Raw genomic sequence first — 113533 nt, 5'->3', positions numbered from 1 at the left:
CGAGCGGCGCGACGGCCGGCGTGCGGGTGCGGCGGGGCTTGGCGGCCGCGGGGGCGGCGCCGTCGGCCCCGGCGGGCGCGGCCCGGCCGGCGCGGGCGGCGGCGGCGCTGCGGGCGGCCGGGCCCCGGGTCGCCCCGCCCCGGCCGCGGAGGTCGACGCCGGACTCCTTGACCAGGCCGTGCACGAAGCCGAAGGAGCGCCCCGTGTCCTCGGCGATCGCCCGGAGGCTCTCCCCCGCGGCGTAGCGCCGGCCCAGCTCGGCGGCCAGCTCCGTCCGCTGCGTCCCCGTGATCCGCGATCCTCGTGCCAGTGCCTGGGCCACCGTGCCTCCTGTGCCGGGTCGCGTGCGCGACGTCGGGACCATGATCGTTGGCGGATGATCATGGGGCAAGCGCCGGGACCCGCCGATGATCATGGCGGCCGGCGGGGACCGGCCTCAGGCCAGCGACACCAGCTCGGCGTACTGCGGGCTCCACAGGTCCTCGACGCCGTCGGGCAGCAGCAGCACCCGGTCCGGGTCGAGCGCGTCGACGGCGCCCTCGTCGTGGGTCACCAGGACCACGGCTCCGGCGTAGTTCCTGATCGCGGCCAGCACCTCGGCCCGCGAGGCCGGGTCCAGGTTGTTGGTGGGCTCGTCGAGCAGCAGCACGTTGGCGCTGGAGACGACGAGCGCGGCCAGCGCCAGCCGGGTCTTCTCCCCACCGGAGAGCACGGCGGCCGGCTTGTCCACGTCGTCGCCGCTGAACAGGAACGACCCGAGCACCTTGCGGACGTCGGTGTCGTTCATGTGGGGCGCCGCGGTCTTCATGTTGTCCAGCACCGAGCGCGACGTGTCCAGCGTCTCGTGCTCCTGGGCGTAGTAGCCCAGCCGCAGTCCGTGGCCGGGCTTCACCGCGCCCGTGTCGGAGGCCTCGACGCCGGCCAGGATCCGCAGCAGGGTGGTCTTCCCGGCGCCGTTGAGCCCCAGGATGACGACCTGGCTGCCCTTGTCGATGGCCAGGTCGACGCCGGTGAAGATCTCCAGCGAGCCGTAGCTCTTCGACAGCCCCTCCGCGGTCAGCGGCGTCTTGCCGCACGACGCCGGCTCGGGGAAGCGGATCTTGGCGACCTTGTCCTGGGCGCGGACGGCGTCCAGGCCGGCGATGAGCTTCTCGGCCCGCTTGGCCATGTTCTGCGCCGCGACCGCCTTGGTGGCCTTGGCCCGCATCTTGTCGGCCTGGGCCATCAGGTGGCCGGCCTGCTTCTCGGCGTTCTGGCGCTCGCGGCGACGACGCTTCTCGTCGGTCTCGCGCTGCTGCAGGTAGCGCTTCCAGTTCATCGCGTAGATGTCGAGCTCGGCGCGGTTCGCGTCGAGGTGGAAGACCTTGGTGACCGTCTGCTCCAGCAGGCCCACGTCGTGGCTGATGACCAGCAGCCCGCCGGAGTGGTTCTGCAGGAAGCTCCGCAGCCAGACGATGGAGTCGGCGTCGAGGTGGTTGGTGGGCTCGTCCAGCAGCATCGTCTCGGCGCCCGAGAAGAGGATGCGGGCCAGCTCCACCCGCCGGCGCTGGCCGCCGGACAGGGTGTGCAGCGGCTGGTTCAGCACCCGGTCGGGCAGCCCCAGGTTGCTGGCGATCCGGGCGGCCTCGGCCTCGGCGGCGTAGCCGCCGGCCGCGGCCAGCTCGGCCTCGGCGCGGGCGTAGGCGGCCATCGCCTTGTCGCGGACCTCGTCGGACTCGTCGCCCATGGCCAGGCCGGCCCGGTCGAGACGGGTGAGCACGGCGTCCAGCCCGCGCGCGGCGAGGATCCGGTTCTTGGCCAGCACGTCGAGGTCGCCGGTGCGCGGGTCCTGCGGCAGGTAGCCCACCTCGCCGCCGTGGCTCACCGAGCCGGCGGCCGGGGCCGCCTCCCCGGAGAGGATCTTGGTCAGCGTCGTCTTGCCGGCGCCGTTGCGCCCGACGAGGCCGATCTTGTCGCCCGGGGCGACCTGGAAGCTGACTCCCTGCAGCAGCAGGCGCGCTCCCGCGCGCACCTCGAGATCCTTGGCGACCAACATGTTCTGCTCTGACTTCCCTCTGCCCGGTCGTGCCGGGCGGTTCTGCGGGTGGGGCGGGTGGTGGCGACGGGCGGGACCGGCGCCGGACGCGCGTCCGGCCGCAGCCCGGGTCGACGAGGACCCGGACGGCGGCCGGTCAGGCGCGGGGCGGAGCGCTCAGACGTTGAAGCCGAGGGCGCGCAGCTGCTCGCGGCCGTCGTCGGTGATCTTCTCCAGGCCCCACGGCGGCATCCAGACCCAGTTGATGACGAAGCCGTTGACCAGGCCCTCCAGGGCCGAGCCGGTCTGGTCCTCGATGACGTCGGTCAGCGGGCAGGCCGCCGACGTCAGCGTCATGTCGATGGTCAGCGAGCCGTCGTCCTCGAGCTTCAGCCCGTAGATCAGGCCCAGGTCGACGACGTTGATCCCCAGCTCGGGGTCGACGACGTCCTTGAGGGCCTCCTCGAGGTCCTCCAGGCTGGGCCGGGAGGTCCAGCCGGCCTCGACGTCGGGCAGCGCGTCGCTGACCAGGTCGGACGGCCGCTGCTCGGCGGCGAGGTCGCCCGCGGGGGCGAGGGTCTCGGTGCGGGGGTCGGTCCCGGTCTGGGTGTCGGTCATCGTGCAGCTCCCTGCTCGTCGGTGGTGCCTGCCTGGTCGGCCTGCGCACGCAGCACGGCGTCCTTGAACGCCGACCAGCCCAGCAGCGCGCACTTCACGCGCGCCGGGAACTTCGAGACGCCGGCGAACGCGATCCCGTCCTCGAGACGGTCCTCGTCCGGCTCCAGCGTGCCCTTGCTCTGCATCAGCTCGAGGAACTCCTGGTGCAGCTCCAGCCCGTGCTCGACGGGGTGGCCGATGACGAGGTCGCTCATCACCGACGTCGAGGCCTGGGAGATGGAGCAGCCCAGCCCCTCGTAGGAGACGTCGCTGACGGTCCCCGCGTCCAGGTGGACGCGCAGGGTCACCTCGTCCCCGCAGCTGGGGTTGACGTGGTGCACCTCGGCCTCGTACGGGTCGCGCAGGCCGCTGTGCAGCTTCGCGCGGTAGTGGTCGAGGATGATCTCCTGGTACAGGTCGTCGACCTTCACCGGGCGGCCCTCCTCGAGCGCGGGGCGGACGTGTCGCGGCTGAAGAACCTCACGGTGGAGTTCAACCCCTCGACGAGCGCGTCTATTTCCGCGCGGGTCGTGTAGAGGTAGAACGACGCACGGGTCGAGGACTGCACGCCGAAGCGCTCGTGCAGCGGGCGCGCGCAGTGGTGCCCGCCGCGGACGGCGATCCCCCGGGCGTCCAGCAGCTGGCTGACGTCGTGCGGGTGCACCTCGCCGCCGTCGGGCGTGCGCAGCGTGAACGAGATCGCGCCGCCCCGGTCGACCGGCTCGGCCGGTCCCACGACGCGCAGCCCCGGCACGGTGGCCAGGCCCTGCAGCGCGTAGGCGGTGATCTCCTGCTCGTGCGCGGCGATCTGGTCCATCCCGAGGTCGCTCAGGTAGCTGGCCGCGGTGGCCAGGCCGACGGCCTGCGCGATGGGCGGCGTGCCGGCCTCGAAGCGGTGCGGCGGCGGGGCGTACGTCGAGCCGCTCATCTTGACGACCTCGATCATCTCGCCGCCGCCGAGGAACGGCGGCAGCTCGGCGAGCAGGTCGTAGCGGCCCCAGAGGACGCCGATGCCGGTCGGGCCGACCATCTTGTGGCCGGTGAAGACCAGCAGGTCCGCGCCCAGCGCCTGCACGTCGACGGCCATCTGCGGCACCGACTGCGAGGCGTCGACCACGACGACCGCGCCGACGGCGTGGGCCGCGGCCGCGATCTGGGCGACGGGGTTGACGGTGCCCAGCACGTTGGAGACGTGCACGACGGAGACGATCTTGGTCCGCTCGTTGAGCAGGCCGTCCCGCACGGCGCCGTCGAGGTCGAGACGGCCGTCCTCGGTCACGTCGTACCAGCGCAGCACGGCGCCGGTCCGCTCGGCGAGCATCTGCCACGGCACGATGTTGGAGTGGTGCTCCATCACCGAGACGACGATCTCGTCGCCGGGCCGCAGCCGGGCGCCCAGGGTGTGCGCGCAGAGGTTGAGGGCCTCGGAGGCGTTCTTGGTGAAGACGACCTCCTCCGAGCGCGCGGCGCCGATGAAGTTCGCCAGCGTCGCGCGGGCGCCCTCGAACGCCTCCGTGGCCTCGCCGCCCAGCAGGTGCATGGCCCGGGCGACGTTGGCGTTGTGGTTCAGGTAGTGGTCCTCGACCGCCTCGACGACCACCCGCGGCTTCTGCGAGGTGTTGGCGCTGTCCAGGTAGACCAGCGGCAGCCCGTCGGGCGTGGTGCGCTCGAGGATCGGGAAGTCGGCCCGGATGGCCTCCACGTCGAAGGGGATGCTCTCGTCCGCGGGCAGGTCGCCGACCGGCGCCGCGTCCAGCGGCACCGTCGGCGCGTACTCCGGCAGCCGGGTGGCGGCCTCCGCCTCGGTGGTCATCGGAGCTCCCCCCGTGGTGACGTCATGGCTCACTCGGCTCCGGCGGTCGCCGCGGCGGCCTTGACGTAGCGGTCGTAGCCCTCTACCTCGAGCCGCTCGGCCAGCTCCTGGCCGCCCTGCTCGGCGACCCGGCCGGCGACGAAGACGTGCACGTAGTCGGGCTTGATGTAGCGCAGGATCCGCGTGTAGTGGGTGATCAGCAGCACGCCGCGGTCGCCCTGGGCCGAGAAGCGGTTGACGCCCTCGGAGACGATCCGCAGCGCGTCGATGTCGAGGCCCGAGTCCGTCTCGTCGAGGATCGCGAACTTCGGGTTGAGCAGCTCCAGCTGGACGATCTCGTGGCGCTTCTTCTCACCGCCGGAGAAGCCCTCGTTGACGCTGCGGTTGGCGAACTCGCGGTCCATCTGGACCTTGTCCATGGCGGCGTTGACGTCCTTGACCCAGGTGCGCAGCTTCGGCGCCTCGCCGTCGACGGCGGTCTTGGCCGTGCGGAGGAAGTTCGACACCGAGACCCCGGGGACCTCGACCGGGTACTGCATGGCCAGGAACAGCCCGGCCCGCGCCCGCTCGTCGACGCTCATGGCCAGCAGGTCCTCACCGTCGAGGGTGACGCTGCCGGAGGTGATCGTGTACTTCGGGTGCCCGGCGATCGAGTAGGCGAGGGTGGACTTGCCGGAGCCGTTGGGCCCCATGATCGCGTGCGTCTCCCCGGACCGGATGGTCAGGTCGACCCCCTTGAGGATCTCCTTCACCCCGGACTCGGTGTCGACGGTGACGTGCAGGTCGCGGATCTCGAGCGTGGCCATGTCTGTGTCTCCTGGTGCTGTTCTGCGGTCAGTTCGTGGGGCTGGTGACGTCCACCAGCAGGTCGTCGCCCTCGACCCGGACGGGGTAGACGGCGACCTTCTCGGTGGCGGGCAGCCCGGTCGGCTTGCCGGTGCGGAGGTCGAAGCGGGAGCCGTGCAGGTAGCACTCGATCTCCCCGTCCTCGACGTCGCCCTCGCTCAGCGGGATGGCGGCGTGGCTGCACAGGTCGGCGATGGCGAAGTAGTCGTCGCCGCTGCGGACGACGGCCACGTCCTCGCCGTCGACCTCGACGGCCAGGGCGGTGCCGGCCTTGAGCTCGGCCAGGGCGCAGGCGCGGACGAAGCTCACCCGATCCTCCCGGCCTCGGTGACGGTCTCCTCGTGCACGGGGGTCGGCACCTCGTCGGCGGTGCCCGTCCCGTCGGGGCCCGGGGTGGGCAGGTCGGTGCTGCCGGTGCCCAGCGGGACGCCGACGTTGACGGCCAGCTCGGCCTCGACGGCCTCCAGCAGCTGCGCCTCGACCTCGGGGACGCCGACCTTGCGGATGATGTCGGCGAAGAAGCCGTGAACCACCAGGCGGCGGGCCTCGGCCTCGTCGATGCCACGGCTGCGCAGGTAGAACAGCTGCTCGTCGTCGAAGCGGCCGGTGGTCGACGCGTGCCCGGCGCCGGCGATCTCGCCGGTCTCGATCTCCAGGTTGGGCACGGAGTCGGCGCGGCAGCCGTCGGTGAGGACGAGGTTGCGGTTGGACTCGTAGGTCTCGATGCCCTCGGCGACCTTGCGGATCAGCACGTCGCCGATCCACACGGTGTGGGCGCCCCGGCCCTGCAGAGCGCCGCGGTAGTCCACGTCGGAGCGGGTGCGGGGGGCGTTGTGGTCGACGAACAGCCGGTGCTCGAGGTGCTGGCCGGCGTCGGCGAAGTAGAGGCCGAACATCTCCGACTGGGCACCCGGCCCGGCGTAGGACACGTTGCTGTGCAGCCGCACCAGGTCGCCGCCGAAGCTGACGACGACGTGCTTGTAGGTCGCGTCCCGGCCCACCGAGGCCTCGTGCTGGCCGGTGTGCACGGCGTCGTCGGCCCAGTCCTGGATGCTGACGACCGTGAGCTGCGCGCCGTCGCCGACGACCACCTCGAGGTTGCCCGTGTGCACCCCGGAGCCCTCGTGCCGCAGCACGACCGTCGCCTTGCTGAAGGCGCCCGCCTCGACGACGGTGTGGGCGTTCGAGCGGCGGCCGGCGCCCCGGCCGGTCAGCGTCACCGTCAGCGGGGCGCTCGCCTCGTGCTCGGCGGGGATCCGCAGGTGCAGGCCGTCCGGCGTGCCCGCCGACGCGGCGGCCGCGGGGCCGTCGGTGGGGACGAGCACGGAGCCGCGGACGCCCTCGCCGGGCGCCAGCGTGCCGGCCTCGACGCCGTCGGGCACCGAGACGGCGACGTCGAGCGCGCCGTCCTCGGTGGGCAGCGCGTCGAGCAGGCCCTGCATCCGCTTGAGCGGGGTGAAGCGCCACACCTCCTCGCGCCCGGTGGGGCGCGGGTGGTCGGCGACGTCGAAGGAGCCGACCGGGTGCAGGTGGCTGGCGATCTTGTCCGTCGTCTCGACGGCGCCGGCCACGGCGTCCGCCGAATGGGCGGCGGACTCGGCGGCCGTGCTCGGGTCGGTGTCAACAATCGTCACGGGAAGGCGTTCTCTCTCTGGGGATCCGGGGTGGCCCTCCCGCGCTGGCGCGGGAGGGCTCGGGGCGGGAGCGGGGCCGGCGTCAGCCGACCGCGCCCTCCATCTGCAGCTCGATCAGCCGGTTGAGCTCGAGGGCGTACTCCATCGGCAGCTCGCGGGCGATCGGCTCCACGAACCCGCGGACGATCATGGCCATCGCCTCGTCCTCGCCCATGCCCCGGCTCATCAGGTAGAAGAGCTGGTCGTCGGAGACCTTCGAGACGGTCGCCTCGTGGGCCATCGACACGTCGTCCTCGCGGACGTCGACGTAGGGGTAGGTGTCCGAGCGGCTGATCTGGTCGACCAGCAGCGCGTCGCACTTGACCACCGAGGCGGAGTGCGAGGCCCCCTCCTGGACCTGGACCAGGCCGCGGTAGGAGGTTCGGCCGCCGCCGCGGGCGACGGACTTGGAGATGATCGAGCTCGACGTGTACGGCGCGCAGTGCACCATCTTGGAGCCGGCGTCCTGGTGCTGGCCCTCGCCGGCGAAGGCGATGGACAGCGTCTCGCCCTTGGCGTGGGCGCCCATCAGGTAGACGGCCGGGTACTTCATGGTGACCTTGGAGCCGATGTTGCCGTCGATCCACTCCATCGTCGCGCCCTCCTCGCAGGTGGCGCGCTTGGTGACGAGGTTGTAGACGTTGTTCGACCAGTTCTGGATGGTCGTGTAGCGGCAGCGGGCGCCCTTCTTGACCACGATCTCGACGACCGCGGAGTGCAGCGAGTCGCTGGAGTAGATCGGTGCGGTGCAGCCCTCGACGTAGTGCACGTAGGCGTCCTCGTCGACGATGATCAGCGTCCGCTCGAACTGGCCCATGTTCTCGGTGTTGATCCGGAAGTAGGCCTGCAGCGGGATCTCGACGTGCACGCCCTTCGGCACGTAGATGAAGGAGCCGCCGGACCAGACGGCGGAGTTCAGCGCGGAGAACTTGTTGTCCCCGACGGGGATCACCGTGGCGAAGTACTCGCGGAACAGGTCCGGGTACTCCTTGAGCGCGGTGTCGGTGTCGAGGAAGATGACGCCCTGCTTCTCCAGCTCCTCGTTGATCTTGTGGTAGACGACCTCGGACTCGTACTGGGCCGCGACACCGGACACCAGGCGGGCCTTCTCGGCCTCCGGGATGCCCAGCTTGTCGTAGGTCGACTTGATGTCGGCCGGCAGGTCGTCCCAGGTGGTGGCCTGCTTCTCCGTCGAGCGGACGAAGTACTTGATGTTGTCGAAGTCGATGCCGTCGAGCTCGGCACCCCACGTCGGCATGGGCTTGCGCTCGAACAGCCGCAGGCCCTTCATCCGCAGGTCGAGCATCCACTGCGGCTCGCTCTTGAGGGCGGAGATGTTGGCGACGACCTCGGGGGTCAGGCCGCGCTTGGCCGTCGAGCCGGCGACGTCGGAGTCCGACCAGCCGAAGCGGTAGCGGCCGAGCGCCTCGAGGTGCTCGTCCTGGGTGTGGCCCGTGCCGACGGGTCCGGTGGTGGTGATCGGCTCGTGGATCTGCGTCATGGTGCGGGCCTCTCCTCAGGGGTGGTCATGTCGAGGTCGTGCGGTGGTGTCATTCCGGGTGGTGCGGGTGCGGCGGCGGCCGGGGCCGCGCCGCTGCTCGTGGGGACGTGGGTCGTGCAGACCCCGTCCCCGTGGGCGAGGGTGGCGAGGCGCTGGACGTGCACGCCCAGCACGCGGGAGAACATCTCGGTCTCCACCTCGCACAGCTGCGGGAAGCGCTCGGCCACGTGCGCGACCGGGCAGTGGTGCTGGCAGAGCTGCTCGCCGAGGGCCGAGGGGCGGACCGAGGCGACGTAGCCGTCCGCGGTCAGGGCCGCGGCGAGGGCCAGCGCGGGCGAGACCGACGGGTCGGCCCCGTCGACGGCCTCGCGGTAGCGGGCCTCCGCCGGGGCGGCCCGGCGCTCCGCGAAGGTCCTCACAGCAGAGGAACCCACCTCGTCGGCCAGGAATTCCAGGGCGGCGATGGCGATGTCGTCGTAGGCAGCCGGGAAGTCGGCCCGGCCGGCGTCGGTGAGCGCGAAGACCTTGGCGGGACGGCCGCGACCGCGCGATCCGTAGACGCGCTGCTCACGGGCGGTCAGCACCCCGCGCTCCAGCAGCCCGTCGAGGTGGCGGCGGACGGCAGCGGCGGTGAGGCCCAGCCGGTCGCCGAGCGCGGCCGCCGTCGAGGGGCCGTGCTCGAGGATGGACAGCGCCACCCGGTGCCGCGTCGAGGCGTCCGCCTCGGGGCCGGGACGCGGGGCGTCCTCGGGCGTGCCGGGGCCAGGAGCGCGCGTGGCGACGTCCTGGAGGTTTTTCACAACACCAGTGTGCTCTTATTCGACGAGCCCGTTCAAGCAAGGCCCGCCTTACCCCGGAGCGGGGGTGGTGAGCCTGCTCACGCCCCCGGGAGGGGGCCGTCAGCTGGGGGCGTCGCCCTGGTTGTGCGGCTCGATGCTGACCGAGGGGTCGGTGCCCCCGCCGCCGTCGGCGGCGGGCTGGACCGGGCCCTCGCCCGGCTCCGACCCGCTGCCGCTGGCCGTGCCGCGCGACGAGCGCTCCGGGTCGGTCACGTCGGTCGTGGTCGGGGCCTGCCCGATGCGGCCGGCGTCCTCGCCCGGGCCGACGTCCTCCAGGTCGCCCCCGTGCGCGCTGCCTGCGTCCATGCTCATCTGCTGCTCCCTCGTCGTGGTCGTGAGGGCTCGGGTACCCGGCTCCGGGAGCGGCTAACGGCTACTGCCGGTGGCTGCCCGCCAGGATGTCGGCCAGGTCGTAGGTGACCGGCTCCTCGAGCTGCTCGTAGGTGCACGAGCGCGGGTCGCGGTCCGGCCGCCAGCGGTTGAACTGGGCCGTGTGCCGGAAGCGGGTGCCCTCCATGTGCTCGTAGCGGACCTCGACGACGAGCTCGGGCGAGAGCGGGGTGAAGGACAGGTCCTTGCCGTTGTTCCACCGGCTGCCCTCGGAGTTGCGCGGTGTCCGCGTCCCCTCCTCCTGCTTCGCCCAGGCCCACGGGTGGTCGTCGAAGGTGGTCACGAGCGGCTGCAGCTCGGCGAAGAGCTCGCGCCGCCGCGCCGCCGGGAACGCGCCGATCACCCCGACGCTGGCGAGGGTGCCCTCGTCGTCGTAGAGGCCGAGCAGCAGCGAGCCGATGCTGTCGGGCCCGCTCTTGTGCACCCGGTAGCCCGCGACGACGCAGTCGGCCGTCCGCTGGTGCTTGATCTTGAACATCGTCCGCTTGTCCGGCTGGTAGGTGCCGGCCAGCGGCTTGGCCACCACGCCGTCGAGGCCGGCGCCCTCGAACTGGGAGAACCAGTCCTGGGCCAGCGCGGGGTCCCGGGTGGCCGGCGTCAGGTGGACCGGCGCGCCGACGTCGGCGAGCGCCTCCTCCAGCGCCGCGCGGCGGACGGCGAACGGCTCGCCGGTGTAGTCGACGTCGCCGAGGGCCAGCAGGTCGAAGGCGACGAAGCGGGCCGGGGTCTCGAGCGAGAGCTTGGTGATCCGGCTGACGGCGGGGTGGATGCGCTGCTGCAGCACCTCGAACTCGAGCCGGTCGCCGACCGCGACGACGATCTCGCCGTCCAGCACGCACCGCTCCGGCAGGTGCTCCAGCACCGCGGCCACGACCTCGGGGAAGTAGCGCGTCATCGGCTTCTCGTTGCGCGAGCCGATCTCCACCTCGTCGCCGTCGCGGAAGACGATGGAGCGGAACCCGTCCCACTTGGGCTCGTAGGAGAGCTCGCCGGTGGGGATGGTCGGCACCGACTTCGCCAGCATCGGCTTCACCGGGGGCATGACGGGCAGCTGCATGCCGCTCATCATGGCCGACCGGGCTGACAGCCGTCAGCCGACGGGCGGCGAGGGCCGAGAAGGAGGTCCTGAGCCGCCCGGGGCTCGGTCGAGCGGTTCTTCCTCCTTCTCGGCCGCCGGACGCGACAGCGCCCGCGCCCCGGAGGGCACGAGCGCTGTCGTCAGGTCTGCTGCGGGTCAGCCGCGGCGCGAGCTCCGGCTGAAGCCCGCGGCGCTGTGCGAGCCGGAGGAGAGGCCGGGGCTGGACGTCGTGTAGGTCGACGGCCCGCCGGAGCCGCTGCGAGCCCCACGGCCCTGCCCGCCCGAACGGCCCGAACCACCGGCCGAGCGACCGGAGCCGCCCGCCGAGCGACCGGCGGGCGCGCCACCGCCGCCCTGGCTGGGACCGCGACGGCCGCGGCCGCCACCGCCACCGCCCCCGCCACCACCGCTGCGCGGGGCCGAGCCCGAGGACCGGCGACCGGGGCCCTGGGGCTCCGGGGTGTGCGCCGGGACGAGGCCGCCGGGGACGAGCACGCGCTCGCCCGGGGCCAGCGTCTGGAGCAGCGGGTGGTCGACGCCGGAGACGCGGGTGGTGGTCGGCTTGATGCCGGCCGCCCGGGTCAGGGCGCGGACGTCGGAGACCTGCTCGTCGGTCATCAGCGTGATGACGGTGCCGTCCTGGCCGGCGCGGGCGGTGCGGCCCGAGCGGTGCAGGTAAGCCTTGTGCTCCACGGGCGGGTCGGCGTGCACGACCAGGGCCACGTCGTCCACGTGGATGCCGCGGGCCGCGATGTCGGTGGCCACCAGGGTGCTGGCGGTGCCGGCGTGGAACGCGTCCATGTTGCGGGTGCGGGCGTTCTGGCTGAGGTTGCCGTGCAGCTCGACCGCGGGGATGCCGCGGGCGTTCAGCTGCTTGGCCAGGGCCTTGGCGCCGTGCTTGGTGCGGGTGAAGACCACGGTGCGGCCGGGCGCGCTGGTCAGGTCGGCCAGCACGGGGATCCGCTGGTCGCGGTTCACGTGCAGGACGTGGTGCGCCATCGTCGAGACCGGCGACTGGGCCGAGTCGGCCTCGTGCGTCCGCGGGTCGTGCAGGAACTTGCGGACCAGGCCGTTGACGGCGCCGTCGAGGGTCGCGGAGAAGAGCATCCGCTGGCCGTTCGGGGCGGTCTGGCCGAGCAGCCGGGTGACGGCGGGCAGGAAGCCCAGGTCGGCCATGTGGTCGGCCTCGTCGAGGATCGTGATCTCGACCGACGCCAGCGTGCAGGCGCGCTGCTTGATCAGGTCCTCGAGGCGGCCGGGGCAGGCGAGGACGATGTCGACGCCGTTCTGCAGGCCGCGGACCTGCGGGTTCTGGCCCACCCCGCCGAAGATCGTCAGAGTGGTCAGGCCGGCCGTGGCGGCCAGCGGCTTGAGGGCGGCCTCGATCTGGCCGACCAGCTCGCGCGTGGGGGCCAGGATCAGGGCGCGGGGCGCCTTGGCTGTGCGACGGCTGCCCGACGCCGTGAGGCGGGCGACCAGCGGCAGCAGGAAGGCGTAGGTCTTGCCGGAGCCGGTGCGGCCGCGGCCCAGGACGTCGCGGCCGGCGAGCGAGTCGCGCAGCGTGGCGGCCTGGATGGGGGTGGGGGTCTCGATGCCGAGAGCGGAGAGGACCTTGACGAGCGTGGCGGGGACGCCGAGCTCGGAGAAGGCAGGGACGATCGTCGTGTCGACGGACAAGAGGGACATCACATTCTGTGGCGTCTCACCAGAGGGTTTCGTGCTCACAGGCTCGGGGCCGGAGTCACGGTGCGGCAGTGCACAGCAGCGAGTGAGGAGCAGGTTCGCTCGACGTCACCGGTGCTTCGCGGCGAGACTCAGCGAGGCACTGCGGTCCACAGTAGCGCACCGGCCTCCGGGCCGGGCCCGGACGGGGGCGCAGCACCGGCCCGTCGCCAGCCGGGCGGGGCTCCCGGCGGAGCACGACCGCCGGCCGACGTGAGCCGGCTCACCGCGCGGTCCGGACGGGCGTCGGCGACCTAGACTGCACCGGTGCCCACCGCTGACGACGCCGCTCTCGCGGTCGAGGACCTGCGGGTCGTCCTGGGCGGGCGCGAGGTGCTGGCCGGGCTCACGCTGACCGCCCGGCGCGGCGCCCTGACCGCGGTCCTCGGGCCCAACGGCGCGGGCAAGACGACCCTGGTCCGCTGCTGCACGGGCCTGGTCCGGCCCGGCGCCGGCCGCGTCTCCGTGCTCGGCTCCCCCGCGGGCGACCGCGGCACCGCCGCCCGGGTCGGGCTGATGCCGCAGAGCACCGGCGCCTGGTCGGGCATCCGGGCCGGGGAGCTGCTCCGCTACCTGGCCGGCCTGCACGCCACCCCCCAGGACGTCGACGCCCTGGTCGCCGAGCTGGGCCTGGGACCGGTGCTGCGCACCCCCTACCGCCGGCTGTCCGGCGGCCAGCAGCAGGCCGTCAACCTGGCCGCCGCGCTGGTCGGGCGCCCCGAGCTGGTCTTCCTGGACGAGCCGACGGCGGGGATGGACCCGCACGCGCGCCGGACGACCTGGCGCCTGCTGGAGCGGCTCCGGGCGGCCGGCGTGACCGTCGTGCTCACCACCCACGCCATGGAGGAGGCCGCCGCCCTGGCCGACCAGGTCTTCATCCTCGACCGGGGCCACGTCGCCGTCGCCGGCACCGTCCCCGAGCTGACCAGCGCCGGCCAGAGCCTCGAGGACGTCTTCCTCGCCCACACCACGGTGCAGGCCGGATGAGCGCGCTCGACCTCTCCCCCGCCCCCGGCGCGGCGCCGGCGCGCCAGCGGGTGGTGCGGCACGCGCTGACCGAGACCCGGCTGCTGGTCCGCAACGGCGAGCAGCTGCTGCTCGCCCTGGTCATCCCGCTGGGCATCCTCGTCGCCGGCCGCGTCGTCGGCGGTCGGCTGGGCGCGCTGGAGACGCTGGCCCCGTCGGTCCTGGGCCTGGCCGTCTGGTCGACGGCCTTCACCTCCGTCGCCATCGCCACGGGCTTCGAGCGCCGCTACGGCGTGCTCGAGCGGCTGGCCGCCACCCCGCTGGGCCGCACCGGGCTGCTGGCCGGCAAGGCGCTGTCCGTGGTGGTCGTCGTGACGGGTCAGCTGGTCGTGCTCGCCGTCGCCGCCCTGGCACTGGGCTGGCGGCCCACGCCCACCGTCGGGTCCGTCCTCGTCGCCGTGCTGCTCGTGGTCCTGGCCGCGGCCGCGTTCGTCAGCCTGGCCCTGCTGCTGGCCGGCCGGCTGCGCGCGGAGGCCACGCTGGGGCTGGCGAACCTCGTCTACGTCGTGCTGCTGGTCGGCGGCGGCCTGGTGCTGCCGCTGAGCCGGTACCCCGCCGCCGTGGCGCCCGTGCTGGAGCTGCTGCCCACCGCCGCGCTCGGCGAGGGCCTGCGGGCGGCGGCGACGGGCACGGTCCTCGGCTGGCCCCTCCTGGTCTGCCTCGTCTGGTTGCTGCTCGGCGGCCTCGCCGCCCGGAAGGTGTTTCGATGGACGGCCTGACCACCACCCCCGTGCGCGCCGGCGCCACCTCGGCGGGCGACCCCGCCCCCGGGCCCGGCCCGCTGGACGCCCTCGCCCGGCTCGTCACCAGCCCGCGGGCGCCGCGCCGCTGGGCCATCGCCTCCCTGGTGGCCAACATCGGCATCGTCGTCACCGGCGCCCTCGTCCGGCTGACCGCCTCGGGGATGGGCTGCCCCACCTGGCCGCGCTGCACCGAGGACTCCTACGTCACCCACCCCTCGCTGGGCATCCACGGCGCCATCGAGTTCGGCAACCGGCTGCTGACCTTCGTCCTCGTGGTCATCGCCGTGCTCACCTGGGTCAGCGCGATGCTGCACCGCGACGGCGGCCGGAAGCGCCGCGACCTGCGCTGGATCGCCGCCGGCCTGGCCCTCGGCATCCCCGCGCAGGCCGTGATCGGCGGCATCTCGGTGTGGACCCACCTCAACCCGTTCGTCGTGGCCTTCCACCTGATGGTCTCGATGGTGCTCATCGGGCTCAGCACCTGGCTGGTCCGGCGCAGCCGCGGCCTGCGCCAGCAGCCGGCGGGCCGCCTCGGCGTGCTGGCCGCCCGGTCGACGCTGGTGCTGATGGGCCTGACAGTCTGGCTGGGCACCGTCGTGACCGGCAGCGGCCCGCACGCCGGCGACCTGGACGCCGTCCGGACCGGCTTCGACGGCGCGTTCGTCACCCACCTGCACGCGGTCGCCGTCTACGCCACCGTGGCCACCACCGTCGTCGCCCTCGCGGCCCTGCGCAGCCGCGCGGCGCTGCTCGTCCTGGCGGTGCTCGTCCTGCAGGCCGCGATCGGCATCGCGCAGTACAACCTGGGGCTGCCCATCGGGCTGGTGCTGCTGCACCTGCTGGGCGCCTCGCTGGCCGTGGCCGCCGCCACGAACCTGTTCCTGACGGTGCGCCGCGGGACCCTCGCCGTCGTCGGCTGAGCGGTTCGGACGACCGGGGCGCGGGTAGCGCACGGGCATGAGCGACCACGACAGCCTGCCGCTGCCCGACTACGACCACCTGCCGGTGCCGGCCCTGGCCCAGCGGGTCCGGACGCTCGACGCCGCAGGGGTGCAGGCGCTGCTCGACCACGAGCAGGCGCACGGCCACCGGCTGCCGGTGACCGAGGTGCTCCGCCAGCGGCTCGAGGAGCTGGCCGGCGGGGCGGAGCCGTCCGGCGGCGACCCGGCCGGCCTGGCCCCGGAGGCGGGCGCCGCCCCCGCGACGCCGCGCGCGACCGGGATGAGCACCGACGCCCCGCCGCAGAACCCGCCGTCGCAGGGCGACCCGACGAACCCGGCCCAGCCGCGCACCTGAGCGGGGCGCGAGGCCGCTGGCACAGTGGGCACGTGGACGCGCGCCCCGAGGACCTGCCGGCGCTGGTCGACCGGGTGCCCGAGGGCTGGACGGCGGTCCGCTACCGCGGCCGTCCCTACGGCCTGCGCCGGACCAGCCGGGCGCAGGGCCGCAGCGTCGCGATCTACGCCGAGGAGCTGGGTGGCGCGGACGTCGTGAGCACCAACGTCTACCGCACCGGTTCCGGCGACGTGCTCCGGCCGTGCGAGATGCCCGCAGCCACCGTCCTCGCGTTCCTGGGCGGCTGGCAGCCGGAGACCGGGCACGACCCGGCCGCCGGTGACGCCCCGCCCACCGGCACTCAGCCCGGACGGTGCCAGCCGCGCGGGTCGACGCCGCCGGGCACGACGTCGGCCGGGGCGTAGGGCTCCCGGGTCAGCACGAACGTCGCCAGGTCGAGGTGGCTGACGGCGCCCGTGGCGTCACGGACGACCCGGAGCCGCTCCCCCGCGTAGTAGTTGTCCAGGCCGGTCCAGCCGCCGTCGGCCGCCGGCCGGAACCGCGAGCTGCGGCCGCCGCCGGCCTCCAGCGGGGTGAGCCGCAGCCGGTCGACGCCCTCGACGGCCAGCGTGAACGCCGCCGGCCCCCAGTACCAGGTGCCGGTGAGCGCGAGCAGGTCCGCCGGCACCGCCGCCGGGCGCCAGGGCCGTGGCAGGGCGGGCTCCAGGTCGGCCATGGTGGCCAGCAGGTCCTGGGTCAGCCGGGCGACCGGCACCCCGGCCGTCGCGTTGGTCAGGGCCACCGCGCCGTCGCCGGTCGCGGGCTCGACGAGCAGGCCCGCGAGGAACCCGGGCATCGAGCCGCCGTGCCCCACGAGCCGGCGGCCCCCCGCGCGGACCAGCTGCAGCCCCAGCCCCCAGGCGGTGGTCCAGCTGTCGCCGTCGTCGACCGCGGCGGGCTGCCGCATCTCCTCCAGCGTGGCCGGGTCCAGCACGTCGCCGGTGTCACCCGCGAGGAACGCGCCCCAGCGCGCGAGGTCGCCCACCGTCGACCACAGCTCCCCCGCCGGCGCCATCGCGCCGGTGGCCGCGGACGGCTCGGGCAGCAGGACGTCGGCGTGCGGGTGCACCGCCCAGCCCGCGGCGGACGGGCCGACCGGCGCCGGACCGGTCCGCTGCAGGCCCAGCGGGCGCAGCAGCCGCTCCTCGAGCACCTGCTCCCAGGGGGCGCCGCAGCGGCGCGCCACCACCTCGCCCAGCAGCGCGAAGCCGACGTTGGAGTAGTGCAGCCGCGCGCCGGCCTCGAGCCGCGGCGGCTCGTCCGCCAGGGCGCCGAGCAGCCCGTCCGCGTCCGGGCCGGGCACCCGCTCCCACCAGGCCCCGGGCAGCTCCGAGGTCAGCCCGCCGGCGTGCGCCAGCAGCTGCAGCAGGGTCGCGTGGCCGCCGACCCCGGGGACGTGGTCGGCCAGCGGGTCGGTGAGGGCCAGGGCGCCCTCGTCGCGCAGCTGCAGGACCAGGACGGCGGTGAACGTCTTGGTGATCGAGCCGATCCGGTAGGCCCGCTCGACGCCGGCCCCGTCGGCCCCGTCGGCGCTGCGGGCGGCGGACCAGGCCAGCGCGCCGTCACGCACCGTCCCGGCCACGACCGACGGCGCGCGGCCCTCGGCCTGGGCGACGGCGAGCCGGTGCAGCAGGGCCCGAGCGGTGGTGGGCAGCAGAGCAGTCACCGGGGCACCGTAACGAGCCGCCCCGCCCGTCCGGGCGGCCGGGCCGGGAGCACCGCGGCGGTGCCGGAGCCCCCTCCCCGGGCCGCTCCCTGCGTGCCACGATGGGGCGTGGCCCCCACCTGCTACCTGGTCACCCACCCCGAGGTCGCCGTCGATCCCGGCACCGACGTCACGCGCTGGTCCCTCTCGGCCGCCGGGCGGGCGCGCGCCGAGCGGTTGGCGGCGCTCCCGTGGACGGCCGGACTCAGCCGGCTGGTCAGCAGCGCCGAGCGCAAGGCCTGCGAGACCGCCGAGGTGCTGGCCACCGTCCACGGGCTGCCCTGGACCGTCGACGCCGAGCTCGGCGAGAACGACCGGAGCGCGACCGGGTTCCTGCCGCCGGAGGAGTTCGAACGGGTGGCCGACGCCTTCTTCGCCCGCCCCGACGAGAGCGTCCGGGGCTGGGAGACCGCGCGGCACGCGCAGCAGCGGGTCGTCGCGGCGGTGCGCCGGCACACGGCCGGCCGCGACGAGGCGGTCGGGTTCGTGGCGCACGGCGCCGTCGGGACGCTGCTCTGGTGCGACCTGGAGCGCGAGCCCGTCGACCGCCGGCACGACCAGCCGGGCCAGGGCAGCTGGTACCCCTTCGACCCGGTGGCCTGGACGGCCGGCCACGGCTGGCTCCGGATCAGCTGAGACCGGCCCCCGCCGCGGGGCTCAGACCCGGTGCGCCTGGGCCAGCGGGCAGGCGAACGTGTCCGCCCGGCCCTGCAGCCCGACGTCGTTGAGGTAGCCCAGCACGTGCCGGTAGGCCCCGACGAGGGTGTTCTCGGTGTAGGGGATGTCGTGCTCGGCGCAGTAGCGGCGGACGTGCACCGCGGCCCGCCGCAGGTGGGGCCGGGCCATCCCGGGGAAGAGGTGGTGCTCGACCTGGTGGGCGAGCCCGCCCATGAGGAAGTGCACGAGGGGGCCCCCGGTGATGTTGCGCGACATCAGCACCTGGCGGCGGAGGAAGTCGACCTTGACCCCGCGGTCGACGATCGGCATGGCCACGTGGTTGGGGGTGAACGCCCCGCCGAGGAGGAAGCCGAAGACGCCGACCTGCACCCCGATGAAGGCGAGGGCCATCCCGGGCGGCAGCAGCAGGAAGACGGCGACCGGGTAGCCGACCAGCCGGACGCCGACGAAGAGGATCTCCACCCACCGGTGCCGGACGGGCTGCCTGTCGAGCAGGTGCCGGACGGACGAGACGTGCAGGCTGAGGCCCTCCAGCGCGAGCAGTGGCAGGTAGAAGAAGCCCTGGCGCCGCGCCAGCCACTCCCCGACGGTCCCCCGCGAGGCGACGGCCTCGGCGCTGAACGCGACCGCGCCGCTGACGATGTCGGGGTCCTTGCCCAGCTGGTTGGGGCTGGCGTGGTGGCGGGTGTGCTTGCGCATCCACCAGCCGTAGCTGATGCCGACCAGCAGCCCGGACAGCACCCGTCCCGTCCAGTCGTTCCAGCGGGCGGAGCGGAACATCTGCCGGTGCGACGCCTCGTGGCCGAGGAAGCCGAGCTGGGCCATCAGGACGCCCAGCGCCCCGGCGAGCAGGAGCTGCAGCCAGCTGTCGCCCAGCAGGAGCATGCCGGCGACCAGGGAGCCCAGGGCGACCGCGGCCGCCCCCAGGCAGGTCCAGTAGAAGCCGTAGGCCCGGCCCATCAGACCCTCGGCCTGGACGCGGCGGGTGAGCTCGGTGAAGTCGCTGACGTAGCGCTGGCCGGCCCGGCCGCGGGGTCGCGGCTCGACGGCGGGAAGGGTGGTCATGGGTGCAGCCCCCGGTCCTCGTGCGAAAGGCTGCGCGGGGCGGCAGCTCGCGGCCAACGTACCCCCGGGAGCCGCGACCGGCGGCCTCGCGAGGACAGGACCGGGGTGGTCCCGGGGTGGGCCCTGGCGCCGGTGGCCCGGGCGGTCCATGCTGGGGACAGCACGAGGTCCGTGGTCACCTGCTCGGGGGTTCAGGTGACCACGGACCTCTCACGGACAAGACAACCACGTCCGTCTCGCTCCCGCCGGCGATACCGTGTCCACTTGAGGACATGTCCGATAGAGGACAATCGCGTCAGGGTCCTATCCACCGTGATCCGCCGGTGACAGCATCACCCCGTACGGCGTCCGACGATCGGGGGATCCTCTCGCCGCACGGCTGGCTGAGCCCGCGTCGAGCCCTGTGCTCCGCGGGCTCAGCTACCTCCCCGGGTCGGCACCAGACCCGGGCTCCGTCCACCGCGGTCGTCCGCGCGCGGGCAGCCGGCACCCGGGTGGAGACGTATCAGGGCGGGGCCCCGCGGCTCCTTACCGGTGACCGGGGGACGTCCCCGGGACCCGGACCCCAGGAGATCGCCGTGCCCCACCGCACCGCCCGCGCCGCCGCCGTCGCCGCGGCCTGCCTCACCGCCACCGTCGCGCTCGCCCCAGCCGCGCACGCCGAGACCCGCACGTTCACCGACGGCGGCGCCCACCTGACGAGCGTCCGGGTGTCGCACACCGCGACGAAGGTCGGCGTCCGCGCCTTCGTCGGCCCCTTCGACATCGGCGACCACACCACCTTCTGGCTGGACACCGACGCCGGCAACAGCGGCCCCGAGTACAAGGCGGACGTCTGGCCGAACACCGAGGGCCCCCGGCTGCTGCGCGTCGGCAGCTTCACGAGCGGGGGCACCGCGATGGACTGCGACGGGTTCCGGGCGACGTCGGACGCCTTCGGCCCCGAGGAGGTCGCCCTCAGCATCCCGCGCAGCTGCCTCGGCCGGCCGGCGGAGGTCCGGGTGGCCGTCCGGGCCTTCTACGCCGAGGACGGGGGCGACGTCGTCGACTGGGGCCCGGAGCTCCGCAGCTTCTACGGCTGGGTGGCCCGCTGAGACCGATTCCCGGCCTCTTCTCAGGCCGGGACGGCCTCGCCGGACCCGTCGTCCGTTACCGTGGACGACCCCCTCCCCCTCCGATCGGAGCACCATGGTCGAGCTCACGACGACCCTCGCCCTCGCCGTCGTCATCGCGGTCGTCGTCCTCATCGCGCTGGTCGTGCTGATCCGCAGCTACCGCACCGCCCGCCCCGACGAGGCGCTGATCATCACCGGCCGGAGCGCGACCAAGCCGTCGAAGGTGGTGGTGGGCGCCCGCTCTGTGGTCTACCCCTTCGTCAACAAGGCCTACACGCTGAGCCTCGCGTCGCGCTCGGTGCAGGTGACCGTCGAGGGCATCTCCAAGAACGGCATCAAGCTGTCGCTGCAGGGGGTGGCGCAGGTCAAGGTCGGCGGTGACGAGGAGAACGTGCGGCTGGCCGCCCAACGCTTCCTGCAGCAGCAGGACCAGATCGAGCGCTACACCCAGGACATCCTGGCCGGCTCGCTGCGCTCGGTCGTCGGTACGCTCACGGTCGAGCAGATCATCCACGAGCGGGCCGCGCTCGCGAAGTCGGTGCAGGACGTCGCCCTGGAGTCGCTCAACAACCAGGGCCTGATCGTCGACACCCTGCAGATCTCCAGCGTCGAGGACGACACCAACTACCTGCGCAACCTCGGCCGGCCCGAGAGCGCGCAGGTCGAGAAGGCGGCCGCCATCGCCGAGGCGAACGCCCGGCAGGAGGCCGCGGAGAAGCAGGCCGTCTCCGACGAGGGCATCGCCATCGCCCAGCAGCGGCTGGCGATCCGGCGCGCCGAGCTCAAGGAGCAGACCGACGCCCGGCAGGCCGCCGCCGACGCGGCCGGGCCGCTGGCCCAGGCCGAGCAGCGGCAGGCGATCATCCAGCGCGAGGAGCAGGTCGCCGTCCGGCAGGCCGAGCTCAAGGAGCGCCAGCTCGACACCGAGGTGCGCCGCCCGGCCGACGCCGCGAAGTACCAGGCCGAGCAGGAGGCCGCCTCGCTGCTGGCCCGCCGCCGGGCCGAGGCGGAGGCCCGCCGGGCCGACGGCCTCGCCGAGGCGGAGTCGCTGGAGGCCGCGGGACGCGCGGAGGCGGCCGCCGTCCAGGCGAAGGCCGAGGCGTACCAGCAGTTCAACGACGCCGCCGTCATCGACCGGCTCGTCGAGGTGCTGCCCAAGATCGCGCGCGAGCTGGCGGCGCCCTACGGCAACATCAAGGACCTGACCGTCATCTCCAACGACGGAGCCGGCCAGCTGTCCCGCAACATCGCCGGCAACGTCAACGACACCGTGACCATGCTGGAGAAGATGACGGGCGTCGACCTGCGCCAGCTGGTCAACCGCGTCGCCTCGGACCGGACGCAGCCGCCGGCCCCGGCCACCCCGGCCCCGGTCGTCGTGGACGGCCACCACGACGAGCCGCTCGACGGCCGGGTGGGCTGACCCCGCTCGCTCAGGTCAGCGGGAACCGGTCCAGCCGCGTCGTGGCCAGGTCCCGGAGGAAGGCCCCCTGCCGCGGGTCGGCCCAGGCGTCGTCGTCCTGGTCGGCGAGGGCCCAGCTGCCCTCCTCCCAGAGCAGGTGGTCGACGGTCTCGGCCCAGAGCCGCTGCTCGGCGGCGTCCAGCCGGACGTGGGCGCGGTAGGCGTCGCGGAAGGTGGCCCACTCCCCCGCGTCGAAGAGCCGGCCGGGGGCGGTGGGGCACTCGTGGTGGAACAGCAGCACCGCGAGGGCCAGGTCGAACAGGCGGGGCTCGCGGCCCCCGTTGTCCGGGTCGACCAGCACCGGGCCGCGGGTGCCCGCCCACACGAGGTTCACGGCCTTGAAGTCGCTGCTGACCCCGGCGGCGGGCAGCCCGGCCGAGCGCAGCGCCGGCAGCTGCCGCGCCCAGCGGCCGGCAAGGTCGGCCAGCAGCTCCGGCTCCGGCACCCGCCCGGCCAGCGCCGCCAGCTCGGCGGCCACGGCATCGGGGTCGACGTCGGGCCACCGGTACCCGCGCAGAGCGGACGCGTCGACGGCCAGGGCGTGCTGGCGGCCCAGCAGGTCGCCGGCCTGGCGCACCTGCTCCCGCGCGCCCCGGTAGACCTCGCCCTCCACCCACGGGTAGACCACCCACCAGTCCTCACCCACCCGCTGGGGGTTGTCCACGGCCAGCGGCACCGGGGCCACCACCGGGAACCCGGCGGCCGCCGCGGCGGTGGTCCAGCCCGCCATGGCCCGGGCGTTCTCCGCCCGGTGCGCGGTCCGCTTCACCACGACGGGGGCGCCGCCCGGCGCGGTCGCGCGGAACACCGCCGACCAGGGCGACAGCGAGCCCGGACCGACGTCGACCAGGCCGAACGCGGCGGCCAGGTCGTCCGGCCCGGGGGCGGCGGACGGTGCGTCGGTTGCGGTTCCCACCCGGGGACTCTAGGGCTGACCGGACCGGGGTCCTCGGCTAGGCTGCCGGGACGGCGTCAGCACGCCGCCGGACGAGGCCACCCAGTACCCGGACAGCGACAAGACTGGCGTGCAGGAGGTGGGGTCGTCATGGCCTGGATCGTGCTCGTGGTCGCCGGGGTCCTGGAGGCGGTGTGGGCCACGGCCCTCGGCCGCTCGGAGGGCTTCTCCCGGCTGGTGCCCACCGTCGTCTTCGGCGTCGCCCTGCTGCTGAGCATGGCCGGTCTCGGCTTCGCCCTCCGCGACCTGCCGACCGGGACGGCCTACGCGGTCTGGGTGGGCATCGGGGCCGCGGGCACCGTCACCTGGGCCATGCTGACGGGGACCGAGCCCGTCTCGCTGGTCAAGGTGCTGCTGATCCTCGGCCTCGTCGGCTGCGTCATCGGGCTGAAGCTCGTGGGCGACAGCCACTGAGCCGACGGCTCAGCGCCCGGGCCAGACCACCGCGTCCAGCTGTCGACGGAGCCGGGCCCCGCGGACGGGGTTGACCGCGCTCACCCAGCCCACCCGGCCCTCGAGGTGCGCCCGGAAATCGGGGACGGCAGCCCGGTTCGCCGCGTCGGGGCCGTTCCGGACGGCGTCGTGCAGGACGGCCCGCAGCCGGTCCTCCTCCTCCCGCGGCACGCTCGTCCGGGCGTTGACCACGACGCCGGTGACCTGCTGACGGGCCGAGGACCGCTGCACCCGCGTCTTGGCCGGGTTCACCGCGAAGCCCTCCTCGACGACGACGGCCGACACCGCGCGGACCAGCCGGGGCGCGGCGAGGTCGGCGGGTCCGGAGATGGTCAGGTCGTCGGCGTAGCGGCTGTACGTCGCGCCCAGCGCCGCGGCGTAGCCGGCGAGGCGGCGGTCGAGCCGGGCGCACGCGAGGTTGGCCAGCGCCGGAGAGCTCGCCGCGCCCTGCGGGAGGTGCGGGGCGCGCAGACGCGCGCGCAGCAGGTGCCGCGCGCTGGCGTCGCCGCCCGGGGGCATCGCCGTCAGCACGTGCACCGGGGTGCGGTGCGTTGTCAGCCCGGTGAGCAGGGCGGTGACGCCCTCGGGGTAGCCGACCAGCGTCCACAGCCCCCGCACCCGCGCCGCGGTCACCGCCGCGAAGAAGTGCCGCAGGTCCAGCGACACCACCTGCGCGGCACCGACGTGCAGCCGGGCGTGGCTCAGCGCGCTGCGACCGCGGACGAAGCCGTGCGCCGCGGGGTGGGCGGGCACCCAGACCAGCACCTCGTCGAGCAGCCGGCGCAGGACGTGCCGCAGCAGCGGCGTCGGCGCCTCGAGCAGCCGCGGGACGGCGCCCGGCCGCTCGACCCAGCGGTAGCGGTAGAGGTGCAGCGGCCCGGCGGGGGTGCGGCGCTGCCGGCCCTGGGCGTCGGCCAGCCAGTCCAACTGCTCCAGGGGCACGCCGAGCAGCCGGGCGAGGTCCGGCGCGCCCGCCACCTCCGGCACGGGCCAGCGCGGGGAAGCGGTCCGAGCCGGCACGGCCGGGACCACCCGGACCCGGACGGGGGCGCCGCGGCGGGCGGCCCGGTGCAGCGCGGCCGGAAGCTCGTCGGTGCCGGCCAGCAGCCGCGCCAGCTCGGCGGGCTGCCCCGTCGGTGCGGTCCGGTGCACCACGAGCGCGAGCCGGACCAGCGGGGTGACCCAGCGGTGCCGTCGGCCCAGGGTCGTCCAGGCCGAGCGGCGCAGCTCCGGCTCGGTCCAGGCGGGCGCGGCCAGGAAGGCCCACGCCAGCGCCCGGGCGACGTGCGCGACGGGGTCGGCGCGCCTCACCGGGCGTCCGCGGTCCGGAGGAGCGCACGGCCGCGGCCCGGGGCGTGAGGTGGTGCCGGGCGACCGGTCGTGCGGGTGCGGGTGCCGAGCTGCGCGGAGCGCAGGCGTGCACCTGCGGTCCTGCGGCAGGGTCGACGTGCTGTCACCGGAGGGTTCCTCGGGCGCCGGTCCACGGAGGGACCGTGTCTCGCCGGTAGCACCACCTCACCCGGCCCATCGTGGACCACCGCGGCCCCGGCCCGCCAGCCGTCCGGTCACGATGCGGCGTCGACCGGCGCCCCGCCCTGGCTGCGCGCCCTCCGCCGCGCCTAGCCTGCGGGCCATGAGTCCCCGGACCGCGGACGTCCTGCTCCCCCGCCGCACCCTGCTGGCCCTCGGCGGGCTCGCCGCCCTGGCCGGGGCCGGCGGCCTGGCCGGCTGCGCCGCCGCGGGCGGCGACCTGGTCGCCGCGGACGTCGCCCGTCGGCCGGGCGACCCCGCTCGGGTCCCCGCGCTGGTGGACGCGGTGGGCGCCTTCGGCGCGGACCTGCTCGACGCCGTCGGCGAGGAGGGGAACCTCGTCTGCTCGCCCTGGTCGGTGCTGGTGGCCCTGGCCATGGTCCGGTACGGCGCGACCGGCACCACGGCTGAGGAGATGGACGCCGCCCTGCACCTGCCCGACCTGGCCGCCCTGGGGCCGGGCCTGAGCGCCCTCGACCAGCTGCTGGGGACGCGGTCGGGGCGGCGGGAGAACGCCGCCGGGAAGAAGACGACGGTCGTGCTCGACACCGCGAACCGGGTCTGGGGGCAGCAGGGCTCGGCCTGGGAGAGGCCGTTCCTCGAGGACCTCGCGGCGTGGTTCGGCACCGGGGTGTCCGAGACCGACCTCGCCGGCGATCCCGAGGCGGCCCGGCGGGCGGTCAACGCCTGGGTGGCGGACCAGACCCACGACCGCATCGAGGAGCTGATGCCCGAGGGGTCGGTCCGGCCCGGCACCCGGATGGTGCTCGCGAACGCCCTGCACGTCCGCGCGCCGTGGCGGAAGGCCTTCGACCCGGGCGGGCCGCTGGAGTTCGCCGCGCCCGGGGGGCCCGTGACGGTGCCGTCGATGGCGACGGTGCTCCCCGGGGGCGGCGCCATCGGCGAGGGCTGGACGGCGGCCCGGGTGCCGCTGGCCGGGGACGAGCTGGCGCTCACCGTCATCCGGCCCGACGTGGACCTCGCCACGCTGCGCCCCGCCCTGCGCGGGGACGGCCTCGCGAACCTGCTGCGCCGGGAGCCGGACCGCGGCGTCGCCCTGCGGATGCCGCCCGTCGAGCTGCGCACCGCGCTCGAGCTGACCGACGCGCTGCGGCGCCTGGGGATGCGCCGCGCCTTCACCCCCGAGGCCGAGTTCGACGGCATGACCCGCGCCGAGCGGCTGCTGGTGGCCGCGGTGCAGCACCAGGGCTGGCTGGCACTCGACGAGGAGGGGCTGGAGGCGGCCGCGGCCACCGGGGTGACGATGGAGCCGGTCAGCGCCCCCTCGACGCCGCTGGAGCTGACCCTGGACCGGCCCTACCTGGCCTGCCTGCACGACGTGGAGACCGGGCTGCCGCTGCTGCTCGTCCAGGTCGTCGACCCGACGGCGGCGGCCTCGTGAGCCGGGCGGTCCTGGCCGGGGCCTCGGGCTTCCTCGGGCCGCTGGTCGCCGCCGACCTCGCCGCCCGCGGGCACGACGTGGTCGTCGTCGGACGGACCGGGCCGGACGCGCGCTGGGACCAGCCCGACCGGCTCGCGGCCCTCGTGGACGGGTCCGACCTGGTCGTCAACCTCGCCGGCCGGAGCGTCGGCTGCCGCTACACCGCGCGCAACCGCGCCGTCATCCACGACTCCCGGGTGGCCACCACGGCGGCCCTGCACCGGGCCGTCAGCGCCGCCGCGGACCCGCCACGGCTGTGGCTGAACGCCAGCACCGCGACCATCTACCGGCACGCGACCGACCGGCCGCAGTCCGAGGCGGACGGCGAGCTGGGCGCGGGCTTCTCCGTCGACGTGGCCCGGGCCTGGGAGCGGGAGCTCTTCGCCGGCGCGCTGCCCGGCACCCGCCGGGTGGCCCTGCGGATGGCGATCGTGCTGGGCGACGGGCCCGCGCTGACGATGCTGGCCCGGGCGGCCCGGACCGGCTTCGGCGGGCCGCAGCTGGACGGCTGGTGGTTCCCCCACCACCGCTACGACGGGATCGGCGCCGACGCCACGGGCCCCGCCGCGCCGCACGGCCGCACGCACGGCGAGCAGCGGTTCAGCTGGATCCACGTCGACGACCTGCTGGCCGCGATGGCCTTCCTGGAGGACCACGACCTGTCCGGGCCGGTCAACCTGGCCGCCCCGGTGGCCGGGACGAACCGCGGGCTGATGGCGGCGCTGCGCCGCGCGGTCGGGATGCCCGTCGGCGTGCCGGTGCCCCGCTGGCTGCTCGAGCCGGGGATGTGGCTGCTCCGCCAGGAGTCCGAGCTGCTGCTGAAGAGCCGCTGGGCCGTCCCGACCGCCCTGCTGGACGCGGGCTTCCGCTTCACCTGGACCGACCTGGACGCCGCGGTGGGCGCCCTGGTCGGTCCCGGGTCAGCGAGCGGTCAGAAGCCCATCCCGAGCCGGTAGGCGGCCTGGTTCCAGCGGATCTCGTTGCCGAAGTCGCGGCTGGTGGTGGCGCCGTCGATGACCAGCAGCTCCACCCCGACCATCCGGGCGAAGTCGGTCAGCTCCTCGGTGCCGACCGCCTGCGACAGCACCGTGTGGTGCGGGCCGCCGGCCATCAGCCAGGCCTCCGCGGAGGTGGACAGCGAGGGCTTCGGCTCCCAGACGGCGCGGGCCACGGGGAGCTTGGGCAGCGGCTCGTCGGGGTCGACGACGTCGACCTCGTTGAGCACCAGCCGGAACCGGTCGCCCAGGTCGCAGATGCCGACGACGGCGGCGGGGCCGGTGGCGGCGTCGAAGACGAGGCGGACCGGGTCCTCCCGGTCGCCGATGCCCAGCGGGTGGATCTCGACCCGGGGACGGCCGGCGGCGATCGTCGGGCAGACCTCGAGCATGTGCGCGCCGAGGATCTTCGGGGTGCCCGGGCCCAGGTGGTAGGTGTAGTCCTCCATGAACGACGTCCCCTGCGGCAGACCGGCACCCATCGCCTTGATGGTGTGCAGCATGACCGAGGTCTTCCAGTCGCCCTCACCGCCGAAGCCGTAGCCGTCGGCCATCAGCCGCTGCACGGCCAGGCCGGGCAGCTGGCGGAGCCCGCCCAGGTCCTCGAAGTTCGTGGTGAAGGCGCCGAAACCGCCGGCGGTCAGGAACGCCCGCAGCCCCGCCTCGATCCGCGCGCCGTAGCGCAGGGAGTCGTGCCGGTCGCCGCCCACGGCCAGCTCGGGAGCGAGGTCGTAGAGGTCGGCGTACTCGGCCACCAGGTCGTCGACGGCCTGCTCGGGGGCGCCGTCGACGGCCTCCACCAGGTCGTTGACGCCGTAGGTGTTGACCGAGACGCCGAAGCGCAGCTGCGCCTCGACCTTGTCGCCCTCGGTGACGGCCACGTCGCGCATGTTGTCCCCGAACCGGGCCAGCTTCAGCGAGCGGACGGCGGCGGCGCCGACGGCCGCGCGCTGCCAGGCGGCGACGCGGGCCCGGACGGCCGGGTCGGAGACGTGCCCGACGACGGTCTTGCGGGCGACCCCGAGCCGGGTCTGGATGTAGCCGAACTCCCGGTCGCCGTGGGCGGCCTGGTTGAGGTTCATGAAGTCCATGTCGATCTCGGACCACGGCAGCGACACGTTGGCCTGCGTGTGCAGGTGCAGGAACGGCGTGCGCAGCGCGTCCATCCCGGTGATCCACATCTTGGCCGGCGAGAACGTGTGCATCCAGGCGATGACGCCGACGACGTCGGGGTCGGCGTTCGCGGCCAGCACCGTCTGGTGGATCGAGGTGGAGTCGGTGAGCACGGACCGCCACTCGACGGGTAGGCCGAGGTCACGGCCCTCGTTCAGCTGGTCGACGATCTGGCGCGACTGCTGCTCGACCTGGGCGACGGTCTCGGGGCCGTAGAGGCCCTGGCTGCCGGTCAGGAACCAGACGCGGGGGGTGGAGGTCATGGTCGGCGGTGATCCTTCGGGTCGGGGTGCGGTGCGGGTGCTGGTGGTGCGAGGTGCTGGTGGTGCGCAGTGCTGGTGGCGCGTGCCCGGGGACCGGCGCTCAGCGCTGGCCGTAGGCGTTCTGGTAGCGGTCGTAGAGCCGGTCGACGTCGTCCTGCGGGATGGGCAGCGGCTCGCCCAGCTGCCGGGCGATGTGCACGGTGCGGGCCACCTCCTCGCAGAGGACGGCGGCCTTGACCGCGGCCTTCGCCGTCGCGCCGACGGTGAAGGGGCCGTGGTTCTGCATGAGCACGGCGCGCGAGCGGTACCGGCGCAGCGTCTCGACGATGCCCTGGCCGATGGAGTCGTCGCCGATCAGCGCGAACGGCCCGACGGGGATCTCCCCGCCGAACTCGTCGGCCATCATCGTCAGCACGCAGGGCACGGCCTCACCGCGCGAGGCCCAGGCGGTCGCGTAGGTGGAGTGGGTGTGCACCACCCCGCCGACCTCGGGCATCTGCGCGTAGACGTAGGCGTGGGCGGCGGTGTCGGAGGACGGCGAGCGCTCCCCCTCGACCAGCCGGCCCTGCAGGTCGCAGACGACCATCGTCTCGGGCGTCAGCTCGTCGTAGCTCACCCCGGACGGCTTGATGACCAGCAGGTCGCGACCCGGCACGCGGGCCGAGACGTTGCCGGCGGTCCACACCACCAGCTCGTTGCGCGGCAGCTCGGCGTGCAGGGCCGCCACCTCGCGCCGGACCCGGGTGATGACGTCGTCGACCTCGCTCGCGATGCTCATGCGGCGGTCCGGTCCTGGTGCGGCACGGTGGCTGTCCTCTCGTCACGGGGCCGCGCGGATCGGCAGCGGCCCGGGCCGATGTTAACGTTCACACTCATACCGGTCAACCCGGTCCACCGACGTCGACGGCCGGCCCCGACGGGGGCGGGCCCGTGCTGGCCCGGACCTGCAGGACGGGCTGGACCAGCGTCGCGGGCGGGGCCGGCTCACCAGCCATCCGGCCCACCAGGGTGCGGACCGCAGCCAGCCCCAGCTCGGCGAAGTCCTGCCGGACGGTGGTCAGCGGGGGCAGCGCGAAGCCGGCGGTCTCGATGTCGTCGAAGCCAGCGACCGAGACGTCCTCGGGCACCCGGCGGCCCTGCTCGACGAGCGCCCGGACCAGGCCCAGGGCCATCTGGTCGTTGGAGGCGAAGACCGCCGTCGCGCCCGGGTCGAGGTCGCGGGCCACCGCGTAGCCGCTGGCCGCGGTCCAGTCCCCCCGGACGGTGTCCGGCGCGTCCAGCCCGAGGGCCGCGAGCTCCTCGCGCCAGCCGCCCTCGCGCTCGATGGCGTCCAGCCAGCCGACGGGGCCGGCGACGTGGGCGATCCGGGTGTGGCCCAGGCCGGCGAGGTGCCGGACGACCAGCCGGGCGCCGTGCCGCTGGTCGACCGCGACGGCCAGGGCCCGGCTGCCCGCCTCGACCCGCGGGGCCACGATGACCACCGGCACGTCGAGGGCGACGGCGGAGGCGACCTGGACGGCCTCCTCGACGGGGGCGATGACGATGATCCCGTCGACGCCCTGGTCGAGGAAGTGGTCGAGCGCGGAACGCACCGACTCGGGGTCGTAGACGCTGAGGCTGGCCACGCTCACCCACAGGCCGGCGGCCCGGGAGGCCTGCTCGACGGCGACCAGGGTGGAGACGGGACCGCTGCGGTTGGACGTGGCCGTCAGCAGGCCGACGGTGCTGCTGCGCCGGGTGGCCAGGGCGCGGGCGGCGGAGTTGCGGCGGTAGCCCAGCTCGCGGATCGCCGTCTCGACCCGCACCCGGGTCTCGGGCCGGACGCTCGGGTGGTCGTTGAGCACCCGGGAGACGGTCTGGTGGGAGACGCCGGCGAGCCGGGCGACGTCCAGCATGCCGGGGGCCCGACCGGCGGCTCCCGCAGCGGGGTCGTCGGAGGACATGCCGGGCAGCCTAACCGGTCGTGCACGCCGGACCGGGTCACGGCGCGGCCGCTCAGCGCCCGGTGAGCTCCCAGGTCTCCCGCTGCACGCTGTCCCAGCGGCGGCAGCGCCGGCTGGACGCCGTCAGCTCGGGCAGCTCGCCGAGCGCGGCCACCACCGCCGACAGCTGCGCGACCGGGACCCGTCGGGCCAGGGTGACGTGCGGCGTCCACCGGCCGGGGCCGAAGTGCCCGTCGGGATCGGCGCCGCAGACGGCGGCCACCCTCGTCTGCAGGGCCAGCAGCGCGGCGTCGACGACGACCTGGCGGGCCAGCACCACGCTCCCCTTCCGCGGGCCGAAGGCGAGCAGGCCACCGAGCCGGAGGGGCCGGTCCAACCCGGCGAGCAGGCCGGGCAGGGCGTCGTCGGCCCCCTCGGCCAGCGCGTCGCCGGCGAACAGCGTGACGTGCGGGCGGTGGCTGGGGCTGGGGGTGGTCCGCTGCTCGGTCGGCAGGTCCGCCTCGGCGAGCCGCGCCCAGAGCACCCGGACCGCCTGCTCGGCGTCCCGGTCGAGGAGGAGCTCGACGGACTGGGTCACCGCGGCGTCCTCCGGGTGGTGCTCAGCGCAGCAGCGGGTCGACCGCGGCGGCGACGAAGACGAGCGCGAGGTAGGAGTTGCTCCAGTGGAACAGCCGCATCGGCTTCAGCGCGGCGTCGGTCAGCCCGCGCCGGGCACGGACCAGCAGCTGGACCGACTCCCAGATGAGGGCGGCGCCGGTCAGCGCGGCCACCACCGGGTACAGCCAGCCGGTGCCGGCGACGGGCCACAGGGCCAGCGAGACCGCCACGGTGACCACGGAGTAGGCCAGGATCCGTGCGGCGACGGCCGGGGCGGGCGCGACGACGGGCAGCATCGGCACCTGGGCCGCGGCGTAGTCCTCGCGGTAGCGGAAGGCCAGCGCCCAGGTGTGCGGCGGCGTCCAGAAGAAGACGATGGCGAACAGCACGAACGGGGCCAGCGCCACCTCGCCGGTGACGGCGGTCCAGCCGATCAGCGGCGGGAAGCAGCCGGCGATCCCGCCCCAGACGATGTTCTGGGAGGTCCGCCGCTTGAGCAGCATCGTGTAGACGACGACGTAGAAGGCGTTGGCGCCCAGGGCCAGCAGGGCCGAGAGCCAGTTGACGAAGAAGCCCAGCCACAGCGTCGCGGCCACGCCCAGCACGGCGCCGAAGACGGCGGCGGCCGCCGGGCCCACCGCGTGCCGGGGCAGCGGGCGGCGCCGGGTGCGGCGCATCTGCTCGTCGATGTCGCGGTCCAGGACGCAGTTGATGACGTTCGCGCTGGCGGCCGCCAGGCAGCCCCCGATCATCGTGCTCAGCACGAGCAGCAGCGGCGGGACGCCGCCGGCGGCGAGGAACATCGCGGGCACGGTGGTGACGAGCAGCAGCTCGATGATGCGTGGCTTGGTGAGGCCGACGTAGGCACCGAGGACGTCGCGCAGGCTGACCGCGTGGCCGTCCTGGCCGCCGAGGCCCGACCGGTCGGCGAGGTCGGTCGACGCGCTGCGGTCCTCGGCCGCGGCCCGGCCCACGTCGATGCTCGTCACTCGCCCTCTTCACTCGCTCGCCCGGCTCCCCGTCCGGGGCGCACCTCGGCGAGTCTATGACGGGGCTCCCCGAACTCCACCCCGGCCGCGCCCCGGGGCGGCCGCCGCCACGGCGGTCACGCGGGCGGGGTGGCGAAGGTCACGGGGCCGTCCGCGCCCCGGGAGCCCCGTACCGGGGCGGGCGCCCGCGGCGATAGTGTCGGAGGCGTTCGTGGCCGACGGAGAAGCCGTCAGCGCAGTTCGGAAGGACCACCATCCCGTGACCGACACCTCTGCCTCCACCGCCGTCGTCCCCGAGGGCTGGACCGACCTCGACACCAAGGCCGTCGACACGGTCCGCCTGCTCGCCGCCGACGCCGTGCAGAAGGTCGGCAACGGCCACCCCGGCACCGCGATGAGCCTGGCGCCCGTCGCCTACCTGCTGTTCCAGAAGGAGATGCGGCACAACCCCGCCGAGGCCCACTGGCCGGGCCGGGACCGCTTCGTCCTCTCCTGCGGCCACTCCAGCCTGACGCTGTACATCCAGCTCTACCTCGGCGGCTTCGGCCTCGAGCTCGACGACCTCAAGGCCCTGCGCACCTGGGACTCCAGGACCCCGGGCCACCCGGAGTACGGCCACACGACCGGCGTCGAGATCACCACCGGGCCGCTGGGCCAGGGCATCGCCAACGCCGTCGGGATGGCCATGGCCGCCCGCCGCGAGCGCGGCCTGCTCGACCCCGACGCCGCCCCCGGCACCTCCCCGTTCGACCACCACGTCTACGTGCTGGCCTCCGACGGCGACATCGAGGAGGGCATCAGCTCCGAGGCCTCCTCCCTCGCCGGCACCCAGCGGCTCGACAACCTGACGCTGATCTACGACAACAACCGGATCTCCATCGAGGACGACACCAACATCGCCCTCACCGAGGACGTCGCCGCGCGCTACGAGGCCTACGGCTGGCACGTCCAGACCATCGACTGGACCAACGGCGAGACGCAGTACCAGGAGAACCTCAAGGCCCTGGCCGACGCGCTGGAGACCGCCCGCGGCGTCACCGACCGGCCCAGCTTCATCAGCCTCCGGACGATCATCGGCTGGCCCGCCCCGAAGAAGCAGGGCACCGGCAAGGCGCACGGCTCGGCGCTGGGCGAGGACGAGATCAAGGCGACCAAGGCGCTGCTGGGCTTCGACCCGGAGCAGACCTTCGAGGTCGCCGACGACGTCATCGCCCACACCCGCGAGCTGCGGGACCGCGGCGCGCAGGCCCAGGCGGAGTGGGAGAAGTCCTTCCAGACGTGGGCCGAGGCCAACCCCGAGGGCAAGGCCCTCTACGAGCGCTTCGTCGCCGACGAGCTGAGCCCCGGCTGGGAGGACGCGCTGCCCAGCTGGGACGCCGACCCCAAGGGCGTCGCCACCCGCGCCGCCTCGGGCAAGGTGCTCAGCGCCCTCGCCCCGGTGATGCCCGAGCTGTGGGGCGGCTCGGCCGACCTCGCCGAGTCCAACAACACCACCCCCGAGGGCGAGCCGAGCTTCCTGCCGACCGACCGCCAGACCAAGGCCTTCTCGGGCGGGCCCTACGGCCGGGTGCTGCACTTCGGCATCCGCGAGCACGCCATGGGCGCGATCATGAACGGCATCAAGGTGCACGGCGGGACCCGTCCCTACGGCGGCACCTTCCTCACCTTCAGCGACTACATGCGCGGCGCGGTGCGGCTGTCGGCGCTGATGCGGGTGCCCGTCACCTACGTCTGGACCCACGACTCGATCGGCCTCGGCGAGGACGGCCCGACCCACCAGCCCATCGAGCACCTCGCCGCGCTGCGCGCGATCCCCGGCCTGGACGTCGTCCGGCCCGCCGACGCCAACGAGACGGCGGCCGCGTGGGCGCAGATCCTCAAGAACGGCGACCGCCCCGCCGGCCTCATCCTCAGCCGGCAGAACCTGCCGATCGTGCCGCGCGGCGCCGAGGGCTACGCCGACACCTCCGGGGTCGCCAAGGGCGCCTACGTGCTCAAGGACGCCGAGGGCGCCCCGGACGTGGTGCTCGTCGGCACCGGGTCCGAGGTCCAGTACGCCCTGGCCGCGCAGGAGCAGCTGGCGGGCGAGGGCATCAGCGCCCGCGTCGTCTCCATGCCCTGCCGCGAGTGGTTCGACGAGCAGGACCGGGAGTACCGCGACAGCGTCATCCCGCCGGCCGTCAAGGCGCGGGTCAGCGTCGAGGCCGGGGTGAGCCAGGGCTGGCGCGACATCGTCGGCGACGCCGGGCGGATCATCAGCATCAACCACTACGGCGCGAGCGCCTCGGGCGCGAAGCTCTTCGAGGAGTTCGGCTTCAGCGGCGCCACGGTGGCCGCGGCGGCGCACGAGAGCCTCGAGGCCGCGCAGGGCGACGCCGCCCCCACCCACGCCGCCGCCAGCGGCCCGAAGGCGCCGGCGGACCTCGAAGAGGACCCGGGCGTCACCACCAGCTGACCCACGACTGAGCACTGCTGTCATCCAGCACGACCCCTCTCTCCATCCCTGGAGGAACCATGAGTGACCGTCTGAAAGCCCTCGCCGACGCGGGGGTCTCCATCTGGCTCGACGACCTGTCCCGCGAGCGCCTGAAGACCGGCAACCTGGCCGAGCTGGTGGCGTCGTCGTCGGTGGTGGGTGTCACCACCAACCCGACGATCTTCGCCTCGGCCCTGGCCAAGGGCGAGCAGTACGACGACCAGATGCGCGAGCTGGCCGCCAGCGGGTCCGACGTGGGCGACGCCATCAAGGCGCTGACCACCGACGACGTCCGGCACGCCTGCGACGTCTTCGCCGACACCTACGCGGCGTCGGACGGCTACGACGGCCGGGTCTCGATCGAGGTCGAGCCGGGTCTGGCCCGCGACACCGAGGGCACCGTCAGCGAGGCCGCCGACCTCTTCAAGATCGTCGACCGGCCCAACGTGCTCATCAAGATCCCGGCGACGGTCGAGGGCCTGCCCGCGATCGCCCGCTCGATCGCCGAGGGCATCAGCGTGAACGTGACGCTGATCTTCGCCCTCGAGCGCTACCGCGGGGTCATCGACGCCTACCTGACCGGCCTGGAGCAGGCGGCGGCCAACGGCCACGACCTGTCGAAGATCCACTCCGTGGCGTCGTTCTTCGTCTCCCGGGTCGACAGCGAGGTCGACAAGCGGCTCGACACCGTCGGCACCGACGAGGCGCAGGCGCTCAAGAGCCAGGCGGCCCTGGCCAACGCGCGGCTGGCCTACGCCCTCTACGAGGAGGAGTTCAGCTCCGAGCGCTGGGCGGCCCTGGAGGCCCAGGGCGCCAACCGGCAGCGGCCGCTGTGGGCGTCGACCGGGGTCAAGGACCCCGACCTGCCGGACACGCTCTACGTCGCCGAGCTCGTCGTCGCCGGCACGGTCAACACCATGCCGGAGAAGACGCTGCAGGCCTTCGCCGACCACGGCGAGGTGCAGGGCGACAAGGTGAGCGGCACCGCCGAGGAGGCCCAGCAGGTCATCGACCGGCTGGCCGCGGTGGGCGTCGACTTCGACGACGTCGTGGAGGTCCTCGAGCGCGAGGGCCTCGAGAAGTTCGACAAGTCCTGGGACGAGCTCGTCGAGACGGTGCAGACCGCCCTCGACGACGCCGAGAAGGGCAAGAGCCCGGGCGAGTCGGCCGACCCCGACGTCACGCACGACTCGCAGTAGGCACGGCGCGGGCCGTCACCGGGTGCTCCCCGGTGACGGCCCGCACCCCTGTCCGACGCTCTCCCCCGCCCCACCCCGGAGGTCCGCATGACCCAGCCCGACGTCGACTCCGCGCCCGCCCCGGAGATCCTGCTGCACGCCGACGCGGACGCGGTGGCCGAGGCGCTCGCCGCCCGGCTGCTGGCCCGGCTCGCCGAGATCCAGGGCGAGGGCCGCGTCCCGCAGCTCTGCCTCACCGGCGGCCGGATCGCCACGAAGGCCTACGGCCGGCTGGCCGAGGAGGGCCGCTCGTCCGCCGTCGACTGGGGCCGGGTGGAGCTGTGGTGGGGCGACGAGCGCTTCGTCCCCGCCGGTGACGACGACCGCAACGCCGAGCCCGTGCTGGAGCTGCTGCGGCCGCTGGGCCTGGCCGCCGAGCGGGTGCACGTCATGCCGGCCGCCGACGCCGGCACCGACCTCGACGACGCCGCGGACGCCTACGCGCGCGAGCTGGGCGGCACCCGCTTCGACGTCTGCCTGCTGGGGCTCGGCCCCGACGGGCACGTGGCGTCGCTGTTCCCCGAGCACCCGTCCTCGCACGCGGAGGGCCGGGTCATCGCCGTCCGCAACTCCCCCAAGCCGCCGCCGGACCGGATCAGCCTGACCCTGGAGGTCGTCAACGCCTCGGCCGAGGTCTGGTTCCTGGTCAGCGGGGAGGACAAGGCCGCGGCGACGGCGCTGGCCCTGCAGGGCGCCGGTCCGGTGCAGGTGCCCGGGGCGGGCGCCCACGGCCAGCACCGCACGCTCTGGTTGCTCGACCGCGCGGCCGCCTCCGAGCTGCCGCCGGACCTGGCGCAGCACGGGCGGTTCTGACGAGCGTCACACCGCTGCCTGAGCCCGTCGAGGGCCTTCGACAAGCTCAGGCCGCGGTGGTCGGGAGCGTCCCCGCTCCCTGAGCTCGTCGAAGGGCCCCGGCGAGCTCGGGCCATGGTAAATCCAGCTCAGGCCGCGGTGGGCGAGCTCGGCGTCACCCCGGGCGGGTGCGTCGCGCTCAGGCCCAGCGGTGATCCGTCAGTAGATGACGTCGCCGCGCGCGCGGCGGTCGCGGAGGGTCTGCAGCGCCTCGCTGAGGATGTCGGCCGCCTCGGCGTCGCTGCGACGCTCCTTCACGTAGGCGAGGTGTGTCTTGTACGGCTCGATCTTCGTGGGCGGCGGCGGGTTCAGCGAGTCCCGGTTGCCCGACAGCCCGCAGCGCGGGCAGTCCCACGTCTCCGGCACGGTGGCGTCGGCGGCGAAGGCCGGCCGCGTCTCGTGCCCACGGGCGCAGAAGTAGGAGATGTACAGCCGCGGCGCGGTGTCGCCCCGCTCGGCCTCCCCCATCGGTCCCGCCCCGACCCGGCTCCCCCGGATGGCGCTGCCACCACCAGCCACGTTGACTCCCTCGCTGTCCCTGCTGTTCCTGTGGGCCGTGCCCCGGCGCGCACACCGCCGGATCGTGCGTGTCCTACCTCCAGCGCAGCCCCCCGCCGCGCCCCGGCGTCAGGCGCCGAGCTTGTAGAGCAGGCCCAGGGCCACGATGGCCGCGAGCCAGATGACCGCGACGATGATCGTCAGCCGGTCCAGGTTGCGCTCCGCCACCGACGACCCGCCCATCGAGGAGGAGATCCCGCCGCCGAAGAGGTCGGAGAGGCCACCTCCGCGACCCTTGTGCATGAGCACGAAGAGGGCGAGGACGACGCTGGTGATCACCAGCACGATCGAGAAGATCGTGATCGGCACGGTCATCAGGGGCACGAAAAACACGGACGTAGCCTAACTCACCAGACGGCGATCGGAACCGTGCGCGAGGAGCGCACGGGCGCGGCGGACGGGCCTCAGACGGCGGGCAGGTCGTAGAAGCGCGCGATGGCGGCGAACTCGTCCACCAGCAGGCTCGCGCCGCCGACCAGGCAGCCGTCGACGTCGGGCTGGGCCATGATGGCCGCGACGCTGCCCGACTTGACCGAGCCGCCGTAGAGCACGCGGACGGCGTCGGCGACCTCGGCGGTGTAGAGCTCCCCCACCAGCGTGCGGATGGCCCCGCACACCTCCTGGGCGTCCTCCGGCGTCGCGACCTCGCCGGTGCCGATGGCCCAGACGGGCTCGTAGGCGATGACGAGGCCGGCCACCTGCTCGGCCGGCACGTCGGTGAGGGCGGCGCGGACCTGGGCGAGGCAGTGCGGGACCTGCTCGCCCTCCTGCCGGACGTCGAGGCCCTCGCCGACGCAGACGATCGGCGTGACGCCGCCGCTCAGCGCGCGCAGGGTCTTGGCGTTGACGAGGGCGTCATCCTCGCGGTGGTACTCGCGGCGCTCGGAGTGGCCGACGGTGACGTAGGCGCAGTTCAGCTTGGCCAGCATCTCGACCGACACCTCACCGGTGTAGGCGCCCTTCACGTGGGCCGAGAGGTCCTGGGCGCCGTAGCCGATCTTCAGCCGGTCGCCCTCGACGAGGGTCTGCACCGTGCGCAGGTCCGTGAACGGGGGCAGCACGACGACCTCGGAGCGCTCCGGGTCCCACTTCTTGTCGCTCAGGGTCCAGGCCAGCTTCTGCACCAGACCCGTCGCCTCGACGTGGGTCAGGTTCATCTTCCAGTTGCCGGCCATCAGGGGCTTGCGGGTCATCGGGTTCACGCCTTCCCAGCGTCGGTGGTGTCGAGCACGGCGAGCCCCGGCAGGGTCTTGCCCTCCAGGTACTCCAGGCTGGCGCCGCCGCCGGTGGAGATGTGGCCGAAGTCGTCGTCGGCGAAGCCGAGGTCGCGCACGGCAGCCGCGGAGTCCCCGCCGCCGACGACCGACAGGCCGTCGACCTCGGTGAGGGCCTGGGCGACGGCGCGGGTGCCGCCGGCGAAGGCCTCCCACTCGGCGACGCCCATCGGGCCGTTCCAGAACACGGTCCGCGCCTGCGCGATGACGGCGGCGAACGCCCGCGACGACTCCGGACCGATGTCGAGGCCCAGCTGGTCGGCGGGGATGGCGTCGGCGGCGACCACGGTGGGCGGCGCGTCGGCCTTGAAGTCGGGTGCCACGACGACGTCGGAGGGCAGCACGATCTGCTTGCCCGTCGCCGCGGCCTCGTCGAGGTAGCCCTTGACCGTCTCGATCTGGTCGGCCTCGAGGAGGGACTTGCCCACCTCGTGGCCCTGCGCGGCCAGGAACGTGAAGACCATCCCGCCGCCCACCACGAGGGTGTCGGCGGTCTTGAGCAGGTTGGCGATGACCGCGAGCTTGTCGGACACCTTCGCGCCGCCGAGCACGACGACGTAGGGCCGCTGCGGCTCCTCGGTCAGCCGGCGCAGCACCTGCACCTCGGCCTCGACGAGCCCGCCGGCGGCGGCGGGCAGCCGGGAGGCCAGGTCGTAGACCGAGGCCTGCTTGCGGTGGACCACGCCGAAGCCGTCGGAGACGAAGGCGTCGCCGAGCGCGGCGTAGCGGTCGGCCAGCTCGCCGCGGACCGCCTCGTCCTTGGACTCCTCGCCCGGCTCGTAGCGCACGTTCTCCAGCATCGCGACCTCGCCGTCGGCGAGCGCGGCGACCGTGGCCTGCGCGGACTCCCCGACCACGTCGGAGGCCAGGTGGACGTCCATGCCGAGCAGCTCGCCCAGCCGGGCGGCGGCGGGCGCCAGCGAGTACTGGGGGTTCACCTGCCCCTTCGGACGGCCGAGGTGGGCCAGCACGACGACCTTGGCCCCGGCGTCGCGGAGCGCGGTCAGCGTCGGCACCGAGGCACGGATCCGGCCGTCGTCGGTGATCGTGGTCCCGTCGAGGGGGACGTTGAGGTCGCAGCGGACGAGCACGCGCTGGCCGCGCAGGTCACCGAGGTCGGCGATGGTCTTCATGCAGAGTTCCCTTCACGTGCCCTGAGCCCGTCGAGGGGCAGGACCCCTCGACAGGCTCAGGTGCGGTGGACGAGCTCGGGTGGCGCCGCCCGGGGGCGGGCGCCGGGTGGGTCAGCTCAGAGCGAGCTGCCGACCAGCTTCACCAGGTCGACGAGGCGGTTGGAGTAGCCCCACTCGTTGTCGTACCAGCCGACGACCTTCACCTGGTTGCCGATGACCTTGGTCAGGCCGGCGTCGAAGATGCAGGAGTGCGGGTCGGTGACGATGTCGGAGGAGACGATCGGGTCCTCGGTGTAGAGCAGGTAGCCCTTGAGGTAGCCCTCGGCCGCGGCCTTGATGGCGGCGTTGACCTCGTCGGCGCTGGTCTCGCGGCCGGCCTCGAAGGTCAGGTCGGTCGCCGAGCCCGTGGGCACCGGGACGCGCAGCGCGTAGCCGTCGAGCTTGCCCTTGAGCTCCGGCAGCACCAGGCCGATGGCCTTGGCCGCACCGGTGGAGGTGGGGACGATGTTGAGGGCGGCGGCGCGGGCGCGACGGAGGTCGGAGTGCGGGCCGTCCTGCAGGTTCTGGTCCTGGGTGTAGGCGTGGATGGTGGTCATCAGGCCCTTGACGATGCCGAACTCGTCGTTGAGGACCTTGGCCATCGGCGCCAGGCAGTTCGTGGTGCAGGAGGCGTTGGAGATGATGTGGTGCGAGGCCGGGTCGTAGTCCCCGTCGTTGACACCCATGACGACGGTGAAGTCGTCGTTCTTGGCCGGCGCGGAGATGATGACCTTCTTGGCGCCGCCGTCGAGGTGGGCCTTGGCCTTGGTGCCGTCGGTGAAGAAGCCGGTCGACTCGATGACGACGTCGGCGCCGATCTCGCCCCACGGCAGCGCGGACGGGTCCTTCTCGGCGTAGGACTTGATGACCTTGTCGCCCACCTGGATGCCGCCGTCGACGACGGAGACCGGCTGGCCGAGGCGGCCGAGGATCGAGTCGTACTTCAGCAGGTGCGCCTGGGTGTCGTCAGAGCCGAGGTCGTTGAAGGCGACCACCTCGACGTCGGCGCCGGAGGCCTGCACAGCGCGGAAGAAGTTGCGGCCGATGCGGCCGAAGCCGTTGATACCCACACGAACGGTCATGAATGCGTTCTCCTCGATATGAGACGAGCCCCCTGTGCAGGAGGCGTCTCCCACCCTAACGAACTCGTCACGCCCCGGACACGACCGGAGAACGACTGGTCTGATACCAGCGCAGGAGTGGTGTTACCTGGTCGTAACGGCCGTGGTCGTCACTCGACGTCCTCGAGCATGTCCGCGCTGAGGCTGGCCTCGGTCGAGGGGATGCCCAGCTCGGCCGCCCGCTTGTCCGCGGTGGCCAGCAGCCGGCGGATCCGGCCGGCCACCGCGTCCTTCGTCAGCTGCGGGGCGTGCAGCTGCCCCAGCTCCTCCAGGCTCGCCTGCTTGTTCTGCACCCGCAGCAGGCCGGCCGCCTTGAGGTGGTCGGGGACGTCGTCGCCGAGGATCTCCAGGGCGCGCTCGACGCGGGCCCCGGCGGCGACCGCGGCCCGGGCGGAGCGGCGCAGGTTGGCGTCGTCGAAGTTGGCCAGCCGGTTGGCCGAGGCGCGGACCTCGCGGCGCATCCGGCGCTCCTCCCAGGCCATCAGGGACTCGTGGGCCCCCAGCCGGGTGAGCAGCGCGCCGATGGCGTCGCCGTCACGGATGACGACGCGGTCGACCATCCGGACCTCGCGGGCCTTGGCCGCGATGCCGAGCCGGCGGGCGGCGCCGACGAGGGCCAGCGCAGCCTCGGGCCCGGGGCAGGTGACCTCGAGGGCCATCGAGCGGCCCGGCTCGGTGAGGGAGCCGTGGGCGAGGAAGGCGCCGCGCCAGGCGGCGACGCAGTCGCAGAGGCCGCCGCTGACGACCTGGGCCGGCAGCCCGCGGGCGGGTCGGCCGCGGGAGTCGACGAGGCCGGTCTGGCGGGCCAGGGCGTCGCCGTCCTTGACCACCCGGACGACGTAGCGGGTGCCGCGCCGGATGCCCGAGCCGTTGACGACGACCATCTCGCTCGGGTGGCCGAAGACCTCGCTGATGTCGGTGCGCAGCCGGCGGGCGGCGGCGCCGGTGTCCAGCTCGGCCTCGATGACGATCCGGCCGCTGACGATGTGGAGCCCCCCGGCGAATCTCAACGTCGCTGCGACCTCGGACTTGCGGCAGCAGGGCTTGGTGACCTTGATGGTCGCCAGCTCCGCCTTCACCTGCGCGGTCATAGCCATTGGGACATCTTGCCACGGCACGCGGGGACGTCCGGCACGCCGGGAACGGTGCGTGGACCGGTCCGGGGAGGGCTCAGACGCCCATGATCTCGGCGTAGGCCGAGGCCAGCCGGAGGGTGTCGTGGCGGGGGGAGCCGTCGCGCGCGGCGAGGTCGGCCACGACGAGCTCGGCGCCCAGCGAGCGCGCCCAGCGGTCCAGGTGGGGGTCGTCGCCGGCGAAGCTGGCGTCGGCGAGGACGACGTCCAGCCGCAGGTTCGGGGCGTGCTCGGCCAGCAGCTCGATGTGCTTGGCCGGGGAGAACCCCGCGGTCTCCCCCGCCGGCTCGAGGTTGAGGGCGAGCAGCCGCCGGGCGGGCGTCCGCTCGATCGCCTCCGCGAGCCGCGGGACCAGCAGGTGCGGGATCACGGAGGTGAACCACGACCCCGGACCCAGCACCGCCCAATCCGCGGCCAGCACCGACTCGACCGACTCGGGGCAGGCCGGGGGGTCGGCCGGCTCGAGGTGCACCGCCTGCACCTCGGCCGTCGTCTTCGCCACCGCGGCCTGGCCGCGGACGGTCGCCACCTCGTCGGGGTGCGCGGGGTCCAGGCCGATGACGTCGGCGACGATCTGCAGCGGGACCGCGGCCATCGGCAGCACCCGGCCCTTGGCGCCCAGCAGGCCGGCCACCATGTCGAGACCGGCCACCGGGTCGCCGAGGCGCTCCCAGAGGCCGGCGATGAGCAGGTTGCCGATCGCGTGGTCGCGGAGCGGGCCGGAGCCGGCGAACCGGTACTGCAGGACGTCGGCCCAGGTGCGGCCCGAGGGGTCGTCGCCGCAGAGCGCCGCCAGGGCCATCCGCAGGTCCCCGGGCGGCAGGCAGTCCAGCTCCTCGCGCAGCCGGCCCGAGGAGCCGCCGTCGTCGGCCACGGTGACCACGGCGGTCAGCCGGTCGGTGACCCGGCGCAGCGCGCTGAGCGAGGCGGAGAGCCCGTGCCCGCCGCCGAACGCGACGACCGCGGGCAGCGTCGAGCCGGGCGGGCCCGGCGGGCGACCCGGCGCCAGCGGGCTCATTCCCGGCCCAGGTCCCGGTGCAGGACGGTGGTGGGCCGTCCGGCGGCCCGCAGCCGGCGGGCGAACTCCTCGGCCATCGCGGTGCTGCGGTGCTTGCCGCCGGTGCAGCCGATGCCGATGGTGGCGAACCGCTTGCCCTCGCGCACGTACCCGACGGCGACGGTGTCGAGCAGCTGCTGCAGGTGGTCCAGGAAGGGCTCGGCGCCCTGCTGGGCCAGGACGTAGTCGCTGACGGGACGGCTCAGCCCGGTCTGCGGCCGCAGCTCGGGCACCCAGTGCGGGTTGGGCAGGAAGCGGACGTCGACGACCATGTCGGCGTCGACCGGCACCCCGTTCTTGAAGCCGAAGGAGAGCAGCGTCACCCGGAGCTGGTCCTGCTCGTCGCCGCCGTAGGCGCTGCGGACGCGGGAGCCCAGCTGGTGCACGTTCAGCGAGGAGGTGTCGATCACGAGGTCGGCGGCGGCCCGCAGGGTGGCCAGCAGCTCGCGCTCGCGGGTGATCCCGTCCATCAGCCGGCCGTCGCCCTGCAGCGGGTGGGGGCGGCGGACCGACTCCTGGCGGCGGACGATGACGTCGTCGGCGGCCTCGAGGAAGAGGATCTCGGGCAGCGTGCCGCCGCCGCTGAGGTCGGCGAACATCGTCGGCAGCTGCTCGAAGAAGGAACGGGTGCGGACGTCGAGGACGACGGCCAACCGGGTGATGCCGTTCTGCCGGGCCTGGCTGCAGACCTCCGGCAGCACGTTCGGCGGCAGGTTGTCGACGACGTACCAGCCGAGGTCCTCGAGGTTGTCGGCCGCCGTCGAGCGTCCCGCGCCGGACATGCCGGTGACCACGACGAGCCGGAGCGGCGCCTCGCCGCCCGGGTCCGTCGGCCCCGTCACCGGGGCCGCCTCGGTCACCGCGGGCAGGTCGGTGGTGTCGCTGGTCACGGGCCTAGTATCCCGGGTCGCCGTCGACCGGCCCGGTCCCGGCACGCCCGTCGGACGCCGCGGTGGCCGGCGCCGGCGTGGCGGGGACCGGCGTCACCGACGAAGGCCGGACCAGGGGCTCGTCGGAGATCACCTCGCCGGTCGCGGTGTTGATGGCCTCGCGCTGCGGGGTGGCCTCCAGCGCGTCCTTGATGTTCTGCGCCATCTTCGGCCCGAAGCCCGGCACCATCGCGATCTCCTCGACCGTCGCCTGGCGCAGCTTCTTCAGCGAGCCGAAGTGGGTCATCAGCGCCTTGCGGCGGACCTCGCCGAGGCCCGGCACCTGGTCGAGCAGCGACTCGACCATCGACTTGCTGCGCCGCGTCCGGTGGTGGGTGATGGCGAAGCGGTGCGCCTCGTCGCGCAGCCGCTGGAGCAGGTAGAGGCCCTCGCTGGTCCGGGGCAGGATGACCGGCTCCTCCAGGTCGGGCAGCCAGACCTCCTCCAGCCGCTTGGCCAGCCCGCACAGGGCGACGTCGGAGATGCCCAGCTCGTCCAGCGCCTGGGCCGCGGCCGCGACCTGCGGGGGCCCGCCGTCGACGACGACCAGCGACGGGGCGTAGGCGAAGCGCCGGGGCGCCCCGGTGGTGGGGTCGACCAGCAGCGGGCCCTCGTCGCCGCCCGCGGCCTGGGCGGCCGCCATGGCCCCCCGGTCGTCGAGCAGCCGGCGGAACCGCCGGGTGATGACCTCGTGCATGGACGCGACGTCGTTCTGGCCGTCGACGCCCCGGATGACGAAGCGCCGGTACTCGCTCTTGCGCGGCAGCCCGTCCTCGAACACGACCATCGAGGCGACCACCTCGGTGCCCTGCAGGTTGGAGATGTCGAAGCACTCCATCCGCAGCGGTACGCCCGGCAGCTCCAGGGCCTCCTGGATCTCCTCCAGCGCCCGGTTGCGGGTCGACAGGTCGCCCGCCCGCGTCGTCTTGTGCCGGATCAGGGCCTGGCTGGCGTTGCGGGACACCGTCTCCATCAGCTGCTTCTTGTCCCCGCGCTGCGGCACCCGGATGGAGACGTGGGAGCCGCGCCGCTCGCTGAGCAGCTCCGTCAGCGGCTCCAGCGACGGCGGCAGGGCGGGCACGAGGATCTCGCGCGGCACCGCGTCCCGGTCGGTGGTGGAGGCGTCGGACTCCGCGTACAGCTGGAGCAGGAACTGCTCGACGAGCTCGCCGGTGTCCCCCTCGTCGAAGCGGTCGGCGACCCAGCCCCGCTCGCCGCGGACCCGGCCGCCGCGGACGTGGAAGATCTGGACCGCGACCTCGAGCGGGTCCTCGGCCAGGGCGACCACGTCGGCGTCGGTGCCGTCGGCGAAGACGATGGCGTTCTGCTCCATCGCCCGCTGCAGGGCGCCGATGTCGTCGCGGATCCGGGCCGCGCGCTCGAACTCCAGCTCGGCGCTGGCCTGCTGCATGTCCTTCTCCAGCCGCTTGAGCATCGGCCCGGCCTGGCCGGCCATGAACTGGCAGAAGTCGTCGACGATCTCGCGGTGCTCCTCGGGCGTGACCCGGTCGACGCACGGCGCGGAGCACTTGCCGATGTAGCCGAGCAGGCAGGGCCGCCCCAGCTGGCGGTGGTTCTTGAACACCCCGGGGCGGCAGGAGCGCATCGGGAACACCCGCAGCACCAGGTCGACGGTCTCGCGGATGGCCCAGGCGTGGGAGTAGGGCCCGAAGTACCGGGTGCCCTTCTTCTTCGGGCCGCGGCCGACGGTGACCCGGGGGTACTCCTCGGACAGCGTGACCGCCATCCACGGGTAGGACTTGTCGTCGCGGTACTTGACGTTGAACCGCGGGTCGTACTCCTTGATCCAGGAGTACTCGAGCTGGAGCGCCTCGACCTCGGTCTGGACGACGGTCCAGTCCACCCGGTTGGCCGTCAGCACCATCGACTGGGTGCGGCTGTGCAGCGAGCCGAGGTCGGCGAAGTAGGAGTTCAGCCGTTGCCGCAGGCTCTTGGCCTTGCCGACGTAGATGACCCGGCCCTCGGCGTCGGAGAAGCGGTAGACACCCGGCTGCTCCGGGATCGAGCCCGGTGCCGGACGGTAGGCCAGGGGGTGCCGGGACGTGCGGGAGGAGACGGGTGGAGCCACGTCGACCACTCTAGGTGGGGCCGCTGACAGCCCCGGTGCGCGTGCTGCTGGACCGCGGACGCCCGGCCCCCGGAGCCCGGGCGTCCGCGGCGCCGGTCAGGCCTGGACGACGACGGTGTCGCCCTCGACCGTGGCCGACGCCTGGGCCAGCGGCTCGCTGGCGGGCGGGTTCAGCACGGAGCCGTCCTTGATCGAGAACTTGCTGCCGTGGCAGTTGCAGAGGATGGCGTCGCCCTGGATCTCGGAGACGGGGCAGCCCTGGTGGGTGCAGATGCTGCTGAACGCCTTGAACTCGCCCTTGGTGGGCTGGGTGACCACGTACTTCGCGTCCTCGAGGATGACGCCGCTGCCCACCGGCACGTCGGCGGCCGCGACGCTGGGGCCGGAGGGCGCCGCCGGCGCCGAGGAGGAGGCGGACGCCGAGGGGGACGGCGAGGCGGGGGCGGAGGAGGCGGGGGCGGCCGAGGACGGGGCCGCGCCGGTCGCGGCCGGTGCCGCCACCCCCGCGTCGGAGGAGCAGGCGGCGAGGACGCCCACGCCGCCCCCGGTCAGGGCCACCAGCCCGGCGGCGCGCAGGACGGTGCGGCGGGTCGGGCCGTGCTCGAAGGGGCTCAGGTCGGGGTCGCGCTCGGGCATGGGGGCCTCCTGGGTGCGTGGGACGGTCGGGCGGCCCCGCGGCGGTCCGGCTGGACCGGCGCGGAGGCCGTCGTCGGTGATGACGAACCGCGGACCCGGAAAGTTCGAGGAATCGCTGGAAGAGTCAACTGCTCCGGTGGGTCAGCTGGCCTTCCGGGCGGGCACGCGGGCCGCGGCCGCCTTCTTCGCCGGCGGCTTCCGCGCCGCCGCGCGGGCGGCCACCTCGGCCTTCTTGGCCGCCGCCTTCACGGCGCGCTCCTGCGCCGCGGCCTCGCGGATCGCCTTCTTGGTCACCGGCCGCACCGGGGCGGGCGGCGGCTTCGGCGGGCCGACGGGGACCGAGCGACCCTCCAGCAGCGGCCGGAGGTACTCCCCCGTGTAGGACTCCGGGCAGGCGGCGATCTGCTCCGGGGTGCCCTCGGCGATCACCGTGCCGCCGCGCGAGCCGCCCTCGGGGCCCATGTCGACCAGCCAGTCCGCGGTCTTGATGACGTCGAGGTTGTGCTCGATGACCACCACGGTGTTGCCGGCGTCGACCAGCCGGCCGAGGACGATGAGCAGCTTGCGGATGTCCTCGAAGTGCAGGCCGGTGGTGGGCTCGTCCAGCACGTAGAGGGTGCGGCCGGTCGAGCGCTTCTGCAGCTCGCTGGCCAGCTTCACCCGCTGGGCCTCACCGCCCGAGAGCGTCGTGGCCGGCTGGCCGAGCCGGACGTAGCCCAGGCCCACGTCGACGAGGGTGCGCAGGTGCCGGGCGATCGGCGGCAGCGCCGCGAAGAACTCCAGCCCCTCCTCGATGCTGAGGTCGAGCACCTCGGCGATCGACTTGCCCTTGTAGTGCACCTCGAGGGTCTCCCGGTTGTACCGCGCGCCGTGGCAGACCTCGCACGGGACGTAGACGTCCGGCAGGAAGTTCATCTCGATCTTGATCGTGCCGTCGCCGGTGCAGTTCTCGCAGCGGCCGCCCTTGACGTTGAACGAGAACCGGCCCTGCTGGTAGCCGCGGACCTTGGCCTCGGGCGTCTCGGAGAACAGCCGGCGGACGTGGTCGAAGACGCCGGTGTAGGTCGCCGGGTTGGACCGCGGCGTGCGGCCGATCGGCGACTGGTCGACGTGGATGATCTTGTCGATCTCGTCGGCGCCGGTGATCGAGCGGTGCCGGCCGGGGACGTCGCGGGCGTTGTAGATCCGCTTGGCCAGCGAGGCGTAGAGGATGTCGTTGACCAGCGTCGACTTGCCCGAGCCCGAGACGCCGGTGACGGCGATCAGCTGACCCAGCGGGAACGACACCGTGACGTTGCGCAGGTTGTGCTCGACGGCGTTGTGGACGGTGATCTCGCGGCCCTTGGTCCGCGGCCGGCGGGCCGCGGGCAGCGAGATCTCGCGCCGGCCGGACAGGTACTGCCCGGTGAGCGAGGTCGGGTGGTCGAGCAGCTCCTGCACCGAGCCGGAGTGGACGACGTGACCGCCGTGCTCGCCGGCGCCCGGGCCGATGTCGACGGCCCAGTCGGCCACCTTGATGGTGTCCTCGTCGTGCTCGACGACGATGAGGGTGTTGCCCATGTCGCGCAGCCGGATGAGGGTGTCGATGAGCCGGCGGTTGTCGCGCTGGTGCAGGCCGATGCTGGGCTCGTCGAGGACGTAGAGGACGCCCACCAGGCCGGAGCCGATCTGGGTGGCCAGCCGGATCCGCTGGGCCTCGCCGCCGGAGAGGCTGGCGGTGGGGCGGCTGAGCGAGAGGTAGTCGAGGCCGACGTCGAGCAGGAAGCGGAGCCGCTCGTTGATCTCCTTGAGCACCCGCTCGGCGATCTGCCGCTCGCGGTCGCTGAGCTCCAGGGACAGCAGGAACGCCGCCGCCTCGTCGATGGACATCGAGGAGATGTCGGCGATGTTGCGCCCGCCCAGGGTGACGGCCAGCGACGTGGGCTTGAGCCGGGCGCCCTTGCACGCGGTGCAGGGCACCTCGCGCATGTAGCCGGCGAAGCGCTCGCGCGAGGTGTCGGTCTCGGCCTCGGCGTGCCGGCGCTCGATGTAGGAGATGACGCCCTCGTAGGTGGCGTTGTAGGAGCGCTCGCGGCCGTAGCGGTTCTTGTAGCGGACGTGCACCTGGCCGGGCACGCCGTGCAGCAGCACCTTGCGGGCGGCGGCGGGCAGCCGGTGCCACGGCACGTCGGTGCGGAAGCCGGTGCTCTCGGCCAGCGACTCGATGAGCCGGATGAAGTAGTCGGCCACGTGCGCCGACGCCCAGGGGGCGATGGCCCCCTCGGCCAGCGTCTTCTCGTCGTCAGGGACGACGAGGTCCGGGTCGACCTCCATCCGGGTGCCGATGCCGGAGCACTCGGGGCAGGCGCCCCAGGGGCCGTTGAAGGAGAACTGCCGCGGCTCGAGCTCCTCGATCGCGATGTCGTGGTCGTTCGGGCACGCCATCTTCTCGGAGTAGCGGCGCTCGCGGCCCGGGTCCTTGGCGTCGAGGTCCACGAAGTCGATGGACACGACGCCCTGGGCCAGGCCCAGCGCCGTCTCGACCGAGTCGGTCAGCCGCTGCTTGGAGCTGGGCTTGACCACCAGGCGGTCGACGATGACGTCGATCGAGTGCTTCTTCTGCTTGTCGAGGACGGGCGGCTCGGTGAGCTGCACGACCTCGCCGTCCACCCGCACGCGGGCGAAGCCGTCGGTGGCGAGCTGGCGGAACACCTCGACGTACTCGCCCTTGCGGCCGCGGACGACGGGGGCGAGCACCTGGAAGCGGGTGCCCTCGGGCAGCGCCATCAGCCGGTCGACGATCTGCTGCGGCGACTGCCGGCTGATCGGCTCGCCGCAGATCGGGCAGTGCGGCCGGCCGGCGCGGGCGAACAGGAGGCGGAGGTAGTCGTAGACCTCGGTGATCGTGCCGACCGTGGAGCGCGGGTTCCGCGAGGTCGACTTCTGGTCGATCGACACCGCCGGGGACAGGCCCTCGATGAAGTCGACGTCCGGCTTGTCCATCTGGCCGAGGAACTGCCGGGCGTAGGCCGACAGCGACTCGACGTAGCGCCGCTGGCCCTCCGCGAAGATCGTGTCGAAGGCCAGGCTGGACTTCCCCGAGCCCGACAGCCCCGTGAACACGATGAGCGCGTCACGCGGCAGATCCAGGGAGATGTTGCGCAGGTTGTGCTCGCGGGCGCCCCGCACGACAAGTCGATCCATCACGATCAACCATCGTAGGTGGGCCCTCCGACAGTTCTGGCCGCGCGCCGTCGCCCGGCCGCGCGGGGGGCCCGGCGCGGGCGGCTAGCGTGAGCGCATGCCCCCCGACGCCCCGGCTCCCGACCCCGACGCGCAGCGGGACCAGCAGGACCGGCTGCACGACCTGCTGCGCGACGCCACCTCCCGGCTGCTGGGCGCGACCATCGCCGTCGCCGACGAGGACTGGCAGGCGCCGAGCCGGCTGCCCGGCTGGAGCCGCGGGCACCTCGCGACCCACCTGGCCCGGCAGGCCGACGCGCTGCGCCGGCTGGTCGACGGCGCGCTCGCGGGTCGGCGGGCGGAGATGTACCCCGCCCCCGGGCAGCGCGACGACGAGATCGAGGCCGGCGCCGGCCGCTCCGGGCTGGAGCTGCAGATCGACCTCGACACCTCCGCCGGCCTGCTCGCGGACGCCTTCGAGGCGCTGCAGGAGGCCGGCCGCTGGGACGAGGTGGTCGAGCTCCGCGGCGGCCTGCGGGCCCCCGCCCGGCTGCTGCCGCTGGCGCGGCTGCTGGAGGTCGCGGTGCACCACGTCGACCTCGGCCTCGGCCGCGAGATGGCCGACCTCGACGACGCCACCGCCGACTGGCTGCTGGAGCTGTGCGGCTTCCGGCTGCGCGAGCGCGACGAGTTCCCGCGGCTGGAGCTCGTCTCCCCCACGAGCACGCTCGTCGTCGGCAGCTCCGGCGCCACCCGGACCGTCCGCGGCCGCAGCGCCCTCCTGCTGGGGTGGCTGACCGGGCGGACCGACGGCGCCGACCTCGAGGGCGTCGACGGCCTCCGGCTGCCCGCCTTCTGACCCGGGGGGCTCCCGCCCCGCCCAGATCACCGACCGACCCCACCCCCTGAACCGGAGGACCCCGATGCCCGGACCGCACCACGTCGAGCCCGGTGGCGAGCCGCTGGTGCTGCCGCTCGCCCCGACGCTGACGCTCACGAAGGTGAGCGTCGGCCCGATGGACAACAACGCCTACCTGCTCCGCACCCCGGACGCGGCGCTGCTGGTCGACGCCGCCGCCGAGCCGGAGCGGCTGCTGGCCGTGACCGGCGCCGACCTGGCCACCGTCGTCACGACCCACCGGCACGGCGACCACTGGCAGGCGCTGGCCGCCGTGGCCGGGGCCACCGGCGCCGCGCTCGTCTGCGGGCGCCCGGACGTCGACGCCATCGCCACCGGCGCCTGGGTGGAGGGGCTGGTCGGGGTCTGGGACGGCGACGTCGTCGCCGTCGGGTCCCACCGGCTCGAGGTCATCGGGCTGGTCGGCCACACGCCCGGCTCGGTCGCCCTGGCCTGGACGGGCGAGGACGGCCCCACCCACCTCTTCACCGGCGACGGCCTCTTCCCGGGCGGACCGGGGAAGACCGCGGGACCGCCCGAGTTCGCGTCCCTGCTGGACGACCTCGAGGCCAAGGTGTTCGCGCGCTTCGGCGACGACACCGTCGTGCACCCCGGTCACGGGGACGGGACGACCCTCGGCGCCGAACGGCCGCACCTCGCGGAGTGGCGCGCCCGCGGCTGGTAGGGCTCAGGACGCGCGGCGGACCAGCTGGACCGCGCCGGTCCCCAGCACCGTGCCGTCGGGCCGGACGTGGGCCAGCCGGACCGGCTGACCGGTGGCCCGCTCGACGCTGAGGCCGACGGGCGGGCGGCCGGTCGGCCGGTGGGCGTCGCCCCAGGCGAGCATCGCGCTCAGCACCGGCAGCAGCTCCTCCCCCGCCGGGCTGAGCACGTACTCGTCGCGCTCCCGCTCGCCCGGAGCTCGGTAGCGGCGGCGCTCGAGCACGCCGTGCTCGACCAGCACGGCGAGACGGGCGGCGAGGACGTCCGGGGCCACGCCGAGCCGGGAGCGGAAGTCGGCGAACCGGGTGACGCCCAGGAACGCCTCGCGGACGACGAGCAGGGTCCACTTCTGCCCGACCACCTCGAGGGTGCGCGCGATCGAGCAGCGCGCCGCCACGTCCCGCCGGTCCTGCTCCTCCGCGTCCACGTCTCCAGCGTACCGACCTGAGTTGGAACTTCCTACCCAGGTGCTACGGTGAGCGTCACCCCGGTGCGGCGCCGCATCCCCAGGGCCCCGCACGAGGAGAGCCGATGCCCGCACTGAGCCGCACCGCCAGCTTCTGGACCGCCGCCGCCGTCGCCGGCCTCGCGCTGTGGGCGAGCGGCGCGCCGACGGTCGTCTACCCCCTCTACGCCCGGGCGTGGGACCTCGCGCCGTCCACCACGACGCTGATCTTCGCGGTCTACCCGCTGGTGCTCATCCCCGTCCTGCTGCTGTTCGGCAACCTGTCGGACGTGCTCGGCCGCCGGGTGGTCATGCTGCTGGGCCTCGGCGTCCTCGCCCTCGGCTCGCTGGCCTTCGCGCTGGCCGACAGCCTCGGCTGGGTCCTCGTCGGCCGGGGCCTGATGGGCGTCGGGGTGGGCCTCTCGCTCAGCCCCGCCACGGCGGCCGTCGCCGAGCTGGAGCCGTCGGGTCGTGCCGGCCGCGCCGGCTCGGTGACCACCACCGCCACCGCCACCGGGCTGGCGCTGGCCACCCTGGTGGGCGGGGCGCTCGTCCAGCACGCGCCGGCACCGCGGCACCTGACCTTCGTCGTGCTGGGGGGCGTCACCCTCGGCACCGCCGTCCTGGTGGCGTTCCTGCCCCGGACGGGTGGGCCGGCCGCCGAGCGCTGGCGCCCGCGCCGACCGCACGTGCCGCGCGGCGCCCGCCGGCTGTTCAGCGCGGGCACCCTGGCCATCGCCGGCGCCTACGCCCTGGGCGCGGTCTACCTCGCCCTGGGCGCCCAGATCGCCCACGACCTCGTCGGCTCCACCGACGCCCTGGTCAGCGGGGCGGTCATCTCCGTCTCGGCCGTGGTCATCGGGGCCGTGGCCCTGCTGGCTCGCGACCTGGCCCCGCGGCGCGCCCTGGTCCTGGGCCCGCCCGCCGCTCTGGCCGGGCTGGGCCTGCTGGTGCTGGCCGCCAGCACCCACTCGATGGCCGGGTTCCTCGCGTCCTCGGTGGTCGGCGGGGCCGGCTACAGCCTGCTGTTCTCCGGGGGGCTCGGGCTGGTCACCGCGAGCGCCCCCGCCCACCACCGGGCGGGCGTGCTGTCCGCGGCGTACACCGTCGGCTACCTGGTCCAGGCGCTCGCGGCCCTCGGGCTCGGCCTGGTCGCGACCGGCGCCGGGCTGCTGCGGGCGCTCGAGGTCGGCACCCCCGCGGTGGGGCTGCTGGCCCTGGTGGCGGCCGCGCTGGCGGTGGGCCGCCGACCGGCCCCGGTCGGCCGGGTCTGACCGGACCGGCTCCGTTCTCCACCAGGCGGCTCAGGGCATCCGGACGTCCTGCCAGGCCTCGCCGCCCAGGCCGTCCAGCAGGCCCCGGGCCCGGGCCTCGCGGATCGCCGAGACCCGGTCGTGGGCCTCGAGCCGAGCGTAGAGGTCGCGCAGGTGCTTGCCGACGGTGCTCTCGCTGATGCCGAGCCGGGAGGCGATGGCCCCGGCCGTCAGACCGCCCTGCATCAGGTCGAGGATCTGCTGCTGCCGCCCGGTCAGCCGCAGCGCCGGGTCGGGTCCGTGCAGGAAGCGCCCGTGGGAGGCCACGACCCCGGCCTGCAGCCCGGCGAGGGCGTCGAGCTCGGCGTCGCTCACCGCGCGGTCGGTGCGGGCGACGAAGTAGCCGCTCACCGTCTCCCCCAGGGCGGCGACGGCCAGGTAGGCCGCGTGCCGCAGCGGCTCACCGGTCGGCCCGCGCAGCGGCAGCGCGTCCCAGCCGAGGTCGGCCATCATGACGTCCAGCCGGAACGGCGGCACGACGCCGGCGGTGCGGCAGAAGGCGGTCAGCGGCCCGCTCTCCCACACCGCGCTCAGCCCGGCCTCGAAGGCGGCGCTCCAGTCCGGGGCGTCGGGCCAGCAGCGGGCGCCGGCGGCGCGGGTGCCGGCGACGGCGAAGACCACGACCGCGGCCCCGGTGACGGCGGCGACCACCGGCAGGGTCGTGGCGGTCGCCGCGCTCAGAGTGGGGGTGTCGGCGAGGGCCAGGGCCAGCCGGAGTCCCGCGTGCTCGGCACCCGTCGCCGCGACCGCTGTGATCGGAGTCACAGGGTCAGTGTAGGGCGGGAGGTGGGATGTGTACCCGCGGAGAGTCAGACATGTCAACGGGTAGTAGAGCTACCAGCGCCCGGTGTGACACCCGGGTCATCCTGGGTACGCGGCGCCGCCCGACCAGAGTGACGCTCACGGGCCGGGCTCCGGGGGGACGTCGCACCACCGTCGCCGGGCGGCGCGACGCGGCTAGATCCAGCCGCGGTCGCGCGCCCGGTGGACCGCCTCGTGCCGGTTGGCCGCGCCCAGCTTGCTGACCGCCGAGGACAGGTAGTTGCGGACGGTGCCCGGGGACAGCGACGCCCGCTGCGCGATCTCCTCGACCGGGCTGCCCTCCGCCGCCAGCCCCAGCACGTCGGCCTCGCGCGGGGTGAGCGGCGAGTCGCCGGCCCCGATCGCCTCGGCGGCCAGCTGCGGGTCGACGTAGCGGCCGCCCGCGGCCACCGTGGCGATCACCTGGACCAGCACCGGGGCCGCCACCGTCTTCGGCAGGAAGCCCCGGACCCCTGCGGCGAGCGCGCTCTTGAGGTAGCCGGGCCGCCCGTGGGAGGTGAGGATGACGCTGGCGCAGCCCGGCACCAGGTCGCGCAGCTGCTCGGCGACGGCGATCCCGTCCAGGCCGGGCATCTGCAGGTCGAGCAGCGCCACGTCGGGCTGCTCCCGGCGGGCCAGGGCCAGCGCCTCGGGGCCGGAGGAGGCCACCGCGACGACGGCGAGGGCGGGCTCCAGGCCCAGCAGCGACGCGAGGGCGTCGCGGAGCAGGGTCTCGTCGTCGGCGAGCAGCACCCGCGTCGTCACGCCGGCACCTCCGCCCGGTGGGCCCGGGCGGCCGGCACGCGGGCCTCCACCGTGAACCGGCCGGCGGCGTGGTGGCGCAGCAGCGTGCCCTCGACGCCGGCGAGCCGCTCGGCCATCCCCAGCAGGCCCGTCCCGCGGCCGTCCGGAGCGGTCGTCCCGTCCCCGGCCCCGTCGTTGGTCACCAGGAGGCGGACCGGGTCCGCGGCCTCGAGGGTGATGAAGCACTCGCCGGCGCGGCTGTGCCGGATGACGTTGGTGACGGCCTCCCGCAGCGTCCAGGCCAGGGCCGCGGCAGCGTCGGGCGCCAGCCGGTCCGCCCCCTCGGCGTGCACGACGCAGCGGATGCCGGCCGAGTCCAGCAGGGCCCGGGCGCCGGACAGCTCCTCGGCGAGGTCGACCCGGCGGAAGCCGCGCACCACCTGGCGGATCTCCCCGCCCGTCTGCTCGGCGAGGGCACGGACGGCGCCGATCTCCGCCGCCGCCTGCTCGGGCCGGTCGCGGCGCAGCAGCTCGGCGGCCAGCTCGCTCTTCAGCGCGACCGCGGCGAGCGTCCGCCCGAACAGGTCGTGCAGGTCCCGGGAGATCCGCAGCCGCTCCTCCGCGACCGCGAGCTGGGCGGCGCGGTGCCGCGCCTCGACCAGCTCGCGGACCACCCGGACCATCCAGCCGGAGGACCAGAACGTGTAGACGATGCCCAGCAGCAGGAGCACCGACACCACGACGAGGGGCAGCACGCCCGCCGGGGGCTGGCGGTCCAGCCGCACCAGGGCCAGGGTCGCCCCCACGGCGGCCACCAGCACGGCGGCCAGCAGCACCCGGTGGCCCAGCGCGCAGGCGATGCTGCCCAGGCTCGCGCCCAGGACGACCAGCGCCAGCGGGAAGGGCAGGTCCCCCATCCGCGTGCCGGCGGTGGCCGCGGCCAGTCCGAGCGAGAGCGCCGCCCAGGCGACCAGCCCGGCCGTGGCCCGCCGGCCCGGGCGCAGCACGGGCGGCCGGCGCCCGTTCGTCGACCAGCGGCAGACGACGACGTTCGCGCCGGTGTGCACCAGGGAGAGGACGGCCAGGGCCGGGCGGTCGACGAAGGACGGCGTCAGCACCAGGGGCTCGGCCAGCAGCAGGACGTAGAGCGAGCTCTGGATGTAGAGCTCGAGCCGGCGGGTGTCGGTGCCCAGGCTGGCGGCGCTGCTGCTCACACCCCGATCCTGCCAGCCCGGGTCCCCTGGCCGGGGCCGCCGAGCCGCCCGGCTCACCGCCGCGGCTCCCACCGGAACGACCGCCGGACCAGGGCGAGGCCGCCCACGAGCCAGCCGACGAGCACGGCGACGTCGACGAGCACCGCCCGGACCAGCGCGCCGCCGACGACCACCTCCGTCGTCACCCGAGCGGGCCCGAAGGCCAGGGCGACGAGGTCGACGACCGGGAACATCGGGGTCAGCTGGGCCAGCACCCGGAGGGCCTCGGGCAGCAGCCCGAGCGGCAGCGACAGCCCGGAGAACAGCAGGGCGACGAGGATCAGCGGCAGCGTCGACAGCTGCGCGGACTCCACCGAGCGGGTGACCACGGAGCAGACCAGCGCGAGCACGGCCCACACCGCCGCCCCCAGCAGCACCGCCGGGACGAGCAGGCCGGGCCGCGGCAGCCCGCCCAGGCCGGTGAGGACGGCGGTGGCGGCCAGCCCCAGCAGGACCTGGAGGACGAGCAGCACCACCAGGGGCAGCGTCATCCCGACCAGCACCGTCGCCGGCCGCGCCGGTGAGGTGTAGAGCCGCTTGAGCGTGTGCTGCTCGCGACGGGCGACCACCGAGGTGACGAGGGTGTAGTGGACGACGAAGAGCAGGGCCGAGCCGGTCACCAGGCCGGTGACGGCCGCCGGGCCGCCCAGCCCGCCGGGCAGCGTCGCGTACAGGCCGACGAAGAGCAGCGGCATCGTCAGCGCCGTGAACAGCGCGGTCCGGTTGCGGAGCAGCAGCGTCACCTCGGCCCGGGCCAGGGCCAGGGCGCGCCGGGCCTCGGACCGCAGGACGGCGGGCGCCGGCGTCGCCGTCGGGGACGGGAGAGCGGGGGTCGGGACGGGCGTGGTGGTGGTCATCAGCGGGCTCCTGCCGGGGTCGGGGCCGACGCCGGGGTGCGGGCGACGTCGAGGAAGGCCTGCTCGAGGGTTCCCGGCAGGACGGTGAGGTCGGGGAGGTCGCGGCCGTCGGCCCAGCCGAGCAGGGCGGTGAGGACGGCGGGCGGGTCGAAGGTCTCCAGCCGAGCGCGCGGGCGGCCGCCCTGCTGATCGCAGGTGACGGCGGCGCCGAGGACGGCCCGCAGGCCGTCCAGGTCGGCCGGGTCCTGCACCGCGAACGAGATGCGGGTCGGCTGCCGGGAGACGATGTCGTGCAGCGTCCCGGACGTGGCCACCGCGCCCTCGTGCAGGATGGCGATCCGGTCGGCCAGCTCCTCGGCCTCCTCGAGGTAGTGGGTGGTGAGCAGCACCGTCGTCTCGGCGTCGAGCAGGCTGCGGACCAGGTCCCAGGTGGCCCGGCGGCTCTGCGGGTCCAGGCCGGTGGTCGGCTCGTCGAGGAACAGCACCTCGGGCCGCCCCATCAGCGCCAGGGCCAGGTCCAGCCGCCGGCGCTCGCCGCCGGACAGGCTCTCGATGGGCGACCCGGCGCGGTGGTCCAGCACCACCATCCCGAGCGCCTCCGCGACGCTGCGGGGCCGGTCCAGCGTCCGGTGCCACAGCGTGGCCATCTCCGCCACGGTCAGCGCGCCCGGGAAGCCGCCCTCCTGCAGCATGATGCCGATCCGCGGCCGCAGCCGGGCCCGGTCGGCCCAGGGGTCGAGGCCGAGCACCCGGACGCTGCCGCCGCTGGCCGGGGCCAGTCCCTCGACGACCTCGAGCGTCGAGGTCTTGCCGGCGCCGTTGGTGCCCAGCAGGGCGAGGAGCTCCCCCCGGTGCACCTCGAGGTCGACACCGCGGACCGCCTCGTAGCCGGCGTCCGCCCCCCGGGAGCGACGGCCCGCGCCCCGGTAGCGGCGGCGGAGCCCGCGGACCTCGACGGCGGGGCGCTCGGGGTCCGGCGGGCCGGACCGGAGGACGGAGGAGGGGGCGGGAGCGGTCATGTCCCCACCGTCCCCCGGGTGCGGGCGCCCGGGTAGTGCGCGGCCTCACCGGCTCCGGTGAGCGGCTCCCGGGTCGGGGATGACGTCTGTCACGCGCCGGCGCCGGGCAGCGCCGGGGTCCAGCTGGCCAGCAGCGGGAGCATCCGGGCGGTGGCCGAGCCCGGCCGGGCGGTGTAGACCACCAGGTGCTGGTCCGGGTCGTGCGGCGCGCGCACGACCTCGACGTCGAAGGAGAGCGGCCCGGCCACCGGGTGGTCGATCTCCTTGGCCGCTGGGGCGAGGTCGCGGACGGCGTGGTCGGACCACCAGCGGTCGACGTCGGGGTCGGCGCGGAGCTCGGCGACCAGCGCCGCCAGCCGCCGGTCGTCCGGTTCCCGGCCGGCCTCGCGGCGCAGCGTCGCGACGGTGGCGGCGGCGAAGTCGGCCCAGTTCGTCACCCGCTCCCGCGCCAGCGGGTCGAGCAGCAGGAAGCGCGCGAAGCTCGATCCCGCGGGCAGCTCGGCGACCACCGCGGCGAAGAGCCCGTTCGCCGCCAGCACCTCGGCGCGGCGGCCCAGCAGCAGGACGGGCCGGTGGTCGAGCGACGCCATCAGCCGCAGCAGCCCGGGGTCGGCGCGCTGCCGTCCCGCCGGCGCCGGCCGACGCCCCGCGTCGGGGTCCGCCAGCTCCCGCAGGTGCGCCTGCTCGACGGCGTCGAGCCGCAGCGCCCGGGCCAGCGCGTCCAGGACCGCCCGCGAGACGTGGGCCTGCCGGCCCTGCTCCAGCCGGCTGTAGTAGTCGGCGCTGACCCCGGCCAGGACCGCCAGCTCCTCCTTGCGCAGCCCGGGGACCCGCCGCGGCCCGGGGAACGCCGCGATGCCCGCCCGGGCCGGCGTCAGCGCGTCCCGGCGGGAGCGGAGGAAGGCGCCCAGGGCGGCGCGGTCGCGGCTCACGGGGCCAGCCTAGGAGGCCCCCGTCCTCCGTGCCTGGTCCTGGCGTGCCCAGGTCCGACGGGGTCTGGGCCGGGCGTCCCGCGCGCCGTAGACCTGGGCCCATGACCTCCACGACCGCACGGCGGCCCGCCCCCGAACCCACCACCTCCCGCCCCCTCACCGGGCGGCACGCCCTCGTCACCGGCTCCACCAGCGGCATCGGCGCCGCCGTCGCCCGCGCGCTGTCAGCCGCCGGGGCGGCCGTCGTCGTCAGCGGCCGGGACGCGGACCGCGGCGCCGCCCTGGTCGCCGAGCTCCGCGCGGCGGGCGGCGAGGCGCACGTCGTGGCCGTCGACCTCGCCGGGTCCTACGCGGGGCTGCGCCGCTTCGCCGTCGAGGCCGCCGCGGCGCTCGGCGGGCACGTCGACCTGCTGGTGAACAACGCGGGCCTCTACCCCGTAGGCGCCACCGAGGACCTCCCCGACGCCGACCTCGACGCCATGCTGGCGGTGAACGTCCGGGCCCCGCACGTCCTGGTCGGCGCCCTCGCACCGGCGATGGCCGCCCGGGGCGCGGGCGGCATCGTCACCGTCGGGTCCTGGATGGCCCGGGTCGGCAGCCCCTTCGGCGCCCTCTACACCGCCACCAAGGCGGCGGACGAGCAGCTGACCCGGGCCTGGGCCGCGGAGTACGGCCCGCGCGGTGTGCGGGTGAACGGGGTCGCGCCCGGGGTGACCCTGACGCCGGGGAACGCCGCCGCGCGGCCGGTGCTGGACGCGATGGCGGCCACCACCCCGGCCGGCGTGGTGGTCCGGCCCGAGGACGTCGCCGCGGCCGTCGTCTTCCTGGCCGGCGACGGCGGGCGGATGGTCCAGGGGACGACGCTCGCCGTCGACGGCGGCATCGGCGGCACCCGGCTGGGCTGAGCGAGCGGACGGGGCCGCTCCGCGCGGGAGCGGCCTCCGTTCGCCCACGGCGGACGCCGGAAGAATCTTCTCGGCGACAGCCTTGAGTCGATGTCGCTCAACCACCGGGCGACCCGTTCCTGGAGGTAACCCTCATGTCGACCACCCGGCTCCCCGTCCTGTTCCTGACCGACCTCGTCGTGCTTCCCGGCATGGTCGTGCCGATCGAGCTGGACGACGCCGCCCGCGCGGCCGTCGACGCCGCCAACTCCCACAGCGACGGGCACCTGCTCGTCGCCCCCCGCCTCGAGGACCGCTACGCCTCCTACGGCGTCGAGGCCTCCATCGTGCAGATCGGCCGGCTCGCCAGCGGCGAGGCCGCCGCCGTCATCCGCGCCGAGCAGCGCGTCCGCATCGGCTCCGGCGTGTCCGGCCCCGGCACCGCCCTCTGGGTGGAGGCCGAGGAGCTCGGCACCGAGGGGCACGACAGCGAGGAGGTGACGAAGCTGGCCGCCGAGTACAAGGCGCTGGTCGTCGCCACGCTGCAGCGCCGCGACGCCTGGCAGGTCATCGACACCGTCAACAAGGTGACCGACCCCTCCGCGCTCGCCGACCTGGCCGGCTACGCCTCCTGGCTCACCGACGCTCAGAAGCGCCAGCTCCTCGAGACCCCGGACGTGGCCGAGCGGCTGCGCGTCCTCGTCACCTGGGCCAAGGACCACCTGGCCGAGACCGAGGTCAACGACAAGATCGCCGACGACGTCCGCGAGGGCATGGAGAAGAGCCAGCGGGAGTTCCTGCTCCGCCAGCAGCTCGCCGCCATCCGCAAGGAGCTCGGCGAGGACGAGCCCGACGGCGCCCAGGACTACCGGACGCGCGTCGAGGAGGCCGACCTGCCCGACGACGTCCGCAAGGCCGCGCTGCGCGAGGTCTCCAAGCTCGAGCGGGCCAGCGACCAGAGCCCGGAGTCGGGCTACCTGCGGACCTGGCTCGACACCGTCCTCGACCTGCCCTGGGGGCAGCGGACCACCGACACCACCGACGTCGTCGGCGCCCGCGAGGTGCTGGACGCCGACCACCACGGCCTGGAGGACGTCAAGGACCGGATCGTGGAGTACCTGGCCGTCCGCTCCCGCCGCGCCGAGCGGCACCTCGAGGTCGTCGGCGGCCGCGGCTCCGGTGCCGTGATGGCGCTCGTCGGCCCGCCCGGGGTCGGCAAGACCTCCCTGGGTGAGTCCGTCGCCCGCGCGCTGGGCCGGAAGTTCGTCCGCGTCGCCCTGGGCGGCGTCCGCGACGAGGCCGAGATCCGCGGGCACCGCCGCACCTACGTCGGCGCGCTGCCGGGGCGGATCGTCCGGGCCCTCACCGAGGCCGGCTCGATGAACCCCGTCGTGCTGCTCGACGAGATCGACAAGGTCGGCGCCGACTACCGCGGCGACCCGGCGGCGGCCCTGCTCGAGGTCCTCGACCCCGCGCAGAACCACACCTTCCGGGACCACTACCTCGAGGTCGACCTCGACCTCTCCGACGTGGTCTTCCTGGCCACCGCCAACGTCATCGAGACGATCCCGCAGGCGCTGCTGGACCGGATGGAGCTCGTCCAGCTGGACGGCTACACCGAGGACGACAAGATCGCCATCGCCCGGCAGTACCTGCTCCCCCGCCAGCTCGGCCTCGCCGCGCTGACCGAGGACGAGGTCCGGGTCGACGACGAGGCGCTGCGCGAGATCGCGGCGGACTACACCCGCGAGCCGGGCGTCCGCCAGCTCGAGCGGCTGCTGGCCAAGGCGATGCGCAAGGCGGCCACGAAGCTGGCCCGGAGCGAGAGCCCCGAGCCGCTGGTCATCGACCGCTCGACGCTGCGCGAGTACCTCGGACGGCCGCGCTTCACCCCCGACGCGCACGAGCGCACCGCGGTGCCGGGCGTCGCGACCGGGCTGGCCGTGACCGGGCTGGGCGGCGACGTCCTCTTCATCGAGGCCAGCGCGGTGCCGGCGGGCGAGGGGTCCACCGGCTCCGGGGGCGGCGGGCTGACCCTCACCGGGCAGCTGGGTGACGTCATGAAGGAGTCGGCGCAGATCGCCCTCTCCTACGTCCGGGCCCACGCCCACGAGCTGGGGATCACCGACACGTCGGTGCTCTACGGCCCGATCCACGTCCACGTGCCGGCCGGCGCCGTGCCGAAGGACGGCCCCTCGGCGGGCGTCACCATGGTGACGGCGCTGACGTCTATGGCGCTGGGCCGCCCCGTCCGCGGGGAGGTCGGGATGACTGGCGAGGTCACCCTGAACGGCCGGGTGCTGCCGATCGGCGGCCTCAAGCAGAAGCTGCTCGCCGCCCAGCGGGCCGGGCTGACGACGGTCTTCGTGCCGCAGCGCAACGAGCCCGACCTGGACGACGTCCCCGCGGACGTGCTGGAGGCGATCGACGTCCGGCCGATGACCGACGTCGCCGCCCTGGTCCGGCAGGCCATCGAGCCCGCCGCCGAGCAGGCGGAGCGGCTCGCCGCCTGACGGCGGACGGACGCACCAGCGGCCGGGTCCACCCCTCGGGGCGGGCCCGGCCGCTGCGCGTCCGGCGGTGGTGCGGGTGGCCGTGGCCGGCGGCACCCGCAGGTGCCGTCGGCTGTCGGGCTAGGAGGCGGCCGGCGGGGTGCCGCGGTCGGCGATGCCGGCGGGACGCTCGGCGGCGTCCTGCTCGGTCAGCGGCTCGGTCGGCTCGGCCGGGTCGCGCCGCGACTTCAGCAGGCTGGCCACGGTCGTGATGGCCAGGGTGCCGACGATGACCAGCAGCGAGAACCAGATCGGGATCTCCCCGCCCCAGGGCGCCCAGTCGGCCCAGTGGTACTCGTGCAGGGCGTGCAGCACGAGCTTGACGCCGATGAAGGCGAGGATGACCGAGAGGCCGAGGGAGAGGTAGACGAGCTTCTTCAGCAGGCCGCCGATGAGGAAGTACAGCTGCCGCAGGCCCATCAGCGCGAAGACGTTGGCCGCGAAGACCAGGTACGGCTCCTGGGTGAGCCCGTAGATCGCCGGGATCGAGTCCAGGGCGAACAGCAGGTCGGTGCTGCCCAGGGCGACGATGACGAAGAACATCGGCGTGATGAAGCGCTTGCCCTGCTCCTTGACCGTCAGCTTGGTGCCGCGGAAGTCCTCGGTCGCGTTGAAGCGGCGGCGGACGAGCCGCATCAGCGGGTTGTCCGGGGCGTCCTCCTCGTCGTCGTGCTTGCGGTAGTCGAGGAACAGCTTGACCGCGGTGTAGACGAGGAACGCGCCGAAGATGAAGAACACCCAGGCGAACCGCTCGATGGCGGCGGCGCCGACGGCGATGAAGATGCCGCGGAAGATCAGCGCCAGGATGATGCCGACGAGCAGCGCGAACTGCTGCAGCTCGCGGGGCACCTTCAGCTTGCTCATGATGATGAGGAAGATGAAGAGGTTGTCGACCGAGAGGCTGTACTCGGTGATCCAGCCGGCGAAGAACTCCCCGGCGTACTGGCCGCCCGAGACGAACCAGACCCCCAGGCCGAACAGGACGGCCAGCCCGACGAAGAAGCCGATGGCGATCGAGGCCTCCTTCGTGGAGGGCTCGTGCGGCCGGCGGCCGATGATGAAGACGTCGATCGTGAGGATCGCGACCATCACCACGACGGTGATGGCCCAGGCGTAGGGGTGAACGTGCACAGGGGTACCTTCCGAGACAGGTCAGGAGACGTCGAGGTCTCGGAGGTCTCTTCCGCCAACCGAGTTGACCGGGGCACCGGGAGGCGCGGTCCGGGCGTCGCCCGCCCACGCACGTCCGTGATGACGATGCCGACGCGAGGGAATACTCCCCTCCGCCGGTCAGTATGGCAGCCCGGGCCGCGGATCTCGACCCCGTCCGGACCGGCCCTGGCTGCTAGCGGCTGGCCTCCACCATCTGCCGCAGCTCCTTCTTGAGGTCGGAGATCTCGTCGCGCAGCCGGGCCGCCACCTCGAACTGCAGGTCGGCGGCCGCCCCGTGCATCTGGGTGGTGAGCTCCTGGACGAGGTCGGCCAGCTCGCCCGCCGGCATCCCGCCCAGCCGACGGCCGTGGTCGGCCCCGGCCTTGAGCCCGAGCGCCGGCACCGGGGACTTGCCCTTGCCCTGCGGGCGGCCGCTCAGCAGCTGCTCGGTATCGGCGTCCTCGCGGGCGAGCATGTCGGTGATGTCGGCGATCTTCTTCTGCAGCGGCTTGGGGTCGATGCCGTGCTCGAGGTTGTAGGCCACCTGGATGTCGCGCCGCCGGTTGGTCTCGTCGATGGCCTGGGCCATCGAGTCGGTGATCGAGTCGGCGTACATGTGCACCTGGCCCGACACGTTGCGGGCCGCGCGGCCGATCGTCTGGATGAGGCTCTTCGCGCTGCGCAGGAAGCCCTCCTTGTCGGCGTCGAGGATGGCCACCAGCGACACCTCGGGCAGGTCGAGGCCCTCGCGAAGCAGGTTGATGCCGACCAGCACGTCGTACTCGCCCATCCGCAGCTCGCGGAGCAGGGCGACCCGCTGCAGCGTGTCGACCTCGGAGTGCAGGTACCGGGTCCGGATGCCGTTCTCCAGCAGGTAGTCGGTGAGGTCCTCCGACATCTTCTTGGTCAGGGTGGTGACCAGGACCCGCTCCTTGCGCTCGACGCGGAGCCGGATCTCCCCCATCAGGTCGTCGATCTGGCCCTGGGTGGGCTTGACGATGACCTCGGGGTCGATCAGGCCCGTCGGGCGGATGATCTGCTCGACGAAGCCGTCGCCGCGCGCCAGCTCGTAGTTGCCGGGCGTGGCCGAGAGGTACACCGTCTGGCCGATCCGCTCGACGAACTCCTCGAACCGCAGCGGCCGGTTGTCCATGGCACTGGGCAGCCGGAACCCGTGGTCGACCAGCGTCCGCTTGCGCGACATGTCGCCCTCGTACATCCCGCCGATCTGCGGGATGGTCACGTGCGACTCGTCGACGACGAGCAGGAAGTCCTCGGGGAAGTAGTCGAGCAGGCAGTAGGGCGCGGTGCCGCGGCCGCGGCCGTCGATGTGGCTCGAGTAGTTCTCGATGCCCGAGCAGGTCCCGATCTGGCGCATCATCTCGATGTCGTAGCTGGTGCGCATCCGCAGCCGCTGGGCCTCGAGCAGCTTGTTCTGGCTCTCGAGCTCGGCCAGCCGCTCCCCCAGCTCGGTCTCGATCCGGGCGATGGCCTTCTCCATCCGCTCGGGCCCGGCGACGTAGTGGCTGGCCGGGAACAGGTAGATGTGCTCGTCCTCGGTCACCACCTCCCCGGTGAGCGGGTGCAGCGTGCTGAGCTTCTCGATCTCGTCGCCGAAGAACTCGATCCGGACGGCCAGCTCCTCGTACATGGGGAACACCTCGAGGGTGTCGCCCCGCACCCGGAACGTGCCCCGGGTGCCCGCGAGGTCGTTGCGGGCGTACTGGATGCCGACGAGCTGCCGGAGCAGGGCGTCGCGCTCGATCTCCTGGCCCACCTTGAGCGCGACCATCCGGTCGACGTACTCCTGCGGGGTGCCCAGGCCGTAGATGGCCGACACCGTGGCCACCACGACGACGTCGCGGCGGGTCAGCAGCGAGTTGGTCGCCGAGTGCCGGAGCCGCTCGACCTCCTCGTTGAGCGAGGAGTCCTTCTCGATGTAGGTGTCCGTCTGCGGCACGTAGGCCTCAGGCTGGTAGTAGTCGTAGTACGAGACGAAGTACTCGACGGCGTTCTTCGGGAAGAAGTGCCGGAGCTCGTTCGCGAACTGGGCGGCCAGGGTCTTGTTGGGCTGCATGACCAGGATGGGGCGCTGCACCCGCTCGGCCAGCCAGGCGACGGTGGCCGTCTTGCCGGTGCCGGTGGCGCCGAGCAGGACGACGTCCTGCTCGCCGGCGTTGATCCGCCGCTCCAGCTCGGCGATGGCCGTCGGCTGGTCGCCCGACGGCTCGAAGTCGCTCACCACGTGCAGGGGTGCCACGACGCGCTGGAGGTCTTCGAGGGGACGCATGCGGGAAGCCTACGCGCGGCCTCCGACAGTTTTCCGGCCCGCGCGTCAGCCCCTCGCGAACAGCGGCGAGGGCGCTCCCCCACCCGCCGGAAGCGCCCTCGTCGGGTCGGGGGCTAGCCCGCGACCTGCGTCTTCAGCATCGAGGTCACCATCGAGGAGAAGTCCTCGTCCACCTGCTCGGTGTCGGAGCCGGCGGTGAAGTAGACGGTCCCCAGCACGGTCACGCCGTCGCTCTCCCGCACCGACACGACCGTGTAGACGAGGACATCGCTGGACCCCTGCCCGCCCGACACGGTGACCTGGGCGAGGCAGCTGGCCCCGCTCAGCCCCGACGAGCCCAGGTCGACCTTCTTCGGGTCGGCGAGCTTGGCGTCCGCCCCGCCCTCGGCGACCTGCTTGTGCCACGCGGTGCAGAGCTGGCCCGGGTTGGTGCCCGTCTCCAGCTCGAGCGCCTGGCCGAGGAAGAGCTCGTCGCCGTTGGACAGCTGGGCCAGACCCTTCGCCTTCTTGGTGACCTCCCAGCCCTGCGCGGGCACCAGCGCGATGTCGTTGCCGAGGTCGACCGCATCACCGGCCGGCTGGCCGCCGCCCGAGGAGGGCGTCGGGTCCGGCTCGGGGCTGCTCGACGCGCTGGGCTCGTCGGAGGGCTCGGTGCTCGGCGGCTCGGACGGCTCCGCCGACGGGTCGGCCGAGGGGTCGTCCGGCGGGGCCGTGGGCAGCCCCGGGCTGATGGTCGTCGTCGGCTGGTCGCCGTCGTCCCCGCCGAAGACGAGGGCGATGCCGCCGATCAGCACCAGCAGCGCGAGCGCCCCGCCGACCAGGCCGAGGATGAGCCCGGTGCTCTTGCCGCGCGGGGACGGCCCGGCCGGGCCGCGGCCCCCGCCGCCGTAGCCGGGCGGCTGCTGCCCGTACCCGGGGGCCCCGTACCCCTGGGCCCCGTACCCCTGGCCCCCGTAGCCCTGGCCCCCGTACCCCGGCGGGGGCTGCTGCCCGTAGCCGGCGGGCGGCCCGTAGGCGGGCTGCCCGCCGTACCCGGGCTGGCCCGGCGGCGGCCCCTGCGGCGGCAGGCCGCCCTGGCCCTGGTCCCACGACCCCGGCTGCTGGCTCATGCCCGGTCCTCCTCACCGGCGACCGGACGGCGGACCTCGGTGACGTCCTCCGAGGGCGGTGGCTCCTCCGGCGGGCCCCCGGCCGGGGCGGCCGACGTGGCCCCTGCGGGCGACATTGGTCCGGCCCCGGCCAGGGCCGGGACCCCCGCGCGCTCGGGCTTGGCCTGGACGCGGACGGCGGTCCCGCAGGCGTTGCAGAAGGCGGCGTGGTCCAGCAGCGGCATCTCGCAGCGGCCGCAGAACTGGAGGTCCCCGTCCTCGCCGGCCCCGCGCTCACGGGCTGACCGCTCCAGGGCGGCCTCCATCAGGCCGGTGTGCAGCACGACGCGCAGGCGCAGGATCAGGACGCCGAGGATGAGCAGGCCCCAGAGGACGCTGAGCAGGACGGCCAGGGTGGGGCTGCCGACGAAGGAGAAGAGGTAGGTCCCCGCCTGGTAGGCGACGTTCGCCAGCACGGCCAGCAGCACCGCCCGCACGTAGCGCGGCGTGAAGCCGTCGTAGCCGCGGCCCAGGCCCGAGAACTCGGCGCAGGCGAGGCCGGTCGCGGTGCCCATGACCAGGGGCTTCACGAAGCCCTCGAGGAAGACCAGCGAGGCCCACAGCCCGGCGTTCTGGTCCTGGAGCCCGCCGGTCAGCAGGTCCCAGTGCCGCACCAGGGTGTCGAAGCAGGCGTACGCCACGCCGCTGACCACGCCGAACGTCAGGCCGTCCATCAGGTCGTCGAACGAGGGGCGGCTGGCCAGCACGACGGGCCCGACCTGGCGGATCAGCTCCCCGACCACGGGGACGAGGACCGCGACGAGCAGGAAGGTGCCGAGCCGCGGGGCCGCGCTCAGGGTGCCGTCGAGGCCGGTGGGCGCGAAGGGCACCGGACCGCGCAGGAACGTCCAGAGCACGGTGAACACCAGGGCCAGCCCGCCGGTGAGCAGGAAGGCGAGCGCCGTCACGGGGAGCGGCTCGTCCTCCCACAGGTTCACGTCGTAGAGGTACACGACGTAGACGACCGGGATGGCGAAGGCGGCGACCAGGACGGCGATCGGCATCGCGCCGAAGATCGCGGCGACCAGGGCGACGACCAGCGAGACGGTCAGCGCCAGCCGGTAGGTCTGGGGGCGTTGGCCGGCACCGCGGGGCATGATCGAGGAGATCAGCGCGAAGGACGCGACGGGCTCGTCGGGCTTGGCGGCGAAGGACTGGCGGCGGTCGGTGTCCCCCGACCGCTGGTCGAGCCCGCAGACCTGGCAGAAGTGGGCGACGTCCGGGAGCACGGCGCGGCAGCGTGGGCATTCCACAGTGGTTCGTTCCCTCTCGACGGGTCGGGTCGGGCCCGACGCCTGTGCACGGTGCGGGACCGGGACACCCCGCCCGGCCCGGCGCACGAGGGAGTATGTCAGCCGGGGGTGTCGCCCGGGGTGAGTTCTGCCCACAGCGCGCGGACCTGCCGCCGGAGGTCGTCGGGGCCGCCCTCGTTGTCCAGCACGCGGTCGGCGACGGCCAGCCGCTCGGCCCGGCCGGCCTGTGCCTCGACGCGGGACCGGGCCTCCGCCTCGTCCAGCCCGCTGCGCTCGCGGAGCCGGCGCAGCTGGGTCGCGGGCTCGAGGTCGACGACGACGCAGAGGTCGAAGTCCCCGGCCTGGCCGGTCTCGACGAGCAGCGGGATCACGTGCACCACGACGGCGTCGGGCGGGGCGGCGGCCTCGATCTCGGCGGCGCGGGCCCGCACCCGGGGGTGGACGACCCGCTCGAGGTCACGACGGGCGCCGGCGTCGGCGAAGACGACCCGGCCCAACGCCGCGCGGTCCAACCGGTCGCCGTCGAGGACGTCCCGCCCGAAGCGCTCGACCACCTCCGCGAGCCCCGGCGTCCCGGGCTCGACCACCTCCCGCGCCAGCACGTCGGCGTCGACCAGCACGGCCCCCAGGGCCGCCAGCTCGTCGGCGGCCGTGCTCTTCCCGGAGGCGATCCCGCCCGTCAGACCCACCCGCAGCATGGCGTCAGCCTAGGCAGGTCGGCGTCGCCGGGCCCGGAACGGCACGAGGCCCTCCCACCGGACGGTGGGAGGGCCTCGTGGTCGAGCTCAGCGCTGGTGCCGGACCGGGGTCCGGCTCAGCCGGGGGTGGTGCCTCAGGAGGCGCCGCCCGTCAGCTTCTCGCGCAGGGCCTGCAGGGCCTCGTCGGAGGCCAGCGAGCCCTCCGGCGCGGCGGAGCTGCTGGCCGGGGCCACGTCGGCGGCAGGAGCGCCACCGCCGGTGCTGCCGCCCGAGGAGTAGCTCGCGGGAGCCGCCGCGGTGACCTCGGCGTTCTCGGCGTCCTCGACCTGCTTCTTGTGCGCCTCCCAGCGGGCGTGGGCCTCGGCGTACTGCTGCTCCCAGGCCGCGCGCTGCTCGTCGTAGCCCTCGAGCCACTCGCCCGTCTCGGAGTCGAAGCCCTCCGGGTACAGGTAGTTGCCCTGGTCGTCGTAGGACGCCGCCATGCCGTACAGCGTGGGGTCGAACTCCTCGGAGTTGATGTCGACACCCTCGTTGGCCTGCTTCAGCGACAGCGAGATGCGGCGACGCTCGAGGTCGATGTCGATGATCTTGACCAGGACGTCGTCGTTGACCGTGACGACCTGCTCGGGGATCTCGACGTGGCGCTCGGCCAGCTCGGAGACGTGCACCAGACCCTCGATGCCCTCCTCGACCCGCACGAACGCACCGAACGGGACCAGCTTGGTGACCTTGCCGGGCACGATCTGGCCGATCTGGTGGGTCCGGGCGAAGGCCTGCCACGGGTCCTCCTGCGTCGCCTTCAGCGACAGGGAGACACGCTCGCGGTCCATGTCCACGTCGAGCACCTCGACGGTGACCTCCTGGCCGACCTCGACGACCTCGGAGGGGTGGTCGATGTGCTTCCAGGACAGCTCGGAGACGTGCACCAGGCCGTCGACGCCACCCAGGTCCACGAAGGCACCGAAGTTGACGATGGAGGACACGACACCCTTGCGGATCTGGCCCTTCTGCAGCTGCGTGAGGAAGTTCTGGCGGACCTCGGACTGCGTCTGCTCGAGCCACGCACGGCGGGACAGGACCACGTTGTTGCGGTTCTTGTCCAGCTCGATGATCTTGGCCTCGAGCTCCATGCCCACGTAGGGCTGCAGGTCGCGGACACGGCGCATCTCCACCAGCGAGGCGGGCAGGAAGCCGCGCAGGCCGATGTCGATGATGAGGCCACCCTTGACGACCTCGATGACGTGGCCGGTGACGACGCCGTCCTCTTCCTTGATCTTCTCGATCGTGCCCCAGGCGCGCTCGTACTGAGCCCGCTTCTTGGACAGGATCAGGCGGCCCTCCTTGTCCTCCTTCTGCTGGACGAGGGCCTCGATCACGTCGCCGACGCTGACGACCTCGAACGGGTCGACGTCGTGCTTGATGGACAGCTCTTTGGAGGGGATGACCCCTTCGGTCTTGTAGCCGATGTCCAGCAGGACCTCGTCACGGTCGACCTTGACGACGGTGCCGGTGACGATGTCGCCGTCGTTGAAGTACTTGATGGTCGCGTCGATCGCGGCCAGGAAAGCCTCGGCCGAGTCGAAGTCGTCGACTGCGACCTGCGGGGGTGCCTCGAGGGAGGACGTCATGTAGTAGGGCTCCGATAGTGGAAGGTGTGGGTGTTCCGGTGTGCTGCGGCCGCCCGTCGAGGGGAGGACCTGCTGCGTGACAACCTGCTGCTCAAACCCACACGTGGTGCTTGGACCCAGACCTGACCCGACAACTGACGAACCCTCGACACGCGCGACCTGCTCCGTCCGAGGTCGCGCAGGCCACAGCGACATCTCAGGATACGTTCGGGCTGCGGCAGGGTCAAACGTGCGGTCCCCTCGTGGACCGGCCCCCGCCCGCCGCTCCGGCGGCACCGCCTAGCCTCGCAGGGACGCAGCACGTCCGGGACCACCCCGGGCTCGAGGAGGGGACACGATGAGCGGCTTCCGCGGCACCGACGACACCGGCCGGGTGGCCGACCCGCTGACCCCGGAGAGCCTGCGGCCCCTGCTCTGGGAGGCGGCGGCCTCGGTGCTCGTCGAGCCCGTCGACGGCACCGCGGGGAGCCGGGCGCTGGCCGTCCGCGCCCCCGCCGGGCGGTGGCGCGTCGAGGTGGGCCGGCCGGGTGAGGACGCGGTGGTGGCCACCGTGCCCAACACCGACGCCGCCTTCGACGCCCTGCGCTCGTGGGCGGCCGACGACGGCTGGTGGCTGGAGGCCTTCACCTGGACCCCCGCCGGCTAGGCCCGGCCGGCCGCGCTCAGTGCGCGGCCTCGTGCCAGGAGCGGCCGACCCCCACCGACACGTCGAGGGGCACCGTCATCTCCACGGCCTGGCCCATCTTGTCGCGCACCAGCTGCTCCAGCGCCTCGCGCTCGCCCGTGCCGACCTCGAAGACGAGCTCGTCGTGCACCTGCAGGAGCATCCGGCTGCTCATCCCCGCGTCGGCCAGCGCGCGCTCGACGTCCAGCATGGCGACCTTGATGATGTCGGCGGCCGAGCCCTGGATGGGCGCGTTGAGCGCCATCCGCTCGGCCATCTCGCGGCGCTGCCGGTTGTCGCTCATCAGGTCGGGCAGGTAGCGCCGGCGGCCGAGGATCGTCTCGGTGTACTCGGTCTTGCGGGCGTCGGCCACCAGCGAGCGCAGGTAGTCGCGCACGCCGCCGAAGCGCTCGAAGTACTCCTCCATCAGCGCCTTGGCCTCGGAGGTGTCGATGGTGAGCTGCTGGCTGAGGCCGAAGGCGCTGAGCCCGTAGGCCAGGCCGTAGTTCATCGCCTTGATCTTGGCCCGCTCCGCCGGGGTGACGGCGTCCGGCTCGACGCCGAAGACCCGGGAGGCGGTGACGGTGTGGAAGTCCATCCCCGAGCGGAACGCCTCGACGAGGTCGGCGTCGTCGCTGGCGTGGGCCATGATCCGCATCTCGATCTGGGAGTAGTCGGCCGACATCAGCGACTCGTAGCCGGTCCCGACGACGAACGCCTCGCGGATCCGCCGGCCCTCCTCGGTGCGGATCGGGATGTTCTGCAGGTTCGGGTCGGTGCTGGAGAGCCGGCCGGTGGCCGCGATCGTCTGCACGTAGGTGGTGTGGATGCGGCCGTCGTCGGCGACGGACTTCAGCAGCCCCTCGACGGTCTGCTTGAGCCGGATCGCGTCGCGGTGCACCAGCAGGTGGGCCAGGAAGGGGTGCTCGGTCTTGGCGTAGAGGGACTGCAGCGCGTCCGCGTCGGTCGTGTAGCCGGTCCGGGTGCGCCGCGTCTTCGGCATCCCCAGCTCCTCGAACAGCACCACCTGCAGCTGCTTCGGCGAGCCCAGGTTGATCTGCTTGCCGAGCACCTCGTAGGCGTCGTTCGCCGCCTGGGTCACCTTGGCGCCGAAGTCGGCCTCCAGCGCCTGCAGGTGGTCGAGGTCGACGGCGATGCCCGTCTGCTCCATCCGGGCCAGCGTGCGCAGCAGCGGCAGCTCGACGCCGTTCAGCAGGCTGGTCCCGTTGCGCTGGGCGATCTCGGCGTCGAGCGCGTCGGCCAGGTCGATGACGGCCCGGGCCCGGACCATGGCCGCCTCGGCCGCCAGCCGGGTGCCGGAGTCGTCGTCGCCGAAGTCCAGCGCCTCCTGGTCGGTGTCCAGCGCGTCCGGCAACCCCTCGACCTTGAGCTCGCGCTTGAGGTAGCGGACGGTGAGGTCGGCGAGGTCGAAGGTGCGCTGGTCGGGCCGGGTGAGGTAGGCGGCCAGCTGGGTGTCGGAGGTCAGGCCGTCCAGGTCCCAGCCGCGCGCCCACAGCGCCAGCAGCGGGCCCTTGGCGTCGTGCATGGCCTTGCGGTGGGTCGGGTCGGCCAGCCAGCGGGCCAGCGCCTGGTCGTCGGCCGGGGTGAGCTGCTCGACGTCGACGTACGCGGCGGCGCCGTCGGCAGCGGCCAGGGCTAGCGCGGTGATGTCGCCGGTGCCCGAGCCCCAGTGGCCGATGACGTCGACGCCGGTGCGCTCCCCCGCCGCGTGCTCGACCAGCCAGGCGGCCAGCGCGTCCTGGGCCAGCACCTCACCCGTCAGCTCGAAGCCGCCCTCGGGCAGCACCTCCTCCTCGTTCGGCAGCGCCTCCAGCAGGCGGTCGCGCAGCACCCGGAACTCGAGGCCGTCGAAGAGGGTGTGGGTGGCCTCGCGGTCCCACGGCCGACGGACCAGGTCGTCGACGACGACGTCGAGCTCCAGGTCGCGGACCAGCGCGTTGATCTGCCGGTTGCGCAGCACGTCCTCGGTGCGGGCCTGGAACTCGGTGGCGGCCTTGCCCTTGAGCTCGCCCGCGTGCGCGACCAGCTCCTCGAGGCTGCCGTACTGCTGCAGCCACTTGACGGCGGTCTTGGGGCCGACGCCCGGCACCCCGGGCAGGTTGTCGCTGGTCTCGCCCACCAGCGCCGCCAGGTCCGGGTACATGGTGGGGGTGGCGAAGTACTTCTCCTCGACCGTGGCCGGCGTCATCCGGGCCAGGTCCGAGACGCCCTTGCGCGGGTAGAGCACGGTGACGTTCTCGGTCACCAGCTGGAACGCGTCGCGGTCGCCGGTGCAGATGAGGACGTCGAAGCCCTGCGCCTCGGCCTGGGTGGCCAGCGTGCCGATGACGTCGTCGGCCTCGAAGCCGGGCTTCTGCACGTAGGGGATGTTGAGGGCCTTGAGGACCTCGCGCACCAGGTCGACCTGGCCCTTGAACTCGTCCGGCGTCGCGCTGCGGTTGGCCTTGTACTCGGTGTAGATCTCGGAGCGGAACGTCTGCCGGGACACGTCGAAGGCCACGCCGACGTGGGTGGGCGCCTCGTCGCGCAGGACGTTGATGAGCATCGAGGTGAACCCGAAGACGCCGTTGGTGTGCTGCCCGGTCTGGGTGGAGAAGTTCTCGACGGGCAGCGCGAAGAACGCCCGGTAGGCCACCGAGTGGCCGTCGATGAGCAGCAGCTTGGGCCGGGACGGCGGCGCCGCGGCCGCGGCGGCGGCGTTCTTGGCGGCTCTGGAGGAGGGGGCGGTCTTCGCGGGCACGCGCTGACTCTATCCGCGACCGCTGACAACGCCCGGGTTGCTTAGGCTGGGCCGGTGACCAGCCCCGAGAGCCCCGCCGTCCCCGCCTGGTACGCCGGGATGACCAGTGCGCTGGACGCGAAGATGGGCCTGGAGGTGCTGGAGCTGACGCCCGAGCGGGTGGTGGGCCGGATGCCCGTCGAGGGCAACACCCAGCCGATGGGGCTCTGGCACGGCGGCGCCTCGTGCGTGCTGGTGGAGACGCTGGGCTCCATCGGCGCCGCGGCCCACGCCCGTCCCGGGCGGGTGGCGGTGGGCGTCGACATCAACGCCACCCACCACCGCTCGGTCCGCCGCGGCTGGGTCACCGGCACCGCGACGGCGATCCGGCTCGGCCGCGCCGTGGCCAGCTACGAGGTCGTGCTGACCGACGACGACGGCCGCCGGGTCTGCACCGCGCGGCTGACGTGCCAGCTGGTCGACCCGCGCTGAGCGCCGGCCGGGACCGCCTCAGTCCTCGCCGAGGTAGGCCTTGCGGACGGCGTCGTCGGTGAGCAGCTTCGCGCCGGTGTCCTCGAGGACGATCGAGCCGACCTCGAGCACGTAGCCGTAGTCGGCCAGCGACAGGGCGGCCTGCGCGTTCTGCTCGACCAGCAGGATGGTCACGCCCTCGGACTTGAGCTCGGTGATCGTCGACATGATCCGCTGCATCATCAGCGGCGACAGCCCCATCGACGGCTCGTCGAGCATCAGCAGCTTGGGCCGGCTCATCATGGCCCGGCCGATGGCCAGCATCTGCTGCTCCCCGCCGGAGAACGTGCCGGCGGGCTGGGCGCGCCGGGTGCGCAGGATGTCGAACAGGTCGAAGACCCGCTCGAGGTCCTTCGCGATCCCCGCCTTGTCCTTGCGGGCGAAGGCCCCCAGCCGCAGGTTGTCCTCCACCGTCAGCCGCGGGAAGATCCGCCGCCCCTCGGGCGAGTGCGCCAGCCCACGGGTGGTCACCTCGTGGGCCGGGACGGCGTCGATCCGCTCGCCCTCGAACCAGATCTCGCCCTCCTCCGGCCGCAGCAGGCCGGAGATGGTGCGCAGGGTGGTCGTCTTGCCGGCGCCGTTGGTGCCGACCAGCGTCACCACCTGGCCCTTCTCGACGCTGAAGCTGATGCCCTTGACCGCGCGCACGCGGCCGTAGGCGACCTTCAGGTTCTTGACCTCGAGCATCGCGGTCACGCGTCCAGCTCCTTCTCCAGCTCCGAGGCGTCCTCGGGACCGGTCCCGATGTAGGCCTCGATGACGCGCGGGTCCGACTGCACCTGCGCGGGGGTCCCCTCGATCAGCGCCTTGCCCTGCACCAGGCAGAGCACCCGGTCGCAGAGGGTGAAGATGAAGCGCATGTCGTGCTCGATCACCACGATCGCCAGCCCGGAGTCGCGGATCTTGAAGATCAGCTCCTCCGCCTGCCGGGTCTCCTGGGGGTTCATCCCGGCCGTCGGCTCGTCCAGCAGCAGCAGCTTCGGGTCGGTGGCCAGCGCGCGGGCGATCTCGAGCCGCCGCTGGTCGCCGTAGGGCAGGTTGCGCGCGAGGCTGTCCGTCGTGTGGCCGAGGCCGACGAAGTCCAGCAGCTCCTGCGCCCGGTGCCGGGTCGCGGCCTCCTCGCGGCGGTACTTCGGCCCGCGGATGATCGAGGTGAACGGTCCCGCCGTCGTCCGGCAGTAGCGCCCGACCATGACGTTCTCGAGCGCCGTCATGTTGCCGAACAGCCGGATGTTCTGGAACGTCCGGGCCATCCCGGCCAGCACGACCTTGCGCGGCTTGGGCGGCAGCACCGCGCCGTCGAAGACGACCCGGCCGCTGGTGGGCAGGTACAGCCCCGTCAGGCAGTTGAAGAAGGTCGTCTTGCCCGCGCCGTTGGGCCCGATGAGGCCCATGATCTCGCCGCGGTTGACCCGGAAGTTCACCGAGTCGACGGCGGTGAGGCCGCCGAACCGCATGGTGACGTCCTCCGCCACCAGCATGGCCTCGCCGCTCGCCCGGTCCTGCGCCGGAGCCGTGTCCACCGCCGTCATGTCGTCGCCCCCTTCAGCGTGCTGGGTTGGATCTGGTCGTCGATCCGCTCGGCCAGGTCCTCGTCGTCCTCGTGGAACTCCAGCTGCCGTCGGCGGCTGGCGATCAACCCCTCGGGCCGGAAGCGCATCATGACGACGAGCGTCAGGCCGAAGAGCAGGAGCCGGAACTCGCTGACGAAGCGGAGCTTCTCGGGCAGCAGGATCAGCAGGGTCGCGCCGACCAGCACCCCGAGCACGGTGCCCATGCCGCCCAGCACGATGGCGGCCAGCAGGAACGCGGACTGGAGGAAGTTGTACTGGTCGGGGGTGACCGAGACGTCCTGGTGCGCCTTGACCGAGCCCGCCACCCCGGCGAGGAACGCACCGCCGGCGAAGGCGAAGAGCTTGAGCCCGAAGACGTTGACGCCCATGGCCTCGGCCGCCTTCTCGTCCTCGCGGATGGCCACCCAGCCCCGCCCGATGCGGGAGTTGTTGAGCCGGCTGAAGACCAGGATGATCAGCGCGATCACCACGAGCAGCAGGAAGTAGTAGTTGGAGAACCGGCCCAGCGGGATGCCGAGCAGCTCGTGCGGGTCGCCGAAGTCGAACCCGAGCAGGTTGAGGTCGGGGATCGCCGGGATGCCGTTGGAGCCGCGGGTCAGGTTGGGGCCCGCCTCGCCGTCCAGGTTGATCATGGTGATCCGGAAGATCTCGCCGAACGCCAGCGTGACGATGGCCAGGTAGTCCCCCGACACCCGCAGGGTCGGCGTGCCGATGATGAGGCCGAGGGTGGCCGAGACCAGCCCGCTGATCAGCACCACGACGATGAACGGCGGGTGGACGTCGAGCGTCGAGAACGCCGACCGGGACAGGATCGCCGCCACGAAGGCTCCGGCCCCGAGGAACGCGATGTAGCCGAGGTCGAGCAGGCCGGCTAGGCCGACGACGATGTTCAGGCCCATCGCAGCGGCCGCGAAGATGATCACCTGGGTGGCGATGGACATGTTGGCGTCCGAGCCGTCCTGGGTGAACGGGAACAGGAAGGCCACGAGGAAGGCGGCCAGGATCAGCACCTTCTTGTGCCGCTGCGAGACCGCCGACAGCCAGCCCATCACGCCGACGGCGAAGAGGGTGGCGATGACGGCGCCCGCGAAGGCGATGAAGCTGACGAAGGTGCCGGCGTCGTCGTTGTCGAGGGCGTAGGCGATCCCGAACAGCGCGGCCGCCATCACCACGACGATCGCGAGCAGCTCCAGCCACGACCGCGCCTGCGCCCGGTGGAGCGTGGGCTCGGGGCCGCGGGCGACCAGCCGGGTGCCGCCGAAGGCGAGCAGCGCGCCCACGAGGGCGACCCAGCCGCCGTACTCGACATTGACGAGGCCGCCGAGCTCGGCGGCGATGGAGACCACGACGACGCCGGTGAAGACCAGGGCCCCGGCGGACGCCGCCCGGGCCGCGCGCAGCCAGCCGACGCGCGGCCGGCCCCGGCGGGCCGGCAGGAACCGCGGCCCGAGCAGCGCGACGACGACGAGCAGCCCGAGCACCATGCCCATGAACTGCAGCGGCGACGGGTCGACCAGGTAGGTCATGTTGTCGAGGGCCTCGCGGCTGTAGGCCCAGGGCAGCAGGCCCGAGACCAGGACGAGCGCGCCGCCGACGAGGGCGGCCAGCCGGCCGCGGGAGCCGTGCCGCTCCTGCAGGGCGGGGGTGACGAGCACAGGACGCCTCATGCCCGGTCCACCACCCTCGCGCCGAGCAGACCTTGCGGACGGAAGACCAGCACGAGGATGAGCAGCACGAACGCCCACACGTCCTTCCAGGCCGAGCCGCCGAAGGTGCCGGGGATGTACGAGGTCGCGAGGACCTCGACGACGCCGAGCACCAGGCCGCCGACGACGGCGCCGTTGATGTTGCCGATGCCGCCCAGGACGGCGGCGGTGAACGCCTTCAGGCCGGCCAGGAAGCCGATCTTGAAGTCGATGTTGGTGTAGCGCAGCCCGTACGCGAGCCCGGCCACCGCGGCCAGGGCGGCGCCGAGCGCGAAGGCCACCATGATGATCCGGTCGACGTTGATGCCCATCAGCCGCGAGGTGTCCGGGTCCTGCGAGGTCGCCTGCATGGCGCGGCCCAGCCGCGTCTTGTTGACGAAGACGAACAGGATCACCGCGCAGACGACGAGCGACACCAGGGTGAACAGGGCCGCCCGCTGGATGACGACGCCGCCGGGGGTGAAGGCCGGGCCGGTCACGACGTCGATCTGCGGGAAGGAGATGGCCCGCAGGGAGTCCGGGAAGGTCGGGATCCGGCCGTAGAACAGCCGGACGAACTCCTGGAGGAAGATCGAGACTCCGATGGCGGTGATCAGCGGGGCGAGCCGCGGCGCGTTCCGCAGCGGGCGGTAGGCGAACCGCTCGGTGAGCAGCGCGACGCCGACGGCCACGGCGATGCCGCCGATCAGCATGAGCGGGAGCAGCCACAGGCCCGTGGACCCGCTGCCCCGGCCGAGGACGAGCCACACGGTGAGCGACCCGAAGGCGCCCATCATGAAGATCTCGCCGTGGGCGAAGTTGATCAGCTGGACGATGCCGTAGACCACGGTGTAGCCCACCGCGATCAAGGCGTACAAGGCCCCCAGCGAGAGACCGTTGATCAGCTGTTGCAGGACGTCCACCCGTGGCCCCCTTCCGTTGCGTGGTTGGTCGTGCCGCCCGGGACGGTGCTGTCCCGGACAGAGCACGAGGAGGCAGCGAGCACGTCGTCTGCCTCCTCGGTGCGTGCAGGAGATGGGAAGGGCGGGCGGTGCTGAGCACCGCCCGCCCTCACCGGACTAGCTGCCGGTCTTGTCGGCCGCCCACTTGCCGTCGGTCACCTTGTAGACGGTGAGCACCTTGGTCTTGGTGTCGCCGTACTCGTCGAAGGAGACCGGGCCGGTGGCACCGTCGAAGGAGACCCCGCCGATGGCGGTGATGGTGGCCTCGCGCGCGGACTTGGCGTCCTCGGCGCTGGCCAGGGACTCCTTCAGGCCGTTGATGATGGCGTTGGCCGCGTCGTAGGCGTAGGCGCCGTACGCCCCGTAGGGCTGCTCGAAGCCACCGGCCGAGTAGTCCGAGACGAACTGCTTGGCCGAGTCGAGGGTCTCGGTCGGCGCGCCGACGGAGGTGGCGAGGTCGCCGTCCGAGGTCTTGCCGGCCAGCTCGATGTAGGCCGGGTCGAAGATGCCGTCGCCACCCATGAGGGGGACGTCGAGGCCGGCGGCCTTGGCCTGCTGGGCCAGCGGGCCGGCCTGCGGGTACTCACCGCCGTAGTAGATGGCGTCGGGGTTGGCACCCTTCACCTTGCTGATGACGGCGGAGAAGTCCTTGTCGTCCGGGTTGATCGTCTCGGCCTGGGCGATGGTGCCGCCGCCGGCCTTGAACGCCTCGGTGAAGGCGGCGACGAGGCCCTGGCCGTAGGCCTTCTTGTCGTGGATGGTGGCGACGGACTTGATGCCCTGCTCGAGGAGGTACTTGGCCGCGAACGGGCCCTGCACGTCGTCGGTGGTGCAGGTGCGGAAGTAGCCGGGGTACGAGCGCTGCGGGCTGGCCGGGTCGGCGCCCTTGGTGAGCGTCGGGTTGGTGTTGGCGGGCGAGATCTGCGCGATGTTCGCGCCGCTCAGCACCGGCTGCACCGACTGGGCGACCGAGGAGTTCAGGGTGCCGACGACGCCGACGACCTCGTCGTCACCGGCGAGCTTCGTGGCGGCGTTCTTGCCGGTGTCCGGCAGCGCCTGGTCGTCCTGGGCGTCGACCTCGAGCGTCCAGCCGGGGATGGTGCCCTTCTCGTTGGCCTGCTTGACCGCGAGCTCGACCGAGTTCTGGATGCCGAGGCCCAGCGCGGACAGGTCGCCCGACAGCGGGGCGATGACGCCGATCTTGGCGACCTTCGCGGCGGTGTCGCCGGAGCCGCCGGTACCCGTCTCCTCCGCGCGGGAGCCACAGGCCGACAGGGCCATCGTGGTGGCCAGCAGGGTGACCCCCGTGAGCACGAGTTGCTTACGCACATTTCCTCCAAGTTGAGCTGCTACGTGGCGCAGGGTCCGCGGCGGGCAGGACCCGGCGAACTGGACGGAACCCTACGTCCGGGGGCCCCGGTTGAGGCGGTCGTCCGCCTCGTGTTGCATGTTCGTTACCTGGCCACGCGGGGCCGGGCGGACGCTACTTCTTCTTGCCGCCCGAGCCGTGCTCGATGACACCTTCGGCCACCTCGCGCATCGACTTGCGGAGATCCATAGCCGTCTTCTGGATCCAGCGGAAGGCCTCGGGCTCGGTGAGGCCCAGGCCGGACTGCAGCAGGCCCTTCGCGCGGTCCACCGCCTTGCGGGACTCCAGGCGCTCGGTGAGGTCGCTGACCTCGGCCTCGACGGCCTGGATCTCGGCGAAGCGGGCGCGGGCGATCTCGATCGCCGGCACCAGGTCGGACTTGCTGAACGGCTTGACCACGTAGGCCATCGCCCCGGCCTGGCTGGCCCGGTCCACCAGCTCGCGCTGGCTGAAGGCGGTCAGCATGACCACCGGGGCGATCCGCGCCGTCGCGATCTGCTCGGCCGCGCTGATGCCGTCCATCTTGGGCATCTTCACGTCCATCACGACGAGGTCGGGCGTGAGGTCGGTGGTCAGCTGCACCGCCGTCTCCCCGTCGCCGGCCTGGCCGACGACCTCGTAGCCCTCCTCGGTGAGCATCTCGACCAGGTCCAGGCGGATCAGGACCTCGTCCTCCGCGACGACCACGCGCGTCTTCGCGCCGTCCGTCGTACCAGCTTCTGCGTTCGTCACGGAGGACACCTTAGCCAGGCCGTGTTACGGGTTTGTCGCGGTCGAGGGGGTGCGGACGGCCCACGTCGGGGCCCGGGCGGGACTGCGGCGCTGTGGCATGATGAGCCGCTCCCGTCGCCGTGACGACGGCGGGGTGACCCCGGCCGGGGTGGCGGAAAGGTATACGCGGACGGCTCAAACCCGTCTGTCCGCAAGGACATAGGGGTTCGACTCCCCTTCCCGGCACCGTCTTCCTCTGCCCGTCGGGGCTGGGGCTCGGTCCGCCGGCTGCGCGGACCTCGGGGGCGCGGGCAACCATCCGCACGTCGGCAGCTCCCCGTGCTACCGCGGCCACTGTCCCCGACGTGCTCCCGCCAGACTCATCCACGCCCGCGCCCCCGTGGTCCGCTCCGCCTGCTCGTGCCGCCGTGTCGGTCGCTGATCGGTGCTGGTGGGTCACCCCTCTGGCCTGCGGGGCATCCTCAGCCGGACAGGCCCGACAGGCTCAGCCGCGGGAACGGGAGGCCTTCGACGAGCTCAGGCCGCGGTACGCAGAACGCCCCGGCCCCCAAGGGACCGAGGCGTTCACCTCACTGCGTGCTCACGGGGCACACGGACCGCGCGCCGCCGTCATGAGGAGGAGCGGGTGAACACGTTCTTCGTTCAGCCGCGACGACGAAGACGGCGGGCCAGAGCGCGGTCCGCGTCCGAGCGGAGCGAGGACCGTGTCACAGCGGCGCGCCGATCCTCCGCACCCGGACCATGTTGGTGTGGCCGGCGACCCCGGGCGGGGAGCCGGCGACGATGACGACGCGCTCGCCCTCGGCGATCATGCCGGTCTCGATGAGGGCCTTGTCGACCTGGCGGATCATGTCGTCGGTGTGGCCGACCATCGGGACCAGGAAGGACTCGACGCCCCAGCTGAGGGTGAGGGCGGCCTGGGTCTGCTCGACCGGGGTGAAGGCCAGGACGGGGATCGTCGAGCGCAGCCGGGAGAGGCGGCGGGCCGAGTCGCCCGAGTGGGTGAAGGCGACGAGGAACTTGGCGTCGATCCGCTCCCCCACCTCGGCCGCGGCCTTGGTGATGACGCCGCTGGTGGTGTGCGGGTCCCAGTCGATGTCCTGCATCTGCTCCTGGCCGTGCGCCTCGGTGGTCGAGACGATCCGGGCCATGGTCTCCACGGTGACGACGGGGTACTCGCCCACGCTGGTCTCGCCCGAGAGCATGACCGCGTCGGCGCCGTCGAGGATCGCGTTGGCGACGTCGGAGGCCTCGGCCCGGGTGGGGCGCGGGGCCGAGATCATCGACTCGAGCATCTGGGTGGCCACGATGACCGGCTTGGCCCAGCGGCGGGCCGCGGTGACGATGCGCTTCTGGACCAGCGGCACGTCCTCGAGCGGGAGCTCGACGCCGAGGTCACCGCGCGCGACCATCAGCGCGTCGAAGGCGTCGATGATCTCGTCGAGGTTCTCGACGGCCTGCGGCTTCTCGATCTTGGCGATGACGGGGACGCGGCGCCCCTCCTCGTCCATGATCTGGTGCACGATCTCGATGTCGGCCGCGCTGCGGACGAAGGAGAGCGCCACCATGTCGACGCCCTGGCGCAGGGCCCAGCGGAGGTCCTCGCTGTCCTTCTCGCTCATGGCGGGGACGCTGACGGCGACGCCGGGCAGGTTGATGCCCTTGTTGTTGCTGACCGGGCCGCCGACGACCACCTCGGTGACGACGTCGGTGGCGGTGACGGAGGTCGCCTCCAGCATGAGGCGGCCGTCGTCGATGAGGATGCGGTCGCCCGGGTTCACGTCGCCGGGCAGGCCCTTGAAGGTGGTCGAGCAGCGGTGCACGTCGCCGGCGACGTCGTCGACGGTGATGGTGAAGGTGGCGCCCACCTCGAGCACCTCCTTGCCGCTGGCGAACCGGCCGAGCCGGATCTTCGGCCCCTGGAGGTCGGCCAGGACGCCGACCGGGCGGCCGACGGCGGCCGCGGCCGCCCGGACGTTCGCCAGGTTGGCCTCGTGGTCGGCGTACTCGCCGTGGCTCATGTTCAGACGGGCGACATCCATGCCGGCCTGGACCAGCTCGATGAGGCGCTCGGGCGCTGAGGACGCAGGTCCCAGCGTGCAGACAATTTTGGCTCTACGCACGTCCCGACACTAGCGGGGCCCCCGCGGGCCAGCGAGACCAACCGGGTCACTGGTCCGCTGGGCCGGGCGGCCTCAGGCGGAGCGGACGACGTCGAGCGCGTGCTGCAGGTCCGCCGGGTACGGGGAGGTGAACTCGACGGGCTCGCCGGTCGTCGGGTGGACGAAACCCAGCCGGACCGCGTGCAGCCACTGGCGCTGCAGGCCGAGCCGGGCGGCCAGCACGGGGTCGGCGCCGTAGGTGGGGTCGCCGGCGCAGGGGTGCTTGATCGCCGCCATGTGCACCCGGATCTGGTGGGTGCGGCCGGTCTCCAGCTTCACCTCGAGCAGGGTGGTGCCGACGAAGGCGTCGAGGGTGTCGTAGTGGGTCACGCTGTGCCGGCCGCCCTCGATGACCGCCATCTTGTAGTCGGCGCCCGGGTGCCGGCCGATGGGGGCGTCGATGGTCCCGGTGAACGGGTCGGGGTGCCCCTGGACGAGGGTGTGGTAGGTCTTGTCGACCGTCCGCGCCTTGAAGGCGCGCTTGAGCACGGTGTAGGCGCGCTCGCTCTTGGCCACCACCATGAGGCCCGAGGTGCCGACGTCGAGGCGCTGCACGATGCCCTTGCGCTCGGGGACGCCGGAGGTGGAGATGCGGAAGCCGGCGCCGGCCAGGTGCGCGAGCACGTCCGGGCCGTCCCACCCGACGCTGGGGTGCGCGGCGACGCCCACGGGCTTGTCCACGACCACCACGTCGTCGTCGTCGTGGACGATGCCGACGCCCTCGACGGTGCGGGGGACGACGCGGGCGGTCCGCTCCCCCTCCTCGTCCAGCTCGACCTCGAGCATGGAGCCGCCGAGGACCCGGTCGGACTTGCTGACCGCGGTGCCGTCGAGGCGGACCTGGCCCCGGCTGATGAGGTCGGCGGTGCGGCTGCGCGAGAGGCCGAGCATCCGGGCGACCGCGGCGTCGACGCGCTCGCCCTCGAGCCCGTCGGGCACCAGCACGACGCGGGTCTCAGGCATCCTCGGCCTCGCGGGGTGCGGTCGGCGTGGCCGCGACGGGCTCGGCGGGGGCGCTGCCCCGGCCGTAGCGCTCGCCGCTGATGCCGACGTTCTTGATCACCGACAGCACCATGATCAGCACGGCGGCGGAGGTGATGCACATGTCCGCCACGTTGAAGATCGGCCAGTGCGGCAGCTGGAGGAAGTCGACGACGTGCCCGCGGAGGACGCCCGGCTGGCGGACGAACCGGTCCACGAGGTTGCCGCTGACGCCGGCGCAGAGCAGGCCCAGCGCCACCGACCAGGCCGGGTGGCCGAGCCGGGGCGCGAGCCGGACCACGACGAAGACGAGCACCGCGCAGGCGGCCAGGGCGAAGACGGGCGTGATGCCCTCACCGGTGCTGAACGCGGCCCCCGGGTTGCGGATGAGCCGCAGGGTCAGGAGCCCGCCCAGCAGCGGGACGGGGCGGCCCGGCTCCAGCTGGTCGACGGCGACCACCTTCGTCACCACGTCCAGGGCCAGCCCGACCAGGGCCACCACGGCGAACAGCCACCGCAGCCGGCGGCGGTGCGCCGCCGTCAGCACGGGGGCCGGGGGCGGGCCCGGAGGGGCTACCGTCGCTCCTCGCGCTGCTTGCACTTGACGCACAAGGTCGCGCGGGGGAAGGCCTGCAGGCGGCCCTTGCCGATGGGCTGGCCGCAGTTGTCGCAGCTGCCGTAGGTGCCCAGCTGGATGTGCCGCAGCGCCAGCTTGGACTGGTCTAGCATCTCGCGGGCGTTGTTGGCCAGCGACATCTCGGCGTCCCGCTCGAAGTTGGCCGAGCCGACGTCGGCCGGGTCGCGGCCGGCACCCTCGGTGCCGTCGCGGAGCAGGCCGACGAGCTCGGCGGTCGAGGTCTCGAGCTGCTCGCGGAACCGCACGATGTCGGCCTCCAGCACCTCGATCACCTCGCCGAGCTCGGCCTCGGTCCACGGGTCCTCACCCTGGCGGACGGGCAGCGACGAGGCCCCGGTGGGCTCGACGTGCGCGGTCGACGCGGACTCGGTGACGGGGAGGGCGTGGATCGCCGGGGCCTGGCGCGCTCCGGTGCGGGTCGCGGTGGCAGCACCGTCGCCGGCGGGCGTCGCCTTGGCGGTTGACATGGGGTTCCCCCTGAGGGTTGGAGTGACGCAGAGACAGTAGGCGGTGATCGGCCGCAACTCAATGACCGGTGGACCCGGTGACGACGTCGTCGCCGAAGAATCTGCTGAGCGCCGGGTCCGGACAGCGCGCAGGGCCCGCCGGAGCGGGCCCTGCGCGCGGTGGTCGGGTGGGTCAGCGCTGGTCGCCGAGCAGCGCGTCCAGGCGGGGGGTGTCGCTGGCGGTGGCGGTGGAGCCGCCGCCGCCGGTCGGGGCGTCGTCGTCGTCCGTCGCGGTGGCCTGCTCCGCGCCGGCGGGCGCGGCCCCGGCGGCCGGGGTCTGGCGGGAGGTCGGGGCCTCGTCGAGGGCGGCCGGCGGGTCGGCCGGCTCCTCCCGTCCCGAGGCCAGCACGTCGATCTGGCTCTGCAGATGACGGGTGAGGTTGCCGCGGTAGGTGGCCTCGAAGCTCCGCAGCGCGTGCACCGTGGCGGTGAGCTCCTCGCGCTGCTTCTCCAGCTCGCCGAACATCTCGGTGCGGCGGGTGTCGATGTCGCGGTCGAGCGACTCGGCCCGGCCCAGCGCGTCGGCCTGCAGCCGCTCGGCGTGGGCGCGCGCCTCGGTCTCGACCTTCTCGGCCCGGGCGTGCGCGTCGGCGGTCTCCTGCTGGGCCGACGTCGTCGCCTGCTCGCGGATCTTCGAGGCCTCGGCGGTGGCCTCGGCCACCAGGCGCTCGGCCTGCTCGGTGGACAGCTCGACCAGCCGGACGACGGCGGAGCTGGCCTCCTTGGCGGTCGTGACGACGATCCGCTCGGCCGGCTGCTCGGGAGCGGCGGCGACCGGCGCCGCGGCCGGCTGCTCGGGCACCGGGGCCGGCTTCGCGTCCTCGGACGGGGTCGCGGCGGCGCTCCCGGTGGTCTTCAGCGACTCGACCTGCTTCTTGAGGTTCCGGTTCTCCTCGAACAGCTGCTCGAAGGTGGCCTCCACCTCGTCGACGAACTCGTCGACCTCCAGGACCTCGTAGCCGGACTTGCGGGCCATCCGGAACCGCTTGTTGCGCACATCGTCCAACGACAGCGTCATCGTTCACCTCGAGACATCACAGGGTCAGCTGGGCAGGTTCACCCAACCGGGTCACCGTACCGGGTGGACCTGGGGATCACACATCGCCGGGCCGGGGCCGCCCGGGCGGTTCCTCAGGCGCCGAAGAAGATCAGCCCGACCACCCGCATCAGCAGGCTCACCAGGATGAAGAGGCCGATGAAGGCCAGGTCGAGCATCACGCTGCCGATCCGCACGGGCCGCAGCACGGTGCGCAGGGCGCGCAGCGGCGGGTCGGTGACGGAGTAGACGAACTCGGCGGCCACGAGGAGGGGGCCGCGGGGCTCCCAGTCGCGGACGAGCACGGGGACCCACGAGAGGACCATCCGTGCGAAGAGGAAGACGAGGAAGATCCTCAGCACCACGAGGATGAGCGATCCGACGATCAACACAGTGGGGAACCCTGTTCTGCTACGGCCAGTCGAGGTCGAGCGGCACTCCGTGCTCTCCAGGGTAGGCCCCCGGGCAACGGGTGGCGCCGGTCAGCGCCGGCCGGGGCGGTCCGGCCGGCGCTGCCGGCGTCAGCTCTGGTTGAAGAAGCTCCCGGCGGCGATCCGCTCCTTGTCCTCCGCGGTCACGGTGACGTTCTGCGGGGAGAGCAGGAAGACCTTGCTGGTGACGCGCTCGATGGTGCCGCGGAGGCCGAAGATCAGGCCGGCGGCGAAGTCGACGAGGCGCTTGGCGTCGACGTCCTCCATCTCGGTGAGGTTCATGATCACCGGGACGCCGTCGCGGTAGTGCTCGCCGATCGTCCGCGCCTCGTTGTAGGTGCGCGGGTGGACGGTGATGATGCGGGTCACGTCGGCCGTCCGGGGGGTCGGGGCGGGCGCCGGTGCGGCGCCCTGGATCGGGACAGGGGTCGAGCCGGACGCCGCCGGCGGGGTCGTCCGCCGCGTCTCCAGCGGGGTGACGCTGGCGGGCTGCTTCTCCTGGGCGCCCAGGAGCTCCTCGCGGCTGATGCCCTCGGTGCGCTCGTTGGCGTCGGCGTCGTCGTAGTCCGCGTACCGGTCGTCGGTGACCAGACCCAGCCACGCGGCCGCCCGCTTCAGTTTCTCCGCCATCTGGTCGTCCTGCCTCTGCCGTCTCGGGTGTGCTCGTGGTGCGACCGGCCCCGGGGGGCCGGACCTGCGGGGACGGGTCCGACGTCGTCGGCCGGGTCCCGCGCGCCGCTGGCGACGACGCTACCGGCCGCGGCCGGGGAAGCCAGCCAGGTCCTGCCCGACACGCGGGGTCCGCCCCGGTCGCGGGGACGCGGGCGGCGCGGGCCGCGGCTCACTTCATGAAGTCGGGGATGTCCAGGTCGTCGTCGTCGGCGGGCCGGCTGGGCCGCGGGGCCGGCGGCTGCTGCTGGGGCGCGGGCCGGAACACCGGCGCGGCGGGGGCACCGGCCTGCGTGCCGCCCCCGGAGGGAGCCTGCGCCGGGGCCTGCTGGGAGGCCGGGGCGGAGGTCGGGCCGCCGCCGTTCTGGCCCTGGCCGGCCGGGGCGCCGCCGGGACGGCCCCCGCCCTGCCCGCCGCCCTGGCGGAGGTCGGCGCTGCGGCTGATGCCGGGCTGCCGGCGCGGAGGCTGGCCGCCCTCGAAGCCCGCCGCGATGACGGTGACCCGGACCTCGTCGCCGAGGGCGTCGTCGATCACGGTGCCGAAGATGATGTTCGCGTCCTCGTGGGCCGCGGTCTGGATGAGGTTCGCGGCCGCCGAGACCTCGAACAGGCCGAGGTCGGAGCCGCCGGCGATAGAGAGCAGGACGCCGTGGGCGCCGTCGATGCTGGCCTCCAGCAGCGGGGAGGAGACGGCCATCTCGGCCGCCGCCCGCGCCCGGTCCTCGCCGCGGGCCGAGCCGATGCCCATCAGCGCGGAGCCCGCGTTCGACATGACGGCCTTGACGTCGGCGAAGTCGAGGTTGATCAGGCCGGGGGTGGTGATGAGGTCGGTGATGCCCGAGACACCCTGCATCAGCACCTGGTCGGCCTGCTTGAAGGCGTCGAGGATCGCGATCTGGTGGTCGATCATCTGGAGCAGCTTGTCGTTCGGGATGACGATGAGGGTGTCGACCTCCTCGCGCAGCCCGTTGATGCCGGTCTCGGCCTGGGTCGCGCGGCGCTTGCCCTCGAAGGAGAACGGCCGGGTCACGACGCCGATGGTCAGGGCGCCGAGCGCCCGGGCGATGCGGGCGACGACCGGCGCCCCACCGGTCCCGGTCCCGCCCCCCTCGCCGGCGGTGACGAAGACCATGTCGGCGCCCTTGAGCGCGTCCTCGATGTCCTGCGCGTGGTCCTCGGCGGCCTGGCGGCCCTTGTCCGGGTCGGCGCCGGCGCCGAGCCCGCGGGTCAGCTCGCGGCCGATGTCCAGCTTGACGTCGGCGTCGCTCATCAGCAGCGCCTGGGCGTCGGTGTTGACGGCGATGAACTCGACTCCCCGAAGTCCGGCCTCGATCATCCGGTTGACGGCGTTGACGCCGCCGCCGCCGACCCCGACGACCTTGATGATGGCCAGGTAGTTCTGTGATGCAGAGACCACGGGTATTCCGCCTCTTCTTCGTGCTGACGACATGGGGGGCGCGCGGAGAAGTCTCGACCTTCACTCAACGGGGAAGGGGCTCAGGGACGGACGGACCGGCGTGGCACGAGGCTATCCGAGACCCGTGGGCGGCTGTCCACCTGCGCAGGCCGGACACGCCCGCCGGCCGCGAAAACGGCCCCGATGCTCGACCTGAGGTACACCTTCACCCCTCCGCCGGGCGATCGTCCCGCGTCAGCGGGTGGCGGGGTTGTGCGGGGCGGAGACGTCGATCGCCCGGGTCTTCGACGTCCGCAGCGCCTCGACGACCTGGGCCTTGAGGTCGGACTCGCTCGCGTCGCCCCAGCGCACCGTCGTGCCGGAGCGCAGCTCCAGCACGATGTCGTCGGCCGCGGTGGCGCGGACCCGCTCGACCCGGTCGGCCAGCTCGACCGGCAGCGCGGCCGCCACCACCCCGAGAGCGGTCAGCAGGGGCACGGCGCCCGGGTCGGCGTCGGCCCGCAGCACGCCGTCGGGCACCCGGGCCACCGTCTCGTAGGCGACGCCCTGGTCGTCGACGAGGGCGAAGCCGTCCGGCTGGCGGATGGCCAGCAGGGGCTCGCGCTCGGTGACGACGACCTCGACGGCGTGCGGCCAGCGGCGCTCGACCCGGGCCGAGGCGACCTGCGGCAGCGTCGTCACCCGCCGGGCGATCGCGTCGACGTCCTGGCGGGCCAGGGGCACGCCCAGCGGAACGGCGGCGGCCTCGCGGACCTGGTCGGGGGTCAGCCCCCGCTGGCCGCTGACGTCGACGGTGCGGGCGGCGAGCACCGAGGACGCGGTGAGCAGCCAGACCAGGACCCCGACGAGCACGACGACCAGCCCCGCCACCCCGGCCGCGACCAGGCGGCGCCGCGCCGAGCGTCGGCGGTCGAGCTCGCGGCGCAGCCCGGGCTGCGGTCCGGCGGGACCCGGGGCGGTCGGCCGGGGGCGGGTCCCGGTGGCGGTCGGGCTCATCGGCCCCCTCCTCCTGCGCGGTGCTGCAGCTCGGTGACGATCAGGGGCGCGACCTTCGTGACGTCCCCGCAGCCGACGGTGATGACGAGGTCGCCGGGGCGGGCGATGGCGGCCGCCGTCGGGGCGGCGTCGTCCCAGGACGGCACGTAGGTGACGTGCGCCGTGCCCGGGCTGACGGCGTCGGCGACGAGCGCGCCGTCGATGCCCGGGAGCGGGTCCTCGCGGTCGCCGCAGACGTCCATCACCACCGCCTCGTCGGCCAGCTCGAGGGCGGCGGCCAGCTCGGGCCAGAAGTCGCGGGTGCGGGTGTAGAGGTGCGGCTGGAAGCAGACGACGACCCGGCCGTGCTCCCCCACCCCGGTACGGGCGGCGACGAGGGTGTGGTGCACCTCGGTCGGGTGGTGGGCGTAGTCGTCGTAGACGCGGACGCCGTCCACGGTGCCGACGAGCTGGAAGCGGCGGTTGGTGCCGGCGTAGCCGCCGAGCGCCGTCCGGACCTGCGCCTCGTCGGCGCCGAGCCCGGTGGCGACCGCGTAGGTCGCCGCGGCGTTCAGCACGTTGTAGTGGCCCGGCACGCTCAGCCGGACGGGGCCGCCCGCGCCGTCGCGGTGCAGGGTGAAGTCCGAGCCGGTGCCGGCGAACGCGGTGCCGGCGATCCGCACGTCGGCGTCGGGCGCGACCCCGAAGGTGACGACCCGCAGGCCCTCGGGGGCCCGGCCGTCGGCCAGGGCCGCGCGGACGCGGGCGGTGAGCGCGACCGCGCCCGGGTCGTCGGCGCTGACCACGAGCAGCCGGACGGCCGGGCCGGTCGCGAAGCGCAGGAAGCCGTCCGCGTAGTGCTCGGCGGTCCCCCAGTTGCTGAGGTGGTCCGGGTCGACGTTGGTGACCACGGCCACCTCGGCCGGGTACTGCAGGAAGGAGCCGTCGCTCTCGTCGGCCTCGACGACCATCACGTCGCCGCCGCCGAGGTGGCCGCCGGTCTTGGTGCCGGTGAGGGCGCCGCCGATGACGAAGGACGGGTCGAGCCCCGCGCCGGTCAGCACGTGGGCCAGCATCGCGGTGGTGGTGGTCTTGCCGTGCGTGCCGGCGACGGCGACGCCGCGCCGGCCCAGCATCAGCGACCCGAGGGCGGCGCTGCGGTGCAGCACGCGCAGGCCGCGCCGGCGGGCCTCGGCCAGCTCGGGGTTGTCCGACCGGATGGCGGAGGACGCGACGACCGTGCGGGCGTCGCCCAGCTGCTCGGCGGCGTGGCCGACGTGCACCCGCGCCCCGGCGGCCTCCAGGGAGCGCAGGTAGGCGGAGTCGTTGCGGTCGCTGCCGCTGACCTCCACGCCCAGCTGCACCATCATCGACGCGATCCCGTTCATGCCCGAACCGCCGATGGCGATGAAGTGCACCGGGCCCAGCTCGCGGGCCGCCACCAGCTCGACCGGTTCCACCAGCGCCATCAGACCGCCACCTCCAGGGTTCTCCGCGCCAGCTCGGTCGCGGCGTCCACCCGCGCAACGCCGCGGAGGGCCTCCGTCATCCCGCGCCGCCGGTCCGCGTCGGCCAGCAGGGCCGGCAGCGTCGTGGCGACCCAGTCGGGGGTGCAGTCGGCGTCGGCCAGCAGCAGCCCGCCGCCCACCTCGACGACGAGGGCGGCGTTGCGCGCCTGCTCGCCGTTGCCGTGCGGGTAGGGCACGAAGACCGCGGGCAGGCCGACGGCCGCCGTCTCCAGCACGGTGCTGGCGCCGCAGCGGCCGAGCATCAGGTCGGCCGCGGCGTAGGCGTCCTCCATGGCGTCGACGTAGCCGACGGGGTGGTAGCCGGCGCCGGTGACCGGGTCGCGCGAGGGCACGGTCTCGTCGGTGAGGTTCTTGGGGCCGAGGACGTGCAGCACCTGGATCCCGGCGCCCAGCAGGGCCTCGCGGGCTCCGAGCACGGCCCGGTTGATGCTGGCCGCCCCCTGGGAGCCGCCGCTGACCAGCAGCGTCGTCCGCTCGGGGTCCAGCCCGGCGCGGGCGCGGGCCCCGGCCCGGGCGGCGTCGCGGTCCAGCTCGGTGATGGCCCGGCGCAGGGGCAGGCCGAGGTACTGCGCGTGCGGCAGCGGTGTGCCGGGGAAGGACGTGTAGACGTTCCGGGTGAGCCGGGCGGCGAGCTTGTTGGCCAGCCCCGGCAGCGCGTTCTGCTCGTGCAGCACCAGCGGCAGCCGCAGCCGGCGGGCCGCGAGGTAGACGGGGGTGGAGACGTAGCCGCCGAAGCCGAGCACGACGTCGGCCTCGACGCGGCGGAGCAGCGCGGTGGCCGCGGCCACCGCCTGCCAGAGCCGGACCCCGACGAGGGCCTGGTCCAGCCCGGGACGGCGCGGCAGCGGGACCGGCGGGATGAGCTCGAGGGTGAGCCCGGCCGCGGGGACGACCCGGGTCTCCAGGCCGCGGGCGGTGCCGACGGCGGTGACGCGGACGTCGGGCCGCAGCCGCTGCAGCTCGGCGGCGGTGGCGATCAGCGGCGCGGTGTGGCCGGTGGTGCCGCCGCCGGCGAGGACGACCGAGGGGCCGCTCACCGCGGGGCCCGGGAGCCGACGACGGTGCTGACGCGGGGGCGGTGCCGGTCGGGGCGCTGGGCCAGCAGGGCCCGGGCCTGCGGCTCGCGGCGGGCGCAGGCGAGCAGCACCCCGACGGCCAGCAGGTTGGCCAGCAGCGCCGAGCCGCCGTAGGAGACCAGCGGCAGCGGCACGCCGGCGATCGGGACGAGCCTCAGCACGACGGCCAGGTTGATGAGGGCCTGGATCATGAACCAGGCGGTGACGCCGCCGGCGGCGTAGCGGGCGAAGGGCTCGTCGGAGCGGGTGGCGATCCGGATGCCGGCGTAGCCGAGGACGAGGAACAGCCCCAGCACGACGAGGCTGCCGAACAGCCCGAACTCCTCGCCCAGCACCGCGAAGATGAAGTCGGTGTGCGCCTCCGGCAGGCTCCCCCACTTCTGCCGGCTGGCGCCCAGCCCGACGCCCCACCAGCCGCCCGAGGCGATGGCGTACATGCCGGCCTGGGACTGGTCGTTGGCGCCGTTGAGGTCGGCCGTCGGGTCGAGGAAGGCGGCGAGCCGGCGCATCCGGTTGGGGCTGGAGGCGAAGAGCCCGACCACCCCGAGCGCGCCGACGCCGACCAGGGCCCCGAGCACCCGCAGCGGCGCCCCGACGATCCACAGCACGCCGGCGACGATCCCGGCCATCACGACGGCGGTGCCGGCGTCGCCCTGGAAGACCACGAGCAGGATCAGCAGGCCGCAGACCGGCAGGTAGGGCACGAGCAGGTGCTTGGGCTGGTCGAGCAGCCGCTGCTTGCGGGCCAGCACGTCGGCGCCCCAGACGATCATGGCCAGCTTGGCGAACTCGGCCGGCTGGATCGAGAAGGCCTCCGAGCCGAGGTAGAGCCAGTTCCGGTTGCCGCCGCGCTCGATGCCCAGCGGGGTGTAGGTCAGCGTCAGCAGCACGACGGCCAGCCCGACCGCGGCCCAGCTGAGGGCGCGCAGCGTGCTGACGGGCACCCGGGACAGAACCAGCGCGCCGACCACCCCGGCGACGAGGAAGAGGGCCTGGCGCTTCACGTAGTAGTACGAGTCGTCGAAGTTGACGTAGGCGCTGACGCTGGAGGCCGAGAGCACCATCATCAGCCCGAGCACGAGCAGCAGCGAGACCGAGGCCAGCACCAGGTGGTAGCTGGTCAGCGGCCGGTCCAGCGCGGCGCGGAGCCAGCCGAGCGTCTCGTGCAGGGCCCCGCCGCGGGGGCCCGCCGCCAGCTGCTCGCGCTTGTCGGAGCGGCGCCGGGTGGTCGTCGGCCCGGGGGCCGGGGCACCGCCCCGGGAGGGAACCGTTGTGGTCACGCCTGCTGCTCCTTCGTGCTCGCCTACGCCGTGCCACCCGTCCCGCCCGACCCGGAGGTCAGGTCCCGGATCGCCCGGACGAACGCGTGGCCACGTGCGGCGTAGTCGGTGTACATGTCCAAGCTGGCGCACCCCGGGGCCAGCAGCACCGTGTCACCGGGGCGGGCCGACGAGGCAGCCGCCGCGACGGCCTGCACCATGGCTCCAGTGTCGGTGGCCTCGATCACCTGGACCGGGACATCCGGCGCGTGTCGAGCCAGCGCCCCGGCGATCACCTCGCGGTCGACGCCCAGCAGCACGACGGCGCGCAGCCGGCCGGCGTGGGCGGTGACGAGGTCGTCGAAGCGGGTGCCCTTGGCCTGGCCGCCGGCGATCCAGACGACCTTGCCGGCCGGGTCGTCGGGAGTGGTGGAGCCGAAGGCCCGCAGGGCGGCGTCGGCCGCGTGCGGGTTGGTGGCCTTGGAGTCGTCGACCCAGCGGACGCCGTCCCGCTCGGTGACGGTCTGGATCTTGTGCGAGCCCACCGTGACGCTGCGCAGGCCGTCGCGGACGGCCAGCGGCAGGACCCCGAACGAGCGGGCCAGGGCGGCGGCGGCGAGGGCGTTGGCGACGTTGTGCGGCGCGAGCGGGGAGATGTCGGAGAGCTTGGCCAGCTCCAGCGCGGAGTCGCGGCGCTGCTCGATGAAGGCGCGGTCGACCAGCAGGTCGTCGACGACCCCGAGCATCGAGGGGGCCGGGGTGCCGAGGGTGAAGCCGATGGCGCGGGCGCCCTCGACCACCTCGGCCTGCTCGACCATCGCCTCGGTGGCCGGGTCCTGCACGTTGTAGACGCAGCTGGTGGAGACCCGCTCGTAGATGGAGGCCTTCGCCGCGCCGTAGGCCTCGAAGGAGCCGTGCCACTCCAGGTGGTCGGGCTGCAGGTTGAGCACGGCCGCGGAGTGCAGGGCCAGGGAGCTCGACCAGTGCAGCTGGTGGCTGGAGAGCTCGACGGCCAGCACGTCGTAGGGCTCGGGGTCGAGCACGATCTCCATCACCGGCCGGCCGATGTTGCCGACGGCCGCGGTCCGCAGCCCCGACGCCGAGAGCATCGCCTCGAGCATCTGAGTGGTGGTGGTCTTGCCGTTGGTGCCCGTCACCCCCAGCCAGGGGATGACCTTCGCCGGCCGGCTGAGCCGCCAGGCCAGCTCGACCTCGCTCCAGATCGGCACGTCGCGGGTGGCCGCGGCGGCCAGCAGCGGGTTGGCCGGCGACCAGCCGGTGGTGATGACGAGGTCGGCGTCCTCGGGCAGCACGGCGGTCGAGCCCGGTCCCAGCCGGACGGTGCCGCCGAGCACCTCGAGCAGCGCGCCCTTGTCGGCGTTGACCTCGTCGGCCCGCTCGTCGAGGACGGTGACGCGGGCGCCGAACTGCAGCAGCCCGTCGGCCGCCGCGAACCCGGACACCCCGATCCCGGCGACGACGACGTGCGCCTGCTCCCAGGGCGAGGCCCCGTCAGCAGCGGCGATCCAGGACGGACGACTCATGACGGCAGACCCTTTCTGAACCGGCGCGGTCTGGCGCGCCGCCGGAGTGAGGAACGAGGAGCGGGACACGTTCTCCGTCCCGCGACGAGCGACGAAGCCGGCGGACCAGAGCGCCGGACCCGCCCGAGCGGAGCGAGGGCAGACAAACTAGGTGCCCGCCACCCACTCCGCGTAGAAGATGCCGAGCCCGGCGGACACGAAGAGCCCGGCGATGATCCAGAAGCGCATGACGATCGTCACCTGCGCCCAGTTGAGCAGCTCGAAGTGGTGGTGGAACGGCGTCATCTTGAACAGCCGGCGCGGCGTCCCGTAGATCCGCCGGGTGAGCTTGAAGTAGCTCGTCTGCAGGATGACCGAGCCGACCTCGATGACCAGCAGGCCCCCGAGGATGAGCAGCAGCAGCTCGGTGCGGGTGAAGATCGCCATCCCGGCCAGCGCCCCGCCGAGGGAGAGCGAGCCGGTGTCGCCCATGAAGATCTTGGCGGGCTCGGCGTTCCACCACAGGAAGCCGAAGCAGGCCCCGGCCAGCGCGATGGCGACCACCGCGAGGTCGTAGGGGTCGCGCACCTCGTAGCACTTGGGCCCGGCCGAGGCCGTGTAGGCGCAGGACTGGTTGTACTGCCAGATGTTGATCAGCGCGTAGGCGCCGAAGATCATCACGCAGGTGCCCGCGGCCAGGCCGTCGAGGCCGTCGGTGAGGTTCACGCCGTTGCTGGCCGCGGCGATCAGCAGCATCACCCAGACCACGACGACCACGACCGGCAGCGCGTCCAGCCAGGCGATGTCGCGCAGGAACGAGATGGCCGACGACGCGGGGGTGATCCCCCGCTCGTCGGGGAACTGCAGCGCCAGCAGGGCGAAGATGATGGCGACGACCGACTGGCCCGCGATCTTGGCCCCGCTGCGCAGGCCGAGCGAGCGCTGCTTGCTGATCTTGATGTAGTCGTCGAGGAAGCCGACGACGCCGAGGCCGGTGAAGAGGAACAGCACGAGCAGGGCCGACGCCGACGGCAGCGTCCAGGTCAGCAGGTGGGCGCCGAAGTAGGCGACGAGGACGGCGGCGATGACCACCAGCCCGCCCATCGTCGGGGTGCCGCGCTTGACGTGGTGGGTCGTCGGGCCGTCGTCGCGGATCAGCTGGCCGTAGCCGCGCTTGACCAGCAGGGTGATGGCCAGGCGGGTGCCCAGCAGGGTGCCCAGCAGGGCGAGGGACCCCGCGAAAACGATGGTCTTCACGCGGGTTCCTCACTGGCGGCGGACGGGTCATCGGGCCGGCCGGGGACCGCGTCGGGAGCGACGAGGGCCTCGGCCACGGTGTCCAAGGCTAAGCCACGGGACGCCTTGACCAGCACCACGTCGCCCGGGCGCAGCTCGGCGCGGAGCAGCGCGAGGGCCTCCTCCTTGCTGGGCACCGGCGTCGCGGCGGCCGCGGGCAGGCCGGCGTCGCGGGCCCCGGCGGCCAGCGTCGCGGCGTGCTCGCCGAGGGCCAGCAGGCGGTCGACGCCCGCCGCGGCGACGTCGCGGCCGAGGTCGGCGTGCTCCCGCTCGGCGGTCGCCCCCAGCTCGAGCATGTCCCCCAGCACGGCGACGGTCCGGCCGCCGCTCGAGCGGCCCAGCTCGGCCAGCGTGCCGACCGCGGCGCGCATCGAGTCGGGGTTGGCGTTGTAGCTGTCGTTGACGACGACGACCCCGTCGGCGCGCTCGTGCAGCTCCATCCGCCAGCGCGAGCGCGGGCCGGCGGCGCTGAGGGCGGCGGCCACGACGTCGAGCGGCAGCCCGAGCGCGACGGCGGCGGCCGCGGCGGCGACGGCGTTGGGCACCTGGTGGCGCCCGGTCGTCCGCAGCGCGACGTCGGCGACCTGCGTGGTGCCGGCCGCGTCGCGGGCGTGCAGCCGGAAGGCGTGCCGGCCGAGCCGGTCGGCCCGGAGGTCCTCGGCCCACAGCGCGGGCCCCTCGGGCGGCGGCGGGCCGCCGGACCCGGCGAAGGCGAGCACCGGCGCGGCGGTCCGGGAGCGCATCCCCCAGACCCGCGGGTCCTCGGCGTTGAGCACGGCCACCCCGGAGGCGGGCAGGGCCTCGACCAGCTCGCCCTTGGCGACGGTGATGGCGTCCTGGCCGCCGAACTCCCCCACGTGCGCCTGGCCGACGTTGAGCACCACCCCGACGTGCGGCGGCGTGATGGAGCAGAGGTAGGCGATGTGGCCGATCCCCCGGGCGCCCAGCTCGGCGACCAGGAAGCGGGTCGTCGGCTCCAGGCGGCAGGCGGTGAGCGGGACGCCGAGCTCGTTGTTGAGGTTCCCGACCGGGGCGACGGTGGGCCCGACCGCCTCCAGCACCTGGGCCAGCAGGTCCTTCGTGGAGGTCTTGCCCTGGGAGCCGGTGATGCCGACGACCTGCAGGCCGCCCTCGACGGCGCGGTCGACGACGCGGCGGGCCACCCGGCCCAGCGCGGTCACCTGGTCGGGGACGGGCAGGCAGGGGGCGGGCGGGACGTCGCGGGCGGTCAGCGCCGCGACCGCGCCGGCCTCCCAGCAGCCGACGACGAGGTCGTGGCCGTCGACGCGGGAGCCCGCGAGCGCCACGAAGAGCGCCCCCGGCCCGACGGCGCGGGAGTCCGCGACGACGGAGGTGACGACGGCGTCGGGGTCACCGGCGGTCAGGTCGGCGCCGACGACCGCGGCGACCTCGCCCACCCGCAGCCCGATCACCGCGGGCTCCCGGCGGTCGCGGTGCGGGCGGCCCACGCGGCGCGGACCACGTCGGCGTCGGCGAAGGGCAGCACGGTGCCGGCCACCTCCTGGCCGGTCTCGTGGCCCTTGCCGAGGACGGCGACCACGTCGTCGGGGCCGGCGAGCTCCAGGGCCAGCGCGATGGCCGCGGCGCGGTCACCGCCGTCGTGCACCTCGGCCCCGCCGGCCGCCCGGGCGCCGGCCAGCACCGCGGCGCGGATGGCGGCCGGGTCCTCGCTGCGCGGGTTGTCGTCGGTCACGACGACGACGGCGGCCGCCCGGGCCGCCGCCTCGCCCATCGGGCGCCGCTTCTGCGGGTCGCGGTCGCCGCCGCAGCCCAGCACGACGACCACGCGCCGGTCGCGCAGGGCGCCCAGGGCGGCGGCCACGGCCTGCGGGGTGTGGGCGAAGTCGACGACGACGGCCGGGGCGCCCGGGCCGAGCGGGACCGGCTGCATCCGGCCGGGGACCACGACGTCGGCGAGCCCGGCGGCGGCCGCCTCGACGTCGCCCCCGGTGAGGGAGACCATGGCCAGCGCGGTGAGGGCGTTGCGGACGTTGAAGTCACCGGGCAGCGGCAGCCGCAGCTCGAGCCGGCGGCCGTCCACCGACACGGTGGCGGCGGTCCCGCCCCCGGGTGCGGGGCGGGCGTCCAGCAGCCGGTGGTCGGCGGCCGGGTCGGAGAGGCTGACGGTGCGCAGGGTGAGCTCCGGGGTGCGGCGGACCTGCTCCAGCAGCCGGCGGCCGGCGTCGTCGTCGACGCTGAGCACCACCTGCCGGGTCCGCTCGGGGGTGAACAGCTGGGCCTTCGCGGCGAAGTAGGACTCCTCGTCGCCGTGGAAGTCGAGGTGGTCGCGGCCGAGGTTGGTGAAGGCGGCCACGTCGAAGGTGATGGCGTCGGCCCGGCCCAGCACCAGGGCGTGCGAGGAGACCTCCATGGCCACCGTGTCGGCGCCCGCCTCCAGCAGGTGCGCGAGCAGCGCCTGGAGGTCGGGCGACTCCGGTGTCGTGATGGTGGTCCGGGACGCGGGCAGCGGCTGGCCGTCCAGCAGGAAGCCGATCGTGCCGACGGTGCCGACGTGGTGGCCGGCCGCGCGCAGCGCCGCGTCCAGCAGGAACGTCGTGGTCGTCTTGCCGTTGGTCCCGGTCACGGCGTGCATGGTGAGCCGCTCGGCGGGCCGGCCGTAGACCGCGGCAGCGGCCCGGGCCATCACCGGCCGCGGCCGCTCGGTCACCAGCACGGGGAGCCCCGTGGCGGCGGCGTCGTCGCGCCCGGCCGGGTCGGTGAGCACCGCGACGGCCCCGGCCGCGGCGGCGGCGGCGGTGAAGGCCGCGCCGTGGTGGTGCCGGCCGGGGAGCGCGACGTAGAGGTCACCCGGCTGCACCTGGCGCGAGTCGAGGGTGACGCCGGTGACATCGGGATCGCCGGCGCCCGTGGCCGTCAGGTCCGGGTCGCGCAGGCCCGCGGCCAGCTCCAGCAGCGGCAGCGGCGGCCCCGGGCGGGGTCGCAGGGTCGGGACGGGGCTCACGGCCCCGACGCTACCGAGCCCGGCGGCGTCCCTCACCATTCCGTCGGCAGCGCCTTGCGCTCCTCGTCGGCGTCCGGCGCCACCGAGTAGCGCGGCAGCGCCTGGTTCATGATGTCGCGGTAGACCGGGGTGGCCACGCTGGTGCCGGTGTCGCCCTTGCGGGGGTTGGTGAGCACGACGTAGGTCAGCAGCCGCGGGTCGTCCAGCGGCGCGAAGCCCACGTAGGACGTCACGTAGCCGCGGTAGCAGCCGCAGGTCGGGTCGGCGCGCTGCGCGGTGCCGGTCTTGCCGCCGCTGGTGTAGGCGTCCAGCCGCAGGTTCTGGACCCCGTTCGGGCTGTCGGTGACCGCGGCCATCAGGTCGCGGACGGCGGCCGAGCTCTCGCTGGAGATGACACGGCGCGGGTTCTCCTGCGGGTTCGGCAGCACCGTGCCGTCGGCGTCGGTCTTCTGCTTGACCAGGGTGGGCGGGTTGTAGACCCCGTCGTTGACGATGCCCGCGATGGCCGCCGCCTCCTGGATCCCCGAGACCGACAGCGCCTGGCCGAAGGCGATCTGGTCGCGCTGGGAGTCGCTCATGTCGGCGTCCGGCAGGATGCCGGCCGCCTCCCCCGGCACCTCGATGCCGGTGGGCGCGCCCAGCCCGAAGTTCGCGAGGTAGTCGTGCAGCGTCTTCTTGTCGAGCTGGCGGGTCAGCAGCGCGGTGCCGATGTTGGAGGAGTTGGCGATGACGCCGCGCATGTTGAGCCGGATCGTGCCGTGGCTGAAGTGGTCCTTGATGTACGCCCCGCCCGAGGAGAGCCGCGCCGGGATCTCGACCTTGGTGCCGGGGTTCGCCGTGCCCGCGTCGATGAGCGCCGCCGAGGTGAGGACCTTCTCCACGCTGCCCGGCTCGTAGGGGGCCAGCACGGCGCGGTTGCCGCGGTCCTCCGCGTCGGCCTTCTGCGGGGCCGAGGAGTCGAAGGTCGGCGCGTTGGCCAGCACCAGGACCTGGCCGGTCTTCACGTCGATGGTGATGGCGAAGCCCGAGTCGGCCCCCATCTTCTGCACCTGCGCCGCGAGCCGCTGCTCGGCCATGAACTGCAGCTCGGAGTCGAGGGTCAGCTGCACGTCGACCCCGTTCTGCGCCGGGGTGGTCGAGCTCTCCCCCAGCGGGATTCGGCTGCCGTTCGGCGCGCTCTCGTAGGTCTCGGTGCCCTCGACGCCGGCCAGCTCGCGGTCCAGCTCGAGCTCCATGCCGGCGAGGCCCTTGCCGTCGGCCCCGACGAAGCCGACGACCGACGAGCCCACGGTGCCGCCCGGGTAGGTGCGGATCGGGTCGCTCTCGCGGAAGACGCCGTAGACGCCCTTCTCGGCCAGGGCCGCGGACAGGGCGCTGTAGGTGAGCGCCGGGACCTTCTTCTTGAGGTAGACGAAGTGGGTGTCGGGCTTGGTCAGCAGCGGCACGAGGTCGGCCGCCGGCATCTCGAGGTAGCCGCTGAGGACGTCGGCGATCTCGGCGGCGCGGGGGCCGGTGAGCGTCGGGTCGGCCGTCACCGCCACGGCGGGCTGGGTGGAGGCCAGCACCTGGCCGTTCCGGTCGGTGATGGTGCCACGCGAGGGCAGCAGCGGGAGCTTGCGGGTGAGCAGGTCGGCCGAGGTGGCCGCGTAGGCCGCGGAGTCGAAGCCCTGCAGCTGCAGGAGCCGGCCGCCGCACAGCGACAACCCGACGGCGATGACGATGAGCACGGCGTGCAGCCGGCGCGGGGAGGACGCCAGCGGCATCCGCAGGGGCGGCCGCGGCGGCGCGCTCGGCCCGCCGGGGCGGCCGCCCGTCCGGGCGCCGGAGCGGGCCGCCGCCGGTCGGCGCGAGCCGGGGGCGCGGCGCTCGTCCTGGGGCCGGCGCGTCGCGCGCTCGGCGCGGGCGTCGGCGCGCGGTGCGGGGCGCGCGGGCTGGCCCGTCCGGGTACCGGCGGCAGGTCGCTGGCCGGTGGCCGGGTGCCGGGGCTTCCGCCCGGCTGCGGTCGGGTGCGGTCGGCGCTCGGCCATCAGCCCTGCCCCTCCTCGCCCTGCCCGGGATCCCTGTCCTTCTTCTCCGCCGCAGCCTTCTTGTCGGCCTCGGCCTTCTTCTCCGCCGCAGCCTTCTTGTCGGCCTCGGCCTTCTTCTCGGCCGCCGCCTTCTTCTCCGCCGCCTTCTTCTCGGCCTCGGCCTCGGCCTTCTTCTCGGCCGCCACCCGCTCCGCCTTCGCCTTGGCTGCGGCCTTCTCGGCGGCGACCTCGGCCGGGGTCTTGACGACCATGCTCGGCACCTCGCTACCGGTGACCGGCTTCGGGTCGCCGACCACGTCGCCGCTGGGCAGCTCGAGCATCGCCGGGTACGGGTTGGGCCGCATGCCCAGGGCCGAGGCGCGACGGGCGAGCTCGGGCGGGGCGGACAGCACGGCGATCTGGCTCTCCAGGTCGGCCTGGGTGTAGGCCAGCTCGGTCGCCTGCCGGTCCAGCGCGCGGGAGGAGAACGCCTGGTTCTGCAGGGTCGTGTTCAGCATCAGCAGCCCGGCCATGCCCAAGCCGAACACGGCGACGAGGACGAGCAGGAAAGGCGCGCGGGAGAGCCGCGGCGCCGGTCGGCCGACGGCTCGCAGCCCCGCGCCACGACGGTCCGGCCCGGTCGTCTCCCGGGTGCCGGGAACGGGTGCCCACAACGCGCTCATGCGCCTACCTCCTGTCGGGCCCGGCGGGGGCCGGGCTCGTCGATGCGTACGGCGGCGCGGAGCCGCGCCGAGGCGGCCCGCGGGTTGATCTCGGACTCGGCCTCGCCGGGCCGGCCGGCGCCGCGGGTGAGCAGCCGGAGCTCGGGCCCGTAGCCGGCCGGGACCACGGGCAGGTCGCGCGGCGCGCGGTCCGCGGCCCCGGCGGCCAGCACCTGCTTGACCAGCCGGTCCTCCAGCGAGTGGTAGGCCAGCACCGCGATCCGGCCGCCCACCGCGAGGGCGGCGACGGCGCTCGGCAGCACGTGCTCCAGCGCCTCCAGCTCGGCGTTGACCTCGATCCGCAGCGCCTGGAAGGTCCGCTTGGCGGGGTGCCCGCCGGTCTTGCGGGTGGCGGCCGGGATCGCGCTGTAGAGCAGCTCGACCAGCCGCGCCGACGTCGTGAAGGGCTCGCGCTCCCGCTCGCTGACCACCCGGCGGGCGATCCGGTCGGCGAAGCGCTCCTCGCCGTAGCGGCGCAGCACCGAGGCGAGGGCGGGCGCGCTGTAGGTGTTCAGCACCTCCGCGGCCGTCAGCTCCTGGCGGCCCATCCGCATGTCCAGCGGGGCGTCCTGGGCGTAGGCGAAGCCGCGGGTGGTGTCGTCGATCTGGAGCGAGGAGAGCCCGAGGTCCAGCAGGACGGCCTGCACCCGCGGGCGGCCGAGCTCGGCCAGCACCTCCGGGAGCTCGTCGTAGACCGCCTCGACCAGGGTCACCCGGTCGCCGAACGGGGCCAGCCGCTCGCGTGCCCGCGCCAGGGCCTCCGGGTCGCGGTCGAGGCCGACGAGGTGGGCCTGCGGGCAGGCCTCCAGCAGGGCGGAGGCGTGGCCCGCGAGGCCGAGGGTGCCGTCGACGAGCACGGGGTGCGGGTGCTCAGGGGTGGGCTGCAGGGCCGGCGTCAGCAGCTCGAGGATCTCGGCCAGCATCACCGGGACGTGGACGGGGGCGCTCACCCGCGACCGCCGCTCATCCGAGCCACCGCAGGAGGAGGTAGAGCGCGAGGGTGAGGGCGACCGAGCCGCCGAGGGAGACGGCGGCCGCCGACAAGCCGTCCCGGGCCACGTGCCGGACCCGCCGGTCCGTGCTCGGGGCGTCCTCGATCTCGGAGTGCGCCATCTCGACCCTTCAGTTCGCGCTGCTCGTGCGCAGGGGTTCCAACCCGAGGTCCGAGCGTCACTACCTGGCACCGGGGAAGGTGCGCCAGGGAGTCGGACGCTCGGGTTGAAGCCTCTGCGCACGCGCTGCGTGCTCGGTGCTGCCGTGCGGTGCTGCCTGTCGTGCGTCGTGCGGGTCCTGCCTGCCGTGCTGGTCGTGCCTGCCGTGCTGGGTACCTGGTCTCAGGCGCCGGGGAAGACGCCCTCGTCGAGGTCGGAGAACGCGGACTCCTTGGCCTCCGCGTACTGCTCCCAGGCGGTGGCGTCCCACACCTCCACCCGGTTGATGGCCCCCACCACCACGCAGTCCTTCTCCAGCGATGCGTAGGTCCGCAGGTGCGGCGGGATGGTGATCCGCCCCTGCTTGTCCGGCGTCTCGTCCGAGGCTCCCGACGCGAGCATGCGCTGGTAGTCCCGGACCTGCTGGCTGGACGACGTCCCCCGCACCGACTGCGCCACCTCGACGAACGTCGCGATCGGCCAGATGGCCAGACAGCGCTCCTGGAAGCGCGTGATGACCAGGCCGGCCGCCAGCTCGTCTCGGAACTTCGCCGGGAGGATCAGCCGTCCTTTCTCGTCGAGCTTCGGGGTGTGCGTGCCCAGGAACACGGCCACTCACCACCCTTCGCTCCACTTTCCGCCACCTTACTCCACTTCCCTCCACTTTGACCGCCCCGCGCTCCCCTGGCAACCCCGGGGCGTGTCCCGGGCCGTCGCGGGGGTACCAGCAGGGCACGCCAGGAATCGCGGTGGCCCTTCACGGCGGCGCATACGATGACGGACGACCGCGACACGACCACGGGCCGTGCGCGGGTGCGGGGACGGCGACGCCGCAGGGGACCACCCCCGGCCAGGCGCGCCCAGGACGGAGGCAGCGTGAGTCTGAGCTACGAGAACACCGACCTCGACGAGGTGACGACGACCTACTCACTCGGTGACGTCGTCGACGTCATGGGCGAGGTCCGGTCGGCGATCGAGGGCGTGATCGAGGGCAAGCGCGCCTCGGTCGACCTGGCCCTCGTCGTGCTGCTGGCCGAGGGCCACCTCCTCGTCGAGGACGTGCCCGGGGTCGGCAAGACGATGCTGGCCAAGGCTCTCGGGCGCTCGATCGCCTGCTCGGTCCGCCGGGTGCAGTTCACCCCGGACCTGCTGCCCTCCGACATCACCGGCGTCTCGATCTTCAACCAGGAGACCCGCGACTTCGAGTTCAAGCCCGGCGGCATCTTCGCCAACATCGTGGTGGGCGACGAGATCAACCGCGCCTCCCCGAAGACGCAGTCGGCGCTGCTCGAGTCGATGGAGGAGCGCCAGGTCAGCGTCGACGGCACGACCTACCTGCTGGAGGCCCCCTTCATGGTGGTGGCCACCCAGAACCCCATCGAGATGGAGGGCACCTACCCCCTCCCCGAGGCGCAGCGCGACCGCTTCATGGCCCGCATCCAGATGGGCTACCCCACCCCTGCCGCCGAGCTCGACATGCTCGACTCCCACGGGACGTCGGACCCGCTGGCCGCGCTCACCCCCGTCACCGACGCCGCCACCCTGCGCGGGCTGATCGACGCCGTGAAGACGGTCTACGTGAGCCCCGCGGTGAAGCAGTACCTGGTGCAGGTCGTCGGCGCGACCCGGAGCTCGCGCGAGCTGCGGCTCGGCGCCTCGCCGCGCGCCACCCTGCAGCTGCTCCGCGCCAGCCGCGCCCACGCGGCCCTCGCGGGCCGGGACTACGTGAGCCCGGACGACGTGGCGACCCTCGGCGTCGCCGTGCTGGCGCACCGGGTGCTGCCCTCGACCGACGCCCAGCTCGCCCGGCGCACGGTCACCGACATCATCGCCCAGGCGATCAGCTCGGTGCACCTGCCCGATCGGCGCTGAGCGTGACCCGACCCTGGCGGCTGCTGACCACCCGCGGCCGGCTGTTCGTCGTCGTCGGCCTGGTGGGCCTGCTGGTCGCGATGTTCGCCGGCCAGCGCGACGTCATGCGGCTGGCCCTGCTGGTGCTGGCGCTGCCGGTCGTCGCCGCCCTGCTCGTCTCGCGGGCGCGGCTGCGGCTGTCCTGCGAGCGCTCGGTCGAGCCGTCCCGGGTGCCGCTCGGCTCGCCCATGCGCGGCCGGATCACCCTGGGCCAGGACGGCCGGCTGCCGGCGGGCATCCTCCGGCTGGAGGACGAGGTGCCCCCCGAGCTGGGGCCGCGCCCCCGCTTCCTCGTCGACAAGGCGGGGCTGAGCTGGCGCCGCGAGGTCGAGTACCCGCTGCTCGGCCGCGTCCGGGGCCGGTTCCGCACCGGCCCGCTGCTGGTCCGCACCACCGACCCCTTCGGGCTGGTCCAGCTGGACCGCCAGTTCGTCGCCACCAGCGAGGTGATGGTCACCCCGCAGGTGGTCCCGCTGCCCCCGGTCCGCTCGACGGGCGGGGGCGGCAGCACCGGTGAGGCCCGGCCCCACCGGATCGGCGTGGTCGGCCAGGACGACGCCCTGGTGCGGGAGTACCGCCAGGGCGACGAGGTGCGCCGCATCCACTGGCGCTCCACCGCCCACCGCGGCCAGCTGATGGTGCGCCGGGAGGAGCAGGCCTGGGATCCCAGCGCCAGCGTCATCCTCGACTCGCGCTCGGCCGCGCACGCCGGCGCCGGGCTGCAGAGCTCGCTGGAGTGGGCCGTCTCCGCCGCCGCCTCGGTCGCCCTGCACTTCCTCGACGAGGGCTACACCGTCGAGGTGTTCGAGGCCGACGGCCCGCTGCACGTCAGCAGCGTCCTCGGCCAGCACAGCGCGGCGTCGGCCGAGGTCGTCGTCAGCCGGCTCACCGACCTCGTGCCCAAGGTGACGTCGAGCCTGCACTACGCGGTCGAGTCCGCCGCCGCCGACCGGCCCGGCCAGCTGGTGGTCGCGGTCCTCGGCCGACTGGACGCCGAGGACGCGAACGCGCTGCTGCGGCTGCAGCGCAACCGGGCGCAGGGTCTGGCCCTGCTGCTCGACGTCGACACCTTCGCCGACACCCCGGCCAGCCCGCGCCGCCGCGCGGAGCAGGAGCTGGCCACCCGGATCCTCCGCGAGAACCAGTGGCGGGTCGTCGAGGTCCCGCGCGGGATGGGCGTCGCCGACGCCTGGGCCGCGCTCGAGAACGCACCCGTGGGGGTCTGATGCGCGCCACCGACCGGATGACGGCTGCCGTCGTCCTCGCCCTGTTCCTGGCCGGCTTCACCCTGGTGCCGCTGACCTCGGACCTCTCCTACCTCGGGGCGTCCTGGTTCTTCCTCGCCGTCCTCGGGGTGCTCACCGCGCTCCTGCGCCGGGCGCGGCTGGGCGGCGGCCTCGTGCTGGCGGCCCAGCTGCTGACGACCGTGCTGCTCAGCGTCGGCCTCAGCCTCACGATGCCGGGCCTCGGCCTGCCCTGGTACCAGCACTACGCCGGCCTCTGGCAGGGCGGCGTGCTGCACATGCAGTCCCAGGGCACCCCGATGGACCCCGACGACGGCGTGACGCTGATCTTCGCGACGCTGGTCGCGGGCCTGCTGGTCATCACCGACCTGCTCGCCGCCGGCCTGGCCCGGCCGGCCTGGGCCATCGCGCCGACCGCCACCCTCTTCCTCGTGCCCGCGCTCACGCTGGGCACCGACACCGGCGTCACCAGCTTCCTGCTGGTGGCCCTCGGCTACGTCGGGGTCCTCGTCGCGGACGGGCTGAACGGCTCCGACCGCTGGACGCGCGGGCTGTCCCGCGACAGCGCCGAGTCGGTCGGCGCCGCCCCCGTGGTCTGGCGCGCGGCCGCGCTCATCGGCGTCCCCGCCCTGGTGGGCACCCTCGTGCTCGGCGGCCTGCTGCCGACGCTCTCGCTGCCCGGCGTCGGCTTCGGCAACGGCCCGGGCGGCAGCGGACCGCTCCAGCTCACCGACCCCAGCCTCGACCTGCGCCGCAACCTCAACCAGCCGCAGGACCAGGAGGTCATCGACTACCGGACCTCCGAGCCCGGCGGGGTCTACCTCCGGCTGGCCTCCCTGCCGCGGTTCGACGCCGACGGCTGGAGCAACGTCCAGATCCGGCTCAACACCGGCAACCAGCTCCCCGCGGTGCCCGGGCTCACCGACGTCCCGGACGAGCAGCGCACCACCCGGATCACCGTCAAGAACTTCCGCTCGCAGTACCTGCCGCTGCCCTACGCCCCGCGCAGCTTCGAGGCCGCCGGCGACTGGCGCTACGACGCCAACTCCCTCACCGTGGTGAACGGCGAGAACGAGGCGCAGGCCCTCACCGATCTCAGCTACTCGGTGCAGAGCCTCGACCTGGCCCCCGACGCCAGCGACCTCCGCGGCGCCGTCGCGGGCACCCCGCTGGACGACTCGGTCACGGGCGCCATCCCCGAGGACCTGCCCGAGGACCTCGTCCGGCTGGCGCAGGAGGTCACCAAGGACGCCGACGGCTCGGCCGACAAGGCCGCGGCGATCCAGGCCTACCTGCGGGGCAGCCGGTTCACCTACAGCACCGAGCCGCTGCCCGGCAGCGGCTACCGGGCGCTGGAGAACTTCCTGCTCCGCGACCGCCGCGGCTACTGCGAGCAGTTCGCCGGGGCCATGGCGATGATGGCCCGCGTCGTCGGCATCCCCTCGCGGGTCTCGGTCGGCTTCCTGCCGGGCGAGCGCGACGGCGACACCTACCGGGTCTCCATCCGCGACATGCACGCCTGGCCGGAGCTGTACTTCTCCGGCTACGGCTGGGTCCGCTTCGAGCCGACGCCGGGCAGCGTCACCGGCTCGGCCCCGCCCTGGACCCTGCAGGGCGCCGAGGACCCCTCCGACAACGCGAGCGAGGAGCCGACGGCCGCCCCGAGCGCCAGCGCGGACGCCCCCTCGACCGCCCCGGAGGACGTGCCCGCCGACCAGCAGACGGCCGACGGCACGGACGGCGCCTTCCCGTGGGCGCGCACGCTGCTGGGCACGGGGGCGGGCCTGGTGCTGCTCCTGGTGCTGGCCGCGCCGGCGACGCTCCGGATCCGGCGGCGCACCGCCCGGCTGTCCGGCGACCAGCTCGGCGACGAGCAGGTCGAGGCGGCGTGGGCCGAGATCCGCGACACCGTCCTCGACCACGGCGGCCGCTGGCCCGAGGGGTCCCCGCAGGTGATCGGGCGCCAGGTCGGCGACCGCCTCGACGCCGGGGAGTCGGCGGCGATGGGGCAGGTGGCCACCCTGGTGGAGCGCTCGCGCTACGCGCGGAGCCTCGACGCCGACACCGCGGCGCTGCCCGCGCTGACCCAGGAGATCCGACGCGGGATCGTGGCACCCCTGACCCGGCGCCGCCGGCTGCTGGGGCTGCTGGTCCCGCGCTCGCTGTTCCGGCGCGGCGGCGGTGACCCCGGCGTCTAGGCCTCAGCCGGCGCGCAGGGCGTCGAGCGCCTCGACGCAGAGCGCCCAGGCCGGGGTGCCGACGGTGATCGGCGCGAAGTGGTCGCCGTCGAACCGCCGGAGCTCGCTGCGGTCCCCCGCCGCGCGGGACGCGGCCACGAACGCCTCGGACTGGCGGAACGGGACGTTGGTGTCCGCGGCGCCGTGCACGCAGACCGAGGCGACGCCCAGCGGCAGCCGCGCCGTCGGCGAGGCCAGCGCGTAGGCCTCCGGCTGCTCGTCGGGGCCGCCGCCCATCAGGTCGGGCACCGCGTCGCCGCCCACCTGCTCGCGCGCGGCGCTCACCAGGTCGAGGACGCCGGCCTGGGAGACGAACCCGCTCAGCCGGACGGCCGGGCCGGCACCGGGAGCGCCGGCCGGCAGCCCCGGTCGGGCGGCGAGCCAGCCGGCCAGGTGCCCGCCGGCGGAGTGCCCGAGGGCGACGACGTGGTCGAGGTCGAGCCGGCCGCCGGCCAGCTCCTGCCCCGGCCCGGCCAGGCCGTCCACGGCGGCCGCGACGTCGAGCGCGGTCCCCGGCCAGCCGCCCCCGCCGTCGGTGCGGCTGCGGCCGACGCGGCGGTACTCGACGACCAGCGCCGCCCAGCCGCGCGGCACCAGGTCGGCGGCCAGCGGACGGGCGAGGTCGGCGTCGTAGGCGTCCCGCCAGAACCCGCCGTGCACCACGACGACGACGGGCACCGGGCCGGAGCCGGCGGGCAGGCTCAGCTCGGCGTACTGGCTGGGGTGGTCGCCGTAGCGGTAGCGCGGCACGGGGCTCTCCTGCGGGGTCGGGGCGGGACCGGTCCGGCAGCCGGTGAGCAGGCCGAGGCCGAGGGCGCCGAGGGCGGGCGGCGCGAGGGCGAGCAGCCGGCGGCGGGTGGTCAGCGGGCACCCGAGCCGGTGCGCACGGGCCCGGAGACGCCACGACGCACCTGCTCGGTGAGCAGATGCGTCGTGGGGGTGGAGGTGGGAGTCAGAAGCCCGACTCGTCGCGGCGCTTGCGCCAGCGCTCCTCCATCTTGTTCATGAAGCCCTGGTCGCCGCCGCCGCGCGAGCCCTGGGCGCTGGTGGCCCGGTCGGGCGTCTGCGCGGACTCGGCCCCCGGGCCGCCGACGTGCTGCCAGGAGTAGATCGCCACCACCGACGCGGCCACCATCACCACGAAGCCGAGGACGCTCACCACGATGCTGACGACGTCGTTCTTGAGGGAGATGCCGGCCACCAGCAGGGCCAGACCCAGGAAGAACCCGACCCCGGCGACCGCCGCTCGACGCCGGTGGACCCGTCGCACGCCGGTCCCGCGCAAGGCGTTGACCAGCTTCGGGTCCTCAGCCGCCAGAGCGGCCTCCATCTGCGCCAGGAGCCGCTGCTCCTCGTCCGAGAGGGCCACTTGACCCACCTCCCGCCGGTCTCGTCGTTGACTCCCCGCCATCGTACGTCGCTACCGGTCACCGGCCAGGGGGTCCCTGGCCGAGCTCGCGGAGGTCTCGTCCATCCAGCGCCGCCCTGCTGGGCGAGTCGAGTTCAGTTTAGGTGGCATATCGGCTAGAGGAAACGGAATCCACCGATCAGTGTCGACGGGTGAGCGCCAGCCGCTGGACCGCGGCCGGGCCGAACTTGCGCACGGCGGCGTCGACGGCCTGGTCGGCCTCCTGCCAGCCGTGCTCCGGGTCGGTGAGCGAGGGCTGCCGGTAGGCCTGGCGGGCCGGGGTGACGCCCTCCACCCGGACCCCGACGCGGCGGATCCGCGCCCGCTCCAGGCCCAGCTTCTCGTAGAGCGCGACCGCGGCGGCGTAGATCTCCTCGGTGACGTCGGTGGGCGTGGTCAGGGTGGCCGAGCGGGTGACCTCGGTGAAGTCGGAGAAGCGCAGCGCCACCGCCACCGTCCGACCGACCAGTCCCGCGCGGCGCATCCGGCCCGCTGTCCGGTCGGCCATCCGGAGCAGCTCGCGGCGGACGACGTCCGGGTCGTCGGTGTCGCGGCCCAACGTCTCCTGGGAGCCGACGCTGCGCTCGGGCTCGGTGGGCACCACCCGCCGGCGGTCCCGGCCGTGGGCCAGCTCGTGCAGCGCCCGGCCGCTGTGCGGGCCGAAGGTCTGCCGCAGGGTGGCGACCGGGGTGGCGGCGAGGTCGGCGACCGTCTCCAGGCCGAGGCCGTGCAGCCGGCGGGCCGTGGCGGGGCCGACCCCCCACATGGCCTCCACCGGGTGCGGGTGGAGGAAGGCCTCGACCCGGCCCGGCGGGACCTCGACGAGGCCGTCGGGCTTGGCGGCGCGGCTGGCCATCTTGGCGACGAACTTGGTGGGCCCGATGCCCACCGAGCAGGTGATGCCCTGCTCGTCGGCGACGACGGCGCGGACGTGCTCGCCGATCCCGGCCGGCGGGCCGAACATCCGCACCGACCCGGTCAGGTCGAGGAACGCCTCGTCGATCGAGGCCGACTCCACGACGGCGGAGACGGTGCCGAACACGGCGACGATGGCGCGCGACACCTCGGCGTAGGCGTCGAAGTCGGGCGGCACGAACGTGGCCGAGGGCGCCAGCCGGCGGGCCTGGCCCGAGGACATCCCGGACCGGACGCCCAGCGCCCGCGCCTCGTAGGTCGCCGAGAGCACGACACCGCGGTGCTCGCCGCCGACGACGACGGGCGTCCCGTGCAGCTCGGGCCGCTCCCGCAGGGCCACCGAGGCGTAGAAGGCGTCCATGTCGACGTGCATGATGATCGGGCCGGTCGGCCGGTCCCGGCCCGGCGGTCCCCCGCTGCTCACGGCCTGCCCCGGCTCAGTCGACGGCGGCCGGGGTCGTCAGGCCGACCCGGGCGAAGAGGTGCACCTGCGGGGCCAGGGCGCGGAAGGCCGGGTCGGTGCTCACCTCGGCCTCGAGCGCCGTCAGGTCCGCGAGCGCCCCGGGCTCGGCCTCCAGCACCTGCTCCGCGACGTGGTCGGCCAGCGCGCCGATGCCGTGGCTGGCCTGGACGTCGAAGCCGGCGCCGGCGAGCAGGTCGACGAGGCCCTCGTGGTCGAAGCGGCGGGGGTCGGCCCAGGCCCGGCGGGCCAGGCCGAGGTGCCCGGCCAGGGCGTGGCCGAGCACGGCCGCGCGGCGCTGGGAGGCGAGCAGGCTGAGCGCGCCGCCCGGGCGCAGCACCGCCGCGACCGCCGTCAGGGCCTCGGCCGGGGACTCCACGACCTCCAGCACCCGGTGGCAGACGACGACGTCGACGGAGCGCTCGCCCACGACGTCGACGAGGTCGGCCGCGTCGCCCTGCCGGCCGACGATGCGCCCCTCGAGGCCCGCCTCGGCCGTCCGCCGCTCGAGGGAGGCGAGGGCGTCCGGGCTGGGGTCGATGACGGTGACGCGGTGGCCGTGCCCGGCGAGAGCGGTGGCCACGCCACCCGTGCCGCCGCCGAGGTCGACGACGTCGAGCGGTGCGCCCGCGGGGTCGAGCCCGCGCAGCTGGCCGGCCAGCAGGTCCAGCAGGAAGGTCGCCGAGACCGACCGCCGGCGTCGGGCCTCGACCATCGTCTCCTCCTGCGTGCCGGGCGGGCGCGGCCCGGGAGGGCCCGCCGTCGAGCCGCAGCCTAGCCGGGCCGGCGCCGTCGCGGCCCTCACGTGGTCCCCCGCCGTGGCCGGTGGGCGGCCGGGCCCGGCGGCGCCACGGCGTGCTCGACCAGCGCGAGGAACTCCTCGGTGTCGCGGAGCAGGTCGTCGGCCTCCCGGGCGCTGACCAGCCCGGTCGCGCCACCGCGCAGCGCGTCGCGCCGGTGCTCGGTGGCGGCGTAGAAGGCGGCCCACTCCGCCAGCTCGGGGGCGACCTCGGCCAGCAGCCGCCAGGCGTTGCGGGGTCGGGCGCCCGGGGCCGGGCGGGCCCGGACGGCGAGGACGACGGCCGCGACGCGGAGCGCCGCCGCCTGGGTCGCGAGGTAGCGCTCGGCCGCCGTCGTCAGGTCCGCGGCCTCGTCCAGGGCCGCGCGGGCCCGGGCCAGGTCGGCCGCCACCGCGCGGCGGCCGCGCTCCCGCGACGCCTGCCGCTCGGCCAGCCGGACGGGCTCGACCGTGCTCACGCCCACGCCGGCTCCCCGGCGCCGGCGCGGGACGGCTCGGCGAGGGTCCAGCGGCCGTCGGCGAGCGCCAGCTCCAGCGGCACCGGCGCCACCCCGGGGCCCGGAGCGGCGGCGACCCGCCACCGCCGGCCGGGCCCGGCGAGCAGCTCGGCCGCGCGGACCAGCCAGAGCCGGTCGCCGCGCAGCAGCTGGGCCGGCGTCTCGACGCCGTCGACGGTCTCGGTCCGGACGTGGACGGGCTCGACGCCGGCGACCGGACGCTCGGGCGGGTGGGCGGACGACGGACCGAGCGCGCTGGCGCTCCTGCGGACGGGCACGGCACTCCTCAGGGCAGGTGGGACGAGGGCGTGACCGGACGCCGGCGCGCGGCCGGGAGCACGGTCAGGGGTGTCGCGGGAGGACGGGCCACCCCGGCGCGGACGGGGGTCGAGGTCCGTGCGCGCCGGGGCGAGCCAGGAGCGCGTGCCGCGAACACGACGCCGCATCCTGCAGGCGTCCGTCCCCGTTCCCCCGCTGCTTCCCCAAGAGCGGAGGTGGTAATCGAACGCCTGTTCGATCTGCGGACCAATCTACACCGCCCCGCTGACACGTCAAGGCCCGACGGCGGGCCCGAGCTCAGCCGGCGGGCGGGGCGGTCCGGGCCGCCGCGGCCCGGTCGGTGTGCCCGAGGCTGCGGCCGGGGGCGACCCGGTCGCGGACCACGCGCTTGAGGTCGGCGAGCTCGGGGAAGCCGCCGTCGACGGAGCGGTCCCAGACGACGTCCTCGCCGAGCCGGACGCGGAAGACCCCGCCCGTGCCGGGGACCAGGGCCACCTCGGCGAGGTCGGTGCCGAACGTCGTCAGCAGCTCCGAGGCCACCCAGGTCGCCCGGAGCAGCCAGCGGCACTGGGTGCAGTAGGTGATCTCCACCCGCGCGGACGCGGGCGTCGCGGCGGGGGCGGCGGGCGGGGTGGCGGCGTCCATGCCCCCAGCCTGGCAGCCGGCGGCTCGCCTACGCTCGTGACCATGCCCGCCTCCCCCGACCCGGTGGTCGTCGTCGGCGGCGGGGTGGCCGGGATGGCCGCCGCGGCCCGGCTGGCCAAGGCCGGGCACGCCGTCGAGCTGCACGAGCGGGCCGACGTCCTCGGCGGGCGCTGGGCCGCCCGGGAGCTGCCCGGGGTGGGGCTGGTCGACGACGCCCGCGGCGTGCTGCCCTTC

106 protein-coding genes, 1 tRNA gene and 1 riboswitch (2 of these 108 only partly in view) are annotated in these 113533 nt (G+C 74.2%); of the genes, 26 read left to right on the top strand and 81 right to left on the bottom strand.

The window, feature by feature from the left end:
- The 13 genes from JOF54_RS21225 to JOF54_RS17075 form a co-directional block, all read right to left on the bottom strand.
- Positions 1-322, bottom strand: the 5' portion of a protein-coding gene (locus JOF54_RS21225) for a helix-turn-helix domain-containing protein (RefSeq protein ID WP_307804312.1). Its footprint begins 290 nt before the window's first position; the window shows 322 of its 612 coding nt (coding positions 1-322); it begins with the start codon at positions 320-322; its stop codon lies off the left edge, out of view.
- A 114-nt stretch (positions 323-436) separates the two neighbouring features.
- Entirely contained in the window at positions 437-2035 is a 1599-nt protein-coding gene (locus JOF54_RS17130; protein WP_210058000.1) for an ABC-F family ATP-binding cassette domain-containing protein, read from the bottom strand.
- Between the two features lie 156 nt (positions 2036-2191).
- Positions 2192-2632 (bottom strand): metal-sulfur cluster assembly factor, encoded by a 441-nt coding sequence (locus JOF54_RS17125; RefSeq protein ID WP_210057998.1) that lies wholly within the window; start codon positions 2630-2632, stop codon positions 2192-2194.
- Positions 2629-3102: a Fe-S cluster assembly sulfur transfer protein SufU gene (gene sufU / locus JOF54_RS17120; RefSeq protein ID WP_210057996.1), complete on the bottom strand. Its 474-nt coding sequence runs from the start codon at positions 3100-3102 to the stop codon at positions 2629-2631. Before sufU ends, JOF54_RS17125 begins: the two co-directional genes overlap by 4 nt.
- The gene (locus tag JOF54_RS17115) at positions 3099-4385 is read right to left on the bottom strand and encodes a SufS family cysteine desulfurase (protein WP_210059665.1); all 1287 of its coding nucleotides are present in this window, start codon (positions 4383-4385) and stop codon (positions 3099-3101) included. The genes sufU and JOF54_RS17115 overlap by 4 nt, the downstream gene beginning before the upstream one ends.
- A gap of 128 nt (positions 4386-4513) precedes the next feature.
- On the bottom strand, positions 4514-5290 hold the full coding sequence (gene sufC, locus JOF54_RS17110) for a Fe-S cluster assembly ATPase SufC (protein WP_210057995.1): 777 nt from the start codon (positions 5288-5290) through the stop codon (positions 4514-4516).
- Between the two features lie 28 nt (positions 5291-5318).
- The gene (locus JOF54_RS17105) at positions 5319-5639 is read right to left on the bottom strand and encodes a non-heme iron oxygenase ferredoxin subunit (RefSeq protein ID WP_210057993.1); all 321 of its coding nucleotides are present in this window, start codon (positions 5637-5639) and stop codon (positions 5319-5321) included.
- Complete coding sequence (gene sufD, locus JOF54_RS17100) at positions 5636-6964, bottom strand: Fe-S cluster assembly protein SufD (RefSeq protein WP_307804311.1); 1329 nt, start codon at positions 6962-6964, stop codon at positions 5636-5638. The genes JOF54_RS17105 and sufD overlap by 4 nt, the downstream gene beginning before the upstream one ends.
- A gap of 82 nt (positions 6965-7046) precedes the next feature.
- Complete coding sequence (sufB, locus tag JOF54_RS17095) at positions 7047-8504, bottom strand: Fe-S cluster assembly protein SufB (RefSeq protein ID WP_210057991.1); 1458 nt, start codon at positions 8502-8504, stop codon at positions 7047-7049.
- Entirely contained in the window at positions 8501-9202 is a 702-nt protein-coding gene (locus JOF54_RS17090; RefSeq protein ID WP_307804479.1) for a helix-turn-helix transcriptional regulator, read from the bottom strand. Before JOF54_RS17090 ends, sufB begins: the two co-directional genes overlap by 4 nt.
- A gap of 201 nt (positions 9203-9403) precedes the next feature.
- Positions 9404-9655: a hypothetical protein gene (locus tag JOF54_RS17085; RefSeq protein ID WP_210057988.1), complete on the bottom strand. Its 252-nt coding sequence runs from the start codon at positions 9653-9655 to the stop codon at positions 9404-9406.
- A gap of 61 nt (positions 9656-9716) precedes the next feature.
- Entirely contained in the window at positions 9717-10790 is a 1074-nt protein-coding gene (locus JOF54_RS17080) for an ATP-dependent DNA ligase (protein ID WP_210057985.1), read from the bottom strand.
- A 177-nt stretch (positions 10791-10967) separates the two neighbouring features.
- Entirely contained in the window at positions 10968-12497 is a 1530-nt protein-coding gene (locus tag JOF54_RS17075; RefSeq protein ID WP_210057984.1) for a DEAD/DEAH box helicase, read from the bottom strand.
- Between the two features lie 303 nt (positions 12498-12800).
- Here JOF54_RS17075 and JOF54_RS17070 point away from each other — a divergent pair, with 303 nt between their 5' ends.
- Genes JOF54_RS17070 through JOF54_RS17050 form a run of 5 tightly spaced genes read left to right on the top strand, consistent with a single transcriptional unit; the run spans position 12801 to position 16002 of the window.
- Entirely contained in the window at positions 12801-13520 is a 720-nt protein-coding gene (locus JOF54_RS17070) for an ABC transporter ATP-binding protein (RefSeq protein WP_307804309.1), read from the top strand.
- On the top strand, positions 13517-14278 hold the full coding sequence (locus tag JOF54_RS17065; protein ID WP_210057981.1) for an ABC transporter permease: 762 nt from the start codon (positions 13517-13519) through the stop codon (positions 14276-14278). Before JOF54_RS17070 ends, JOF54_RS17065 begins: the two co-directional genes overlap by 4 nt.
- Positions 14266-15222: a COX15/CtaA family protein gene (locus JOF54_RS17060; protein WP_210057979.1), complete on the top strand. Its 957-nt coding sequence runs from the start codon at positions 14266-14268 to the stop codon at positions 15220-15222. The genes JOF54_RS17065 and JOF54_RS17060 overlap by 13 nt, the downstream gene beginning before the upstream one ends.
- A 37-nt stretch (positions 15223-15259) precedes the next feature.
- A complete protein-coding gene (locus JOF54_RS17055) occupies positions 15260-15598 on the top strand; it encodes a DUF8129 domain-containing protein (protein ID WP_210057977.1) in 339 nt (112 codons plus the stop codon).
- Positions 15599-15630: 32 nt separating this feature from the next.
- Positions 15631-16002, top strand: a complete 372-nt coding sequence (locus tag JOF54_RS17050) for a hypothetical protein (protein WP_210057975.1) — start codon at positions 15631-15633, stop codon at positions 16000-16002.
- On the opposite strand, the gene JOF54_RS17045 is transcribed toward JOF54_RS17050, so the two are convergent.
- Positions 15939-17303, bottom strand: coding sequence for a serine hydrolase domain-containing protein (locus tag JOF54_RS17045; protein ID WP_307804308.1), 1365 nt, complete (start codon positions 17301-17303; stop codon positions 15939-15941). The two genes, JOF54_RS17050 and JOF54_RS17045, sit on opposite strands and share 64 nt — an antisense overlap.
- A 108-nt stretch (positions 17304-17411) precedes the next feature.
- On the opposite strand from JOF54_RS17045, the gene JOF54_RS17040 reads away from it, so the two are divergent.
- Positions 17412-17978: a histidine phosphatase family protein gene (locus tag JOF54_RS17040; protein ID WP_210057974.1), complete on the top strand. Its 567-nt coding sequence runs from the start codon at positions 17412-17414 to the stop codon at positions 17976-17978.
- Between the two features lie 21 nt (positions 17979-17999).
- Here JOF54_RS17040 and JOF54_RS17035 read toward each other — a convergent pair whose 3' ends face one another.
- Positions 18000-19085, bottom strand: coding sequence for a fatty acid desaturase family protein (locus tag JOF54_RS17035; protein ID WP_210057972.1), 1086 nt, complete (start codon positions 19083-19085; stop codon positions 18000-18002).
- A gap of 578 nt (positions 19086-19663) precedes the next feature.
- Between JOF54_RS17035 and JOF54_RS17030 the strand changes: the two genes are divergently transcribed.
- Together JOF54_RS17030 and JOF54_RS17025 are read left to right on the top strand one after the other, a co-directional pair.
- Entirely contained in the window at positions 19664-20179 is a 516-nt protein-coding gene (locus tag JOF54_RS17030; protein WP_210057970.1) for a hypothetical protein, read from the top strand.
- 94 nt (positions 20180-20273) lie between these two features.
- Complete coding sequence (locus JOF54_RS17025; RefSeq protein ID WP_210057968.1) at positions 20274-21623, top strand: flotillin family protein; 1350 nt, start codon at positions 20274-20276, stop codon at positions 21621-21623.
- Positions 21624-21633: 10 nt separating this feature from the next.
- Here the strand turns inward: JOF54_RS17025 and JOF54_RS17020 are convergent, their stop codons facing one another.
- Positions 21634-22578, bottom strand: coding sequence for a phosphotransferase (locus JOF54_RS17020; RefSeq protein ID WP_210057966.1), 945 nt, complete (start codon positions 22576-22578; stop codon positions 21634-21636).
- A 47-nt stretch (positions 22579-22625) separates the two neighbouring features.
- Positions 22626-22691: riboswitch (guanidine-III (ykkC-III) riboswitch) on the top strand.
- Positions 22692-22707: 16 nt separating this feature from the next.
- Between JOF54_RS17020 and JOF54_RS17015 the strand changes: the two genes are divergently transcribed.
- Entirely contained in the window at positions 22708-23031 is a 324-nt protein-coding gene (locus JOF54_RS17015; RefSeq protein WP_210057964.1) for a DMT family transporter, read from the top strand.
- 9 nt (positions 23032-23040) lie between these two features.
- On the opposite strand, the gene JOF54_RS17010 is transcribed toward JOF54_RS17015, so the two are convergent.
- The gene (locus JOF54_RS17010; protein WP_210057962.1) at positions 23041-24381 is read right to left on the bottom strand and encodes a reverse transcriptase family protein; all 1341 of its coding nucleotides are present in this window, start codon (positions 24379-24381) and stop codon (positions 23041-23043) included.
- A 322-nt stretch (positions 24382-24703) separates the two neighbouring features.
- Here JOF54_RS17010 and JOF54_RS17005 point away from each other — a divergent pair, with 322 nt between their 5' ends.
- Both JOF54_RS17005 and JOF54_RS17000 read left to right on the top strand, forming a co-directional pair.
- Positions 24704-26002 carry a serpin family protein gene (locus JOF54_RS17005; protein ID WP_210057960.1) on the top strand — a complete coding sequence of 433 codons (1299 nt, stop codon included), beginning with the start codon at positions 24704-24706 and terminating at the stop codon, positions 26000-26002.
- The gene (locus tag JOF54_RS17000) at positions 25999-26997 is read left to right on the top strand and encodes an epimerase (protein WP_210057958.1); all 999 of its coding nucleotides are present in this window, start codon (positions 25999-26001) and stop codon (positions 26995-26997) included. The genes JOF54_RS17005 and JOF54_RS17000 overlap by 4 nt, the downstream gene beginning before the upstream one ends.
- Here JOF54_RS17000 and araA read toward each other — a convergent pair.
- The 5 genes from araA to JOF54_RS16975 form a co-directional block, all read right to left on the bottom strand.
- Positions 26973-28472 carry an L-arabinose isomerase gene (araA, locus tag JOF54_RS16995; RefSeq protein WP_210057956.1) on the bottom strand — a complete coding sequence of 500 codons (1500 nt, stop codon included), beginning with the start codon at positions 28470-28472 and terminating at the stop codon, positions 26973-26975. The genes JOF54_RS17000 and araA overlap by 25 nt on opposite strands.
- Positions 28473-28572: 100 nt before the next feature.
- Complete coding sequence (locus tag JOF54_RS16990) at positions 28573-29250, bottom strand: L-ribulose-5-phosphate 4-epimerase (RefSeq protein ID WP_210057955.1); 678 nt, start codon at positions 29248-29250, stop codon at positions 28573-28575.
- Positions 29251-29353: 103 nt separating this feature from the next.
- Positions 29354-30415 (bottom strand): LacI family DNA-binding transcriptional regulator, encoded by a 1062-nt coding sequence (locus tag JOF54_RS16985; protein WP_210057953.1) that lies wholly within the window; start codon positions 30413-30415, stop codon positions 29354-29356.
- Between the two features lie 52 nt (positions 30416-30467).
- Entirely contained in the window at positions 30468-30992 is a 525-nt protein-coding gene (locus tag JOF54_RS16980; protein ID WP_210057951.1) for a 2'-5' RNA ligase family protein, read from the bottom strand.
- A 22-nt stretch (positions 30993-31014) separates the two neighbouring features.
- Positions 31015-31896: a heme o synthase gene (locus tag JOF54_RS16975; protein WP_372443527.1), complete on the bottom strand. Its 882-nt coding sequence runs from the start codon at positions 31894-31896 to the stop codon at positions 31015-31017.
- A gap of 364 nt (positions 31897-32260) precedes the next feature.
- Between JOF54_RS16975 and tkt the strand changes: the two genes are divergently transcribed.
- From tkt to pgl, 3 genes are all read left to right on the top strand, one after another.
- Positions 32261-34456 (top strand): transketolase, encoded by a 2196-nt coding sequence (tkt, locus tag JOF54_RS16970; RefSeq protein WP_307804304.1) that lies wholly within the window; start codon positions 32261-32263, stop codon positions 34454-34456.
- Positions 34457-34515: 59 nt separating this feature from the next.
- On the top strand, positions 34516-35676 hold the full coding sequence (gene tal, locus JOF54_RS16965) for a transaldolase (protein WP_210057947.1): 1161 nt from the start codon (positions 34516-34518) through the stop codon (positions 35674-35676).
- Between the two features lie 87 nt (positions 35677-35763).
- Complete coding sequence (gene pgl, locus JOF54_RS16960) at positions 35764-36528, top strand: 6-phosphogluconolactonase (protein ID WP_210057945.1); 765 nt, start codon at positions 35764-35766, stop codon at positions 36526-36528.
- 198 nt (positions 36529-36726) lie between these two features.
- On the opposite strand, the gene JOF54_RS16955 is transcribed toward pgl, so the two are convergent.
- From JOF54_RS16955 to uvrA, 11 genes are all read right to left on the bottom strand, one after another.
- Positions 36727-37086, bottom strand: coding sequence for an RNA polymerase-binding protein RbpA (locus JOF54_RS16955; RefSeq protein ID WP_210057943.1), 360 nt, complete (start codon positions 37084-37086; stop codon positions 36727-36729).
- A gap of 108 nt (positions 37087-37194) precedes the next feature.
- The gene (gene secG / locus JOF54_RS16950; protein WP_210059660.1) at positions 37195-37440 is read right to left on the bottom strand and encodes a preprotein translocase subunit SecG; all 246 of its coding nucleotides are present in this window, start codon (positions 37438-37440) and stop codon (positions 37195-37197) included.
- 89 nt (positions 37441-37529) lie between these two features.
- On the bottom strand, positions 37530-38318 hold the full coding sequence (gene tpiA, locus JOF54_RS16945; protein WP_210057940.1) for a triose-phosphate isomerase: 789 nt from the start codon (positions 38316-38318) through the stop codon (positions 37530-37532).
- A 5-nt stretch (positions 38319-38323) separates the two neighbouring features.
- Positions 38324-39532 (bottom strand): phosphoglycerate kinase, encoded by a 1209-nt coding sequence (locus JOF54_RS16940; RefSeq protein ID WP_210057938.1) that lies wholly within the window; start codon positions 39530-39532, stop codon positions 38324-38326.
- 116 nt (positions 39533-39648) lie between these two features.
- A complete protein-coding gene (gene gap / locus JOF54_RS16935) occupies positions 39649-40653 on the bottom strand; it encodes a type I glyceraldehyde-3-phosphate dehydrogenase (RefSeq protein WP_210057936.1) in 1005 nt (334 codons plus the stop codon).
- A 149-nt stretch (positions 40654-40802) separates the two neighbouring features.
- Positions 40803-41789 carry a DNA-binding protein WhiA gene (gene whiA / locus JOF54_RS16930; protein WP_210057934.1) on the bottom strand — a complete coding sequence of 329 codons (987 nt, stop codon included), beginning with the start codon at positions 41787-41789 and terminating at the stop codon, positions 40803-40805.
- A 73-nt stretch (positions 41790-41862) separates the two neighbouring features.
- On the bottom strand, positions 41863-42843 hold the full coding sequence (locus JOF54_RS16925) for a gluconeogenesis factor YvcK family protein (RefSeq protein ID WP_210057931.1): 981 nt from the start codon (positions 42841-42843) through the stop codon (positions 41863-41865).
- On the bottom strand, positions 42840-43724 hold the full coding sequence (gene rapZ, locus JOF54_RS16920) for an RNase adapter RapZ (RefSeq protein WP_307804477.1): 885 nt from the start codon (positions 43722-43724) through the stop codon (positions 42840-42842). The genes JOF54_RS16925 and rapZ overlap by 4 nt, the downstream gene beginning before the upstream one ends.
- A 52-nt stretch (positions 43725-43776) precedes the next feature.
- A complete protein-coding gene (gene uvrC / locus JOF54_RS16915; RefSeq protein WP_210057929.1) occupies positions 43777-45900 on the bottom strand; it encodes an excinuclease ABC subunit UvrC in 2124 nt (707 codons plus the stop codon).
- A gap of 96 nt (positions 45901-45996) precedes the next feature.
- On the bottom strand, positions 45997-46536 hold the full coding sequence (locus tag JOF54_RS16910; RefSeq protein WP_210057927.1) for a Rieske (2Fe-2S) protein: 540 nt from the start codon (positions 46534-46536) through the stop codon (positions 45997-45999).
- 141 nt (positions 46537-46677) lie between these two features.
- Positions 46678-49719, bottom strand: a complete 3042-nt coding sequence (gene uvrA, locus JOF54_RS16905) for an excinuclease ABC subunit UvrA (protein ID WP_245360493.1) — start codon at positions 49717-49719, stop codon at positions 46678-46680.
- Positions 49720-49816: 97 nt separating this feature from the next.
- Here uvrA and JOF54_RS16900 point away from each other — a divergent pair, with 97 nt between their 5' ends.
- On the top strand, positions 49817-50557 hold the full coding sequence (locus JOF54_RS16900) for a maleylpyruvate isomerase family mycothiol-dependent enzyme (RefSeq protein WP_210057923.1): 741 nt from the start codon (positions 49817-49819) through the stop codon (positions 50555-50557).
- Positions 50558-50621: 64 nt separating this feature from the next.
- Positions 50622-51281: an MBL fold metallo-hydrolase gene (locus tag JOF54_RS16895; RefSeq protein ID WP_210057921.1), complete on the top strand. Its 660-nt coding sequence runs from the start codon at positions 50622-50624 to the stop codon at positions 51279-51281.
- Positions 51282-51284: 3 nt separating this feature from the next.
- On the opposite strand, the gene JOF54_RS16890 is transcribed toward JOF54_RS16895, so the two are convergent.
- Positions 51285-51746, bottom strand: coding sequence for a winged helix-turn-helix transcriptional regulator (locus tag JOF54_RS16890; protein ID WP_210057919.1), 462 nt, complete (start codon positions 51744-51746; stop codon positions 51285-51287).
- Positions 51747-51850: 104 nt separating this feature from the next.
- Between JOF54_RS16890 and JOF54_RS16885 the strand changes: the two genes are divergently transcribed.
- The gene (locus JOF54_RS16885) at positions 51851-53038 is read left to right on the top strand and encodes an MFS transporter (protein ID WP_210057917.1); all 1188 of its coding nucleotides are present in this window, start codon (positions 51851-51853) and stop codon (positions 53036-53038) included.
- Between the two features lie 30 nt (positions 53039-53068).
- On the opposite strand, the gene JOF54_RS22025 is transcribed toward JOF54_RS16885, so the two are convergent.
- The 6 genes from JOF54_RS22025 to JOF54_RS16855 form a co-directional block, all read right to left on the bottom strand.
- Positions 53069-53842, bottom strand: a complete 774-nt coding sequence (locus tag JOF54_RS22025; protein WP_210057915.1) for a response regulator transcription factor — start codon at positions 53840-53842, stop codon at positions 53069-53071.
- Positions 53843-54034: 192 nt separating this feature from the next.
- Complete coding sequence (locus JOF54_RS16875; RefSeq protein ID WP_210057913.1) at positions 54035-54643, bottom strand: response regulator transcription factor; 609 nt, start codon at positions 54641-54643, stop codon at positions 54035-54037.
- Positions 54640-55836: a sensor histidine kinase gene (locus JOF54_RS22020; protein ID WP_210057911.1), complete on the bottom strand. Its 1197-nt coding sequence runs from the start codon at positions 55834-55836 to the stop codon at positions 54640-54642. The genes JOF54_RS16875 and JOF54_RS22020 overlap by 4 nt, the downstream gene beginning before the upstream one ends.
- Before the next feature lie 53 nt (positions 55837-55889).
- The gene (locus JOF54_RS16865) at positions 55890-56732 is read right to left on the bottom strand and encodes an ABC transporter permease (RefSeq protein ID WP_210057909.1); all 843 of its coding nucleotides are present in this window, start codon (positions 56730-56732) and stop codon (positions 55890-55892) included.
- Positions 56732-57751 carry an ABC transporter ATP-binding protein gene (locus JOF54_RS16860; protein ID WP_210057907.1) on the bottom strand — a complete coding sequence of 340 codons (1020 nt, stop codon included), beginning with the start codon at positions 57749-57751 and terminating at the stop codon, positions 56732-56734. The genes JOF54_RS16865 and JOF54_RS16860 overlap by 1 nt, the downstream gene beginning before the upstream one ends.
- Positions 57752-57840: 89 nt before the next feature.
- Complete coding sequence (locus tag JOF54_RS16855) at positions 57841-58683, bottom strand: helix-turn-helix domain-containing protein (RefSeq protein WP_210057904.1); 843 nt, start codon at positions 58681-58683, stop codon at positions 57841-57843.
- A 101-nt stretch (positions 58684-58784) separates the two neighbouring features.
- On the opposite strand from JOF54_RS16855, the gene JOF54_RS16850 reads away from it, so the two are divergent.
- Both JOF54_RS16850 and lon read left to right on the top strand, forming a co-directional pair.
- The gene (locus JOF54_RS16850; protein ID WP_210057902.1) at positions 58785-59588 is read left to right on the top strand and encodes an SDR family NAD(P)-dependent oxidoreductase; all 804 of its coding nucleotides are present in this window, start codon (positions 58785-58787) and stop codon (positions 59586-59588) included.
- A 134-nt stretch (positions 59589-59722) separates the two neighbouring features.
- Positions 59723-62080 carry an endopeptidase La gene (gene lon, locus JOF54_RS16845; RefSeq protein WP_210057900.1) on the top strand — a complete coding sequence of 786 codons (2358 nt, stop codon included), beginning with the start codon at positions 59723-59725 and terminating at the stop codon, positions 62078-62080.
- 120 nt (positions 62081-62200) lie between these two features.
- Here lon and JOF54_RS16840 read toward each other — a convergent pair whose 3' ends face one another.
- The 6 genes from JOF54_RS16840 to rpsA all read right to left on the bottom strand — a co-directional run bounded on the left by JOF54_RS16840 (position 62201) and on the right by rpsA (position 70288).
- Positions 62201-63250 carry a TerC family protein gene (locus JOF54_RS16840; protein ID WP_210057898.1) on the bottom strand — a complete coding sequence of 350 codons (1050 nt, stop codon included), beginning with the start codon at positions 63248-63250 and terminating at the stop codon, positions 62201-62203.
- 214 nt (positions 63251-63464) lie between these two features.
- Complete coding sequence (gene uvrB / locus JOF54_RS16835) at positions 63465-65561, bottom strand: excinuclease ABC subunit UvrB (RefSeq protein WP_210057896.1); 2097 nt, start codon at positions 65559-65561, stop codon at positions 63465-63467.
- A 113-nt stretch (positions 65562-65674) separates the two neighbouring features.
- Positions 65675-66670 (bottom strand): hypothetical protein, encoded by a 996-nt coding sequence (locus JOF54_RS16830; protein ID WP_210057894.1) that lies wholly within the window; start codon positions 66668-66670, stop codon positions 65675-65677.
- Entirely contained in the window at positions 66667-67938 is a 1272-nt protein-coding gene (locus JOF54_RS16825) for a PrsW family glutamic-type intramembrane protease (RefSeq protein WP_210057892.1), read from the bottom strand. Before JOF54_RS16825 ends, JOF54_RS16830 begins: the two co-directional genes overlap by 4 nt.
- 122 nt (positions 67939-68060) lie before the next feature.
- The gene (gene coaE, locus JOF54_RS16820; RefSeq protein ID WP_210057890.1) at positions 68061-68660 is read right to left on the bottom strand and encodes a dephospho-CoA kinase; all 600 of its coding nucleotides are present in this window, start codon (positions 68658-68660) and stop codon (positions 68061-68063) included.
- 134 nt (positions 68661-68794) lie between these two features.
- Positions 68795-70288: a 30S ribosomal protein S1 gene (gene rpsA / locus JOF54_RS16815; RefSeq protein ID WP_210057888.1), complete on the bottom strand. Its 1494-nt coding sequence runs from the start codon at positions 70286-70288 to the stop codon at positions 68795-68797.
- A gap of 337 nt (positions 70289-70625) precedes the next feature.
- On the opposite strand from rpsA, the gene JOF54_RS16810 reads away from it, so the two are divergent.
- Positions 70626-70934 (top strand): hypothetical protein, encoded by a 309-nt coding sequence (locus tag JOF54_RS16810; protein ID WP_210057887.1) that lies wholly within the window; start codon positions 70626-70628, stop codon positions 70932-70934.
- 16 nt (positions 70935-70950) lie between these two features.
- On the opposite strand, the gene polA is transcribed toward JOF54_RS16810, so the two are convergent.
- A complete protein-coding gene (polA, locus tag JOF54_RS16805) occupies positions 70951-73713 on the bottom strand; it encodes a DNA polymerase I (protein ID WP_210057884.1) in 2763 nt (920 codons plus the stop codon).
- Between the two features lie 54 nt (positions 73714-73767).
- On the opposite strand from polA, the gene JOF54_RS16800 reads away from it, so the two are divergent.
- Complete coding sequence (locus JOF54_RS16800; protein ID WP_307804300.1) at positions 73768-74184, top strand: PaaI family thioesterase; 417 nt, start codon at positions 73768-73770, stop codon at positions 74182-74184.
- Between the two features lie 18 nt (positions 74185-74202).
- Here the strand turns inward: JOF54_RS16800 and JOF54_RS16795 are convergent, their stop codons facing one another.
- The 6 genes from JOF54_RS16795 to JOF54_RS16770 all read right to left on the bottom strand — a co-directional run bounded on the left by JOF54_RS16795 (position 74203) and on the right by JOF54_RS16770 (position 80563).
- Complete coding sequence (locus JOF54_RS16795; RefSeq protein ID WP_245360473.1) at positions 74203-74910, bottom strand: ABC transporter ATP-binding protein; 708 nt, start codon at positions 74908-74910, stop codon at positions 74203-74205.
- A gap of 5 nt (positions 74911-74915) precedes the next feature.
- Positions 74916-75755 (bottom strand): ABC transporter ATP-binding protein, encoded by an 840-nt coding sequence (locus JOF54_RS16790; RefSeq protein ID WP_210057881.1) that lies wholly within the window; start codon positions 75753-75755, stop codon positions 74916-74918.
- Positions 75752-77464, bottom strand: coding sequence for a branched-chain amino acid ABC transporter permease (locus JOF54_RS16785; protein ID WP_210057879.1), 1713 nt, complete (start codon positions 77462-77464; stop codon positions 75752-75754). The genes JOF54_RS16790 and JOF54_RS16785 overlap by 4 nt, the downstream gene beginning before the upstream one ends.
- A complete protein-coding gene (locus JOF54_RS16780) occupies positions 77461-78405 on the bottom strand; it encodes a branched-chain amino acid ABC transporter permease (RefSeq protein ID WP_210057877.1) in 945 nt (314 codons plus the stop codon). The genes JOF54_RS16785 and JOF54_RS16780 overlap by 4 nt, the downstream gene beginning before the upstream one ends.
- A 156-nt stretch (positions 78406-78561) precedes the next feature.
- Complete coding sequence (locus JOF54_RS16775; protein WP_307804298.1) at positions 78562-79773, bottom strand: branched-chain amino acid ABC transporter substrate-binding protein; 1212 nt, start codon at positions 79771-79773, stop codon at positions 78562-78564.
- A 154-nt stretch (positions 79774-79927) separates the two neighbouring features.
- The gene (locus JOF54_RS16770) at positions 79928-80563 is read right to left on the bottom strand and encodes an ANTAR domain-containing response regulator (RefSeq protein WP_210059656.1); all 636 of its coding nucleotides are present in this window, start codon (positions 80561-80563) and stop codon (positions 79928-79930) included.
- A gap of 124 nt (positions 80564-80687) precedes the next feature.
- Here JOF54_RS16770 and JOF54_RS16765 point away from each other — a divergent pair.
- A tRNA-Leu gene (locus JOF54_RS16765) sits at positions 80688-80770 on the top strand.
- A 482-nt stretch (positions 80771-81252) separates the two neighbouring features.
- Here JOF54_RS16765 and pyk read toward each other — a convergent pair.
- The 21 genes from pyk to mraZ all read right to left on the bottom strand — a co-directional run bounded on the left by pyk (position 81253) and on the right by mraZ (position 103513).
- On the bottom strand, positions 81253-82668 hold the full coding sequence (gene pyk, locus JOF54_RS16760) for a pyruvate kinase (RefSeq protein WP_210057875.1): 1416 nt from the start codon (positions 82666-82668) through the stop codon (positions 81253-81255).
- A gap of 72 nt (positions 82669-82740) precedes the next feature.
- Positions 82741-83670, bottom strand: a complete 930-nt coding sequence (locus tag JOF54_RS16755) for an RluA family pseudouridine synthase (protein ID WP_210057873.1) — start codon at positions 83668-83670, stop codon at positions 82741-82743.
- Positions 83663-84235, bottom strand: coding sequence for a signal peptidase II (locus tag JOF54_RS16750; RefSeq protein WP_307804296.1), 573 nt, complete (start codon positions 84233-84235; stop codon positions 83663-83665). The genes JOF54_RS16755 and JOF54_RS16750 overlap by 8 nt, the downstream gene beginning before the upstream one ends.
- Positions 84236-84261: 26 nt before the next feature.
- Positions 84262-84792, bottom strand: coding sequence for a TraR/DksA family transcriptional regulator (locus JOF54_RS16745; RefSeq protein ID WP_210057872.1), 531 nt, complete (start codon positions 84790-84792; stop codon positions 84262-84264).
- Positions 84793-84964: 172 nt separating this feature from the next.
- Positions 84965-85849 (bottom strand): DivIVA domain-containing protein, encoded by an 885-nt coding sequence (locus JOF54_RS16740; RefSeq protein WP_210057870.1) that lies wholly within the window; start codon positions 85847-85849, stop codon positions 84965-84967.
- A 113-nt stretch (positions 85850-85962) separates the two neighbouring features.
- Positions 85963-86259 carry a YggT family protein gene (locus JOF54_RS16735; RefSeq protein ID WP_210057867.1) on the bottom strand — a complete coding sequence of 99 codons (297 nt, stop codon included), beginning with the start codon at positions 86257-86259 and terminating at the stop codon, positions 85963-85965.
- A 129-nt stretch (positions 86260-86388) separates the two neighbouring features.
- On the bottom strand, positions 86389-86928 hold the full coding sequence (locus tag JOF54_RS16730) for a cell division protein SepF (protein WP_210057865.1): 540 nt from the start codon (positions 86926-86928) through the stop codon (positions 86389-86391).
- A gap of 211 nt (positions 86929-87139) precedes the next feature.
- Entirely contained in the window at positions 87140-88384 is a 1245-nt protein-coding gene (ftsZ, locus tag JOF54_RS16725) for a cell division protein FtsZ (RefSeq protein ID WP_210057863.1), read from the bottom strand.
- Between the two features lie 234 nt (positions 88385-88618).
- Positions 88619-89380 carry a cell division protein FtsQ/DivIB gene (locus tag JOF54_RS16720; RefSeq protein ID WP_210057861.1) on the bottom strand — a complete coding sequence of 254 codons (762 nt, stop codon included), beginning with the start codon at positions 89378-89380 and terminating at the stop codon, positions 88619-88621.
- On the bottom strand, positions 89377-90828 hold the full coding sequence (gene murC, locus JOF54_RS16715) for a UDP-N-acetylmuramate--L-alanine ligase (protein WP_210057859.1): 1452 nt from the start codon (positions 90826-90828) through the stop codon (positions 89377-89379). Before murC ends, JOF54_RS16720 begins: the two co-directional genes overlap by 4 nt.
- Positions 90828-91925, bottom strand: coding sequence for an undecaprenyldiphospho-muramoylpentapeptide beta-N-acetylglucosaminyltransferase (gene murG / locus JOF54_RS16710; RefSeq protein WP_210057857.1), 1098 nt, complete (start codon positions 91923-91925; stop codon positions 90828-90830). Before murG ends, murC begins: the two co-directional genes overlap by 1 nt.
- Entirely contained in the window at positions 91922-93244 is a 1323-nt protein-coding gene (gene ftsW / locus JOF54_RS16705; protein WP_307804295.1) for a putative lipid II flippase FtsW, read from the bottom strand. The genes murG and ftsW overlap by 4 nt, the downstream gene beginning before the upstream one ends.
- A 23-nt stretch (positions 93245-93267) precedes the next feature.
- Positions 93268-94767, bottom strand: a complete 1500-nt coding sequence (gene murD, locus JOF54_RS16700; protein WP_210057855.1) for a UDP-N-acetylmuramoyl-L-alanine--D-glutamate ligase — start codon at positions 94765-94767, stop codon at positions 93268-93270.
- A gap of 147 nt (positions 94768-94914) precedes the next feature.
- Entirely contained in the window at positions 94915-96003 is a 1089-nt protein-coding gene (gene mraY / locus JOF54_RS16695; protein ID WP_210057853.1) for a phospho-N-acetylmuramoyl-pentapeptide-transferase, read from the bottom strand.
- Positions 96000-97511, bottom strand: coding sequence for a UDP-N-acetylmuramoyl-tripeptide--D-alanyl-D-alanine ligase (locus JOF54_RS16690; protein WP_307804294.1), 1512 nt, complete (start codon positions 97509-97511; stop codon positions 96000-96002). The genes mraY and JOF54_RS16690 overlap by 4 nt, the downstream gene beginning before the upstream one ends.
- Positions 97472-99064, bottom strand: coding sequence for a UDP-N-acetylmuramoyl-L-alanyl-D-glutamate--2,6-diaminopimelate ligase (locus tag JOF54_RS16685; RefSeq protein WP_210057851.1), 1593 nt, complete (start codon positions 99062-99064; stop codon positions 97472-97474). Before JOF54_RS16685 ends, JOF54_RS16690 begins: the two co-directional genes overlap by 40 nt.
- Positions 99058-101052, bottom strand: coding sequence for a peptidoglycan D,D-transpeptidase FtsI family protein (locus JOF54_RS16680; RefSeq protein ID WP_210057849.1), 1995 nt, complete (start codon positions 101050-101052; stop codon positions 99058-99060). Before JOF54_RS16680 ends, JOF54_RS16685 begins: the two co-directional genes overlap by 7 nt.
- Entirely contained in the window at positions 101052-101714 is a 663-nt protein-coding gene (gene ftsL, locus JOF54_RS16675; RefSeq protein WP_210057847.1) for a cell division protein FtsL, read from the bottom strand. The genes JOF54_RS16680 and ftsL overlap by 1 nt, the downstream gene beginning before the upstream one ends.
- Positions 101711-102703 (bottom strand): 16S rRNA (cytosine(1402)-N(4))-methyltransferase RsmH, encoded by a 993-nt coding sequence (gene rsmH / locus JOF54_RS16670; RefSeq protein ID WP_307804293.1) that lies wholly within the window; start codon positions 102701-102703, stop codon positions 101711-101713. The genes ftsL and rsmH overlap by 4 nt, the downstream gene beginning before the upstream one ends.
- Positions 102704-102716: 13 nt before the next feature.
- Positions 102717-102866 carry a hypothetical protein gene (locus JOF54_RS16665; protein ID WP_210057845.1) on the bottom strand — a complete coding sequence of 50 codons (150 nt, stop codon included), beginning with the start codon at positions 102864-102866 and terminating at the stop codon, positions 102717-102719.
- A 221-nt stretch (positions 102867-103087) separates the two neighbouring features.
- Entirely contained in the window at positions 103088-103513 is a 426-nt protein-coding gene (mraZ, locus tag JOF54_RS16660) for a division/cell wall cluster transcriptional repressor MraZ (protein WP_210059651.1), read from the bottom strand.
- 342 nt (positions 103514-103855) lie between these two features.
- On the opposite strand from mraZ, the gene JOF54_RS16655 reads away from it, so the two are divergent.
- From JOF54_RS16655 to JOF54_RS16645, 3 genes are read left to right on the top strand one after another with little or no spacing between them, the layout of a single operon-like run.
- On the top strand, positions 103856-104776 hold the full coding sequence (locus JOF54_RS16655) for an AAA family ATPase (protein ID WP_210059650.1): 921 nt from the start codon (positions 103856-103858) through the stop codon (positions 104774-104776).
- Between the two features lie 2 nt (positions 104777-104778).
- Positions 104779-106041: a DUF58 domain-containing protein gene (locus JOF54_RS22015; RefSeq protein ID WP_210057842.1), complete on the top strand. Its 1263-nt coding sequence runs from the start codon at positions 104779-104781 to the stop codon at positions 106039-106041.
- Positions 106041-108257, top strand: coding sequence for a transglutaminase TgpA family protein (locus JOF54_RS16645; RefSeq protein WP_210057841.1), 2217 nt, complete (start codon positions 106041-106043; stop codon positions 108255-108257). The genes JOF54_RS22015 and JOF54_RS16645 overlap by 1 nt, the downstream gene beginning before the upstream one ends.
- Positions 108258-108260: 3 nt before the next feature.
- Here JOF54_RS16645 and JOF54_RS16640 read toward each other — a convergent pair whose 3' ends face one another.
- The 7 genes from JOF54_RS16640 to JOF54_RS16610 all read right to left on the bottom strand — a co-directional run bounded on the left by JOF54_RS16640 (position 108261) and on the right by JOF54_RS16610 (position 113299).
- Entirely contained in the window at positions 108261-109046 is a 786-nt protein-coding gene (locus tag JOF54_RS16640) for an alpha/beta hydrolase family protein (protein WP_307804291.1), read from the bottom strand.
- A gap of 202 nt (positions 109047-109248) precedes the next feature.
- Entirely contained in the window at positions 109249-109665 is a 417-nt protein-coding gene (locus tag JOF54_RS16635) for an SCO2097 family morphological protein (RefSeq protein ID WP_210057839.1), read from the bottom strand.
- A 178-nt stretch (positions 109666-109843) separates the two neighbouring features.
- A complete protein-coding gene (gene dinB, locus JOF54_RS16630) occupies positions 109844-111043 on the bottom strand; it encodes a DNA polymerase IV (protein WP_307804290.1) in 1200 nt (399 codons plus the stop codon).
- Positions 111044-111056: 13 nt separating this feature from the next.
- Positions 111057-111794: a methyltransferase domain-containing protein gene (locus JOF54_RS16625; protein ID WP_210057837.1), complete on the bottom strand. Its 738-nt coding sequence runs from the start codon at positions 111792-111794 to the stop codon at positions 111057-111059.
- A gap of 86 nt (positions 111795-111880) precedes the next feature.
- On the bottom strand, positions 111881-112336 hold the full coding sequence (locus tag JOF54_RS16620; RefSeq protein WP_307804289.1) for an SAV_6107 family HEPN domain-containing protein: 456 nt from the start codon (positions 112334-112336) through the stop codon (positions 111881-111883).
- Positions 112333-112653 (bottom strand): hypothetical protein, encoded by a 321-nt coding sequence (locus JOF54_RS16615; protein WP_210057835.1) that lies wholly within the window; start codon positions 112651-112653, stop codon positions 112333-112335. Before JOF54_RS16615 ends, JOF54_RS16620 begins: the two co-directional genes overlap by 4 nt.
- 298 nt (positions 112654-112951) lie before the next feature.
- The gene (locus JOF54_RS16610) at positions 112952-113299 is read right to left on the bottom strand and encodes an Rdx family protein (protein ID WP_210057833.1); all 348 of its coding nucleotides are present in this window, start codon (positions 113297-113299) and stop codon (positions 112952-112954) included.
- Between the two features lie 42 nt (positions 113300-113341).
- On the opposite strand from JOF54_RS16610, the gene JOF54_RS16605 reads away from it, so the two are divergent.
- Positions 113342-113533 carry the beginning of a phytoene desaturase family protein gene (locus tag JOF54_RS16605; protein ID WP_210057831.1) on the top strand. Its footprint extends 1158 nt past the window's final position, so only the first 192 of its 1350 coding nucleotides appear in the window; its start codon is at positions 113342-113344; the stop codon falls past the right edge of the window.

This window comes from Microlunatus capsulatus (genome assembly GCF_017876495.1).
Taxonomy (GTDB): Bacteria; Actinomycetota; Actinomycetes; order Propionibacteriales; family Propionibacteriaceae; genus Microlunatus; species Microlunatus capsulatus.
This window is presented reverse-complemented; position numbering and strand designations above follow the sequence as displayed.

Excerpts from the sequence above, each read along its gene's own strand:
- JOF54_RS17130 (WP_210058000.1), bottom strand. The coding sequence starts at position 2,035 with ATGTTGGTCGCCAAGGATCTCGAGGTGCGCGCGGGAGCGCGCCTGCTG.
- JOF54_RS17125 (WP_210057998.1), bottom strand. The coding sequence starts at position 2,632 with ATGACCGACACCCAGACCGGGACCGACCCCCGCACCGAGACCCTCGCC.
- sufC (WP_210057995.1), bottom strand. The coding sequence starts at position 5,290 with ATGGCCACGCTCGAGATCCGCGACCTGCACGTCACCGTCGACACCGAG.
- sufB (WP_210057991.1), bottom strand. The coding sequence starts at position 8,504 with ATGACGCAGATCCACGAGCCGATCACCACCACCGGACCCGTCGGCACG.
- JOF54_RS17085 (WP_210057988.1), bottom strand. The coding sequence starts at position 9,655 with ATGAGCATGGACGCAGGCAGCGCGCACGGGGGCGACCTGGAGGACGTC.
- JOF54_RS17080 (WP_210057985.1), bottom strand. The coding sequence starts at position 10,790 with ATGCAGCTGCCCGTCATGCCCCCGGTGAAGCCGATGCTGGCGAAGTCG.
- JOF54_RS17075 (WP_210057984.1), bottom strand. The coding sequence starts at position 12,497 with ATGTCCCTCTTGTCCGTCGACACGACGATCGTCCCTGCCTTCTCCGAG.
- JOF54_RS17065 (WP_210057981.1), top strand. The coding sequence starts at position 13,517 with ATGAGCGCGCTCGACCTCTCCCCCGCCCCCGGCGCGGCGCCGGCGCGC.
- JOF54_RS17060 (WP_210057979.1), top strand. The coding sequence starts at position 14,266 with ATGGACGGCCTGACCACCACCCCCGTGCGCGCCGGCGCCACCTCGGCG.
- JOF54_RS17055 (WP_210057977.1), top strand. The coding sequence starts at position 15,260 with ATGAGCGACCACGACAGCCTGCCGCTGCCCGACTACGACCACCTGCCG.
- JOF54_RS17035 (WP_210057972.1), bottom strand. The coding sequence starts at position 19,085 with ATGACCACCCTTCCCGCCGTCGAGCCGCGACCCCGCGGCCGGGCCGGC.
- JOF54_RS17025 (WP_210057968.1), top strand. The coding sequence starts at position 20,274 with ATGGTCGAGCTCACGACGACCCTCGCCCTCGCCGTCGTCATCGCGGTC.
- JOF54_RS17015 (WP_210057964.1), top strand. The coding sequence starts at position 22,708 with ATGGCCTGGATCGTGCTCGTGGTCGCCGGGGTCCTGGAGGCGGTGTGG.
- JOF54_RS17005 (WP_210057960.1), top strand. The coding sequence starts at position 24,704 with ATGAGTCCCCGGACCGCGGACGTCCTGCTCCCCCGCCGCACCCTGCTG.
- araA (WP_210057956.1), bottom strand. The coding sequence starts at position 28,472 with ATGACCTCCACCCCCCGCGTCTGGTTCCTGACCGGCAGCCAGGGCCTC.
- JOF54_RS16990 (WP_210057955.1), bottom strand. The coding sequence starts at position 29,250 with ATGAGCATCGCGAGCGAGGTCGACGACGTCATCACCCGGGTCCGGCGC.
- JOF54_RS16985 (WP_210057953.1), bottom strand. The coding sequence starts at position 30,415 with ATGTCCTCCGACGACCCCGCTGCGGGAGCCGCCGGTCGGGCCCCCGGC.
- tal (WP_210057947.1), top strand. The coding sequence starts at position 34,516 with ATGAGTGACCGTCTGAAAGCCCTCGCCGACGCGGGGGTCTCCATCTGG.
- pgl (WP_210057945.1), top strand. The coding sequence starts at position 35,764 with ATGACCCAGCCCGACGTCGACTCCGCGCCCGCCCCGGAGATCCTGCTG.
- secG (WP_210059660.1), bottom strand. The coding sequence starts at position 37,440 with ATGACCGTGCCGATCACGATCTTCTCGATCGTGCTGGTGATCACCAGC.
- tpiA (WP_210057940.1), bottom strand. The coding sequence starts at position 38,318 with ATGACCCGCAAGCCCCTGATGGCCGGCAACTGGAAGATGAACCTGACC.
- JOF54_RS16940 (WP_210057938.1), bottom strand. The coding sequence starts at position 39,532 with ATGAAGACCATCGCCGACCTCGGTGACCTGCGCGGCCAGCGCGTGCTC.
- gap (WP_210057936.1), bottom strand. The coding sequence starts at position 40,653 with ATGACCGTTCGTGTGGGTATCAACGGCTTCGGCCGCATCGGCCGCAAC.
- whiA (WP_210057934.1), bottom strand. The coding sequence starts at position 41,789 with ATGGCTATGACCGCGCAGGTGAAGGCGGAGCTGGCGACCATCAAGGTC.
- JOF54_RS16925 (WP_210057931.1), bottom strand. The coding sequence starts at position 42,843 with ATGAGCCCGCTGGCGCCGGGTCGCCCGCCGGGCCCGCCCGGCTCGACG.
- JOF54_RS16910 (WP_210057927.1), bottom strand. The coding sequence starts at position 46,536 with ATGCCCGAGCGCGACCCCGACCTGAGCCCCTTCGAGCACGGCCCGACC.
- uvrA (WP_245360493.1), bottom strand. The coding sequence starts at position 49,719 with ATGGATCGACTTGTCGTGCGGGGCGCCCGCGAGCACAACCTGCGCAAC.
- JOF54_RS16900 (WP_210057923.1), top strand. The coding sequence starts at position 49,817 with ATGCCCCCCGACGCCCCGGCTCCCGACCCCGACGCGCAGCGGGACCAG.
- JOF54_RS16895 (WP_210057921.1), top strand. The coding sequence starts at position 50,622 with ATGCCCGGACCGCACCACGTCGAGCCCGGTGGCGAGCCGCTGGTGCTG.
- JOF54_RS16885 (WP_210057917.1), top strand. The coding sequence starts at position 51,851 with ATGCCCGCACTGAGCCGCACCGCCAGCTTCTGGACCGCCGCCGCCGTC.
- JOF54_RS16865 (WP_210057909.1), bottom strand. The coding sequence starts at position 56,732 with ATGACCACCACCACGCCCGTCCCGACCCCCGCTCTCCCGTCCCCGACG.
- JOF54_RS16860 (WP_210057907.1), bottom strand. The coding sequence starts at position 57,751 with ATGACCGCTCCCGCCCCCTCCTCCGTCCTCCGGTCCGGCCCGCCGGAC.
- JOF54_RS16850 (WP_210057902.1), top strand. The coding sequence starts at position 58,785 with ATGACCTCCACGACCGCACGGCGGCCCGCCCCCGAACCCACCACCTCC.
- lon (WP_210057900.1), top strand. The coding sequence starts at position 59,723 with ATGTCGACCACCCGGCTCCCCGTCCTGTTCCTGACCGACCTCGTCGTG.
- uvrB (WP_210057896.1), bottom strand. The coding sequence starts at position 65,561 with ATGCGTCCCCTCGAAGACCTCCAGCGCGTCGTGGCACCCCTGCACGTG.
- JOF54_RS16830 (WP_210057894.1), bottom strand. The coding sequence starts at position 66,670 with ATGAGCCAGCAGCCGGGGTCGTGGGACCAGGGCCAGGGCGGCCTGCCG.
- coaE (WP_210057890.1), bottom strand. The coding sequence starts at position 68,660 with ATGCTGCGGGTGGGTCTGACGGGCGGGATCGCCTCCGGGAAGAGCACG.
- rpsA (WP_210057888.1), bottom strand. The coding sequence starts at position 70,288 with ATGACGTCCTCCCTCGAGGCACCCCCGCAGGTCGCAGTCGACGACTTC.
- JOF54_RS16810 (WP_210057887.1), top strand. The coding sequence starts at position 70,626 with ATGAGCGGCTTCCGCGGCACCGACGACACCGGCCGGGTGGCCGACCCG.
- JOF54_RS16795 (WP_245360473.1), bottom strand. The coding sequence starts at position 74,910 with ATGCTCGAGGTCAAGAACCTGAAGGTCGCCTACGGCCGCGTGCGCGCG.
- JOF54_RS16790 (WP_210057881.1), bottom strand. The coding sequence starts at position 75,755 with ATGACGGCGGTGGACACGGCTCCGGCGCAGGACCGGGCGAGCGGCGAG.
- JOF54_RS16785 (WP_210057879.1), bottom strand. The coding sequence starts at position 77,464 with ATGAGGCGTCCTGTGCTCGTCACCCCCGCCCTGCAGGAGCGGCACGGC.
- JOF54_RS16755 (WP_210057873.1), bottom strand. The coding sequence starts at position 83,670 with ATGCCTGAGACCCGCGTCGTGCTGGTGCCCGACGGGCTCGAGGGCGAG.
- JOF54_RS16745 (WP_210057872.1), bottom strand. The coding sequence starts at position 84,792 with ATGTCAACCGCCAAGGCGACGCCCGCCGGCGACGGTGCTGCCACCGCG.
- JOF54_RS16740 (WP_210057870.1), bottom strand. The coding sequence starts at position 85,849 with ATGACGCTGTCGTTGGACGATGTGCGCAACAAGCGGTTCCGGATGGCC.
- JOF54_RS16730 (WP_210057865.1), bottom strand. The coding sequence starts at position 86,928 with ATGGCGGAGAAACTGAAGCGGGCGGCCGCGTGGCTGGGTCTGGTCACC.
- JOF54_RS16720 (WP_210057861.1), bottom strand. The coding sequence starts at position 89,380 with ATGAGCCCGACCGCCACCGGGACCCGCCCCCGGCCGACCGCCCCGGGT.
- murC (WP_210057859.1), bottom strand. The coding sequence starts at position 90,828 with ATGGCGCTGGTGGAACCGGTCGAGCTGGTGGCGGCCCGCGAGCTGGGC.
- murD (WP_210057855.1), bottom strand. The coding sequence starts at position 94,767 with ATGAGTCGTCCGTCCTGGATCGCCGCTGCTGACGGGGCCTCGCCCTGG.
- JOF54_RS16685 (WP_210057851.1), bottom strand. The coding sequence starts at position 99,064 with ATGGTGAGGGACGCCGCCGGGCTCGGTAGCGTCGGGGCCGTGAGCCCC.
- JOF54_RS16680 (WP_210057849.1), bottom strand. The coding sequence starts at position 101,052 with ATGGCCGAGCGCCGACCGCACCCGACCGCAGCCGGGCGGAAGCCCCGG.
- ftsL (WP_210057847.1), bottom strand. The coding sequence starts at position 101,714 with ATGAGCGCGTTGTGGGCACCCGTTCCCGGCACCCGGGAGACGACCGGG.
- JOF54_RS16665 (WP_210057845.1), bottom strand. The coding sequence starts at position 102,866 with ATGGCGCACTCCGAGATCGAGGACGCCCCGAGCACGGACCGGCGGGTC.
- JOF54_RS16655 (WP_210059650.1), top strand. The coding sequence starts at position 103,856 with ATGGGCGAGGTCCGGTCGGCGATCGAGGGCGTGATCGAGGGCAAGCGC.
- JOF54_RS16645 (WP_210057841.1), top strand. The coding sequence starts at position 106,041 with ATGCGCGCCACCGACCGGATGACGGCTGCCGTCGTCCTCGCCCTGTTC.
- JOF54_RS16625 (WP_210057837.1), bottom strand. The coding sequence starts at position 111,794 with ATGGTCGAGGCCCGACGCCGGCGGTCGGTCTCGGCGACCTTCCTGCTG.
- JOF54_RS16610 (WP_210057833.1), bottom strand. The coding sequence starts at position 113,299 with ATGGACGCCGCCACCCCGCCCGCCGCCCCCGCCGCGACGCCCGCGTCC.